The sequence below is a fragment of the Pseudohalocynthiibacter sp. F2068 genome (assembly GCF_023015645.1).
Taxonomy (GTDB): domain Bacteria; phylum Pseudomonadota; class Alphaproteobacteria; order Rhodobacterales; family Rhodobacteraceae; genus Pseudohalocynthiibacter; species Pseudohalocynthiibacter aestuariivivens.
The window spans coordinates 169,501-283,520 of the sequence record NZ_JALKAK010000003.1; the positions used below are offsets into that span (position 1 = coordinate 169,501).

Annotated in this window: 115 protein-coding genes (2 of these 115 only partly in view); 43 read left to right on the top strand and 72 right to left on the bottom strand. The window is 53.7% G+C overall.

The features are described 5' to 3' along the window. The 4 genes from MWU63_RS05230 to MWU63_RS05245 all read right to left on the bottom strand — a co-directional run. Nucleotides 1-1,272 carry the 5' portion of an amidase gene (locus tag MWU63_RS05230; protein WP_213888307.1) on the bottom strand. 66 nt of this gene lie to the left of the window's left edge, so the window shows 1,272 of its 1,338 coding nt (coding positions 1-1,272); the start codon lies at nucleotides 1,270-1,272; its stop codon lies off the left edge, out of view. Then, on the bottom strand, nucleotides 1,269-2,633 hold the full coding sequence (locus tag MWU63_RS05235; protein WP_213888308.1) for a TRAP transporter large permease subunit: 1,365 nt from the start codon (nucleotides 2,631-2,633) through the stop codon (nucleotides 1,269-1,271). The genes MWU63_RS05230 and MWU63_RS05235 overlap by 4 nt, the downstream gene beginning before the upstream one ends. A 33-nt stretch (nucleotides 2,634-2,666) precedes the next feature. Beyond that, nucleotides 2,667-3,236 (bottom strand): TRAP transporter small permease subunit, encoded by a 570-nt coding sequence (locus tag MWU63_RS05240; RefSeq protein WP_213888309.1) that lies wholly within the window; start codon nucleotides 3,234-3,236, stop codon nucleotides 2,667-2,669. Between the two features lie 73 nt (nucleotides 3,237-3,309). Further along, nucleotides 3,310-4,404, bottom strand: coding sequence for a TRAP transporter substrate-binding protein (locus MWU63_RS05245; RefSeq protein ID WP_213888310.1), 1,095 nt, complete (start codon nucleotides 4,402-4,404; stop codon nucleotides 3,310-3,312). 675 nt (nucleotides 4,405-5,079) lie between these two features. Between MWU63_RS05245 and MWU63_RS05250 the strand changes: the two genes are divergently transcribed. From MWU63_RS05250 to tpiA, 4 genes are all read left to right on the top strand, one after another. Next, a complete protein-coding gene (locus MWU63_RS05250; RefSeq protein ID WP_213888311.1) occupies nucleotides 5,080-5,445 on the top strand; it encodes an SUF system Fe-S cluster assembly protein in 366 nt (121 codons plus the stop codon). An 86-nt stretch (nucleotides 5,446-5,531) separates the two neighbouring features. After that, entirely contained in the window at nucleotides 5,532-5,882 is a 351-nt protein-coding gene (locus MWU63_RS05255; protein WP_213888312.1) for an iron-sulfur cluster assembly accessory protein, read from the top strand. Further along, on the top strand, nucleotides 5,882-6,250 hold the full coding sequence (locus tag MWU63_RS05260; RefSeq protein ID WP_213888313.1) for a TfoX/Sxy family protein: 369 nt from the start codon (nucleotides 5,882-5,884) through the stop codon (nucleotides 6,248-6,250). Before MWU63_RS05255 ends, MWU63_RS05260 begins: the two co-directional genes overlap by 1 nt. A gap of 125 nt (nucleotides 6,251-6,375) precedes the next feature. Further along, on the top strand, nucleotides 6,376-7,128 hold the full coding sequence (tpiA, locus tag MWU63_RS05265; protein ID WP_213888314.1) for a triose-phosphate isomerase: 753 nt from the start codon (nucleotides 6,376-6,378) through the stop codon (nucleotides 7,126-7,128). A 120-nt stretch (nucleotides 7,129-7,248) separates the two neighbouring features. Here tpiA and MWU63_RS05270 read toward each other — a convergent pair whose 3' ends face one another. The 5 genes from MWU63_RS05270 to MWU63_RS05290 all read right to left on the bottom strand — a co-directional run bounded on the left by MWU63_RS05270 (nucleotide 7,249) and on the right by MWU63_RS05290 (nucleotide 13,607). After that, nucleotides 7,249-8,643 (bottom strand): TRAP transporter large permease, encoded by a 1,395-nt coding sequence (locus MWU63_RS05270; protein ID WP_213888315.1) that lies wholly within the window; start codon nucleotides 8,641-8,643, stop codon nucleotides 7,249-7,251. Continuing rightward, a complete protein-coding gene (locus MWU63_RS05275) occupies nucleotides 8,643-9,320 on the bottom strand; it encodes a TRAP transporter small permease (RefSeq protein WP_213888316.1) in 678 nt (225 codons plus the stop codon). Before MWU63_RS05275 ends, MWU63_RS05270 begins: the two co-directional genes overlap by 1 nt. Nucleotides 9,321-9,380: 60 nt before the next feature. Then, nucleotides 9,381-10,385, bottom strand: a complete 1,005-nt coding sequence (locus tag MWU63_RS05280; protein ID WP_213888317.1) for a DctP family TRAP transporter solute-binding subunit — start codon at nucleotides 10,383-10,385, stop codon at nucleotides 9,381-9,383. A gap of 247 nt (nucleotides 10,386-10,632) precedes the next feature. After that, nucleotides 10,633-11,856, bottom strand: coding sequence for a sigma-54 dependent transcriptional regulator (locus MWU63_RS05285; RefSeq protein ID WP_213888318.1), 1,224 nt, complete (start codon nucleotides 11,854-11,856; stop codon nucleotides 10,633-10,635). Next, nucleotides 11,853-13,607: an ATP-binding protein gene (locus MWU63_RS05290; protein WP_213888319.1), complete on the bottom strand. Its 1,755-nt coding sequence runs from the start codon at nucleotides 13,605-13,607 to the stop codon at nucleotides 11,853-11,855. The genes MWU63_RS05285 and MWU63_RS05290 overlap by 4 nt, the downstream gene beginning before the upstream one ends. 103 nt (nucleotides 13,608-13,710) lie before the next feature. On the opposite strand from MWU63_RS05290, the gene MWU63_RS05295 reads away from it, so the two are divergent. Beyond that, entirely contained in the window at nucleotides 13,711-14,895 is a 1,185-nt protein-coding gene (locus MWU63_RS05295; protein WP_213888320.1) for a cytochrome P450, read from the top strand. Between the two features lie 7 nt (nucleotides 14,896-14,902). Here MWU63_RS05295 and MWU63_RS05300 read toward each other — a convergent pair whose 3' ends face one another. Further along, nucleotides 14,903-15,364 (bottom strand): Lrp/AsnC family transcriptional regulator, encoded by a 462-nt coding sequence (locus tag MWU63_RS05300; protein WP_213888321.1) that lies wholly within the window; start codon nucleotides 15,362-15,364, stop codon nucleotides 14,903-14,905. Nucleotides 15,365-15,506: 142 nt separating this feature from the next. Between MWU63_RS05300 and cysG the strand changes: the two genes are divergently transcribed. The 8 genes from cysG (at nucleotide 15,507) to MWU63_RS05340 (ending at nucleotide 22,286) form a co-directional block, all read left to right on the top strand. Further along, a complete protein-coding gene (gene cysG, locus MWU63_RS05305; RefSeq protein WP_213888322.1) occupies nucleotides 15,507-16,907 on the top strand; it encodes a siroheme synthase CysG in 1,401 nt (466 codons plus the stop codon). Further along, entirely contained in the window at nucleotides 16,904-17,212 is a 309-nt protein-coding gene (locus MWU63_RS05310) for a DUF2849 domain-containing protein (RefSeq protein WP_213888323.1), read from the top strand. Before cysG ends, MWU63_RS05310 begins: the two co-directional genes overlap by 4 nt. After that, nucleotides 17,205-18,875 carry a nitrite/sulfite reductase gene (locus MWU63_RS05315; protein WP_213888324.1) on the top strand — a complete coding sequence of 557 codons (1,671 nt, stop codon included), beginning with the start codon at nucleotides 17,205-17,207 and terminating at the stop codon, nucleotides 18,873-18,875. The genes MWU63_RS05310 and MWU63_RS05315 overlap by 8 nt, the downstream gene beginning before the upstream one ends. After that, entirely contained in the window at nucleotides 18,865-19,617 is a 753-nt protein-coding gene (locus tag MWU63_RS05320) for a phosphoadenylyl-sulfate reductase (protein WP_213888325.1), read from the top strand. Before MWU63_RS05315 ends, MWU63_RS05320 begins: the two co-directional genes overlap by 11 nt. Then, nucleotides 19,617-20,033 (top strand): DUF934 domain-containing protein, encoded by a 417-nt coding sequence (locus MWU63_RS05325; RefSeq protein WP_213888326.1) that lies wholly within the window; start codon nucleotides 19,617-19,619, stop codon nucleotides 20,031-20,033. Before MWU63_RS05320 ends, MWU63_RS05325 begins: the two co-directional genes overlap by 1 nt. A 64-nt stretch (nucleotides 20,034-20,097) precedes the next feature. Beyond that, complete coding sequence (locus MWU63_RS05330) at nucleotides 20,098-20,919, top strand: ferredoxin--NADP reductase (protein WP_213888327.1); 822 nt, start codon at nucleotides 20,098-20,100, stop codon at nucleotides 20,917-20,919. Nucleotides 20,920-21,206: 287 nt separating this feature from the next. Beyond that, nucleotides 21,207-21,521, top strand: coding sequence for a hypothetical protein (locus MWU63_RS05335; protein WP_213888328.1), 315 nt, complete (start codon nucleotides 21,207-21,209; stop codon nucleotides 21,519-21,521). A gap of 27 nt (nucleotides 21,522-21,548) precedes the next feature. Further along, complete coding sequence (locus tag MWU63_RS05340) at nucleotides 21,549-22,286, top strand: hypothetical protein (protein ID WP_247077174.1); 738 nt, start codon at nucleotides 21,549-21,551, stop codon at nucleotides 22,284-22,286. 207 nt (nucleotides 22,287-22,493) lie between these two features. Here the strand turns inward: MWU63_RS05340 and MWU63_RS05345 are convergent, their stop codons facing one another. Both MWU63_RS05345 and MWU63_RS05350 read right to left on the bottom strand, forming a co-directional pair. Then, nucleotides 22,494-23,054, bottom strand: a complete 561-nt coding sequence (locus tag MWU63_RS05345) for a hypothetical protein (RefSeq protein ID WP_213888330.1) — start codon at nucleotides 23,052-23,054, stop codon at nucleotides 22,494-22,496. 11 nt (nucleotides 23,055-23,065) lie between these two features. After that, entirely contained in the window at nucleotides 23,066-23,350 is a 285-nt protein-coding gene (locus tag MWU63_RS05350) for a hypothetical protein (protein WP_213888331.1), read from the bottom strand. A gap of 221 nt (nucleotides 23,351-23,571) precedes the next feature. Here MWU63_RS05350 and infC point away from each other — a divergent pair, with 221 nt between their 5' ends. Continuing rightward, complete coding sequence (gene infC, locus MWU63_RS05355; RefSeq protein WP_247077176.1) at nucleotides 23,572-24,087, top strand: translation initiation factor IF-3; 516 nt, start codon at nucleotides 23,572-23,574, stop codon at nucleotides 24,085-24,087. A 72-nt stretch (nucleotides 24,088-24,159) separates the two neighbouring features. Here the strand turns inward: infC and MWU63_RS05360 are convergent, their stop codons facing one another. The 9 genes from MWU63_RS05360 to MWU63_RS05400 all read right to left on the bottom strand — a co-directional run bounded on the left by MWU63_RS05360 (nucleotide 24,160) and on the right by MWU63_RS05400 (nucleotide 33,295). After that, nucleotides 24,160-24,552, bottom strand: coding sequence for a hypothetical protein (locus MWU63_RS05360; RefSeq protein WP_213888332.1), 393 nt, complete (start codon nucleotides 24,550-24,552; stop codon nucleotides 24,160-24,162). A gap of 115 nt (nucleotides 24,553-24,667) precedes the next feature. Then, nucleotides 24,668-25,453: a xanthine dehydrogenase family protein subunit M gene (locus MWU63_RS05365; protein WP_213888333.1), complete on the bottom strand. Its 786-nt coding sequence runs from the start codon at nucleotides 25,451-25,453 to the stop codon at nucleotides 24,668-24,670. 13 nt (nucleotides 25,454-25,466) lie between these two features. Next, nucleotides 25,467-27,833 carry a xanthine dehydrogenase family protein molybdopterin-binding subunit gene (locus MWU63_RS05370; protein ID WP_213888334.1) on the bottom strand — a complete coding sequence of 789 codons (2,367 nt, stop codon included), beginning with the start codon at nucleotides 27,831-27,833 and terminating at the stop codon, nucleotides 25,467-25,469. A 101-nt stretch (nucleotides 27,834-27,934) separates the two neighbouring features. Continuing rightward, on the bottom strand, nucleotides 27,935-28,417 hold the full coding sequence (locus MWU63_RS05375; RefSeq protein WP_213888335.1) for a (2Fe-2S)-binding protein: 483 nt from the start codon (nucleotides 28,415-28,417) through the stop codon (nucleotides 27,935-27,937). Between the two features lie 86 nt (nucleotides 28,418-28,503). Beyond that, nucleotides 28,504-29,514, bottom strand: a complete 1,011-nt coding sequence (locus MWU63_RS05380) for a molybdopterin-binding protein (protein ID WP_213888336.1) — start codon at nucleotides 29,512-29,514, stop codon at nucleotides 28,504-28,506. Beyond that, nucleotides 29,514-30,497 (bottom strand): XdhC family protein, encoded by a 984-nt coding sequence (locus tag MWU63_RS05385; RefSeq protein WP_213888337.1) that lies wholly within the window; start codon nucleotides 30,495-30,497, stop codon nucleotides 29,514-29,516. Before MWU63_RS05385 ends, MWU63_RS05380 begins: the two co-directional genes overlap by 1 nt. Next, nucleotides 30,478-30,975 carry a DUF1203 domain-containing protein gene (locus tag MWU63_RS05390; protein WP_348646214.1) on the bottom strand — a complete coding sequence of 166 codons (498 nt, stop codon included), beginning with the start codon at nucleotides 30,973-30,975 and terminating at the stop codon, nucleotides 30,478-30,480. The genes MWU63_RS05385 and MWU63_RS05390 overlap by 20 nt, the downstream gene beginning before the upstream one ends. A 77-nt stretch (nucleotides 30,976-31,052) precedes the next feature. After that, nucleotides 31,053-32,312 (bottom strand): VWA domain-containing protein, encoded by a 1,260-nt coding sequence (locus MWU63_RS05395; protein WP_213888338.1) that lies wholly within the window; start codon nucleotides 32,310-32,312, stop codon nucleotides 31,053-31,055. Between the two features lie 71 nt (nucleotides 32,313-32,383). Beyond that, nucleotides 32,384-33,295 carry a MoxR family ATPase gene (locus tag MWU63_RS05400; protein WP_213888339.1) on the bottom strand — a complete coding sequence of 304 codons (912 nt, stop codon included), beginning with the start codon at nucleotides 33,293-33,295 and terminating at the stop codon, nucleotides 32,384-32,386. A gap of 113 nt (nucleotides 33,296-33,408) precedes the next feature. Between MWU63_RS05400 and MWU63_RS05405 the strand changes: the two genes are divergently transcribed. Then, a complete protein-coding gene (locus tag MWU63_RS05405) occupies nucleotides 33,409-34,032 on the top strand; it encodes a LysE family translocator (protein WP_213888340.1) in 624 nt (207 codons plus the stop codon). A gap of 209 nt (nucleotides 34,033-34,241) precedes the next feature. Then, complete coding sequence (locus MWU63_RS05410) at nucleotides 34,242-35,174, top strand: phosphoadenosine phosphosulfate reductase (protein ID WP_247077178.1); 933 nt, start codon at nucleotides 34,242-34,244, stop codon at nucleotides 35,172-35,174. A 134-nt stretch (nucleotides 35,175-35,308) separates the two neighbouring features. Here the strand turns inward: MWU63_RS05410 and MWU63_RS05415 are convergent, their stop codons facing one another. After that, nucleotides 35,309-35,692 (bottom strand): hypothetical protein, encoded by a 384-nt coding sequence (locus MWU63_RS05415; RefSeq protein ID WP_246531643.1) that lies wholly within the window; start codon nucleotides 35,690-35,692, stop codon nucleotides 35,309-35,311. Nucleotides 35,693-35,727: 35 nt separating this feature from the next. On the opposite strand from MWU63_RS05415, the gene pyrC reads away from it, so the two are divergent. The 11 genes from pyrC to MWU63_RS05470 all read left to right on the top strand — a co-directional run bounded on the left by pyrC (nucleotide 35,728) and on the right by MWU63_RS05470 (nucleotide 46,096). Further along, nucleotides 35,728-36,762, top strand: coding sequence for a dihydroorotase (gene pyrC, locus MWU63_RS05420; protein ID WP_213888342.1), 1,035 nt, complete (start codon nucleotides 35,728-35,730; stop codon nucleotides 36,760-36,762). Nucleotides 36,763-36,765: 3 nt separating this feature from the next. Then, the gene (locus MWU63_RS05425) at nucleotides 36,766-37,446 is read left to right on the top strand and encodes an orotate phosphoribosyltransferase (RefSeq protein ID WP_213888343.1); all 681 of its coding nucleotides are present in this window, start codon (nucleotides 36,766-36,768) and stop codon (nucleotides 37,444-37,446) included. Between the two features lie 214 nt (nucleotides 37,447-37,660). Beyond that, nucleotides 37,661-39,157 carry a replicative DNA helicase gene (locus tag MWU63_RS05430; protein WP_213888344.1) on the top strand — a complete coding sequence of 499 codons (1,497 nt, stop codon included), beginning with the start codon at nucleotides 37,661-37,663 and terminating at the stop codon, nucleotides 39,155-39,157. Between the two features lie 121 nt (nucleotides 39,158-39,278). Next, the gene (locus MWU63_RS05435) at nucleotides 39,279-40,226 is read left to right on the top strand and encodes a 2OG-Fe(II) oxygenase family protein (RefSeq protein WP_247077180.1); all 948 of its coding nucleotides are present in this window, start codon (nucleotides 39,279-39,281) and stop codon (nucleotides 40,224-40,226) included. 70 nt (nucleotides 40,227-40,296) lie between these two features. Next, on the top strand, nucleotides 40,297-41,346 hold the full coding sequence (alr, locus tag MWU63_RS05440; RefSeq protein ID WP_247077181.1) for an alanine racemase: 1,050 nt from the start codon (nucleotides 40,297-40,299) through the stop codon (nucleotides 41,344-41,346). Then, nucleotides 41,343-42,128, top strand: coding sequence for an ABC transporter permease (locus tag MWU63_RS05445; protein WP_213888347.1), 786 nt, complete (start codon nucleotides 41,343-41,345; stop codon nucleotides 42,126-42,128). Before alr ends, MWU63_RS05445 begins: the two co-directional genes overlap by 4 nt. Continuing rightward, nucleotides 42,125-42,871, top strand: coding sequence for an ATP-binding cassette domain-containing protein (locus MWU63_RS05450; RefSeq protein ID WP_213888348.1), 747 nt, complete (start codon nucleotides 42,125-42,127; stop codon nucleotides 42,869-42,871). The genes MWU63_RS05445 and MWU63_RS05450 overlap by 4 nt, the downstream gene beginning before the upstream one ends. A gap of 66 nt (nucleotides 42,872-42,937) precedes the next feature. Next, nucleotides 42,938-43,291, top strand: a complete 354-nt coding sequence (locus MWU63_RS05455) for a hypothetical protein (RefSeq protein WP_247077183.1) — start codon at nucleotides 42,938-42,940, stop codon at nucleotides 43,289-43,291. Between the two features lie 420 nt (nucleotides 43,292-43,711). Further along, entirely contained in the window at nucleotides 43,712-44,161 is a 450-nt protein-coding gene (locus MWU63_RS05460) for a paraquat-inducible protein A (RefSeq protein ID WP_247077254.1), read from the top strand. After that, nucleotides 44,154-45,518 (top strand): DNA repair protein RadA, encoded by a 1,365-nt coding sequence (gene radA / locus MWU63_RS05465; RefSeq protein ID WP_213888350.1) that lies wholly within the window; start codon nucleotides 44,154-44,156, stop codon nucleotides 45,516-45,518. Before MWU63_RS05460 ends, radA begins: the two co-directional genes overlap by 8 nt. 20 nt (nucleotides 45,519-45,538) lie before the next feature. Further along, nucleotides 45,539-46,096 carry a CvpA family protein gene (locus MWU63_RS05470; protein ID WP_213888351.1) on the top strand — a complete coding sequence of 186 codons (558 nt, stop codon included), beginning with the start codon at nucleotides 45,539-45,541 and terminating at the stop codon, nucleotides 46,094-46,096. Between the two features lie 50 nt (nucleotides 46,097-46,146). Here MWU63_RS05470 and MWU63_RS05475 read toward each other — a convergent pair whose 3' ends face one another. From MWU63_RS05475 to MWU63_RS05490, 4 genes are all read right to left on the bottom strand, one after another. After that, complete coding sequence (locus MWU63_RS05475; protein WP_246531644.1) at nucleotides 46,147-48,288, bottom strand: TRAP transporter fused permease subunit; 2,142 nt, start codon at nucleotides 48,286-48,288, stop codon at nucleotides 46,147-46,149. 98 nt (nucleotides 48,289-48,386) lie between these two features. Beyond that, on the bottom strand, nucleotides 48,387-49,424 hold the full coding sequence (locus tag MWU63_RS05480; protein ID WP_213888352.1) for a TAXI family TRAP transporter solute-binding subunit: 1,038 nt from the start codon (nucleotides 49,422-49,424) through the stop codon (nucleotides 48,387-48,389). A gap of 166 nt (nucleotides 49,425-49,590) precedes the next feature. Next, nucleotides 49,591-50,934, bottom strand: a complete 1,344-nt coding sequence (locus MWU63_RS05485) for a sigma-54 dependent transcriptional regulator (protein WP_213888353.1) — start codon at nucleotides 50,932-50,934, stop codon at nucleotides 49,591-49,593. After that, entirely contained in the window at nucleotides 50,931-52,718 is a 1,788-nt protein-coding gene (locus tag MWU63_RS05490; RefSeq protein WP_247077185.1) for a cache domain-containing protein, read from the bottom strand. Before MWU63_RS05490 ends, MWU63_RS05485 begins: the two co-directional genes overlap by 4 nt. A 184-nt stretch (nucleotides 52,719-52,902) precedes the next feature. On the opposite strand from MWU63_RS05490, the gene purF reads away from it, so the two are divergent. From purF to MWU63_RS05515, 5 genes are all read left to right on the top strand, one after another. Further along, complete coding sequence (purF, locus tag MWU63_RS05495; RefSeq protein ID WP_246531645.1) at nucleotides 52,903-54,387, top strand: amidophosphoribosyltransferase; 1,485 nt, start codon at nucleotides 52,903-52,905, stop codon at nucleotides 54,385-54,387. Nucleotides 54,388-54,437: 50 nt separating this feature from the next. Further along, nucleotides 54,438-55,100 carry an SDR family oxidoreductase gene (locus tag MWU63_RS05500; RefSeq protein WP_213888355.1) on the top strand — a complete coding sequence of 221 codons (663 nt, stop codon included), beginning with the start codon at nucleotides 54,438-54,440 and terminating at the stop codon, nucleotides 55,098-55,100. Nucleotides 55,101-55,247: 147 nt separating this feature from the next. Further along, nucleotides 55,248-56,039 carry a 5'/3'-nucleotidase SurE gene (gene surE / locus MWU63_RS05505; RefSeq protein ID WP_213888356.1) on the top strand — a complete coding sequence of 264 codons (792 nt, stop codon included), beginning with the start codon at nucleotides 55,248-55,250 and terminating at the stop codon, nucleotides 56,037-56,039. Next, nucleotides 56,036-56,674 (top strand): protein-L-isoaspartate(D-aspartate) O-methyltransferase, encoded by a 639-nt coding sequence (locus MWU63_RS05510; RefSeq protein WP_213888357.1) that lies wholly within the window; start codon nucleotides 56,036-56,038, stop codon nucleotides 56,672-56,674. The genes surE and MWU63_RS05510 overlap by 4 nt, the downstream gene beginning before the upstream one ends. 54 nt (nucleotides 56,675-56,728) lie before the next feature. Continuing rightward, nucleotides 56,729-57,904 carry a M23 family metallopeptidase gene (locus MWU63_RS05515; RefSeq protein ID WP_213888358.1) on the top strand — a complete coding sequence of 392 codons (1,176 nt, stop codon included), beginning with the start codon at nucleotides 56,729-56,731 and terminating at the stop codon, nucleotides 57,902-57,904. Between the two features lie 44 nt (nucleotides 57,905-57,948). Here the strand turns inward: MWU63_RS05515 and MWU63_RS05520 are convergent, their stop codons facing one another. From MWU63_RS05520 to MWU63_RS05535, 4 genes are read right to left on the bottom strand one after another with little or no spacing between them, the layout of a single operon-like run. Then, the gene (locus MWU63_RS05520) at nucleotides 57,949-58,788 is read right to left on the bottom strand and encodes an ATP-binding protein (protein WP_213888359.1); all 840 of its coding nucleotides are present in this window, start codon (nucleotides 58,786-58,788) and stop codon (nucleotides 57,949-57,951) included. Continuing rightward, the gene (gene tatC / locus MWU63_RS05525) at nucleotides 58,785-59,636 is read right to left on the bottom strand and encodes a twin-arginine translocase subunit TatC (RefSeq protein ID WP_213888360.1); all 852 of its coding nucleotides are present in this window, start codon (nucleotides 59,634-59,636) and stop codon (nucleotides 58,785-58,787) included. Before tatC ends, MWU63_RS05520 begins: the two co-directional genes overlap by 4 nt. Continuing rightward, on the bottom strand, nucleotides 59,633-60,259 hold the full coding sequence (tatB, locus tag MWU63_RS05530; protein WP_213888361.1) for a Sec-independent protein translocase protein TatB: 627 nt from the start codon (nucleotides 60,257-60,259) through the stop codon (nucleotides 59,633-59,635). Before tatB ends, tatC begins: the two co-directional genes overlap by 4 nt. Nucleotides 60,260-60,300: 41 nt before the next feature. Next, a complete protein-coding gene (locus tag MWU63_RS05535) occupies nucleotides 60,301-60,513 on the bottom strand; it encodes a twin-arginine translocase TatA/TatE family subunit (protein WP_213888362.1) in 213 nt (70 codons plus the stop codon). A gap of 219 nt (nucleotides 60,514-60,732) precedes the next feature. Here MWU63_RS05535 and MWU63_RS05540 point away from each other — a divergent pair, with 219 nt between their 5' ends. Both MWU63_RS05540 and MWU63_RS05545 read left to right on the top strand, forming a co-directional pair. Beyond that, on the top strand, nucleotides 60,733-61,050 hold the full coding sequence (locus MWU63_RS05540) for a hypothetical protein (protein ID WP_213888363.1): 318 nt from the start codon (nucleotides 60,733-60,735) through the stop codon (nucleotides 61,048-61,050). A gap of 31 nt (nucleotides 61,051-61,081) precedes the next feature. After that, a complete protein-coding gene (locus MWU63_RS05545; RefSeq protein ID WP_247077187.1) occupies nucleotides 61,082-61,768 on the top strand; it encodes a YafY family protein in 687 nt (228 codons plus the stop codon). Here the strand turns inward: MWU63_RS05545 and MWU63_RS05550 are convergent, their stop codons facing one another. The 4 genes from MWU63_RS05550 to MWU63_RS05565 all read right to left on the bottom strand — a co-directional run bounded on the left by MWU63_RS05550 (nucleotide 61,769) and on the right by MWU63_RS05565 (nucleotide 66,295). Continuing rightward, nucleotides 61,769-62,842: an ABC transporter ATP-binding protein gene (locus MWU63_RS05550; protein ID WP_213888365.1), complete on the bottom strand. Its 1,074-nt coding sequence runs from the start codon at nucleotides 62,840-62,842 to the stop codon at nucleotides 61,769-61,771. A 63-nt stretch (nucleotides 62,843-62,905) separates the two neighbouring features. After that, nucleotides 62,906-64,285, bottom strand: coding sequence for a sodium:proline symporter (locus tag MWU63_RS05555; RefSeq protein WP_247077256.1), 1,380 nt, complete (start codon nucleotides 64,283-64,285; stop codon nucleotides 62,906-62,908). 103 nt (nucleotides 64,286-64,388) lie between these two features. Further along, nucleotides 64,389-65,516, bottom strand: a complete 1,128-nt coding sequence (locus tag MWU63_RS05560) for a hypothetical protein (RefSeq protein ID WP_213888366.1) — start codon at nucleotides 65,514-65,516, stop codon at nucleotides 64,389-64,391. After that, nucleotides 65,516-66,295 (bottom strand): SDR family oxidoreductase, encoded by a 780-nt coding sequence (locus MWU63_RS05565; protein WP_213888367.1) that lies wholly within the window; start codon nucleotides 66,293-66,295, stop codon nucleotides 65,516-65,518. The genes MWU63_RS05560 and MWU63_RS05565 overlap by 1 nt, the downstream gene beginning before the upstream one ends. A 270-nt stretch (nucleotides 66,296-66,565) precedes the next feature. Between MWU63_RS05565 and MWU63_RS05570 the strand changes: the two genes are divergently transcribed. The 3 genes from MWU63_RS05570 (at nucleotide 66,566) to MWU63_RS05580 (ending at nucleotide 70,999) form a co-directional block, all read left to right on the top strand. After that, the gene (locus MWU63_RS05570; protein WP_247077188.1) at nucleotides 66,566-67,657 is read left to right on the top strand and encodes a Hint domain-containing protein; all 1,092 of its coding nucleotides are present in this window, start codon (nucleotides 66,566-66,568) and stop codon (nucleotides 67,655-67,657) included. Nucleotides 67,658-67,710: 53 nt separating this feature from the next. After that, nucleotides 67,711-69,318: a peptide chain release factor 3 gene (locus MWU63_RS05575; RefSeq protein ID WP_213888368.1), complete on the top strand. Its 1,608-nt coding sequence runs from the start codon at nucleotides 67,711-67,713 to the stop codon at nucleotides 69,316-69,318. A gap of 202 nt (nucleotides 69,319-69,520) precedes the next feature. Then, nucleotides 69,521-70,999, top strand: coding sequence for a DEAD/DEAH box helicase (locus MWU63_RS05580; protein ID WP_247077190.1), 1,479 nt, complete (start codon nucleotides 69,521-69,523; stop codon nucleotides 70,997-70,999). Between the two features lie 74 nt (nucleotides 71,000-71,073). Here the strand turns inward: MWU63_RS05580 and MWU63_RS05585 are convergent, their stop codons facing one another. From MWU63_RS05585 to MWU63_RS05745, 33 genes are all read right to left on the bottom strand, one after another. Beyond that, on the bottom strand, nucleotides 71,074-72,744 hold the full coding sequence (locus tag MWU63_RS05585; RefSeq protein WP_213888370.1) for a ribonuclease J: 1,671 nt from the start codon (nucleotides 72,742-72,744) through the stop codon (nucleotides 71,074-71,076). Beyond that, a complete protein-coding gene (locus MWU63_RS05590; protein ID WP_213888371.1) occupies nucleotides 72,741-73,520 on the bottom strand; it encodes a type III pantothenate kinase in 780 nt (259 codons plus the stop codon). The genes MWU63_RS05585 and MWU63_RS05590 overlap by 4 nt, the downstream gene beginning before the upstream one ends. A gap of 13 nt (nucleotides 73,521-73,533) precedes the next feature. Continuing rightward, nucleotides 73,534-74,289, bottom strand: coding sequence for a biotin--[acetyl-CoA-carboxylase] ligase (locus tag MWU63_RS05595; protein ID WP_247077198.1), 756 nt, complete (start codon nucleotides 74,287-74,289; stop codon nucleotides 73,534-73,536). Next, nucleotides 74,279-75,718: an NADH-quinone oxidoreductase subunit NuoN gene (gene nuoN, locus MWU63_RS05600; protein WP_213888372.1), complete on the bottom strand. Its 1,440-nt coding sequence runs from the start codon at nucleotides 75,716-75,718 to the stop codon at nucleotides 74,279-74,281. The genes MWU63_RS05595 and nuoN overlap by 11 nt, the downstream gene beginning before the upstream one ends. Before the next feature lie 11 nt (nucleotides 75,719-75,729). Next, nucleotides 75,730-77,271, bottom strand: a complete 1,542-nt coding sequence (locus MWU63_RS05605; protein WP_213888373.1) for an NADH-quinone oxidoreductase subunit M — start codon at nucleotides 77,269-77,271, stop codon at nucleotides 75,730-75,732. A 1-nt stretch (nucleotide 77,272) separates the two neighbouring features. Beyond that, complete coding sequence (gene nuoL, locus MWU63_RS05610) at nucleotides 77,273-79,450, bottom strand: NADH-quinone oxidoreductase subunit L (RefSeq protein WP_213888374.1); 2,178 nt, start codon at nucleotides 79,448-79,450, stop codon at nucleotides 77,273-77,275. Nucleotides 79,451-79,456: 6 nt separating this feature from the next. Then, nucleotides 79,457-79,762: an NADH-quinone oxidoreductase subunit NuoK gene (nuoK, locus tag MWU63_RS05615; RefSeq protein WP_213888375.1), complete on the bottom strand. Its 306-nt coding sequence runs from the start codon at nucleotides 79,760-79,762 to the stop codon at nucleotides 79,457-79,459. A gap of 96 nt (nucleotides 79,763-79,858) precedes the next feature. Continuing rightward, entirely contained in the window at nucleotides 79,859-80,473 is a 615-nt protein-coding gene (locus tag MWU63_RS05620) for an NADH-quinone oxidoreductase subunit J (protein WP_247077200.1), read from the bottom strand. Then, on the bottom strand, nucleotides 80,470-80,877 hold the full coding sequence (locus tag MWU63_RS05625) for a carboxymuconolactone decarboxylase family protein (protein WP_213888377.1): 408 nt from the start codon (nucleotides 80,875-80,877) through the stop codon (nucleotides 80,470-80,472). Before MWU63_RS05625 ends, MWU63_RS05620 begins: the two co-directional genes overlap by 4 nt. Next, nucleotides 80,874-81,365, bottom strand: a complete 492-nt coding sequence (nuoI, locus tag MWU63_RS05630; protein ID WP_213888378.1) for an NADH-quinone oxidoreductase subunit NuoI — start codon at nucleotides 81,363-81,365, stop codon at nucleotides 80,874-80,876. The genes MWU63_RS05625 and nuoI overlap by 4 nt, the downstream gene beginning before the upstream one ends. Before the next feature lie 4 nt (nucleotides 81,366-81,369). After that, entirely contained in the window at nucleotides 81,370-82,407 is a 1,038-nt protein-coding gene (gene nuoH, locus MWU63_RS05635) for an NADH-quinone oxidoreductase subunit NuoH (protein WP_213888379.1), read from the bottom strand. Between the two features lie 6 nt (nucleotides 82,408-82,413). Continuing rightward, nucleotides 82,414-82,815, bottom strand: coding sequence for a hypothetical protein (locus MWU63_RS05640; protein ID WP_213888467.1), 402 nt, complete (start codon nucleotides 82,813-82,815; stop codon nucleotides 82,414-82,416). 5 nt (nucleotides 82,816-82,820) lie between these two features. After that, the gene (nuoG, locus tag MWU63_RS05645; RefSeq protein WP_247077202.1) at nucleotides 82,821-84,839 is read right to left on the bottom strand and encodes an NADH-quinone oxidoreductase subunit NuoG; all 2,019 of its coding nucleotides are present in this window, start codon (nucleotides 84,837-84,839) and stop codon (nucleotides 82,821-82,823) included. A gap of 3 nt (nucleotides 84,840-84,842) precedes the next feature. Next, a complete protein-coding gene (locus tag MWU63_RS05650; protein WP_213888381.1) occupies nucleotides 84,843-85,247 on the bottom strand; it encodes a DUF5333 domain-containing protein in 405 nt (134 codons plus the stop codon). After that, a complete protein-coding gene (gene nuoF, locus MWU63_RS05655; protein WP_213888382.1) occupies nucleotides 85,247-86,542 on the bottom strand; it encodes an NADH-quinone oxidoreductase subunit NuoF in 1,296 nt (431 codons plus the stop codon). Before nuoF ends, MWU63_RS05650 begins: the two co-directional genes overlap by 1 nt. Nucleotides 86,543-86,585: 43 nt before the next feature. Further along, nucleotides 86,586-86,813, bottom strand: coding sequence for a DUF5337 domain-containing protein (locus tag MWU63_RS05660; RefSeq protein WP_213888383.1), 228 nt, complete (start codon nucleotides 86,811-86,813; stop codon nucleotides 86,586-86,588). Between the two features lie 6 nt (nucleotides 86,814-86,819). After that, complete coding sequence (locus MWU63_RS05665) at nucleotides 86,820-87,569, bottom strand: NADH:quinone oxidoreductase (RefSeq protein WP_246531647.1); 750 nt, start codon at nucleotides 87,567-87,569, stop codon at nucleotides 86,820-86,822. Between the two features lie 129 nt (nucleotides 87,570-87,698). Further along, nucleotides 87,699-88,781 carry an NADH-quinone oxidoreductase subunit NuoE gene (gene nuoE, locus MWU63_RS05670; protein ID WP_247077204.1) on the bottom strand — a complete coding sequence of 361 codons (1,083 nt, stop codon included), beginning with the start codon at nucleotides 88,779-88,781 and terminating at the stop codon, nucleotides 87,699-87,701. 4 nt (nucleotides 88,782-88,785) lie between these two features. Continuing rightward, nucleotides 88,786-88,938 carry a hypothetical protein gene (locus MWU63_RS05675; protein WP_213888385.1) on the bottom strand — a complete coding sequence of 51 codons (153 nt, stop codon included), beginning with the start codon at nucleotides 88,936-88,938 and terminating at the stop codon, nucleotides 88,786-88,788. Beyond that, nucleotides 88,935-90,146, bottom strand: a complete 1,212-nt coding sequence (locus MWU63_RS05680; protein WP_213888386.1) for an NADH-quinone oxidoreductase subunit D — start codon at nucleotides 90,144-90,146, stop codon at nucleotides 88,935-88,937. Before MWU63_RS05680 ends, MWU63_RS05675 begins: the two co-directional genes overlap by 4 nt. A 4-nt stretch (nucleotides 90,147-90,150) precedes the next feature. Further along, entirely contained in the window at nucleotides 90,151-91,029 is an 879-nt protein-coding gene (locus MWU63_RS05685; protein ID WP_213888387.1) for a sulfotransferase, read from the bottom strand. A gap of 5 nt (nucleotides 91,030-91,034) precedes the next feature. Then, a complete protein-coding gene (locus tag MWU63_RS05690) occupies nucleotides 91,035-91,646 on the bottom strand; it encodes an NADH-quinone oxidoreductase subunit C (RefSeq protein ID WP_213888388.1) in 612 nt (203 codons plus the stop codon). 9 nt (nucleotides 91,647-91,655) lie between these two features. Further along, nucleotides 91,656-92,189 (bottom strand): NADH-quinone oxidoreductase subunit B, encoded by a 534-nt coding sequence (locus MWU63_RS05695; protein ID WP_213888389.1) that lies wholly within the window; start codon nucleotides 92,187-92,189, stop codon nucleotides 91,656-91,658. Continuing rightward, nucleotides 92,180-92,545 (bottom strand): NADH-quinone oxidoreductase subunit A, encoded by a 366-nt coding sequence (locus MWU63_RS05700; RefSeq protein WP_213888390.1) that lies wholly within the window; start codon nucleotides 92,543-92,545, stop codon nucleotides 92,180-92,182. The genes MWU63_RS05695 and MWU63_RS05700 overlap by 10 nt, the downstream gene beginning before the upstream one ends. A gap of 172 nt (nucleotides 92,546-92,717) precedes the next feature. Next, entirely contained in the window at nucleotides 92,718-93,500 is a 783-nt protein-coding gene (locus MWU63_RS05705; RefSeq protein WP_213888391.1) for a crotonase/enoyl-CoA hydratase family protein, read from the bottom strand. 32 nt (nucleotides 93,501-93,532) lie between these two features. Then, a complete protein-coding gene (locus MWU63_RS05710) occupies nucleotides 93,533-94,387 on the bottom strand; it encodes a hydroxymethylglutaryl-CoA lyase (RefSeq protein WP_213888392.1) in 855 nt (284 codons plus the stop codon). Continuing rightward, nucleotides 94,380-95,042, bottom strand: a complete 663-nt coding sequence (locus tag MWU63_RS05715) for a glutathione S-transferase (RefSeq protein WP_213888393.1) — start codon at nucleotides 95,040-95,042, stop codon at nucleotides 94,380-94,382. The genes MWU63_RS05710 and MWU63_RS05715 overlap by 8 nt, the downstream gene beginning before the upstream one ends. After that, nucleotides 95,039-96,991 carry an acetyl/propionyl/methylcrotonyl-CoA carboxylase subunit alpha gene (locus tag MWU63_RS05720; RefSeq protein WP_213888394.1) on the bottom strand — a complete coding sequence of 651 codons (1,953 nt, stop codon included), beginning with the start codon at nucleotides 96,989-96,991 and terminating at the stop codon, nucleotides 95,039-95,041. The genes MWU63_RS05715 and MWU63_RS05720 overlap by 4 nt, the downstream gene beginning before the upstream one ends. Next, on the bottom strand, nucleotides 96,992-97,966 hold the full coding sequence (locus tag MWU63_RS05725; protein ID WP_213888395.1) for a nitronate monooxygenase: 975 nt from the start codon (nucleotides 97,964-97,966) through the stop codon (nucleotides 96,992-96,994). A gap of 225 nt (nucleotides 97,967-98,191) precedes the next feature. After that, nucleotides 98,192-99,796 (bottom strand): carboxyl transferase domain-containing protein, encoded by a 1,605-nt coding sequence (locus tag MWU63_RS05730; RefSeq protein ID WP_213888396.1) that lies wholly within the window; start codon nucleotides 99,794-99,796, stop codon nucleotides 98,192-98,194. After that, nucleotides 99,796-100,959, bottom strand: coding sequence for an isovaleryl-CoA dehydrogenase (locus MWU63_RS05735; protein WP_213888468.1), 1,164 nt, complete (start codon nucleotides 100,957-100,959; stop codon nucleotides 99,796-99,798). Before MWU63_RS05735 ends, MWU63_RS05730 begins: the two co-directional genes overlap by 1 nt. 168 nt (nucleotides 100,960-101,127) lie before the next feature. Next, nucleotides 101,128-101,937, bottom strand: coding sequence for a polyphosphate kinase 2 (gene ppk2, locus MWU63_RS05740; protein ID WP_213888397.1), 810 nt, complete (start codon nucleotides 101,935-101,937; stop codon nucleotides 101,128-101,130). A gap of 94 nt (nucleotides 101,938-102,031) precedes the next feature. Continuing rightward, nucleotides 102,032-103,261, bottom strand: coding sequence for an aminotransferase class I/II-fold pyridoxal phosphate-dependent enzyme (locus MWU63_RS05745; protein WP_213888398.1), 1,230 nt, complete (start codon nucleotides 103,259-103,261; stop codon nucleotides 102,032-102,034). A 119-nt stretch (nucleotides 103,262-103,380) separates the two neighbouring features. On the opposite strand from MWU63_RS05745, the gene MWU63_RS05750 reads away from it, so the two are divergent. After that, nucleotides 103,381-104,703 carry an MmgE/PrpD family protein gene (locus MWU63_RS05750; protein ID WP_213888399.1) on the top strand — a complete coding sequence of 441 codons (1,323 nt, stop codon included), beginning with the start codon at nucleotides 103,381-103,383 and terminating at the stop codon, nucleotides 104,701-104,703. Here MWU63_RS05750 and MWU63_RS05755 read toward each other — a convergent pair. Beyond that, nucleotides 104,685-105,350: an HAD-IA family hydrolase gene (locus MWU63_RS05755; protein WP_213888400.1), complete on the bottom strand. Its 666-nt coding sequence runs from the start codon at nucleotides 105,348-105,350 to the stop codon at nucleotides 104,685-104,687. The two genes, MWU63_RS05750 and MWU63_RS05755, sit on opposite strands and share 19 nt — an antisense overlap. A 129-nt stretch (nucleotides 105,351-105,479) precedes the next feature. Here MWU63_RS05755 and glmU point away from each other — a divergent pair, with 129 nt between their 5' ends. From glmU to MWU63_RS05770, 3 genes are read left to right on the top strand one after another with little or no spacing between them, the layout of a single operon-like run. Continuing rightward, nucleotides 105,480-106,835 carry a bifunctional UDP-N-acetylglucosamine diphosphorylase/glucosamine-1-phosphate N-acetyltransferase GlmU gene (gene glmU / locus MWU63_RS05760; RefSeq protein ID WP_247077205.1) on the top strand — a complete coding sequence of 452 codons (1,356 nt, stop codon included), beginning with the start codon at nucleotides 105,480-105,482 and terminating at the stop codon, nucleotides 106,833-106,835. Continuing rightward, nucleotides 106,835-108,658 (top strand): glutamine--fructose-6-phosphate transaminase (isomerizing), encoded by a 1,824-nt coding sequence (gene glmS / locus MWU63_RS05765; protein WP_213888402.1) that lies wholly within the window; start codon nucleotides 106,835-106,837, stop codon nucleotides 108,656-108,658. Before glmU ends, glmS begins: the two co-directional genes overlap by 1 nt. A gap of 42 nt (nucleotides 108,659-108,700) precedes the next feature. Beyond that, nucleotides 108,701-109,375, top strand: coding sequence for a DNA alkylation repair protein (locus MWU63_RS05770; protein WP_213888403.1), 675 nt, complete (start codon nucleotides 108,701-108,703; stop codon nucleotides 109,373-109,375). 19 nt (nucleotides 109,376-109,394) lie between these two features. On the opposite strand, the gene MWU63_RS05775 is transcribed toward MWU63_RS05770, so the two are convergent. Continuing rightward, nucleotides 109,395-109,874, bottom strand: a complete 480-nt coding sequence (locus MWU63_RS05775) for a hypothetical protein (RefSeq protein WP_213888404.1) — start codon at nucleotides 109,872-109,874, stop codon at nucleotides 109,395-109,397. An 86-nt stretch (nucleotides 109,875-109,960) separates the two neighbouring features. On the opposite strand from MWU63_RS05775, the gene moaA reads away from it, so the two are divergent. Together moaA and MWU63_RS05785 are read left to right on the top strand one after the other, a co-directional pair. Further along, nucleotides 109,961-110,968: a GTP 3',8-cyclase MoaA gene (gene moaA, locus MWU63_RS05780; protein ID WP_213888469.1), complete on the top strand. Its 1,008-nt coding sequence runs from the start codon at nucleotides 109,961-109,963 to the stop codon at nucleotides 110,966-110,968. Further along, nucleotides 110,965-111,444, top strand: coding sequence for an RES family NAD+ phosphorylase (locus MWU63_RS05785; protein ID WP_213888405.1), 480 nt, complete (start codon nucleotides 110,965-110,967; stop codon nucleotides 111,442-111,444). The genes moaA and MWU63_RS05785 overlap by 4 nt, the downstream gene beginning before the upstream one ends. Before the next feature lie 40 nt (nucleotides 111,445-111,484). Here MWU63_RS05785 and MWU63_RS05790 read toward each other — a convergent pair whose 3' ends face one another. The 3 genes in view from MWU63_RS05790 to MWU63_RS05800 are tightly spaced (at most 33 nt apart) and all read right to left on the bottom strand, a layout consistent with a single transcriptional unit that may run on beyond the window. After that, nucleotides 111,485-112,648, bottom strand: coding sequence for a M20 aminoacylase family protein (locus tag MWU63_RS05790; RefSeq protein WP_213888406.1), 1,164 nt, complete (start codon nucleotides 112,646-112,648; stop codon nucleotides 111,485-111,487). Nucleotides 112,649-112,651: 3 nt separating this feature from the next. After that, nucleotides 112,652-113,818: an acetylornithine deacetylase gene (argE, locus tag MWU63_RS05795; protein ID WP_213888407.1), complete on the bottom strand. Its 1,167-nt coding sequence runs from the start codon at nucleotides 113,816-113,818 to the stop codon at nucleotides 112,652-112,654. Nucleotides 113,819-113,851: 33 nt separating this feature from the next. Beyond that, a protein-coding gene (locus tag MWU63_RS05800; protein ID WP_213888408.1) for an ABC transporter ATP-binding protein crosses the window boundary here: on the bottom strand, nucleotides 113,852-114,020 show its final stretch. The gene runs 1,649 nt beyond the window's last position; 169 of the gene's 1,818 nt are visible here — the last part of the coding sequence; its start codon lies beyond the right edge, outside the window; it ends in the stop codon at nucleotides 113,852-113,854.

Here is a 114,020-nt window from a genome sequence, read left to right on the forward strand (position 1 = left end):
TTTGGCGCCGATGAGTTGAACGCCAATCGGCAGGCCAGTTTCACCGACAAGCAGTGGCATTGTAACACAGGGCAGTCCGGCGAGGTTCCAGATTGTGCAGAAAATCGGGTCCCCGGTGCTGTCGCCAAATTTCGGGGCCTCGCCCGTCGCCGATGGGGCGATGACCGCGTCATAGTCATGGAAAAACTCTTCAAAGAAGGTTTCGGCAGAGTCCATAACCACAAGCGCGTCTTCGTATTCTGACTGACTTATCTTGCGACCACGCTGCACGATTGGTTTCAATGTATCGCTGACCTGATCCCAATGTGTATTCAGTGTCTCAGAAAGATGATGACAGAATTCATACTCGTGAATCGTGTGCTGAACATCGACGAGCGCTGCAAGTTTTTCCGATGTTTTGATCCGTTCCACCTGCCCGCCCAAAGCTTCGGTAACTGCGGCAAACGCCTCGATGGAATCTGATGTCAGCTTGTCGTGATAAGGCATCTCAAGCCAGACGAGTGAAGGCTTCACCGGGGCTTCGGCCTGAACCCCTGCCCCCATATCTGGTCTGGGACGTGGGTAGGACATAGTATCCGAAGGGTCATAACCTTTCACAGCATCGCAAAGCAGTGCCGCGTCTTCAAGCGTTCGGCCAAAGCAACCAACCTGATCCAGCGTAACCGACGTCTGTAGAATGCCGCGGCGTGACACCACCCCACGGGTCGGCTTCAACCCAAAAATACCGCAGTAGGACGCAGGCCGAATGACAGATCCGTTCGTTTGCGTACCAATAGCCAGCGGCACGTTAAAGGCCGCCACCGCTGCTGCGGAACCGCTTGATGACCCCCCCGGCGAATAGTCCGGGTTATGCGGGTTACGTGTTACTGCGGGATGCGCGAAGGCAAGTTCCGTCGTGACCGTCTTTCCAAGGATCACGGCACCCGCATCTGTCAGGCGTTCAACGATTGCCGCATCGTGGGTCGGCCTGCGCCCGGAAAAGATGGGTGTTCCGCGTTCGGTTGGCAGGTCTTTTGTGTCAACGATGTCCTTTAACGCAACCGGCACACCGTGAAGTGCCCCAATGGGCCTGCCTGCCTTTCGAATCCGGTCCATTTCTGCAGCCTGTTTAAGCGCGGCTTCTTCCTCCAAGCTCGCCCAGGCCCTAAGCGTTGGTTCAGTCTCTGAAATTCGCTGCAAGCAGGATTTCACCAGATCGACGGAACTGAGCCGCCCTTCACGTATGTGACGGGCCGCTTCAGTTGCCGACAAAGCATTCGGCGCAGTGCTCATGGAACGTATACACCGAACAGGTAGTCAGGGAACCACAGCGCAATCCCCGGAAACTGGTACATCAGCACCATGCATAGGATCACGATACCCAGGTAAGGGATGATGCCTCGGAAAATTTCCATGAGTTCGATCTGTTTTTTTAGCACGCCCTTCAGATAATAGGCCGACATCGCCATCGGCGGCGTCAGGAACGAGGTTTGCAGATTAAGTGCAACCAGCATCGCAAAGAAGTATGGGTTCACGCCAAAGACTTCGAGCATTGGCAAAAAGATCGGAACAAAGATAATCAGAATTTCAGACCATTCCAGCGGCCAGCCAAGGAAGAAGATGATGAGCTGCGCCATGACCAGGAACTGCCAGGGTTCAAGGTTCATACCAACAACCCAGTCAGAAATCAGGTCATGCCCGCCGAGGTAGGAAAAGACCGAGGCAAACGTCCACGACCCGACAAAAAGCCAGCACACCATCGCGGTGGCCTTCGCGGTCAAAAAGACGCTTTCCTTGACTTTGAGCCACGTCAGAGAGCGGTACAAAAACGCCAGAACCAAACCACCAAGCGCACCCATGGCCGCAGCTTCGGCAGGGGTTGCCAGACCGCCAAGGATTGAACCCAGAACCAGCATGATAAGTACCGTCAGCGGCACAAAGGATATCAACAGATCGAGGTAGATTTTCCTGCGCGGTGGTATATCGTCAAGGTTGGGTTTAGGCGCGATCGCCGGATTGATCCATACGCGGATCATCACATAAACAATATAGAGACCCGCCAATAGAAGCCCCGGAAAAACAGCAGCCGCGTACAGGCGCAGAGGCGAAAGCTCTGCAATTGCGGCGTAAACGATCAGCATAATCGACGGCGGAATCAGAATACCAAGCGTACCCCCAGCGCAAATAACACCCGAAGCAAAGCTTTTGTCGTAGTTTGCTTTTGCCATAGCCGGATAAGCCAGCAGGCCCATCAGCGTGACAACCGCCCCCACAATACCCGAGGCTGTGGAAAAGACCGCGCAAGTCAAAAGCGCAGCAATCGCTAGCGAGCCGGGCAAATTCCGCGCGGCCATATAGAGCGAATAGAATAACCGGTCCACGATATTGGCACGCTCAACCACGTACCCCATGAACAAAAACAGTGGGATCGCGACAAGTGTGTCGTTCTCCATCACCGAATAGGTGTTCTGGTTTAACAGGTAGAAAATGTTGTTGTTGAAAATGTCCGAAAACGTTTCAATTCCACCTTGGTAGTAGGCGTAATAGCCAAAACCCACGCCCATCGCGAGCAGAGTGAAAGCAATTGGAAAACCGAGCAGCACCAGCAGGATAAACAGGCACAGCATCAGGATGGCAACTTCAGGATTTGTCATCTTATTCTCTTTGTCCTAGGGGGCTTTGTCTGCTCAGAATTTCGGTTCGTTGATATGCATCAGCATATCTTCGGTCTCTTTCACGTCATCCAAACGTTCCATCCAGACACCGGTTTTCATCGCCTTCCAGCACCGCATCAGCTCTGCCAGACCTTGCAGCATCAGCAAGAGGCCAGCGGCAGGTATCAGCGTTTTGAAGAAATAGATTTGGATTCTGGCCGGGCTGTTCCAGCTGACTTCCTTGTACCGCCAGCTGTCGCTTGCGATTTCCCAGCCGTACCAGAAAAGCGCAATCATGCCGGGGAAGAAGAACAGAAGGTACAGTAAAAAATCAACACGCGCCTGCCAGCGGATCGAAAACAGGCGGTAAAGAACATCACCCCGAACATGCGCGTCCTGCGCAAGCGCATAAGGCCCTGCCATCAGGAAAAGGGCACCATACATCTGAACCATCATATCGAAAGCCCAGACTGTCGGAGCGTTCAGGACATATCGCACGAAAACTTCGTAGGAAACTGAAAGTGTTAGGATCAAGATGCACCAGCCGAAAGCGCGCCCTACCCATAGGCTCAAACCTTCGATCGCATAGACCAGTTTTTCCATATTTCAGTTTCCTTAGTCCAATAAAAGTCCGGGGGCCTTTTGCAGCCCCCGGAACAGTTTTTTGTAGCAGCGATCAGCCGAAGTAATGTGCGTAGGCCAGCTTATAGTCAGGCTGGTTCAGATTCAGATAATCCATCACGTTCTCAGCGTAGGCTTTTTGTGAATCGATCACCTTCGCAAAGAATGCGTCCTCGCCCGAAATACGGTCAACCACGATATCCCAGGCATCCAGCTGCGCTGACATAACACTGTCTGGTGTGCGGTAGACATTGACACCCTGCTCGTCGCGCAGAGTTTTCAGATCATCCGCATAACGCTTTGTGTTGTGCCAGTAGAAGTTGGAATTTTCAGCTTCGGACGCATATTTCAGGATCGCCTGAAGCTCTGCTGGCAATGCTTCATACTTGTCTTTGTTGAACGTCACCTCAAAGAATTCCTGTGACTGGTGGAAGGATGCAAGATGGTAGTGTTTGGACACGTCCTGCATACCGAAGTCACGGTCAGAGGTTGGGTTGTTAAATTCTGCCGCATCAATCAGTCCGGATTTCATGGCCGGCTGAATTTCACCGCCCGGCAGTTGGACAACGGACATACCCATTTCGAGCAGAACGTCGGCAGCGAGACCGACAGTACGGTATTTCAGGCCGTCCATTTGTGATGCGTCTTTGATCTCTTCTTTGAACCAGCCCAATGGCTGCGCAGGCATTGGAGAGTTGAAGAATGAAACAACGTTCAGGCCAAGCGAGGCCATCAATTCGTCAAACAGTTCCTGACCGCCGCCATAGTTGACCCAACCCAGAACTTCTTGGCTGGACCAGCCAAAGCAGGGGCCAGTTCCAAACAGCGATGCAGTTTTTGATTTCGAATACCAGTATGCCGGCACGTAGTGTGCGGCATCCAGAACGCCGCGGTGAACGGCGTCTTGCATCTGGCTGGTTTTCACAACCGAGTTTACAGGCAGAAGGTCGATTTTTAGGGCGTCTCCCGCCATGGCGTGAACACGGTCTACGTATGATTGAGCGTTTTCAAGGAAAATACCACCGCCCCAGGCAGCTTGCATTTTCAATACGGTGCCTTCTGCGCGCGCGATTGAAGGTGCTGCAAGTGACGCAGCCGCCGCTACGGCCGAGCCGCGCAGGAATTTCCGACGATTTACGGAGTTTGTCATGTTTCCTCCCAAGGAATAGAGCAATTTATTAGTAATGTTTGTTGCTTTCGGAGCCTGATGCCCTCTTTTCACCGTTTAAAAATACTTGAACAATTTCGATGCGGCAAGAGAATTTTAACGTTTTGGTAAGGTTTTATTGCCAATTAAGCGATTTGGGTTTCTTGGGGCCACTCTGAAAATTGGGTTGCGAAAGCACAAACAGAGTTTAAGCGTCGGCTCTCCGATAAGTTAATCTTCAAGTTTCACAGAAAACTACAGAAGTTTTTTTGTTTATTTACTAATATTTATACTGGGGTGAATCCACGTGTGCTCATGCAACGTTTTACTGCAAACGACATAATGCAAGGCTCTTCGCAGGGAACCGATTTGGTTTTGGCACGGCCAGAAGCTTCCAAACGGAAAACCCCTTAATTTAGCCAATCACAAGGCGGAATGCCTGTTAGCGCCAGAGTCGCGGAAATCTCTTTCGGTCGAGATTCCAAGGCTTCTTTCACAAAACCACGTCGTTTACGGCCCATTTAAAAAATCATGCTGTTCTCAAAAATCCAGCAAACACAATACGAAACAGAATTCCAGACCGCCTGTAATACAGCGTGGCAAGATGAACCAACCTGCCCACTGGACGTCGGTTGTTCTAATCCTTATATATTCGCTCAAGTAATATAAGAGGCACCTATGACCGCCGAAGCACCACATCAGATGGAGGGTACCCCTCTCATCAAACCATCGACAACGGATCATGCGATTTACGATACCGTGGTCGAGGCTTGTCGCAGCGTTTATGACCCTGAAATTCCAGTTAATATCTATGATCTGGGGCTGATTTACACCATCGAAATCAGTGACGAAGGCGAGGTAAACATCCTGATGTCACTTACTGCGCCGGGGTGTCCGGTTGCCGGTGAAATGCCGGGGTGGGTTGCCGAAGCGGTTGAACCCCTGCCCGGCGTAAAAACCGTGGACGTACAACTGGTATGGGAACCGCCATGGGGAATGGACATGATGTCAGATGAGGCACGTCTTGAACTGGGTTTCATGTGACGAGACGTCAACCAGACCCCTCACCGCTTGAGATTAGCCCTCCAGCACCCTAAATTAATAAGCGAACAACCATAAACGGAGCCGTCATGTTTGGCATCCCAGGAAAACAAGCGGTTAGCATTAGCCCAAAGGCCGCCGCGCAAATCGTGCGGCTGATGCAAAAAGATGGCTCAAAAGGCCTGCGCATTGGCGTTAAAAAGGGCGGCTGTGCGGGTATGGAATACACGATGGACTACGTAAATGACGTAGACCCCCATGACGAAGTGGTTGAGCAAGATGGCGCACGGGTGATGATTGCACCGATGGCGCAGATGTTCCTGTTTGGTACCGAAATCGACTATGAAGTTTCGCTCCTCGAATCTGGTTTCAAATTCCGCAATCCTAATGTTGTTGATGCCTGTGGCTGTGGTGAATCAATAAAATTCGCAGATATGTAATGGCGACCGATCCGGAATTTGTCCTGTTCGCCAAAGATTTGTTTGCCGACATTGGACCAATTAAGACAACTCGCATGTTTGGCGGAACGGGCATCTATACGCAGGATGCGATGTTTGCTGTTCTGATAAATGGCTCCATTTACATGAAGGCTGACGAACCCCTGATCGCCGAATACCTTGCAGCAGGATCAGAACCCTTCAACTATGAAACGAAAGACGGCCCCCGAACAATTCATGGTCTGACCACCCTGCCCGACAGCGCGTGGGATGATCCGGACGAAGCAATGGCCTGGGCACGCAAGTCGCTGATCCCAGCATTGGAAACCGCTGCTGCCAAAAAAACAAAAAAGCCAAAAAAAGCAAAGTGATATAGCGCTGATCGGGCACTATTGCTGTTATATCTGCACAATTTCGGCTGTTGCTCTTGACCTGTCCCTGCAGGATTGCGATTTCCGTAAAAGGTCTCAAACGCCGCAAGCAAAGGATACTGACAATGCGCCAAAAACTCGCTGCTGGGAACTGGAAGATGAACGGCACTGCGGCGGCACTTGCCGAAGTGGACGCTCTGAACTCCCATTCATCAATTGCGGCAGTCGACGTCGTGATCTGCCCGCCTGCGACCTTGCTTTCACGAATGTCCGAACGCTTGACCCACAGCTCGATTGAAACGGGAGGCCAGGATTGTCATCCCGCAGCTTCCGGCGCGCATACAGGTGATGTATCTGCAGCAATGCTGGTCGACGCTGGCGCAGCTTATGTCATCCTTGGCCATTCCGAGCGGCGCGAAGACCATGGCGAAACAAGCGCGCTTGTCTGTGCCAAAGCCGGTGCTGCGATGAACGCCGGTTTGACAGCTATTATTTGCGTTGGTGAATCTGAAACCCAGCGTGACGATGGCACAACGCTCACAGTGATTGAAGATCAGCTCGCCGGGTCGATACCGGATGTTGTGACCGCGCGAAACCTTGTCATCGCTTACGAGCCGATCTGGGCGATCGGAACAGGCCGTGTACCAACGCTTTCGCAGATCGAAGAGGTGCATGATTTCATACGTACCAACCTGATTACCCGGTTTGGTGAAAAGACCGGCGCCGCAACGCGTATTCTTTACGGCGGATCCGTGAAACCCAGCAACGCAGCTGAAATATTCCACGTCGTCAATGTGGACGGCGCGCTTGTTGGTGGCGCGTCACTTAAAGCCAACGATTTCTCGGCAATCATAACGGCACTGGCCGCCAGCGCATAAGACCCCTACCCGACGGGTAATTTAACTGAAACACAAAACCGCCAAAAGATAACGGGCCGCTGCATGATGCAGCGGCCCGTTATTAATTTCTTGGTGAGGAGGTGTCGTTAAACGTCACCCCTACTGCATGATGATTTCCGGCCCCATCATCATGTTCGGCAAGAACGTCGACAGGAACGGGATATAGGTAATCATGATCAGGAAGACGAAGAGCACAGCAAGGAACGGCAGCGCCGCCTTCACCACACTCATCATCGGCATGCCAGCCACACCAGACGTCACGAACAGGTTCAGACCAACCGGTGGTGTGATCATCCCGATTTCCATATTGACCACCATGATGATCCCAAGATGGATTGGATCAATCCCAAGCTGAATGGCAATGGGAAACACGAGCGGCGCAACAATCACCAAAAGGCCCGATGGCTCCATAAACTGCCCGCCAATCAGCAAAATAACGTTAACAACCACCAGAAACATTATCGGACCAAAGCCTGCAGACAGCATCGCGTTTGCAACGTGTTGCGGAATTTGCTCCTCGGTCAGAACATGTTTCAGGATGAGCGCGTTCGCGATGACAAACATCAGCGTGACGGTCAGCTTGCCGGCCTCAAACAATGTGCGCTTTGTGTCGTGATGGAAAAACGCCGTCACCACAGCAATAGGTTTGCGCAGAATGCTGATCTTTCCATTGTCGCCCTTCGCTGCGAGCGGCCCCATATCGCGATAGATGAAACTTGCGACAAAGAACGCGTAGACAGAGGCGACAGCCGCCGCTTCGGTCGGTGTAAAGATCGCGCCCGTCACACCGGGAATACCGTAAATCCCGACCATAATGATAACAATCAGCAAAAGGCCCCAGCCCGCATCGCGGAAGGAATCAAACACTTCGCCCCAGCCAGCCCACTCACCACTGGGCATGTTCTTGACGCGTGCCATCACATAGATTGCGATCATCAGCATGAGACCAGCAAGGATACCCGGTATCACCCCGGCCAGAAACATTCGTCCGACGGAAACTTCAACAGCGGCAGCGTAAACCACCATCACAATCGATGGCGGGATCAGGATACCCAGAGTACCGGCATTGCAGATAACACCTGCCGCAAATTCCTTGGAATAGCCCGCCTGTCGCATCGCTGCGATCACGATCGAACCAATGGCGACCACCGTCGCCGGGGAAGACCCGGACAAAGCAGCAAACATCATACAGGCAAAAACCCCGGCGATTGCAAGACCACCCTGGAAATGCCCAACACAGGCGATCGAGAACCGGATGATCCGCTGCGCAACCCCGCCTGTCGACATAAACGACGACGCAAGAATAAAGAATGGAATGGCGAGCAGGGTGAAATGACCCTCAAAAGCACTGAACAAAGTTTGCGCAACAGAGGCGAGCGAACTGTCAGAGAACCATAACAGGAAAAGAACAGACGACATCCCAAGCGAAACCGAGATCGGCACACCGATCAGCATAAAGCCGATCACCATGACAAAGAGTAATACGACATCCATCAGTCTTCATCCCCCAGCTGCTCACGAATTTCCTGAATCTCGTCTTCAACCTCGTGGCTGGCGACAAGTCGATCCATCTTCCCGCTCCAAATCGAAAGCGCAACTTGAATGAACCGATACAAAAGCAGCGCCATTGAAAGCGGCAGAACAGCGTAGGGTATCATGCGCGGTAATTTGTTGTAGGATTCGCCTTCGTTGAACGCGCCTTCCATCCAGCCGAGAAAACCGGGGTGTGGAATATCGTTCACTTCATACCAGCCGCGATAGCTGGTTGGGCGCATGTCTTCAAAGCCGGTCGGGAACCAGCGGCCCGTGGTACCGGGCAGGTTGGCAAAGTTTGCCCAGTAATCCCAGGCGCCCTTCAATAACATCACGCTAAAGGCGATGCAGACCGCGACAGAGATCAATGCCAACAGCCGCCTGGTGCCTGGTGAAAGTATGTTGATGATTGCATCAACACCAAGGTGCGCACCTTTTTTGACTGCGTAGGATGCGCCCAAGAGGACAAGCCAGCCAAACAAGAACACCGTCATCTCGAGCGCCCAGAGAATATTTGAATTGAAACCGTATCGCGCGATGACATTGGCAAAAGTAATCAGTGTCATTGCACCCAGAAGAATCGAGATAAGCGTTTCTTCTATCTTGTCGACAAAAGTTTCACCCGGTTTCGGATGCATGATACTCCCCCCTATATCTCAAAAAAGGCGCGGCCCCTGTTAGAGCCGCGCCGATCTTTCTTAGTTCAGGTTTGCATTGATAGCCTGAGCGGCGTCGATGTTTTCCTGACCCACGTCCTCTGCAAACTGAGCCCAGACGGGTTTCATCACATCGACCCATGCCTGACGTTGTTCTGGCGACAGCTCACGAATAACTCCGCCAGCATCAAGAACAGACTGTCGGGATGCCTGATTAACAGCATAGGACTCTGCGTTGCGCACTTCTGTTACCTCATGAAGAATAGTCATGAACTGATCACGCACGGCAGGATCAAGGCTGTCAACCCATTCGGTCGACGTCACGACCAGATAGTCGATGATGCCGTGGTTGGTTTCAGTGATACCATCCTGCACCTCGAAGAACTTTTTGCCGAAGATATTGGACCAGGTGTTTTCCTGCCCATCAACAACGCCTTGTTGCAGCGCACCGTAAACTTCGGAGAAGGCCATTTTCTGAGGGCTGCCGCCGATTGCTTCCATCTGTGCGACAAGAACATCAGAGGATTGCACCCGGAATTTCAAACCGTTTGCATCTGTGGGTGCAACAAGTGGTACGTTCGCTGACATTTGCTTCATGCCATTGTGCCAGAACGCCAAGCCCTGAAGACCGCGGCGCTGCATTGAATCAAGCATCGCCTGCCCAGAATCTGAAGCCTGAAACGCATCAACCGCTTCAATGTTTGTAAACATGAAGGGCAGGTCAAAAATGCGGAACCGACGGGTGAACGCCTCGAATTTTGACAAGGAAGGTGCTGCAAGCTGCACATCGCCCTGAAGCATGGCTTCCAGAACTTTATTATCGTCATAAAGGGTTGAGTTCGGGAATACCTCCATACAGGCAACGCCGTTCATTTCCTCATTGACGCGCGACTCTAAAAGTGCGGCCGCAATGCCTTTGGGGTGGCGGTCGGTGTTTGTCACGTGGGCAAACTTGATAACGATCTCACCGTCTTCGCATGATGCAAATGCTGCCTGTGCGGTGAATGTAAGTGCCACAGCGGTTGCAGCAGCGGTTAGGAATTTCATCTTGGTTTCCTCCCAGATTGATCCAAAAAATTCTGACAACGCACCCCTCTGGTGCATCTGTTGAAATAAGAGCGGTTGAGCGTTGGTCGCTCAAGAAAAACCTCATACGCTCATGCTTATCTGTATTTATAGCTATATATCAGCATTTTACGCAACATACCTCTTTCGGACTTGCCACGTCGGGCAATCGAACTGGCGGTATTTCACACAGGCAGAAGCGTAGATTGTGTGGTTTTCCGCACAATCCCTAACGGTAAAATTCTGCGCGAATCCCATGCTTTGAAAGTTTATCGTAAAAGGTTTTTCGCGGCAGTTTCAGGGCGCGGGCCGCCTTTGATGCGTTTCCCTGCTGTTTCCTGAGCGCTTCGACCAAAAGGGATCTTTCGACCTTTGCCATCTGTTCCGCAAAGCCTATTTCTTCCACTTCTTCCCCTTCCGAAAGGCCCATTGCAAACCGCATAGCTTCGTTCATCAGGGCGCGGGCATTCCCGGGCCAGTCTTGCGCCATAAGGCGGGAAATAACTTCGGGCGTGATTTCGGGCAGTGGCAGTGCCGCTTGCTCGCAAGCAATCGCGACATAGTGCCGAAACAAGACCGGTATATCTTCTGCGCGCTCGCGGATCGCTGGAATTCGAACGCTCATAACCTCAAGCTTATAGTAGAGGTCCGGGTTAAACCGCCCAGCCAGGGCTTCTGCCTGTAAATCACGATAGGTTGCTGCGATCACGCGGGTGGATTTCTCTGTTTCAAGGTTTTCCAGCAGCGCAAACTGCGTTGCTGGCGTCAATGCCGCAGCTTCGTCAATGAATAAGGAGCCATCTCCCGCAGCCTCAAAAGCCTGTCCCAGCGTTTCCGGAGACAACGACGCCGCAGAGACTTTTTGAAACGGCCGCATGGATGCCGCAGACAATAAATGGATAACTTCCGCCACCTTTGACGTTCCTGTGCCGGGCTCTCCGTAGACCAGAACTTCGGCAGAGGAGTGCGCGACAGACCTTACGCGCGTGCGCAAATCTTCGGCTTGCGGCGATATGCCAAACAACATGCGCGAGGCCGCATCGCCCGTTTCCAATTGACGTCTCAGTCTCCGGTTTTCAAGAACGAGCGCGCGCGTCTTCAGCGCCTTTTCGACCACCGAAAGCAGGTCTTTTGGCGCACATGGTTTTTCCAAAAACCCAAAGGCGCCAGCGGAAATGCCTTTGACCGCCATTGGAATGTCCCCCTCGCCTGTCAGCAAAATCACGGGCAAGTCCGGGTCAACCTCTTGTGCGTATTCAAGCAAGTGAAACCCGTCTTTTCCGGGCATTCTCACATCGGTGACAATCACACCGTCAAAATCAGGAACAATATGATCCTTTGCTTCGATATAACTGCCTGCCGGAATGGTGCTTAGATCAGCGAGTTCCAGTGTCTGGCCAAGCGCATCGCGCACATTCACATCATCATCAACCAATAAGACGCGATGTGTCATGCCGCCTCCTCTAGCCTGGCAGACGTCAGTTCAACGGTGAAAATGGCGCCACGTTCCGGGTGGTTGCGCCCACGGATTGCACCCCCAAAGCTTTGCACCAATCCGTAGGATATGGACAAACCCAACCCCATGCCTTCGGATTGGCCAACCTCTTTGGTGGAATAGAACGGGTCAAAAATCTTTTCAGGATCATCAATGCCCGGGCCTGTATCCCGCACGTGCAGCAAAACTTTGCCGTCCTCTTGCTCTAAAAAGAGTTCCAGGCGCTTTTCAGATGTTGCGCTCATGGCATCCATCGCGTTTGAGACCAGATTCATCACCACCTGTTGCAAACGAACGTCGCCCCCGCGCACAAATACGGGGTGGTCTGGCGCGGCCCAGTCCAACTTTACGTTTCCCTGTGCAATCCGCGCCTCTGAAAGTTCGAGCACAGCTTGCACTACAGCACAAATATCCACATCAGAAATCGGCTCGTTTTCCTGCCGCGCAAAAGCGCGCAGGTTTTTTATGATCCGTCCCATGCGCCGCGCCAGTTCTGAAATACGGGAAAGGTTCTGGCGTGCGACGTCTGGTTTGTTGCGCTCAAGGAAGACCTCGGCATTCTCTGAAAAGCTTCGGATTGCCATTAGGGGCTGGTTAAGTTCGTGGCTGATTCCCGCAGACATTTGACCAAGGGCCGAAAGTTTGCCCGCTTGAACCAGATCGGCCTGTGCCTTTTTCAACGCGGCTTCGGCTTCTTCCCGTTCTGCAATCTCGTGACGCAGGCTTTGGTTGACGGAAACCAGTTCTTCCGTACGTTCCGCAACACGGGTTTCAAGTTCTGCATTGGCAATTGCCAGGGTGCGCCGCCGCTCTGTCGCCCAAAACAAAAACGCACCAAATGCAAGGCAAAGCGCACCGGCAACAGCCGCCTGCAATGTCGCAATTCGTTCGGCCGGGGCGGTATCGACAAGGGCTTCACCAGTCATGCCAATCACTGGAAGAGGCTGCACCAGATGCAATGCGCGCTTGGGCAAGTACCGACCAGCATCAAGCGACCAAACCGAAAGCCCGCTAATCTGCCTTTCCTGATATCGAATGAATGGCTGCAGAGCATCCTGATTATAGCGTATCTCCGGCATCAAATCCCGCGTACGAAACAACAACTCTGATCGGTTTGCGACAAAGATAACTCCCTGATCATCCGTAAAAAAGATGGCCTGTGGATCACCGCGCCAATCTGATTCCTCGACGGTTTCCATGTCGACGCGCACGACAACCGCACCCGCCGGAAAACCAGCGTCAAACACCGGTGCTGCGAAAGCAAACGCGCGCCGCTGGCCATTTCCAACCTGCGCGTGTTCAACACCAAGCGCACCCTGCATGGCCCGTTTAAATTCGGCGGTGTTTGACAGGTTCAACCCAATCGCGGTCTTGTCTGACGACGCCAAAACCCACCCGCTGCGTGACAAGAACGAAATTTCAAGCGATCCGCTTTGGTCGGCTGTTTGCAACAAAAGGGCGCTTGCCCTGTCCCTTTCGCCCGCGCCTTGTGCAAGGGCGACCAATATCGGGTGGTCCGCCATCAGGACCGCCACCTGGCGAAACCGTTCCAGCTGACCAACGAGCCGTTCTGCCGCCGAGGACAGGTCTGCACGACCCCGGTCAGCAACCTGTTGCAGCCCAGAGGTGTAGGCAAACCACCAGACCCCACCGGCAAAAACCGAGACGGCAACTATAAATCCCAATACAGCCAGCAGGCGGCGCGGCATGAATTCCCCTTTAAGGCATTCCGGATACGAGGAAAGTTTATGCAGCCCGTCTTGCAAAGACCAGCGTCTTTCGAAAAACTCGATCCGAAACAGAAAGGTCCCCGTGCAACGGTTTTCGCAATCTCCGACAGACGCCGCGTTTGTTCAGAACCCTTACGCGTTTTATGAACGGGGTCGTGCGGCCGGTGAGTTGATTTGGTGGGACGACTATTCGTTGCCCTGCGCAACCAGCTACGACGCCGTAAACGCGTTACTGCGCGACCGGCGGTTCGGGCGCGAAATTCCCCAAGACAAGCGCCCTGAGATTCCGCAACATCTGGAACCATTTTATGCGGTTGAAGCGCATTCGATGCTGGAACTTGAAGGTGCGCGTCACACGCGCCTGCGTTCGCTGGTACTGCGCGCGTTCACATCACGACGTATTCAGACGCTTGCGCCTGAAATAGAAACCCTGTGCCATCAGTTGATTGATGTTTTTCCAGCAGAGGAGTTTGATCTGCTACCTCAATTTGCGCAGAAGCTCCCTGTCATCGTCATTTGCCGCCTTTTGGGCATACCGGAAGAGATGGGCAGCGAACTTTTGCGCTGGTCCAACGCAATGGTCACAATGTATCAGGCACGCCGCACAAGAGAGGATGAGTTTGCTGCGGTGGCTGCGACCGAAGCTTTTGTCAGCTTCATGCGGTCATATGTTGAAGAGCGGCGAAAATCCCCGCGTGATGATCTGATAACCAGCCTGATTGCAGCCGAGGAAGTGGGGCAAAAACTGACAACAGACGAGCTGATTACAACCTGCATCCTGCTTCTGAACGCGGGGCATGAAGCAACGGTGCATACGCTTGGCAACGGTGTAAAGGCGCTTTTGGAACACAACACTCGTTCAGATGCTTATTCATCTGAAAACATTGAAAGAACGGTAGAGGAGATTTTGCGCTTTGACCCACCGCTTCATATGTTCACACGCTGGGCATATGAAGACGCAGAAGAACTGTTCGGCCATTCCTTCAAGGCGGGTGACGAAGTTGGATTACTTCTCGCCTCTGCCAACCGCGATGATGCCGCCTTTGAAAATGCGGCCCGTTTTGACGTAAGCCGAGCTGTAAAACCTCACACTTCTTTCGGGGCCGGGGTTCACTTTTGTGTCGGCGCGCCGCTCGCTCGGTTGGAATTGCAGATTGCCATACCCATCCTGTTTTCACGCTGCCCCCAACTGACCATGACTGAGCCTGCGTTATACGCAAACCTCTATCACTTTCACGGTTTGAAAACCCTTATGGTATCGCGCTAGGCTACGATCAAATCGGAAGCATCGTTGTTGATTTCAGCTCTTCCATCGAAAGCAAGGCCGTCACATTGTAAATCCGCACCTCGGCGATAAGTGCCTGATAAAACACATCATATGCCCGCGCATTCGCCACACGCACCTTCAGGATATAATCAATATCCCCGGCCAGCCTGTGAGCTTCTTGCACTTCGGGTCTGTCTTGCAAAGCTTTCAGAAACTTTTTCTGCCACTCCGCTTCATGTTCTGATGTTCGGATCAAAACGAAAAAACAAGCCTCAAACCCAAGCGCCTCGGCGTCGAGCAGCACCGTCTGCTGTCCGATAACGCCAGCATCCCGCAATTTGCGGATTCGGTTCCACACAGGTGTCTTGGAAGAGCCGACTTTGCGCGCAATTTCGTCCAGAGATTGCCCCGCATCGCTTTGCAATTCCTTTAGGATCTTCCGATCTACATCATCCAGACGAACAGACATACCGCTTCCTTCCAACTTTTAGAACAGGTGTTCCTATTTCGACAATAGCCAGAACAAACGTCCTTATTCATTGCTGAGACTAGCCCATAAACGGGAAAATATCCTATATCAAGGACAGAAACGAAACGCAAAGGCGCAGTGGATGAAACATTTCCCGATCTTTATGGCAGTCGAGGGCCGCAAAATCACCGTATCTGGCGGTGGCGAAGCGGCAATTGCGAAGCTGCGCCTGTTGCTAAAAACAGAAGCACACATTTCGGTTTTTGCCACAAACCCTGCTGAAGAAATCAAGAACTGGGCCGCCTCTGGCAAGCTTTCACTGAAAGATCGGCCATTTCGGGCTGGAGACACAGCCAGATCTGTTTTGTTCTATGCAGCAAACGAGGATGCAGCCGAGGACGCCCGCGTCGCCGCGATAGCGGAAGATGAAGGGGCATTGGTAAACATCGTAGACAATCTGAATGATAGCCAGTTTATCACCCCTGCCATTGTTGACCGCGATCCGGTTACGATTGCAATCGGCACCGAAGGCGCAGCCCCAGTGCTTGCACGCGCTATCAAAGCTGATCTCGAAGAAAAACTCTCTCCTGTTCTGGGCATGCTCGCGCGTATCGGCAAAGCATTCCGTCACAAGGTTGAAGCCCTTCCAATGGGACGCAAACGTCGCGAATTCTGGGCTGACTATTATTTCAAGACGGGAACTGCCGCGCTAGAAGCTGATGGTGTCGAAAGTCTTCGTCCAACACTTGATAGCTTGCTGAAAGATCATCTGAGCCGCTCTGAACAGCCTGGTCATGTTGATCTCGTGGGTGCTGGCCCCGGTGATCCGGAGTTACTGACTCTTAAGGCGCGCAAGGCGCTGGATGCAGCAGATGTGGTTGTATATGACCGTCTCGTTGCCCCGGAAATTCTGGAGCTCGCCCGCCGCGAAGCGATTTTGCTGAATGTCGGAAAAGAAGGTTTTGGGCCTTCCGCCACTCAGGAAGAAATCAACGCGCTTTTGATTGAACATGCACAAAACGGTGCGCATGTTGTACGGCTGAAATCAGGTGATCCCACCATATTTGGCCGTCTTGACGAAGAAATAGACGCACTTGATGCCGCAAACGTTAGCTGGCGCATCGTACCCGGCATCACCGCTGCCTCTGCCGCAGTTGCAGGCATTGGGCAAAGCCTGACCAAACGTGGCCGCAACAGCGAAGTTCGCTTCCTGACAGGTCACGACATGAAGGGTTTTGCCGAACAGGACTGGCGTGCGCTTGCCCAAACCGGCGAAGTCGCCGCGATTTACATGGGTAAAAAGTCAGCCCGGTTCATTCAGGGTCGCCTGATGATGCATGGCGCTGCACCAAACACGCCCATAACCGTTATCGAAAATGCCTCTCGCCCAACGCAACGCATTGTTTTAACAGTTCTTTCAGAGCTTGGCAACGCATTGACCGAGGCAAGTCTGACCGGCCCCGCCCTGACCCTATATGGCCTCGCGCCCCGGGCGGCGCTCGCCCTTGCTGACACATTTGATAAAAAGGTTCTGAGCCTATGAGCCAAAACTTCGCCCCTAAAATCGTAACAGCGAACCACCTTGTTGAAGGTGATGTTATCTACCTGACCGAAAACGGTGACTGGTCTCGCAACCACAGCGACGCTGAGTTCATCACAGATGAGGCACGCGCCGCGATCCGCCTGGGCTTTGCCGAAGCACAACAGGAACGAGTTGTGGGTGCCTATCTGGCGGACGCAAAGCTTGGCCCGAATGGCCCGGCCCCAATCCACTTCCGTGAAGATTTCCGCTCTCGCGGACCTTCAAACTATCAGCATGGCAAACAGTCGGAGCAAACCAATGTATAAGTATAACGACTTTGACGAAGCATTTGTTCGCTCTCGTAATGCCCAGTTCCGCTTGCAGGTCGAACGTCGCGTTGACGGATCGCTAACCGAGGATGAATTCAAGCCCCTGCGCCTGATGAATGGTCTCTATCTACAGCTTCACGCCTATATGCTGCGGGTGGCCATTCCTTATGGCACGCTTGATTCCGCTAAAATGCGCCAGCTTGCCTATCTTGCTGACCGCTGGGACAAAGGCTATGGCCATTTCACTACCCGCCAGAATATCCAGTACAACTGGCCAAAACTGTCGGATGTGCCGGATATGCTTGACGCACTGGCTGACGTTGAAATGCACGCGATCCAGACATCCGGGAACACAATCCGCAACGTAACCGCTGACCATTTTGCAGGTGCATCTGCTGATGAAATCGAAGATCCGCGTCCAATCGCGGAACTGCTGCGCCAATGGTCAACGGATCACCCTGAATTCCAGTTCCTGCCGCGCAAGTTCAAAATCGCCGTATCTGGCAGCCCGACAGATCGCGCTGTGACGCGCGCGCATGATATTGGCCTGCGCATGGTGCGCAATGAGGCGGGAGAGCCCGGTTTTGAAGTCATTGTTGGTGGCGGCCTTGGCCGTACCCCGATGGTTGGCAAAGTGCTTCGTGAATTCCTGCCAAAGGCAGACCTGTTACCATACTGCGAGGCAATTGTAAGTGTTTACAACCTCTTAGGTCGTCGCGACAACAAATACAAAGCACGCATCAAGATCACTGTTCACGAAAACGGGCTTGATAAAATACGCGAGCTTGTTGACGCACGGTTCACACAAATTCGCCCAGAGTTTTCCGGGGTTGATCAGGAACATCTTGCCGAGATCGAGCGCCACTTTGCAGCACCTGAATTCGTCAGCGGCCCAACTGCTCAATATCAAACCGCGCGCGACACCAACCCGGCTTTCCGGTCATGGTCTGATACCAATCTGAGTGCGCATAAAAACCCTGACTACGCGATCGTCACAATTTCGATCAAGGCGCATGGTCAGACACCGGGCGATGCAACTTCTGATCAGATGCGCGTGATGGCCGATCTTGCCGAACAATATGGGCATAATGAACTGCGTATCAGCCACGAGCAAAACGTGATCCTGCCGCATGTTCACAAGAAAGACCTGCCGGCAATCTATGCCTCACTGAAAGAGGTGGGTCTCGCGACCGCAAATATCGGGCTGATCTCTGACATCATCGCCTGCCCCGGCATGGATTACTGTGCCCTTGCGACCGCACGCTCAATTCCCGTTGCCCAGCAAATCGCAACCCGTTTTGACGAGTTGAAGCTCGAGCATGATATCGGCGAACTGAAAATCAAAATCTCTGGCTGTATCAATGCCTGTGGCCACCACCATGTTGGTCATATCGGCATTCTTGGGCTCGACCGTGCCGGCGTGGAAAACTACCAGATCACGCTTGGCGGCGATGGTACAGAAAACGCCGCCATCGGCGAACGTGCCGGTCCCGGTTTCGCCTATGACGAGATCGTACCAGCAATAGAACGGTTGGTGCTTGGATATCTGGACATGCGTCTTGATGCTGAAGAACCCTTCCTTCAGACCTACAAACGCTTAGGTGCCGGCCCATTCAAGGCTGTGCTCTACCCGGAGGCAATCAAGAAAAATGCGGCATGAAACGCTACACCTAACCGTCAATGAGCGGGTGGAGCAGCTAAATGTACGGTACCAGCACCACGGGGCAACCTCGGTTCTGGAACGCGCACTTAGCGACCCATTTGTTGGACAAATTGGCTTGGTTTCGTCCTTCGGGGCGGAGTCAGTCGTGCTGTTGCATATGATTTCGATCATGGATCGAACCACGCCCGTTTTGTTTATCGACACCGAGATGCTGTTTGAAGAAACGCTCGACTATCAACTTGAGATTACAGAGCGGTTGAAGCTTACAGACGTACGGATTGTTCGTGCAACACAAGTGGACGTGAATCGCCTTGATCCGGCCGGAACATTGCATCAGCATGACACAGATGCTTGTTGTGCATTGCGCAAATTCGCACCCTTGCAAAAGGCCCTCTCAGGGTTTGATGCCTGGATCACGGGACGCAAAAGGTTTCAGTCTGACACCCGCGCTGCGCTCGACTTCTTTGAAAACGAAGAAAATAAGCGCATCAAGGTAAACCCGCTTGCCCATTGGACACGCGATGATGTGCGCGACTATATGGAAAACAATCGCCTGCCGCGCCATCCGCTGGTTGCAAAAGGTTACCCTTCGATCGGATGTGCGCCCTGCACATCACCGGTAAACGAAGGCGAAGACCCGCGCGCCGGGCGCTGGCGCGGCGAAGAAAAAATCGAATGCGGCATCCATTTTGTAAATGGCAAAATGGTACCCGGCCCCCTGCCCGTAGGAGCATCATGATGACGACACTTGTAACAGATACCGGGTTTCAGACCGAAGATTGGGCTAATGGCTTTTTCCGCCTTGAGGAACTGCCCGCAAACACACCGCCTGCCTTGGCCGTTGATCTGGACTCTGACGCGGAACCCGAAGCTTTGAAACCACATCTGTCCCATATCGATATGATACGGGTGGATTTCCCAAGCTTCGCCGACGGTCGTGGTTTTACCATTGCCCGGCGTCTGCGCATGATGGGGTTTCACGGTCGTTTGCGCGCCCGTGGCCATGTCATCGCAGATCAATATGCAATGGCGCGGCGCGCTGGCTTTGACGAAGTTGAAATCAGCGAAGACCTTGCCGCACGTCAGCCAGAGGATCAGTGGCAGTTCCGTGCGGACTGGCGTGCCCATGACTATCAGTCGCGGTTGCGGACCTAGACCTGAGCAAAACAAAATCTTATATCTCCCCAGACAGAGGGCGGGGCGCAGTCCCGCGTAAATTATGAACGAGCATGTAACAGTGAATGACGCCGCCCCGGTAAAAGCCGTACCCACCCTGCCCGACGCTCAGACCGTGACGTCTGTTAAACATTGGACCGACAGACTGTTTTCCTTTCGTGTGTCGCGTCCGCAAAGCCTGCGGTTCCGTTCGGGCGAATTCGTGATGATTGGCCTTATGGGTGAAAATGGCCGCCCTTTGCTGCGCGCTTATTCCATCGCCTCGCCAAGCTGGGATGAAGAGCTGGAGTTTTATTCGATCAAGGTGCAGGATGGCCCGCTGACATCACGCCTGCAACACATCCAGCCCGGGGATGAGATTATTCTGCGACCCAAGCCGGTTGGAACGCTAGTGCATGATGCACTGCTGCCCGGAAAACGGCTTTACTTCTTTGCGACCGGCACCGGTATCGCACCTTTCGCGTCGCTGATCCGCGACCCTGAAACCTATGAAAATTATGACGAAGTTATCCTGACGCATACCTGCCGCGAAGTTGCGGAATTGGAATATGGCCGCCAGTTGGTCGAAAGCCTGCGTGACGACCCGCTAATCGGCGAACTCGTCGGGGACAAGCTAAAGTATTACCCGACAACCACGCGCGAAGAGAGCCCGAAGATGGGCCGGATTACCGAACTTTTGAAATCAGGTCAGGTCTTTGAGGATCTTGGCATTCCGCCGCTAAACCCGGAAACGGACCGCGCGATGGTCTGTGGGTCGCTCGGCCTGAACAATGACATCAAGGAAATTCTGGAAGCCGCCGGACTGCGGGAAGGCGCGAATTCCGACCCCAAGGAATACGTGGTCGAAAAAGCCTTCGTCGGATAAAAACCAGACGAGTTAGAAAAGCAAAGCCCCGGTTTTATTCCGGGGCTTTTCGTGTTGTGGCACACAGGAACAGTCTAGTCGGCTGTAACGCGCTGATCTAACTCATCAGCGGATAACAACTTAATATACCGAAAGGATAGCGGCGCTGTGAAATGGTTAGACGGGGTCTTTACATTTCTTTAGGTTGTGTGACTTAATGGATTTATTCGCATTAGCTGATTTGCTTGCTCTGCCGAGCAGAGCGGTGTGAACAAAAAAACACCAAGTAATAAAAACAGGCTAAATCCATGACAGGCAGCTCATCCAAATTTCTGTTTCTGGCTCTGGCGATAATATTCCTTATTTTTGCTGGTTTGCTGTTTTATACTCAACGGGATCAAACAACTGCAGAATACAATATCTGTAGATCTGCGAAGCAAAATCCGGAGGCCGCAATACCTGCCTGTTCGGAGTTATTGTCGACTTCCGACCTCAGTGATACAAACCGCGCCAGACTATACCATTTTCGAGGTCGGGCATCGTTTTCTTTAGAAGACTGGCCGAATGCCGCAAAGGACTTTGAGCGTTCCACGGAACTGGTGCCGGATGACGATCTCTATTGACAGTGGCTAAGTGATGCCCTTGGTGAAATGGATGAATATCAAGCTGCGTTAGACGCAATTGAAATTGCTATTTCTCTCAATCCGTCCAGCAGATTCAACCACCAGCACCATCTGCAAATGTTGTGGCGTCTGGGGCGCATTGCAGAGATGGAAGCGCGCGCCAAACAATTGATGGCAGATTATCCGGAAGCGGCGTGGTTCCCCGAATTCCTAGGCTACGTGCTCCATCGGGAAAAGCGACATCAGGAGGCATCAAGGCATCTCAAAACTGGTTTGGCACTGGATCCGGCAAGCTCCTATGGAAGAAAAAAGTTCTTTGAGGTCTGCAGATCCGCAAATGACGCGTGCCCACCGCTATTTCCTGAAACTCGCCATATGAGGCCTACTCTGGAATGTGATCAGGCGTGGCAAGCAGCGGCGGACTTATTGCCAGCTTCAAGAAACGATGGGGTGGCTAGGACGATACCAGATTTGGTGCCTGACCCAGCCGGTAATCGATCATTGCAAAATCTTGTGGGTGGCCCGAAAGATGGCTGGGCTCTGGCGTATCCAGGGTTTATGGGCGCGGCACTCTCTTTTGAACAGGATGGCGATACAAAGAGTGCTGAGCACCTTATCATTTTCGATCGCTTGCACGAATGCACCCAGCAAAGCTATTTTGACCACCCGCTATTCGATCAACAAATGTATCTTCAGTTTCAGGTTCTCTATAGCAAGGAAATTCGTGAGAACCTTCTCGATCTTGCCCACCTGTCAGATGGATAACAGTAAGTGGAAGTGCTTTGTTTTGGTGCGGACTGATAGACTTGCGTGTGTGAGAAAGTTTTTCGAAACCACATCGATACTTCAGCCTTACGGATTCCAATCATTTACGAAAAAATTGCCTGCCGCGATTTCCGCGACAGGCATTGGTTGGGACTTTTTGTCTGCATGACACGTTGAAATTCAAAGCGCCACTTTAGAGGAGTCGGGTCAGAGACCCAACGCCTCTTTCACTTGTGTCAGGACTGACTCGACAAGATCAGGGTCCTCAGATGCTTGTTCGACTAGGGCTGACATCGTGGTTTTCTGGATGACGCCAAGGTCGGACCCATCAATCATTTCAATGACTTTCGCGGCGTCAAAACCTTCTGCTGTCAGTGCGGCATCAACCATGGGCTCGGTTGCCATTTCCACCGCTGCCTCTGTAGTTGTGTCAGTCACTGCCTCGGTGGCGGTTTCAGCAGCTTCCGTAGCTGTTTCTGTCACGGTTTCGGTTGCAGTCTCTACCGCCTCTGTTGCGGTTTCAGTCACAGCCTCGGTCGTCGTTTCAACAGCTTCAGTCGGTTCCTCGACCGCTTCGGTCACCGACTCGGTCACAGTTTCCACCGCTTCTCCCGCAGCTTCAGACGCTTCTTCCAGCGCGGCTGGCGTTTCAACTTCGCCAGAATCGCTCTCCATAACTTCACTAACTGGCGCGTTGCTTTGATAATAAGCGTATCCGCCAACACCCGCAGCCGCGAGCAAAGCCGCGATAATCCAAGTCTTATTCATTACTTTATTCCTTACTCTGTAATAGATTCGATAACGCCTTGAACGGCGTCTGTAGCTGCTTCTTCCGCTTGGTCGACAGCTTCTTCCGCAGCCTCAGACACAACTTCGCTTGCAGATTCAACCGCGTTTTCAACAGCTTCCGCAACGTCGCTTGTTTCTTCTGCTTCAGCAGCATCATCCGCGACAGCAGGTGTTTCAACGGTTGGTTCTTCCTCTGCAGTCTGGCTTTGGTTAAATGCATAGCCGCCAATTGCTACGACTGCGAGCAAGGCAAGAATGATCCATATTTTGTTCATCACAATATTCCTTTCCGTATTTAAAACGTGCTCATTAACGCGTGCTATGACAGATGACTGCGGATAGGGAAAGCATGCTAGGGGGAAACTGGCGGCTGTTTGCTCATCTTTTGCTGTTATCGGCTTGAATTGGCGGGGTTTGCCGTCTAGTTTCCCGCACAGCATTGCACAACTGTTGAAGGAAATTTGTTATAGCTCGCAGACCCCACAACGCCCCACCGGTGCGTGAAACTGGCCCCCGCGTAAATGAAAATATCAAGGGTACTGAAATCCGGCTAATTGGCGCCGATGGCGAAAACGTCGGAGTCGTATCCCCCGCCAGGGGCATGGTGCTGGCAGAAGAAGCTGGGCTTGACCTGGTCGAAATCTCGCCCAATGCGGTGCCGCCCGTGGTCAAGATCATGGATTTTGGCAAGTTCAAATACGAACAGCAAAAACGTGAATCTGAAGCGCGCAAAAAGCAAAAGATCATTGAAATCAAAGAGGTGAAGTTCCGCCCGAACACGGACACCAATGATTACGATGTGAAAATGCGGAACGTTTTTCGTTTTTTAAACAACGGCGACAAGGTGAAAATTTCACTCCGCTTTCGCGGGCGTGAAATGGCGCACCAAAACCTTGGCCGTGAACTGTTGGAACGCGTCGCAGAAGACACCAAAGACATTGGCAAAGTCGAAAACATGCCAAAAATGGAAGGCCGGCAGATGATCATGATGATCGGGCCACTGCCGAAGTAACGCTTTTCGTTCTGAAAAACGACTCAACGAGTAAAAACGCAAATGCCCCCGCTTTCGCAGGGGCATTTTTGTTTATGCAATCGCACGATCACCTTTGATCCATCTCCAAGCATCAACATAGTCGAATGCCAGTGAAATTACATTTATGAAAAGCAACGCCCAAAGATAGGTTTGATATTCGCCTACAATTGAATCGGATCTGATTGTCGTCCACAAAATCCAGATCAGAGGAGTCCAGCCAACAATGTGGGAAAATGCCATTGCTCTGGAAAAGCCGCGCTCTCTTGCCATGATGTAAAAGTTGGGCATCATGCCGACCACAATGGCCAACACTGCGATCAGCATCCCCCGCGGCTCTGAAAGAAATGCGAGACTTACCATATTGAGCGGGGCCAGAATAAATGCCAGCCAGATTTGCACCCACCCGGGTAATCTGCGAAAGCTTTTCCATATATCGATTATCATTTTCATACTCACGTTATTGGCGAAATTATCACCACAACCTAAACGTGTATTAACATGACTTCCACAAGAAAGGCCGCAGCACTGCTACTGCGGCCTTCAACTTTATGTGACGCTATCAGGCGGCCGAAACGGCACGCCCTGTCATCACCTTAACCAAATGCGCGCGATACTCGGCAGATCCATGCAAATCAGCAATCATACCATCTGCAGGGACCGAAAGTTCAGCAAGAGCACTCGCACTGAAGTTTCCGGAAAGCGCTGCCTCTGCGTCTGACCAGCGAAAGACACCGTCTTCGGATGCCCCGGTCACGGCAACACGCACACCGTCTGCATATTTCGCAACAAAAACACCAACCAGCGCAAACCGCGATGCGGGCTGCAGGAACTTCTGATAGTTCGCGGCCTCGGGAACTGGAAAACGGACTTCAGTGATGATTTCCCCCTCATCCAGTGCAGTCGCAAACAAGCCATCGAAAAAGTCATCCGCTGCAATTTCACGTGCATTGGTCACAATGGTTGCATCAGAAGCAAGGACCGCCGAAGGATAGCACGCCGACGGGTCATTATTGGCGAGCGAGCCGCCAATCGTTCCCCTGTTGCGCACAGCAGGATCACCCACGCCACCCGCAAGCGCAGCAAGTGCCGGATAGGCCGACGCCCCCGCAGCAACGGCTGCATGGCTTGTCGCCCCGCCGATGCAAAGTGCACCGTCGTCAGCCGTACAGATGCCCTGCATCTCGGGAATACCCGTCAAACTCACCAGCGTATCTGGCGAAGCCAGACGTTGTTTCAGCGTTGGGATCAGCGTTTGCCCACCGCCCAGCGCCTGCGCCTCATCCTTGGCCAAAGCGTCGACTGCACCGGCAATGGTAGAGGGTCGTTCAATGTTAAAAGCATACATGGCTCAATCCTCCTCAGGAATTCATCGCAGCCCAGACCCGGGACGGGCTGAGTGGCATATCAATATGGGTAACATTGGTGTGGCCCGCGCGCTGCAGCGCATCGACCACGGCGTTGACCACCGCAGGGGGTGAACCGATTGCACCCGCCTCTCCACAGCCCTTCACACCCAGCGGGTTGTGAGTACAAGGCGTCTGGCAACTGTGATCTACGGAAAACGACGGCAGATCATCCGCACGTGGCATTGCATAGTCCATATATGAACCCGTCAGGAGCTGACCGTTTTCATCATAGACCGTGTTTTCAAGCAACGCCTGACCAATGCCCTGCCCGATACCACCGTGAACCTGACCATCAACGATCATCGGGTTAACAATGTTGCCAAAGTCGTCAGCCGCAGCAAAGCTTGCAATCGTCACCTTGCCAGTGTCCGGGTCAACCTCTACCTCACAGGAGTAAGCTCCTGCAGGGTAAGTAAAGTTCGCCGGGTCGTAAAACGCGGTTTCCTCAAGCCCCGGCTCAATATCCTCAAGCGGATAGTTGTGCGGAACGTAGGCCGCCAGCGTCACATCCCCCCAGGCTACGGATTTATCCGTGCCCGCGACGGTAAACTGACCATCTTTCAGTTCAATATCGCTGTCAGAAGCCTCCATCAGGTGGGCCGCAATCTTCTTGGCCTTGGCGATGATCTTTTCTGTCGCCCGCACCATTGCAGAGCCACCAACTGCGATGGAACGCGAACCATAAGTCCCCATGCCCATCGGCACCTTCGAGGTATCTCCATGCACGATCTCGACCATGTCGGCATCGACCCCGATCATGTCTGAAATCACCTGCGCAAAAGAGGTTTCATGCCCCTGCCCGTGACTGTGGCTGCCTGTCATGACAACAAGGCCGCCAGTCGCGTTCACTCGCACGGTCGCACTTTCATACAGCCCGGCGCGCGCGCCAAGCTGACCAACAAGGTTTGACGGTGCGATACCGCAAGCCTCGATATAGCAGTTGACGCCAAGACCACGTAACATTCCCTTTTCGGCACTCGCAGCGCGGCGTTTTTCAAAGCCTTTGAGATCAGCGATCTCTTCCAGCTTGGCCATCGTCGCCTCATAGTCGCCTGTGTCATATTCCACCGCAACAGGCGTTGCATAAGGAAATTCAGTAACAAAATTCTTGCGACGCAGCGCAATCGGGTCGATCCCCATTTCACGCGCTGCTTTGTCGATGACACGTTCCAACTGAAACGTCGCCTCTGGTCGTCCTGCCCCGCGATACGCATCAACAGGCACTGTGTTGGTAAAAACTGCCTTCACATTCACGTAAATCAGCGGTGTCTTGTAGTTCCCCGCCATCAGCGTGCCATGCAGCCAGGTTGGAACAGACGGCGCGAAGGTTGAAAGATATGCACCCATGTTGGCATAGGTATCTGTCCGCAATGCCAGGAAATGCCCGTCTTTATCCAGCGCCAGTTCGATCTTGGTCACATGATCCCGACCCTGTGCATCCGAGATAAATGCTTCTGAGCGGCTTGCCGTCCACTTCACCGGGCGCCGGACCGCTTTTGCTGCAAAGGTACAAAACGCCTCTTCCGCGTAGTGAAAGATTTTAGAGCCGAATCCGCCGCCAACATCAGGGGCCACGACACGCAGTTTATGCTCGGGAATGCCAAGCACGAAAGCGCCCATCAGAAGCCGGATCACATGCGGGTTCTGGCTGGTTGTGTAAAGCGTATAGTCGCCCGTTCCGGCACTGTATTCCCCCACCGCAACACGCGGTTCCATCGGATTTGCTACAAGACGCTGGTTTTTCAACTCTAACGTTGTCACGTGATGGGCATTCTTAATTGCCTCATCCACGGCGTCGCGGTTTTCCTCAACGAATCCCCAGTCATAACAAAGGTTTGACGTCAAATCATCATGCACCTTGATATCGCTGTTTGCGACTGCCTCTTTCATATCGATCACGGCAGGCAGTTCTTTGATATCGACCACAATCGCTTCGGCTGCATCGCGTGCTGCCTCGGGGCTTTCCGCAACAACGGCGGCAATCGGATCGCCCACATGGCGTACCTTGCCCTGTGCCAGAACCGGATGCGCCGGCTCCTGCATCACTTCGCCAAACCGGTCAGTGATCTGCCAGCCACAGGGCAGTCCACCAATACCCTCAAAATCCGCCCCGGTGAAAATCCGGACGACCCCATCCATCGCTTCAGCGGCGGATGTGTCGACCCCTTTGAGTTCTCCATGCGCAACTTCTGAACGCAGGAAGTGAACATAGGCCTGTCCGTGTAAATTTATATCGTCGGTATAATGACCACTCCCGGTCAAGAACCGCACGTCTTCGCGCCGCTTTGTGCTGGCACCGATGCCTCCGTCTTTTGGCATGTTTTCCTCCCTGAACAAAGGGGGGTTCTCTTGCGAACCACTCCCTTTCTTTATTCTATAAATATCCAAAATCTACGCGTATCAATCGCACAGACATTGGCTTATTCCGCGGCGATTGCTACGTCCTGACCAGATGCAGCCTGAATAGCCTTCACAATGTTATGGTAGCCGGTACACCGGCAAATATTACCTTCAAGATAGTGACGAATCTCTGCTTCGCTTGGTTTAGGATTCTCCGCAAGCAATGCCGCTGCCGACATAACCATGCCCGGCGTACAGAACCCGCACTGCAACCCGTGATGGTCCTGAAACGCTTGCTGTAATGTGGAAAGCGACCCATCGGCATTCGCCATGCCTTCAATGGTGGTCACTTCGGCCCCATCTGCTTCGGCGGCGAACATCGCGCAGGATTTAACGGCTTGCCCATCAACATGCACAACACAGGCTCCGCATTGAGAGGTGTCGCACCCAATGTGAGTCCCGGTCATCTCCAGGTCTTCTCGCAAAAATTGTGATAAAAGCGTGCGTCCTTCGACGGTACCGGAAACGGCCTTACCGTTCACGGTCATTTTGACCTCGGTCATTCGATCCTCCCAGATTGATATGTTTGACAGGAGTAAAGCACGACAAAACGCCGTTGAGAACCGTTTCTTGACCCTTCAGTCTAATTTTATCGTGATTGCTTTGGGTCCCGGGGCTGCGGGCGGGTCGGAATCTCTTTCAGCAAGCCACCGACACCCATGCGTGCAATGTCGTCATCGCTCACATCAAGCCCGCAACATATACGCTCCAGCACCCAATCGGCACCGTTCAACGCAGGCGCACGCGCGCACCCCGGCAGCCCGATAACAGGATGGTTCCCAAAAGCACCCAGAAACAACAGGTTGCCAGGATCGACGGGCATCCCAAACCGTGTAACATGCCCACCGGCTCGGCGCAGACCTTCAGGGGCCACATCGGCGTTGTCCGAGGTCGCAGACGCTGTCAGCAACAAGATGACATCGCCTGTTGCCTCTGCGATGGCCGTCGCAATCGAATTCGTATCATGCTTACAAATCCGGGTTTCGCAAAGATCAGTTCCAAGTGCTGTTAGCCTCGCAGCAATCGCGCGTTGTCCTTTACTATCTTCTTTCTCTGGTGCGTTGTTCAGCTCTGTCAGGATCAGGCTCGCGTTTTTGTAAACCGCTGGCCGCACGCGAATTGCGCCCTCCAATCCCTTCGCAGCCTGCGCCAACGCTCGCTTTTCTACCCCATAGGCAATTATTTTGACGGTTGCGACCATTCCATTCGGTTTCGTGCGCTGGAGCGGGGAAACCGTTGCAAGGGTAATCATCGGCTCGACCCTGTTCGCCGCATGAACGGCCTCTGCGTCAATTTCAACAATACCCGGCACAGTCGCATAAACATTTACCCGCCCTGTAAAAGCCTCGGACAAACGCAGGTTGAGCGCCGCCGGGTCCGGTGCTAACGCATGTGCAAGCTCTGCCGCAGCGCTGTTTTCATCAACGTCATCGGGTGACAATTCAGCGACAATCACGCTCTCAATTCCGGCAGCGCGGAGCGACGCAACCTGCTCCACATCAAGAACAGCACCTTTTCGAAGCCGTCCAGATGGTAATTTCACCGAATGTGCAAGCACCGTACCTTCGGCCTGATCAAGGGGCACAGGGCCAAACCGCATTAGCCTTGCCTCAGGCGTTGTGTAATTTCAGCCATGATCGAGATCGCAATCTCGCTTGGCGATTTCGCACCAATATCAAGGCCGACAGGCGCATGAATGCGCCCGATTTGTTCGTCTGAGAATCCCGCCGTAAGCAGCCGGTCGACCCTTTTGCCATGCGTGCGTTTTGAGCCGAGACTGCCAAGATAGAACACATCAGAATTCAGGGCCGCCATGATCGCAGGATCATCCAATTTTGGATCGTGCGTCAGTGTCACAACGGCTGTTCGACTGTCCAGCCCGCGCGCGGCCAGGGCCTCATCCGGCCAATCATCAAGGATCACCTCGCCCGGGAAACGCGTGTTTGAGCCAAAAATCGGGCGCGGGTCGATCAGCACCGCGTCATATCCGGCAAGTCGTGCCATTTGCATTAGCGGCTGTGCGATATGAACCGCACCAATCACCGCCATACGCAACGGTGGGTTATGGATTGCGATAAACACCTCGTCTTCGAAACCCGACCTGTCACTGCGGAACCGCGTTGCAAACTCAACTCCCAATGCGCCGTCATCTCGCCCGGCAAGTCTGCGTTTCCAAGTTTCAGTGTTAACAACATAGGCGACCGGGATGCGTGCGGCGCGGCGCCGGACAAGATCTTCAAGCAGTTGCTCTGGCAAGACTTTCCCGACAGGTTCCAGCAAAATCCGAATCCTGCCACCACAGGCCAAACCCACTTCAAAGGCAGTTTCATCACTAACGCCAAACTCCAGAATGCGCGTTTCACTCTGCTCCAGCGCCTCTTGTGCCTCGACAATGACAGCACCTTCAACACACCCCCCGGAAACTGACCCGGCAATTTCAGCCGAGCCACTGATTACCAGTTGGCTGCCCACGGGTCGCGGCGCCGAGCCCCATGTTTCAATCACAGTCGCCAGAACAGCACCCTGCCCCCCGCGATGCCAGGCCAGTGCTGTTTCCGGAATATCATCGTGATGAAGGGTCATTCCTGCGTGTTATCCTAAATGTGAAACAATTATTCGTAGCAGAGCGAACATCAACATAAGCAACCTTTTCATCAGAAAAAAGAGTTTCGCAATAACTCTCCACCTCTGACGTCGGAGTTATCCGCCCGGAGCCATAGATAATACGATTATTGGAACCATAGGCTTTCAACAGGCATTCTGACCGGTTTTTCAGAACCGGCGGTTGTGAGGTTCCGCTGTACGCAACGCACGCATCCGCACACAGAAAGATCGGACCGGCTTCCGCGTAAGGCTGCAGTTCGGGAAAGGGGCGCGCGGCACAAATCAGCATCGGGGCCCCTTTTGGGATTTCATCAAGACAGTGACGGCATGGGTTGCCGCCCCCGTCTGAGATACTGCGCTCAGCAGGCTGACCATTTGCATCCGGAGCACCACTACGAATTGCGGCGACCCAATCGCTGTCATAAGGCTGGTATGTAAGGGGCATCATCGTCTCCATTTATTGTTTCTGCCTCTTACTTGGATCAAATTGAAACAGGTTCCGACCCGATTCCTGCGGTTAAAACGTTGCTCTGGTCATTCCTGAAGCGCTGCCAAAAGACGCTCCTTTTCACCAGTATCGTCGGTTCTTGAAATCGCTTCAGCCAAAGCTTCAAGTGACGCGATGTTGTGGCCCGCGCGAAAACTGTCGACATGCGGCAGCATCGCCATGATGCCCCGCGCTTTTGGAGCGAAACCCTGCCAGCGCAGCAAGGGGTTAAGCCAAATCAGGCGGCGCGCAGAGAGATGCAACCGCTGCATTTCTTTGGTCAGTTCCTCCGGCGCATCCCGGTCAAGCCCGTCTGTGATCAACAAAACAACAGCACCTTGTCCCAACACCCTGCGCGACCAGTCGCGATTAAAACTATGAAGGCAGGCGCCGATACGTGTGCCGCCTTCCCAGTCCTGCGCCTCTGACCCGGCGGCGGTAAGCGCTGCGTCCACATCTTTCTGACGCAAATGCCGGGTGATATTTGTCAGCCGGGTTCCAAATGTAAATCCAAAGACCTTGGCCCACCCCGCACCCTTTTGATTGGCGACGGCGTGCAGGAAGTGCAGCACCGCACGGGAGTAGGAAGACATTGACCCGGAGATATCACAGAGCACCACAAGGTTTGGCCAACGTGTTTTAGGTTTTTTCCAGGCGAGGCGTTCAATCTCGCCGCCGCGTCGCATGGCCAAGCGCATTGTGCCGCGCCAGTCAGCGCGTTTGCCAAGGGCATTCGGCGCAGTCCTGCGCGATACCATCGGACGCATCGGCAGTTTCAGACGCGCGAGCATGCGTTTTGCTTCTGCCATTTCGGCGGTGCTCATCTGCTCAAAGTCAAGGCTGCGCAACCGTTCTTCGGCAGACATTGTGAGGGTTGCGTCGATTTCAATCTCGCTTCCCTCTTCTTCGCTCTCGGGCAAATCAGGGACGTCTCTTTCCACTCCGTCAAGCAGCGCTTCTGCGGCGCGGCGCTCTGCAGATTTTGCGGCACGTTCTTCCTGCACTCCGCGCACAGCGGGCAACAACATCGCCATCATATGTTCAAGATAGCGGGGGTCGCGCCAGTAGAGCCTGAAAATCTGGTGGAAAACAGCGCGCTCTTCGGGTTTTGAGACAAAACAGGCGTGGAGCGCCCAATAGAAATCAACTTGTGTGCTGAAACCGGTTGCTTGGACAGCGCGGATCGCGTCGATCACCCGACCGGGACCCGCCTTGAGCCCGGCAGCCCGTAACGCCCGCGCGAAATGCGTGATGTTATGGGTGAGTTTGCCGTCTTCGGGCAGATCCAGCGGGGCATATTCAGGCATGAGCGCAAGACCAAGGTGGGGGGCTGTCTGCCCCCAAACCCCCCGAGGATATTTTTGGGAAAAAGAAAACATCAGGCCGGAACAAGGCTTTGTTTTGCTTCTTCAAGCAGGCGCGTTGTTTCTCCGCCGGTAAGGCGCTGGATGTCATCCTGATATTTAAGAATTGCACCAAGTGTATCCGCGATCACCTCGGGTGAGAGGCTGATCACATCAAGCGCAAGCAAGCATTTCGCCCAGTCGATAGTTTCTGCCACGCCCGGTTTTTTGAACAGGTCTTCTGTCCGCAGGCGTTGAACAAAGGCAACGACTTCGCGGCTCAGCGCCTCTGATGCTTCTGGCGCGCGGGAATGGAGCACCTCGATCTCACGTTCAAAGCTCGGGTAATCAACCCAATGATAGAGGCAGCGACGTTTCAGGGCATCATGCACCTCGCGTGTGCGGTTGGAGGTAAGAATCACGATGGGCGGTTCTGCCGCCTTTATCGTGCCAAGCTCGGGCACTGTAACCTGAAAATCACTGAGGGCTTCGAGAAGGAACGCCTCAAACGGCTCATCCGTGCGATCAAGTTCGTCGATCAGAAGAACAGGGGCACCACCCGGTTGCGGACGCATCGCTTCGAGCAACGGGCGGGTGATCAGATAGTCTTCGCTGAACAGTTCCGCCTGAAGCGCGTCGCGATCCGCGCCACCTGCGGCCTCTGCCGTGCGAATGGCAACCATCTGGGCCGGAAAGTTCCATTCATAAACTGCAGAAGACGCATCCAGCCCTTCGTAGCATTGCAACCGAATGAGCCGCCGACCGAGGGCTGCTGAGAGTGCCTTTGCTATTTCGGTTTTGCCAACGCCTGCCTCGCCTTCGAGAAACAGTGGTCGTCCGAGGCGCAATGCCAGAAAAACGACAGTCGCCAGAGCACGGTTCGCGATATATCCCTGCCCCGACAGCAGCGTTTCCACCTCATCAATGCTCGAAACTTTCTGACCCATAGAATTCTCCCTTTGTGCCATAGCTCTGCATGTGACCCGCTGACGGTCAAGGGGGAGGATTGACAAGACTTACTGTTGAACGCCAGATAACGGAGTTTTGAAAGGGAGTCCCCATGTCACTTGAGCTTTGGTTTACCTTTGTGCTTGCCTCGGTTGCGCTGGTGGTCATTCCGGGCCCAACAGTTCTGCTGACAGTTTCCTATGCTTTGACGCAGGGGCGCAGAATCGCGCTGGCAACGGCAGCAGGTGTTGCGCTTGGGGATTTTCTGGCGATGAGCGCGTCGCTTGCCGGGCTTGGGGCGCTGGTAGCCACCTCTGCCACGTTATTTACAGTGCTTAAGTGGGTAGGTGCGGCGTATCTGGTTTACCTTGGTGTAAAGCTGCTGCGTGCGCCAGCGATGACTGTAAAAATTGACGAAGAAACAGCCCCTATTGGTGCTGTCGCGATTTTTTGGCATGCCACTGCTGTCACGGCGCTGAACCCTAAAAGTATTGGCTTTTTCATTGCATTTGTTCCCCAATTCATGCGCCCAGAGCAGCCCCTGATGCCGCAGTTTGTAACGCTGATCATCACCTTCGTTACAATCGGAGCGATTAGTGCGTTTTCTTACGCAATGTTGGCTGACCATCTGCGCCGCTATATTCGCCGCCCAAGCGTGATGCGCTGGATGACACGAACCGGGGGTGGAACGCTGATCGGAATGGGCGCGCTTACCGCAACGCTGCAGCGCAGTTGAGTCGCCGAGAATAATTCACCTATTTGCGTTTTATTTTGCCGTTTTTGGCAACATCCCTTGGGTAAGGCGCGAACTGTTGCCTATGACAAAACAAATTCTTGAAAACCAGCCTTTGCTTTCGCAATTCTGCCCCATTGCGATGCAAATCAGGGTAAACATAGACTGATGCCCGTCAAATCCATTTAACCCGTGCAAAAGGACCGCTCCCTATGCCGCATTCTGCCGCCGGCCAGACACCGTCCTTGCAGGACCTCGCGTTTGAGGACTGGCTTGAGGCGTTGGATGAGGTGGCAGAGGAACGCGGCTATTTCCAGCCGGTTGGCCCAAACCATTCCGCGCTGTTTACTGACCGGGACCCGGTATTGCTGGTCACTTTTGAGACGGTCGAAACCATTCGTAACGAATGCGAAAAGGCCCTACCGCTTGGGTTTGACCTTGTCGAAGGAAAAGACTGGTCACAGCTTTGCCTGATGGCGCATAGCGCAAGCTGGTTTCGTGACAAAGCAGTCTATGCCTATTTTGACCGGTTAATAGACGACGGTTTTTTCGAAGATTTCGACAAGGTTGTGTTTTATGGCGAAGGCATGTGTGGCTATGCGGCCGCAAGTTTTTCGGTTGCTGCACCGGGCGCCACTGTCATCGTGGTCCAGCCACAGGCAACACTGGATCCACGCATTACAGAGTGGGACCGCCGCTATCCTGAAATGCGACGCGAGGATTTTAAAAACCGTTATGGATATGCGCCTGACATGATCGAGGCCGCAGAGAAAGCATTTGTGGTTTATGACCCGGTCGAGGCGCTGGATGCAATGCATGCAGCCCTGTTCAACCGATCCCACGTGAGCAAGTTGCGTTGTCCATGCTTCGGCCGGAAAATCGGGCGTGACTTGCGGAACATGGGCATTCTTTTGCCATTAATAGAACAGGCCTTTGAAGACACATTGAGCGAACAGTCTTTTTACAAGTTGTTTCGCGCACGCAGAGAGTATTTTCCGTATTTGCGGCATCTGGTGGATCGCCTTGAAGACAATGACCACCTGCGGTTTGCAGCAGCAGCCTGCCGTCATGCAATCATACACACCGGCGCTAGCTTGGAAAGCCGTCTCTCTGCGATCGAAAAAAGCATGTCAGAGGAGACGTAACCGCCTTCCGTATCGATACAAAAGCCACTTGCATGCGTCACCGCCCCGTTAGCCTTGTCTGAAGGGTAAGTCGGGACTGTGTTGCTCGTGACAGTTTTGAGGGACTGTTTTGACACCCGAAAAAGTGCCCGAATTCAGCAGTAAAACATGTCGCTGAAAACGTGACGAATGATATCGTCTCGTTTAAGACCCATTTGCGCCAATTCCGCATCGGATTTTGCTTGTAAAATCTGTACGATCTGCTGCCGCGATTTTTTCTCCATACTGGAAACTATCGCACCGCCGATTGAAGAGAACACGCGACCGATCCAACTTGAGGAAATGCTGCCGCGTGTGAATGTCTGTGTCGTCGCCATAAGAAACCTCATTCTATCTGAGTTTGGTTTCCTCCCACCCTCAAGATAGCCAAAGGATCCGGCACTTAAAACGGACAGTACTGCATTGCCGGGTTTCCACAGATGCATGGCTCTTTTCCGCCCGTTGCCCGTCTTCTGTTTAGATTCCCGCAGATTCCCCATAGCCCCGCGCTCCCGGATTGTGTAATCCGGGCGTGATGACACAGTCCCTTACGCTCCGACGCCCCGATGATTGGCACCTGCATTTGCGCGATGGCGCAATGCTGAGGGCCGTTTTGCCCGAAACCACGCGCCACTTTGGCCGCGCAATCATCATGCCCAATCTTGTGCCACCTGTGGTCACCGGTTCTGATGCCGCGGCTTACAGAGACAGAATTACAGACGCGTTGCCTGCGGACGCTGATTTCACACCGCTAATGACCCTGTATCTGACAGAGCAAACTGATCCCGATGATGTTGCCGCGGCCGCAGAAAGCGGCCTGATCAGCGCGGTAAAGCTATACCCCGCTGGGGCGACGACCAATTCAGCCAGCGGTGTGAAAGATTTCGACAAGGTGCGCGCAGTTCTTGAGAGAATGGCGGAAATTGGCTTGCCGCTTTGCGTTCATGGGGAAGTTACTGACCCGGACATCGACATTTTTGACCGAGAAGCCGTGTTTATCGACCGTGTGTTAGACCCGATCCGCAGGGCAACACCGGGCCTGCGCACCGTGATGGAGCACATCACAACCTCTAACGGTGTCGACTATGCAAAATCACAGGATAATCTGGGCGCAACGATCACAACGCATCATCTGATTATCAACCGTAACCACATCCTCGTTGGTGGTATCAAGCCGCACTACTATTGTTTACCAGTTGCCAAACGGGAAGAACACCGCCTTGCCTTACGCGCTGCTGCAACTTCGGGGGATGCACGGTTCTTCTTAGGGACTGACAGCGCGCCCCACACCGATCCGAACAAGGAAAATAGCTGCGGCTGCGCGGGGTGTTTTACTGCGACAAACACAATGTCTCTTCTTGCCCACGTGTTTGAAGAAGAAGACGCATTGGACAAACTTGAAGGGTTCACATCGCTTAATGGCCCCGCGTTTTATGGCCTGCCCGTCAATGAAACCACACTTACCCTGACCAAGGGTGAAGCGATTGTTATCCCTGAAAAAATCATTTCTGAAGAAGGGCCAGTCACGGTCTTTGATCCCGGCTTTCCCGTAAATTGGCATGTGAGCTAAATTATGATTCCCACCTCTTACCCCGACGCAAAAACAATTGCCCAGCTGACCGCAAAGATGCTGCTTGATATCAAAGCAGTGCATTTCAATGCGGAAGAGCCCTTTACGCTGGCCTCGGGCCTTCCATCGCCCACCTATATAGATTGCCGCAAGCTGATCAGTTTTCCCCGTATTCGCGCGACATTGATGGATTTTCTGACCTGCACCGTAATGCGCGATGCAGGGCTTGAGGCATTTGACAATATCGCCGGGGGCGAAACGGCAGGAATTCCCTTTGCGGCCCTTGTGGCGGAGCGTATGGCACTGCCAATGACCTATGTGCGCAAGAAACCCAAAGGTTACGGTCGCAACGCGCGTATCGAAGGCGTGATGAGCGAAGGGGAACGCGTGCTGCTGGTCGAAGATCTGACAACCGATGGCGGCTCCAAACTCTCCTTTGTCGATGCGATCCGCGAAACTGGCGCAACCTGCGACAGGACCGCTGTGATCTTTTACTACGGCATCTTTCCGGAAACTGAAAAGACACTGTCAGATCACGGTGTTGGACTGTCATACCTCTGCACATGGTGGGACGTACTGGAAGCCGCGCGTGACAGCGGTGCCTTTGACAAGGCAACCCTCGACGAGGTGCAGAAATTCCTGAACGCTCCCCGTGAATGGCAAGAAAAAAAGATGCGTGGATAATATGTGAACAAGATATTCGCGAATCAAAACGCTGTGGCAGATGTTGAGAGTTCTCGCGAAACATATCCAGATGTGGTATATACACAGGATATTCACAGCTTTTCCACAGCGCCCACGGCGGGTTGTTAACAGACATATCCTGATAGGGACTACGGCACTTATGCTGTATGCCCCTCTGAAAAAGGGCAAATAAGCCCAGGGACAGAAGGTAAGAATGAACGAGATTGCACCGATTGGGGCGCAGCAGCAGGATAGCGACCTACAGGACACGATGCCCCACAACATCGAAGCTGAACAACAGCTGCTGGGCGCTATCCTAACCAACAATGAAGTCTATGATCGGGTCGCCTCGATCATCGGCTCAGCCCATTTCTTCGACCCTGTGCATGGCAAGGTATTTGAAACTGCCGAAGCGCGGATTCGCAAAAATGCAATCGCGTCGCCCGTAACGCTCAAGGCGTTTCTGGAAGATGATCCTGGGCTCGCAGAACTCGGTGGTCCCGCATATCTGGTCAAATTGGCTGGTGCATCCATTTCTTCATTTGCAGCGCGTGATTACGCGCAGTTGATCTACGATCTGGCGATCAGGCGTGAACTTATTGCCCTTGGCCGCGATATTTCTGACAAAGCCGCCAGCGTTGACGTTGCAAGCGAGCCAAAAGAACAAATCGTAGAAGCCGAGCAAAAGCTTTATGCACTCGGCGAACAGGGGCAGACCGACAGCGGCTTTCAGTCTTTCCTGAAGGCCGTGACGGACGCGGTAAATGTCGCCAACGCCGCCTATCAGCGTGATGGTGGGCTGGCTGGGATTTCAACGGGTCTGAAAGACCTCGACCAGAAACTGGGCGGACTTCACAAGTCTGACCTGCTCATTCTTGCCGGGCGTCCCTCGATGGGGAAAACATCGCTTGCGACCAACATCGCCTACAACATCGCCAAGGCCTACAAACGCGGCCGTCTGCAGGATGGCTCTGAAGGGGCAGTCAACGGTGGTGTCGTCGGGTTTTATTCGCTTGAGATGTCAGCAGAACAACTTGCCGCGCGTATTCTGTCCGAGGCTGCCGAAGTTCCGAGCGAGCAAATCCGCCGCGGCGACATGACCGAAGCAGAATTTCGCCGTTTTGTAGATGCCGCAAAACAGCTTGAGGCCTGTCCTCTGTTCATCGACGACACAGCAGCCTTGCCCATTTCACAGCTCGCCGCACGTGCGCGCCGCCTGAAACGCACACATGGGCTTGATGTCCTGATGGTTGACTATTTGCAGCTTGTGCGCGGCACAGGAAAGACCGAGAACCGTGTGAACGAGATCAGCGAAATTACCATGGGCCTCAAGGCGATAGCCAAAGAACTTAATATTCCTGTTGTCGCGTTGTCGCAGTTGTCACGTCAGGTTGAAAACCGTGACGACAAGCGCCCGCAACTTTCTGACCTGCGTGAATCGGGCTCGATCGAGCAGGACGCCGATGTTGTGATGTTCGTGTTCCGCGAAGAATACTACAAGGAACGCGAAAAACCGGGTGATCATGAACTTGATAAGATGGCGGCCTGGCAGGACGAAATGGAGCACCTGCACGGCAAAGCAGAAGTCATCATCGGCAAGGCACGTCACGGGCCAATCGGCCATGTTGATCTTGCATTTGAAGGCCAGTTCACCCGCTTCAGCGATCTTGTGAAACCCTGGCAGCAACAGATCAATGGCGACGGTTATTGATATGTCTGCTTTCAATCATCTTCTGGTGCTTGAGCGCCATTCAGAACATCGCAGAAAGCGATTTGAGGGATAGCGAGGCAGATTGCCCAACGTCCTTCAATCTGTCGTGAAAGATACGAAAATGACTGAGTTCACAGAAATCCCCGTTATAGACGTGGGGCCGTTCGCCCGTGGTGAAAACCTTGAAACGCTTGTTGACGAATTTCGGCACGCCTACAGCACAATTGGGTTTGGCTACATCATTGGCCACGGGATTGATCCGGCGCTGATCGATGCGGTGTTTGAGGCCTCTGCTCGGTTCCACGCGCTTCCCCTTTCCGAAAAAATGCGCATAAAACTCAATCGTTTACATCGCGGCTACATTCCGATCAACACGTCAACCGACGTAAACTCCAAGCTGGCCGATGTTAAAAAGCCAAATCAATCGGCCAGTTTCATGATGATGCGGGAGGACGCGGTAGCAGACCCGGATGTTTACCTGTCAGGGCCAAATCTTTGGCCCACGCTACCTGAATTTCGTGAGGCACTTGTTGCCTACTCTGATGCAATGACTTTGCTTGGTTTTCGATTGATAAAGCTCGCCCTCGCCGCGGCGGGCGCAAATCCCGAAGATGCTACTGCAGGCTTTCAGACGCCCACAACGTGGTTGCGTCTGCTGCACTACCCTCCAACACCGCCACAGGCCCCAGATGACCTCTATGGCTCTGCGCCACATACAGATTTCGGATGCCTCACACTGCTTGCGCAGGATGATGTTGGTGGGCTTCAGGTGAAAACGCCGACAGGCAACTGGATTGATGCACCAAAAATCGATGGGGCATTTGTGGTGAACGTCGGCGATATGCTGCACCGGATGTCAAACGGGCGGCTGCTTTCGACCCCACATCGTGTAATCAACCGCTCGGGGCGCGAACGCTATTCCTGCCCTTTCTTCTTTGATCCACATGTCAGCTATGGCGTCGCGCCGCTCCCCGGCACGGGAACGCCAAAGTTTGATTCCATAAATTTCGGCTCGTATCTGCGTAGTGAACTGCAAGCGGGCTATGACACGCATAAGAAAACCCGATAACGTGATCGGCATTGGTGCAAGACGTTGGGTTTTTACTTGACCTCCACGGCCCGCCTGTCAAAACCACGCTATGGGTAGTGCAACACTTTCAATCGATCTTGAAGCCATCATTGCCAACTGGCGTGCGCTTGACGCGGTATCGGCGGGTTCTGTCGAAACTGCAGCGGTCGTCAAGGCGAATGGCTATGGTCTTGGTGCCGGACGCGTCGCAAAGGCGTTGGCCCGGGCCGGGGCGCGCAAGTTTTTTGTAGCCATCGCGGAAGAAGGCGCAAGGGTGCGTCAGGCCTTGGGTCCGGGGCCGGAAATTTGCGTTTTTGCCGGGCATATGCGTGGCGATACGGATATGATCTATGATCTTATGCTGACGCCGATGATCAATTCGCTTGACCAGCTTACCCGCCACCTAGAGGCGCTCCCAACCCACAAGTTCGGCCTTCAGCTGGACAGTGGGATGAGCAGGCTTGGTATGGAACCTGGGGAATGGGCCGCAGTACGTGACATCGTGTCAGAGCAATCACCCTCCCTTATCATGAGCCACCTCGCCTGTGCGGATGAGCCGGATCACGCGATGAACGCGCAACAGCTCGCTGCGTTCTGTCAGATGACAGACAGTTTTGATGCACCCCGTTCTCTGGCAGCGACCGGGGGCATCCTCTTAGGTCAGGACTATCATTTTGACCTGACGCGTCCCGGTGTTGGGCTCTATGGTTGTTTACCCTTTGCAAAGGCAAAACCGGTTGTTGGGCTGAGCCTGCCTGTGATTCAAACCCGCGCTCTGGAGGCCGGTGACACGGTCGGGTATGGCGCAAGCTGGACTGCGAAAAAACCAAGCAGAATAGCAACTGTTTCAGCAGGTTACGCCGACGGATTAATCCGATCTATGGGTAACAAAGCACAGCTGTTTTCCAACGGCACCCCGTGCCGGTTGGTTGGCCGCGTATCGATGGACCTGTTAACCGTTGATATCTCGCATCTTGATGAAACGCCGAAATCACTGGACATCCTGTGCCCAGAACAGGGCGTTGACCAACTCGCCGAATATGCCGATACCATTGGTTATGAAATTCTGACATCTTTGGGCGCACGCTATACACGGCGTTATATTGGAGCAGGTGGATGACGACGCTTTTGTTTCCTGTGGCCGCAGTGGGCCGCACAACATTGATGATACTGGCGACAATTGGCCAGATTGCGATCTATGCAGGGCAAACAATTAGCCACATGTTTCGCCCACCATTTTACTTTAAAGAATTCATTCATGCCGTTATGACAATTGGATATTTCAGTCTTCCGGTTGTAGGCATGACAGCCTTTTTCACTGGCGGCGCACTGGCGTTGCAAATCTATGCTGGCGGTGCTCGTTTCAATGCCGAAGCTGTTGTTCCTTCTATCGTAGCGATTGGCATGGCGCGTGAGCTTGGCCCCGTTATGGGAGGTCTTATGGTTGCGGCCCGCGTTGCATCCTCCATTGCCGCTGAAATCGGCACGATGAAAGTAACCGAACAGATTGACGCTTTGGTCACGCTTTCGACCCACCCGATGAAATATCTGACGGTGCCAAGGGTGCTTGCCGCAACGCTTGCGGTGCCGGTTCTGGTTGCCGTCGGGGACCTGATCGGAATTATGGGTGGTTACGTTGTCGGCGTTACACGGCTTGACTTTAACTCCTCTGCCTATCTTCATAATACTGTTGATTTTTTAGAGTTCATTGACGTCTTCTCTGGCCTAGTAAAAGGCGCTGCCTTCGGGTTCATCGTTGCACTGATGGGCTGCTATTACGGCATGAACTCGGGCCGCGGCGCACAGGGCGTTGGTAAAGCTACGAAATCAGCGGTGGTGGCAGCATCGGTGCTGATCCTTGCGTCCAATTATCTTCTTACAGAATTGTTTTTCTCAGCATGATAGAGCTTCAGAACGTTCATAAGGCCTTTGGCGACAACAAGGTGCTACAAGGCGTCAACCTGACGATCCAGACCGGCGAAAGCATGGTGATCATCGGGGGGTCCGGCACGGGTAAATCCGTGCTGCTGAAAAGCGTTCTTGGGCTGATCAAACCCGACAGCGGTGTCATCAAACTTGACGGCCAAGATGTGGCAACGGCAGAGCGTGACGCCTTTCTTGCCCGCTTTGGCATGTTGTTTCAGGGCGGCGCATTGTTTGACAGCCTGCCTGTCTGGCAAAACGTTGCCTTCCGCCTTCTGCGCGGATCATTGAAGCGCCCGATAGAGGAAGCGCGCGCAATTGCGATTGAAAAGCTACGCCGTGTTGGTTTGAAATCCGCTGTGGCTGATCTGTTCCCGGCGGAACTGTCAGGCGGGATGCAAAAGCGCGTCGGCCTTGCCCGCGCCATTGCAGCAGAGCCCGAGATTATCTTTTTTGATGAGCCCACGACTGGGCTGGACCCGATCATGGCGGGGGTTATAAACGAGCTGATCCGCGAAATCGTTGTGGAAATGGGCGCAACCGCCATGACCATCACCCATGACATGTCGTCTGTCCGCGCCATCGCCGACAAGGTCGCGATGCTGCACGACGGTATTATTCAATGGACCGGTCCTGTGGCGAAGCTGGACGATTCAGGCGACCCTTACCTTGACCAGTTCATCCACGGCCGCGCCGAAGGGCCGATTGAGGCAGTTCGTTAACAAAAAGTTAACGGTATTCTGCGATAACTCGCCAAAAGCGCTACGGCAATTGAGGCGGGGTTAAAAATGAACCCAGACATTTCCTTTTTCATAGTCCTGTCCCCAATTCTGGCTTCTGGCATATACCTAATGGGCAGCGTATTTTTACTGCACAGGGGCCAGTACAACAAAAAACTTATTGTATTTCAGTTCCTTGCATCAATGGTTCTGGCAATCACAATTTTCGTTCCAGCGCTTGTTGGCTCAAATTTCTTTTTACCAGTTATTGCCACTCTAAACATCGCTTACTGGGTCTCGTTCTTTTTAACCGCGGTTACGCCACCAAGACGAAATCTGATCAGCACGCGAATAGCTTTCTTTGTCGTAACAAACTGTACGTTGGCCACGTTTTTGGTGACCTACATTTGGGTCCTGCAATGATCGAAGATGATCGAAGAGTTTTTGGTCAAATTTTTCAAAATTATTTTTCATGTCTACATAGCAAAATCTTTGGAATACTTATGGACGGTGTTCTACGAAAGAAACGGTGCAGTATCCGAGAAAGAAGCTGTTTTAGGATTCCGTATATCTATATTCTTAAGCAGCTTTTACCTGATGGCCCGTGTATTTGAACGCTTCAATGAAACAGAACAAAGCTTTTTTTAAAGTACAGGCTCAGACGATGCCTTCGTTTTTGTCTTTGTAATTTTTACATTTCAATGCGCGGTTTTCTTTTTGGGAGAGCGAAAACGCGGTAATATATTGGTTGCGTATTCCGCCCCTGTTTTTTACCTTCTACTTCTCATCACGAGTATCGTTGATGCTGTGTTTTAATTGGCGATTGATCAAATGAGCTCTCAAATCCTCCGCCTCGCCAACCTCACCCTTCTCATCCTCTTCCCCATCGCTTGGTTTGCGCCGCTGTTGCGGGCGGGCCTGCTCCCGCTTTTCGGGCTCTCTGAAATCTCTGTCATTTCGGGCCTGCAGAGCCTTTGGGAAAGCGATGTGGCGCTGGCGCTGCTGGTTACCTTCCTCGCGGGCTTTGCGCCTTACCTGAAAACCATCGGCCTTGCGCTTATCCATTTCGGGCTGCTGCGGCGCAAAGTGCTGCCTGTGCTGCATATTCTGGGCAAACTTGCCATGGCCGATGTATTTCTCATCGCGCTTTACATTGTCATCGTCAAAGGTGTGGGTCTCGCGACCGTTGAAACCGCCTGGGGGCTTTATTTGTTCACCGGCTGTATTCTGGTCTCAAACCTGATTAGCTATTTGACGGAAAAGCGCGCGCGGTCCACAAAGCGGCATGGCTAAAGCAAATCAATTTTCATGTAATGCATGCGGGGCGTCGCACCAGAAATGGTCAGGGCGCTGTGATGCCTGTGGCGAATGGAACTCTATTGTCGAGGATGTTCCGCTTTCAACCGGCCCAGCGTCAAAGGCGCTTGGTGCTGCACGGGGCCGTTCCATTCCGCTGTCAGACCTTGCAACGGAAGAGGCGCCACCACCCCGCACACAGTCAGGCATGGCAGAACTTGACCGGGTTTTGGGCGGTGGGCTGGTGCCCGCATCTGCCATTCTGGTGGGGGGGGACCCCGGCATCGGTAAATCAACGCTATTGCTGCAAGCTGCCGCCAGTTTTGCCCGCGTTGGGCTGAAATCCGTTTACATCTCGGGCGAGGAAGCCTCGGCACAGGTGCGGATGCGCGCCCAAAGGCTCGGCCTGACGGATGCACCAGTCAAACTTGGCACCGAAACCAACCTGCGCGATATTCTGACGACGCTCGAAAACGAAAAGCCCGATATCGCGATCATCGACTCGATCCAGACCATGTGGGCTGACAATGTGGGCTCTTCTCCGGGGTCTGTCAGTCAGGTGCGGGCTGCGGCGCATGAGCTCACAAGTTTTGCCAAGCGCAAGGGGCTTGCGGTGGTTCTTGTCGGCCATGTCACCAAAGACGGCCAGATCGCAGGGCCTCGGGTGATCGAACATATGGTCGACACGGTTCTTTATTTTGAAGGCGAACGCGGCCATCAGTTCCGCATTTTGCGTGCGGTCAAAAACCGTTTTGGCCCGGCAGATGAGATTGGCGTGTTTGAGATGACAGGCGCAGGCCTGCGCGAGGTCACCAACCCCTCTGCCCTGTTTCTGAGTGAACGAGACAAACCTGCGCCAGGTTCCGTCGTATTCGCCGGAATCGAGGGCACCCGCCCCGTTCTTTGCGAGTTGCAGGCGCTTGTCGCCCCCTCGCCCCATTCACAGCCAAGACGCACCGTTGTGGGCTGGGACAGTGGGCGTCTGGCCATGATCTTGGCAGTGCTGGAGGCCCGCTGTGGCATCCCTTTTGCGGGGCTTGATGTCTACCTGAATGTGGCTGGCGGCATGAAAATCACCGAACCCGCCGCAGATCTAGCTGTGGCAGCCGCGCTACTTTCTGCACGCGAAGACGCTGCTTTGCCTTCTGACACTGTGGTTTTTGGCGAGATTAGCTTATCAGGGGCACTAAGGCCGGTTGGACAGACCGAAAACAGGCTAAAGGAAGCAAAGAAGCTTGGGTTTACAGGGGCAATCGCCCCTGCACGCAGCAAGACTGGGACGCAGTCAGGGTTTAAGGTACAGAAAATGTCCGACCTGACGGCGTTTGTTGGGGACATATTCGGGGCTGGTTAGCCCCGCGAAGGAGCGAGAGCATGGAAGGCTTTACAATAATCGACGGCGTTGTCGCCATCGTCATCATCATATCGGCTCTTCTGGCCTATTCGCGCGGGTTCGTGCGCGAGGCACTGTCGATCGGTGGCTGGATCGCGGCCGCAATTCTGGCATATCTGTTTGCCGACCAGATCCGCCCGCTTGTAAATCAGATTCCAGTCTTGGGCGAATTCGTCGCAGATCAATGCGAACTGTCGCTGCTTGCGTCTTTTGCGGTGGTTATGGTGATTGGTCTGATCGTTATGTCGATTTTTACACCCTTGTTTTCCGGCATTGTGCAACGGTCATTTCTGGGTGGGTTCGATCAGGGAATTGGGTTCCTGTTCGGAGTCGCGCGTGGCGTATTGCTGGTGGTTGTGGGCCTCGTGGCCTATGATTTCGCGGTCACAGACCAATCTTTCCCGATGGTAGATGAAAGCCGGACGGCAAAGGTTTTTGCGCAGTTGCAAACTCAGGTTGGCGATCAAGTCCCTGAGGATGTTCCTGGCTGGCTGAAAGCCCGCTTCGAAGACTTCGTTGGCGATTGCGGTCTGGAATAGAAACGCCGCCGAAAATAACTTTACCGTTCGCTTAGTCAAATGTTGCGCACCTATGCGCTTGCCGTGCTCTTTAGCCGGTTTGGCTGGGCATAAATATTGATCAGCAAGCAGGCAATGACGCCAGCCGCGCCAGCCATGTTCAGCATTAATGAGCCAGGCCAGAGGCTAGCCACCCCGGCAACTGCAACAATCACGCGCAGGACGATGCCAATTTTATTCTCCAGACATCCCTGCAAAGCGCCGGCCAGCCCGTAAATCCCCACAACCGAGAAACCAAAAACCGTAACCATCGCCCCCCAGTCACCCGACAACAATGGTGTATAGGCAAAGAGCAGCGGTACGATATAAAGCCCTTTGGCAAGCTTCCAGCTTGTCACCGCCGTTCCCATTGCAGGAGCTTTGGCTATGGCAGAGGCCGTGATAGCCGCAAGCGCGACCGGCGGCGTTACATTGCTATCCTGGCTCAACCAGAAAATGATCATATGGGCTGACAACACAGCGGCAACTGCCAGTTCTGGCGCAACCACCATGTCCCGAAGTGGGCCGGCTATCTCAAGCGGTAAACTGCGGATCAGCTCTGACGCATCCGCCCTGCTGATGACATCCTGCACAAGCAGTTCCATCGATTCAGGTGCACCCAGCATCAAAACGGCCTTGGCACTATCAGACAAGACCCCGGCAACGACAGCATCAATCACAACCCGATCTGCAATCATGCCGGCCAACGCCGGAGCAGACAGCGTTGCAAGGACAATGTAGGCCGCCGTTACTGGCAACCCCATGCCCAGAACAAGGCTCGCCAGCGCAATCAGTACAATCGCAATCAGGATGTTGCCCCCGGCCCAGCCAGATATCATCAGGCTGAAGGTGTTCCCAACCCCTGCTGTAGCGATAACATTGACCACCAGGCCAACTGAACACAGCAGAACCGCCGTCATGATCATGCCTTTTGAACCGGCGATCAAAGCCGCAATTACAGCGCGCGGCCCCATTGGGTTTTGCGTGAGCCAGCTTGAGGCGATGACCGCAACTATCCCGACAACCGCCGCATAAGATGGTGTGAACCCCGAAACCAGCATACTGATCAAAATTGCGATTGGGATCACAAAACTCGCGCCGGATTTGCGAAATGCAGACCCCAGCGTCACGCCATCAGAAGGCATAGGTTTAAGATTATTTCGCCGCGCCTCGATCCGGACAAAGAACGCCACACTCAGAAAGTAAAGTAATGCAGGCAAGGCCGCGACCGCCACGATCCGCTCGTATGGGATCTGCGTAAAGCTTGCCATCACAAAGGCCCCTGCCCCCATGATCGGCGGCATCAGTTGCCCCCCGGTCGAACTTGCAGCCTCAACACCACCCGCGAATTTTGGTTCAAACCCGGCCTTTTTCATCAGCGGAATGGTGATAACCCCGGTCGACGCCGTGTTCGCAACAGCGGATCCGCTGATCGTACCTGTTAGACCAGAGGCAATAACGGCAACAATACCCGGCCCGCCAACCATGCGGCCCGCAACTGCGCGCGCCAGATCAATCACGAAGTTGCCTGCACCGGATTGCAGCAGGAACGCCCCGAAGATGATAAAAAGAAAAACGTAGGTCGATGAAATGCGGGCAATTGTGCCAAACATCGCATCGTCCCCATAGATCGACCGGAAAACAACGGTTTCCCAGCTAAGACCAGCAAAAGAGAAGACGCCGCCAACATACTGCCCCCAAAAGCCGACATATGTAATGGCAAGGACAATAAGTGTCGGAATAATCAACCCCGTGACGCGGCGTGTTAGCTCAATTGCACCGGCAATACAAAGGCCAGCTGCAATCCAGTCAAGTGGTGCAAGCGTTACCCCGCGCGCGTAAATCGCGTCTTCGGCTTGGGTAAGATAGATAGCGGAAACCGCAATCGCAATTCCGAAGAGAACATCAAAAATATAAACAATTCGGTTAAGCTTCGCCCCGCCGCGCATCATCGGGTAGGACACGGCAGCAAGAAAGGCAAAGCCTGCAAAATGAAAGGCATTTCGTTCAAATTCTGAAATCTTGGGAAAGATCGCAACATAAAGGTGTACAATTGCGATGATCAGCGAAACAGCGGCAATGATCCCAACCATTGGGCCGGTAAGATGCCGCAGTTTTGAGCCGGTATCTTCATCCTCACTCTCGTGATTTGGTGCTGCATGTGTATCTGACATGTCTTTCCCCATTCTTTGGCAAGGATGCTTTTATCTTTGGGTATACGTGTTCAGCGCGCCGAAATATCCGGCGCGCTGTGTTTTTTATCAGGGTCTGATTAGTTTGCGATCAGACGTTCAGGAACATCGACGCCGACTTCCTGATAGTAACGCAATGCGCCAGGGTGCAGCGGCAGTGGCAGGCCGGCAATTGCGGCTTCGATTGCCATGGCTTTGGTTGCCGGGTGAATAGCCTGCAGGAAGGGCAGGTTTTCATAGATCGCCTTGGTGATCATGTAGACATTTTCTTCCGAAATATTTGCATGTGTCGCCAAAAAATTTGGTTGCGCGATCGTGTTGATGTCTTCTTCCTGACCAGGATAGGTGCCTGCCGGAATTGTGAATGGTGTCCAGAGTTCACGGCCACCATCAGCCATTGCGATTTGCTCTGGTGTAAAATTCAGCATTTTCACGCCGTCACCCGCAGCAGCAAACAACTGACTTATCGCGCCTGTCGGCACACCTGCAGGCGTACCGATACCCTTGACCTGACCGTTTTGCAGCGCCTCAGCTGATGGGCCGTAGCCCCCTTCGACCAGTTCAAAATCGTTTTCAACGTCTAGACCAATACCAGCAAGCAACGCGGTGTTTGACCCGATTGTACCGGAGTTCCGCTTGCCCAACGCCATTGCTTCGCCCTTAAGCGCCAGCAAATCCTCAAAGGTTCCGGTTGTTGCGACATCTGCAGACACAACAAACTGTTCGACGTTCTGCCAAAGCATTGTCACAGAACGCAAATCTGTTTGTGGGCCAACCTCGGCCAGCGGCCCTGTTCCGGTCGCGGCAAAGTGGCCGTAAAGCCCTTGCATAATTCCGAACTGCGCCTCGCCCGTGCCAAGCAGGCGCACGTTTTCACCAGAACCGGCAGAGCTGATTGCGGACATGCCAATTTTGGAACCCGGCTGAAGCTTGACTTTCACCAAGGTCGCGAGCGCAACACCCACCGGGTAATAGGTACCCCCGGTCGACGCCGTTGCCAGCACGTAGTTCGCTTCTTCGGCTTGTGCGGCTGTACCGCCAAACCCTGAGCTGATTGCAATTGCGGCAGCGGCACAGACAGTTGTTGCCTTAGCTGCCAGAGCAGAGAATGTGTTCATGGTTTCCTCCCGTTACACATATATGGCACGATACCTCTGGGTGCTCTTGTGAAGGAAGACCCACGGGCAAACGCGCAAACTATACCTTTTCGTACCGCTAAAACCCAAATTTTCCTATGAAGATATCCGCGCGGCACCAGATAAAGGGCTGCGGATTCACGCAGACCTACAGGTAATCGGATTTGTTGAGGCCCAGCTTTGCTATCTTTTCATTAAGGGTGCGTCGACCAATTCCCAACGCCTCGGCAACAGACTCCATCCGCCCCTGATGCGTCTGGATCGCCTTTCCAATCAACATTCTTTCAAAAGCGGCGACAGCTTCACGCAATGTGTCGGGAACATCGCCGTAGTCCTCATCAGTGCTGATCGCTTCTGCGACCGAACCGCGCCCCCGGCGCGCTGCTAGAATGCGGCGTTCTGCAACATGGCGCAGTTCACGCACATTCCCAGGCCAGTCATGAGACAACAGCGCTGTTAAATCCTCAGCCGTTGTTTCTGGCGCGATGACCTCGTAAAGCGCAGCATAATCTTGCAGAAAATGCATATAGAGCAATGAGATGTCATTTCGCCTGTCCCGCAAAGCCGGCAAATTAAACACCACATTGTTGAGCCGAAAGAACAGATCTTCGCGAAACTCTTTTTCTTTCACCGCTGCATCAAGCCGTACGTTTGAGGCAGAAATCAATCTGACATCGACCTGAACAGGTTGCTCGGCCCCACGCGGTACAAACTCCCGCGTTTCAATTGCGCGAAGAAGAGCCGCCTGAACATCAAGCGGGCTGGCCCCGATTTCATCAAGAAACAGGGTGCCTCCATCGGCGCGCAAAAAAGCACCCTTTGCCCCATCAGCAGTGCCAAACAGAATTTCCTCAAACGTGTTGGGGCCAATAGCCGCGCAATTCAGCGCAAAGAATGGCCCGGCGGACCTGTCGCTGAGGTCATGCAGCGCCCGCGCGACCAGCTCTTTTCCTGTGCCGGTTTCACCCAGTATTAGAACGGTCGCGTCCGTCTGGCTAAGATCAAGCACATCTTCGCGCAGGTCTCGCAGCATCTGCGTTTCCCCCAGCAAGACCCGGTCCAGCCCGGAAAGCCGGGACAGGCGCGCCTTAAGCCGGTCCGCGTCCTGGCTAAGCGCGTATTTGTCTGCTGCGTTCTTGAGCGCGATCAGCAGCCTGCGCGGATCAAACGGTTTTTCGATGAAACTATATGCGCCATTCTGCATCGCCTCGACCGCCATCGCGATATCACCATGTGCCGAGATCAGGATGACAGGCGGCCCAACCTGCGCCGTCAGTTGAGACAAAAGCTTCAGCCCGTCCACATTTGGCATTCTGACATCGGACAAAACAACATGCGGTTCGAACGTATTGACCTTGCGCAAAACTCCTGTGCCATCTGAAAGCGTTTCCACCTTGAAACCCGCGCTGCTTAGCAAGTGAGATAGCGATTCACGCATCTCTTTGTCGTCATCAACGACCAGAACACGGTATTTTACGTTGGCCGGTTTCATGAATCTTCCCGCTCATGCGCAAGGGGAAGCTCGACAATGAACTCCACTCCAACCCTGGTGCCGCTCTCGACACCGGAAAAATCCACAACGCTAAGTGTGCCTTTATGTTCGTTCACGATTGCTGTCGAAATCGCTAGGCCAAGCCCCATCCCCTCGCCCGAAGGTTTGGTTGTGTGAAACGGTTCCTGCAGTGTTTCGATGGACCGCCCACCAAGGCCAATGCCTGTATCAAGCACTTTCAGTGTCGCTGTTGTTTCGCTTTTGCTGACTTCAACGACAAGTTTGCGCACATCGCTTGTTTCCATCGCCGAGACGGCATTCCGAATAAGGTTGACCAAAACCTGTTCAAGCTGTTGCCGGTTGCCCATGATTACGACGGGCTTGTGTGGTTTTGAGAATTCAAACTCAATCCCCTGATGTTTAAGATCATGGCGCACCAGTTCGAGTGCGCCATCAAGCACGCGGCGCAGATCAAACTCTTCTACATTTTCTTCGCCCGGACCAGCAAAAAACCGCAGTTGCTTTGTAATGTTCTCCATGCGTGAAACGATGCCGGTCAGACGCTTTGCAAGCCGCGCTGCTCCCGCGTCCGACTCAAACTCTGACGCTGTCAGATAATTCCGCATGGCGGATATGGGCTGGCCCAACTCATGTGTTACCGACGCCGCAAGCTGACCAAGCGCAGCCAGTTTACCAGCCCGGGCAAGTTCGGAACGCGCGCGTTCAAGCCGTGCTTCGGTTGCCCGACGCTCAGCAATTTCCTCTTCCAGCTTGGTATTGACGGTCACGAGATTTCGACGGGCAAGCTGGGACGCCAGCAAAGCAACCTTCAGTCGACGAGACCTGAGATACCCGACGAGCGCCAGAAGCACGAAAGCAACGATGGTTACAAACACCACAACGAGTAAGGCGCGTTCACGCACCCGGCTTTCATCTGCCAGAAAATGCAACGTCCATCCCAACCGCGGAATTGCCGTAACAACATGCAAAAAGGCGGTGCCATCAATATCGACAATCCCGTTGTCGCGATTTACCCAGTCAAGCGGTGCCAGAGGCTCTGAACCGAACTGGCGCTCGGCGGCAATGGCGTTGCGGCGCACGTCTGTAAGAGCCCCCAGTGTTTGGTAGCGCCAGCTATTGTCGGACGATAGAACAATCACGCCATCGCTGTTCGCCACAAAGACCGCCTCGCCACCCGCGCGCCACGCTTCGGTCAGGGGTGTGAGGTCCAGTTTGAGCGCAAGAACACCCACCGGATTTCCGTTTTCGTCACGAACCGCTTCGGCTATAAAATACCCGGGCTGTGATGTTGTTGCGCCGATTGCAAAGAATTCACCGCGCCTTTCATCCATCGCATCCTGAAAATAGGGGCGAAAGTTATAGTTTTGACCCAGAAAGGTTTGTTCGGAGGCGTAATTAGACGCCGCGATTGTTAACCCTTCTGTATTCATCAGGTAAATTGCATCAAGACGCGAGCGAAAGGCAAAATCTTCAAGCCGTGAATTAACAACATCAATTTCAAAGCCATTCAGGCCGCGTCGTAAAAGCGGGTCCTGCGCAAGAATAAAGGGAAGATGTTGGTACCGCTCCAACGCCTCAACAAGCGTACTTTGGTAAAGAACAATGCGGTTTTCGGCGCGCTGCACTTCCACATCTTTAAAATAGACGTAACAAACGTAAAACAGCCCGATTACGAAGCCGAGCATCAGCGCCATAGCCCCGACCACCTTTTTCAGGGTAAACCCCTGCTTAGATTGGCGCGCCTGAGGCCGCTTCGTTTTCATTGCCGTTTTGTCCGTCATTAAGGTGTTGTTGGTCGGTTTGAGGGGCATGTCAACCGAAGTGAACAGTGCTTTTATCGCAGCAACATCAGAGATTCTGCAAAAGCGGCGGATTCCTTACATCTTATTTGTGATCCTTTGATGACAGCGTTGACTTAAGCCACTAAGAGAGGGGCAACTCACTGCAATGGGATTCGGAGCCGCTGCCACAATGCGTGAATTGCCCCCCAGCCACCCTTTCGATGACGACAAGCTTAAAGAAGAATGCGGAATTTTTGGTGTGATCGGTGTTGCCGACGCTGCCAATTTTGTTGCGCTTGGCCTGCATGCCCTTCAACACCGGGGTCAGGAAGCGGGTGGGATCGTCTCGCACGACGCTGAACAAGGGTTCAATTCTGCCCGCCGGTTTGGCTATGTACGTGACAATTTCACCAAAGCCAGCCTGATGGAAACGCTGCCCGGTCCGCTTGCGATCGGACATGTGCGCTATTCAACTGCCGGCTCAAAGGGCGCTGTCATACGTGACGTACAGCCCTTCTTCGGTGAATTCGCCATGGGCGGCGCTGCAATTGCACACAATGGCAACATAACGAATGCCAATGCGCTGCGTCGTGAATTGATTGAACGTGGATCAATTTTCCAGAGCTCGTCTGACAGCGAATGCATCATTCACCTGATGGCTCGGTCTTTTCAGAGCAACATCCCGGAACGTATGAAAGATGCGCTTCGGCGTGTTGAAGGCGCGTTTTCAGTTGTTGCCATGACACGTACGAAACTTATCGGTGTCCGCGACCCGCTTGGCGTGCGGCCGTTGGTTCTTGGAAAAATTGGCGATGGTTGGGCGCTTAGCTCTGAAACCTGCGCTTTAGATATCATCGGCGCGGAATACGTGCGTGAAATCAAACCCGGTGAAATGGTGGTGATCAACGCCTCAGGAATCGAAAGCTACAGGCCGTTTGAGCCAGTGGAGCCTAGGTTTTGTATCTTCGAGCATGTCTATTTCTCACGCCCTGACAGTATTATTGGTGATCGTTCGGTCTATGAAACCCGCCGCCAGATTGGTGTGGAGCTCGCGCGTGAAGCCCCGGTTGATGCTGATCTGGTTTGCCCGGTACCGGATAGCGGAACGCCTGCAGCCATCGGCTTCAGCCAGGAAAGCGGTATCCCGTACGCGATGGGCATCATCCGCAACCAGTACATGGGCCGGACCTTCATTGAACCGACAGAGCAGATCCGGAACATGGGTGTGCGATTGAAACTGAATGTGAACCGTGCGCTGATCAAAGGCAAACGCGTGATCCTTGTTGACGATTCCGTCGTCCGCGGCACAACCAGTATCAAGATCAAACAGATGATTCTGGATGCCGGTGCTGCAGAAGTGCATTTTCGCATCGCCTCCCCCCCAACTGCATGGCCCTGCTTTTATGGTGTCGACACGCCAGAACGTGGCAAGCTGCTTGCTGCCAATATGTCCGAGGAAGAGATGCGTGAATTTATCGGCGTTGACAGCATCAAATTCATCTCGCTCGACGGGCTATACCGTGCAGTAGGTGAAGCAACAGGCCGCAACGCAAAATGCCCGCAGTATTGCGATGCCTGTTTCTCTGGCGAGTATCCGGTTCGCCCAGCAGATATGATCGCCAAAGGCTTCGAACTGAAAGCCGCTGAGTAGCTCTGTCTGGCTCCTTTCAACATCACTCTGCAGAGTGAAATGGAATTCGCATGAACAATCCAGAAAACAAAAAAGTTGCTCTTGTCACTGGTGCATCACGCGGACTTGGCGCTGCGATGGCCGAAGCGTTGGCCGCGGATGGCTATCATGTCATCGCTGTTGCGCGCACGACTGGCGGTCTCGAAGACCTTGATGACCGGATCCAAGCGCTTGGCGGCAGCGCAACGCTGGCCCCGCTTGACGTAACCAATGACGGTGCGATGCAGCACCTGTGCCGCTCGGTTCATGACCGCTGGGGCAAGCTTGATCTTTGGGTGCATGCGGCGATTCATGGTGCGCCACTTGCACCCGCTGGCCATCTTGATGCGAAAGACTTTGACAAAAGCTTTTCCGTGAACGCACGCGCGACTGCAAGGCTTATTGGCTTTGTGGAACCCCTGCTTCTTGCAGCAGAAAATGGCACTGCTGTATTTTTTGACGACCCCCGCGCCGGGCAGAAATTCTTTGGCAGTTACGGCGCCTCTAAAGCTGCGCAAATGGCGATGGTTGAAAGCTGGCAAGCCGAAACCGTGAAAACTGGTCCGCGTGTTTTACGCTTTGCGCCAGACCCAATGCCAACGGGACTGCGTGCCAGGTTTTTCCCGGGTGAAGACCGGGCCGTACTGTCTGACCCCCATACAGAAGCTGCAAAACTTATGTCCAAACTCGGCTAACGCAATCTGGGACACGCAGACGCGCATCGCGCGCGAGTTCGCCACGTCAAGCCCGGGACAGTTCGCAGGCTGCTTTCGCCACACGTTCTTTGGCTTTACCCCTTGGCGTAGGACCGTTATTGAAAGCAAAACACCAAGGGCAGCAGCATGCGCATACTTATCACCAATGACGACGGCATCAATGCGCCGGGACTAAAGGTTCTTCACGCTATCGCCGAAGACATCGCCGGCCCAAAAGGCGAGGTTTGGACTGTTGCCCCCGCTTTCGAGCAATCAGGGGTTGGCCATTGCATCAGCTATACGCACCCGATGATGATTGCGGAACTCGGCCCACGGCGCTTTGCGGCTGAAGGCTCTCCTGCAGATTGTGTGCTTGCTGGGATATATGATGTTATGAACGGCGCCCCGCCTGACCTTGTGCTTTCCGGCGTGAACCGCGGCAATAATTCTGCAGAGAATACCCTTTATTCCGGCACAATCGGCGGTGCCATGGAAGCAGCGTTGCAAGGCCTGCCAGCAATTGCCCTGTCGCAATATTATGGACCCGGCAACAACAAGCTGGAAGATCCGTTTGATGCAGCAAGCAGGCATGGTGCTGCAACGGTACGCGCGATTCTTGGTGCAGGCCTTGACAGCGGCGCTGATGACTACCGACTTTTTTACAACGTGAACTTTCCACCCGTCGCTTCCCCCGACGTGAAAGGCACACAGGTTGTGACACAGGGATTCCGACGCGACACGAAGTTCAGCGTCGAACCACACCATTCTCCGTCAGGACGCAAGTTCCTCTGGATCAAAGGTGGAGCACAGCATACGCCAACCGCAAAAGGCTCTGATGCGGCAGCCAACCTTGCCGGGTACATCTCTGTTACACCGATGCGCGCAGATCTTACCGCGCATGACATGCTGTCCCCACTGCGCAGTTCGGTTGAAACATGAGCGACGCCGAGCGCAAAATGCAGTTTCTCTTTGCGCTCCGCTCCAAGGGGGTTACAGACAACCGTGTTCTGACCGCAATGGAAAAGATTGATCGTGGCGACTTTGTGCAGGGCCTTTTTGCTGATCGTGCTTACGAAGATATGCCGCTGCCGATCGCCTGCGGTCAGACCATAAGCCAACCTTCCGTTGTCGGGTTGATGACACAGGCCCTGAATGTTCAACCGCGCGATAAGGTGCTGGAGGTTGGAACCGGCTCGGGCTATCAGGCCGCAATACTGAGTTTGCTGGCGCGCCGCGTCTACACAATTGAACGGCATCGTCGGCTTGTACATGAATCTCGCACACTGTTTGAAAAACTCGACCTGACGAACATTACAGCGATTACCGACGACGGCAGTTTTGGCTTGCCCGAACAGGCCCCCTTTGACCGGATAATCGTGACAGCTGCCGCCGAAGACCCGCCGGGCCCCCTGCTCACCCAGTTGCGGGTTGGGGGGATAATGGTTGTCCCGGTTGGCCAGTCGGATGCCGTGCAGAGCCTGATAAAGGTCACGCGCACTGAAGGCGGATACGACTATGACGAACTCCGCCCAGTCCGATTTGTTCCATTGCTGGAAGGATTGGGAAAAGAGTAGTATAAGAAGGTAACAAGGGGCCGGAAAACAGGCCCAACACCGAGGAACGAGCACATGGCATACCGCAAAACACCCGCACTCCGATTGCTTTTTCTGGGCACGATACTGGCAGGTTTGGCTGCCTGTGATGAGAGTCTTGATTTTGATCTTCGGGGCACAACGGGCCAAGGACTCGATACATCAGGCGCTGTTCGTCAAGTCACAACACCGCGTCCGATGCCAGATGACCGTGGTGTAATCTCGTACCCGAATTATCAGGTTGTTGTGGCAAATCGTGACGACACAATCGCCGACGTTGCGGCACGGATCGGTGTCGATGCCGTGGAACTTGGTCGCTACAACGGAATCGCGCCTGATACGCCCCTTCGCCAGGACGAAATTATTGCGTTGCCGGGCCGGGTTGCCGAACCGTCGCCGGAAACCGGTGCAATCACCACAGGACCAATCCTGCCATCGGGTCAGATCGATGTCGAAACGCTTGCATCTGGTGCAATAGATCGGGCGCCTTCATCAACGCGGCGCCCAAGTGCGAGCGCACAAACAGGAGTCGAGCCTGTTCGTCACCGGGTAGAGCGTGGGGAAACGGCTTATTCCATTGCGCGGCTTTACAATGTTTCCGTGCGATCGCTTGCGGACTGGAATGGCCTGGGCTCTGATCTTTCAGTGCGTGAAGGTCAGTTCCTGCTGATCCCGGTCACGACTGAAACCGGTTCTTCACGATCGGGTTCAACCACAGTGCCAGGTCAGGGAACTCCCACACCGTTACCACCCAGCTCTGCAACGCCATTGCCGGAAAATGATACGCTGACCGCAGCAGAGGCGCAAAACAGCGCCCCGCAATCACCAAACCTCGGGGGGCAACGCACCGCAGCTTCTGGCACACCGCGCCTGATGCTTCCGGTCGATGGAAACATTATTCGCCCCTTCAGCAGTGGTCGAAATGGCGGCATTGATATCGCTGCAAGCGCGGGCAGTGCGGTGAAAGCTGCCGACAATGGCACTGTCGCCGCGATTACGCAGAACACCGAGGAAATACCCGTTCTCGTTATCCGGCACGCAGACAACCTGCTAACCGTCTACGCCAACATTGGGAATATCACCGTCGAAAAGGGTGACACCGTTTCGCGCGGCCAGCGCATTGCATCGGTGCGTAACAGCAACCCTGCTTTTGTGCGGTTTGAGGTTCGACGCGGTTTTGACAGCGTCGATCCGATGCCATTCCTGAACTAGGCTTTTGAACTGATTGAAACTGCAAACTCTGACGAAAGTTACCGTCAGAGTTCCACACCTCTGCGGCCTGCAAGGTCAGTGAAATACTGCCAAGCCACCCGGCCAGAGCGGCTGCCGCGTGTCGCCTGCCATTCTATTGCCTCAGCGCGGAGCGTTTCATCATCAATCTCAACGCCATATGCACCGCAGTACCCTCTGATCATCGAGAGGTATTCGTCCTGATCACAGGGGTGGAAACCAAGCCAGAGGCCAAACCTGTCTGACAGCGAAACCTTTTCTTCTGTGGCTTCTGACGGGCTGATTGCGCTTGAGCGTTCATTTTCGATCATGTCGCGCGGCATAAGGTGGCGTCGGTTCGACGTCGCGTAGAAGACAACGTTTTCGGGCCGTCCCTCGATGCCACCGTCAAGCACAGCCTTTAGCGACTTGTAATGTTCGTCGTCGTGCGAAAATGACAGGTCATCACAGTAGAGCAGGAACCGCTGATCAGAACCGCGCAACAGGGTTAGCAAACGCCCGATCGAGGGCAGGTCTTCGCGTTGAACCTCTACAATCTTCAGGGCCTGACCAAGACGCAACACCTCGGCATGGACGGCCTTTACGAGCGATGATTTCCCCATGCCCCGCGCGCCCCAAAGCAACGCGTTGTTTGCTGGTAAGCCCCGCGCGAATTGCCGGGTGTTTTCCAGCAATGTATCCCGTGCCCGGTTAATCCCAACCAACAAACCCACCTCGACACGGTTCACAGATGCAACAGGTGCAAGTCGGTCAGGTGAGACATGCCAGACGAATGCGTCTGCCTCGCTGAAATCCGGGGTGTCGCCCGAAGGCGGGCTTATACGTTCCAGCGCTTCGGCGATGCGCGCCAGTGCGTCATCGCTCATGCCTGGGTCTCATCGTCTAAGTCTTCATCTTCGTCATCAAGCAAACCCTCTTCGCGAAGCCGGTCATTACGCTTTTTTTCGACACGGCGCACAAGGAAAATAGATATTTCATAGAGTCCGTAAACAACAACAAACAAGATAGCTTGGGTAATCACGTCTGGCGGTGTGACGAGCGCGGCCAACACTAGAATAGCAACAACAGCGTATTTGCGGACTGAACCCAAACCTTCTGAACTGACGAGCCCTGCCTTGCCTAAAAGCGTCAGCAGCACAGGCAGCTGAAAACACATACCAAAGGCTACGATAAATTTGATCGTCAGCGAGAGATAAGCCTGCGCGGACCCCTGAAAGGCAATGCTTGCCGGTGCAGTCCCCTGCCCGTCGCCGCCGAGCGAGCCCGGTTGCTGGAAGCCAAGGAAGAAATCAAAGGCAAGCGGCGTTACGACGTAGTAAGCAAAAGCCGCCCCCAGAAAAAACATAAAAGGTGACGCAACCAGAAACGGCAGAAAGGCATTCTTTTCGTTTTTGTAAAGGCCGGGCGCAACAAAGCGCCAGAGTTGCGCCGCAATATATGGAAAAGAAAGAGCCAGACCGCCCAACAGCGAAATGCTTATCGCAACAAAGAAACCTTCTTGCAGCGCCAGCAAAACCAGACCGCAGTCGCCATCACCACGGTCATTGATCGCGCTGCATAGCGGGCGGGTCAGGAAATTGAAAATAGGGTTCCAGACCGTGAAACAGATTATCATACCAATGATAAACGCCACCGCCGATTTCATCAGTCGCGAGCGCAGCTCAGTCAGATGTTCAATCAAAGGGGCTGAGCTATCTTCAATCTCGTCGTTCATGAGGCGGTATCTTTAGCTGAGGGTTTAGCTGCTGCTTTGCGTGTGGCCGGTTTCTTGGCCGTCGACTTCGCTGCGGGTTTGGACGCAGGTTTTGCTGCTGGATTTTTCGCAGCGGATTTAGCGGCTGCTGCTTTGGCCGCAGGCTTTTTTGCAGCGGGCTTGGCAGCTTGTTTTTTAGCGGGTGCAGGTTTTGCATCCTCGGCTGGCGCGGTCTCGGCAGCAACACGTGCCACCTCTTCTTTCGCCAAACGTTCTGACGCAACCTCTGCGGTTTTTTCGCGAATTTTTCGTGCAGCTTCTGCCCGTTCCGCAGCCAGCTTCGCTGTTTCAGAGCCCATCGCCCGGGGTGGGTCTTCTGACGTCCAGCCTTTTGCAGCATCCTTTACGGCATCCAACCCCATGGCCTTCGGGTTGGCGATATTCTTCAGGTCTTTGGTCACATCTTTAACGCCTGCCTCGTCAGCGGCGTCATTCATGGCGCGCTGAAAATCCCGCGCCATCGTTTTTGCCTTGCCCGTAAACTGCCCGAGGGCGCGAAACATCCCCGGTAAATCTTTGGGGCCGACAACAATCAGCGCAACGATGCCAATGACCAGAAGTTCGGTCCAGCCGATGTCAAACATATGAGGCTACCTGATAAAGAACGTTCAGTTCGATTTGGCGATTACGCTTTGTCTTTTTCCGATTCCGGGGTCACGTCGATCGCGCTGTCCGCCGTATCTGATATCTCTTTCTTGCTGTCGTCCACGCCTTTTTTGAAGGCTGTGATGCCTTTTCCGACTTCACCCATAAGCGAAGAGATTTTGCCGCGGCCAAAAAGGACAAGAACGACAACTGCGATTAATAGAAGGCCGGGAAGGCCGATGTTATTGAGCATATCTGTCTCCCACAGTAGGTGGCACACACGTGCCTCTGATAAATTTCTGTATTGTATGTAGGCAGTTCACAGTCGGAATCATAGCCGCAAAGCGCGTTTTCACCCCCTCAAATCCGCGGTTTTTGCACTTCTTTTGTCAACAACATGTCAACTGACAGGTTTATGGCAGTTGCCCCCGTTTAAACGGAGCGAACTTTCAATAGAATCGGAAACGAAAAAATGACTAAAACGAACCTACCTGTTGCAGAAGTTGTCAGCTTTGAACTGGCGGAGGGTATCAGTGACGCGCAATTCGTATCCCTGAGTCAGGCCAGCGAAAACTTCGTTCGGTCTGCAAAGGGGTTTCTGAGCCGAACCCTTTCCAAAGGTGAGGACGGACGTTGGACCGACTATGTCTTGTGGAAAGATATGGACGCCGCCCAAGCAATGGCTGCCGATTTTCCGAAGCAGGATTTTGCACAGGGCCTTATGGCTGCAATCGCACCTGACACCGTAAGAATGGAACATCAGACCGTACTCTGGCAGATGTTGTCTTGACCCCTGCTATCTGGTCAGAGAGGTTGGCGCTATGCGCCGAACTGACCGCCTCTTTGATCTGATCCAAATCCTGCGCGACGGGCGTTTGCACCGCGCGCAGGACATGGCCAACAAACTTGAGGTGTCTATCCGGACAATTTACCGTGATATGGACACGCTTGCGGCCTCTGGCGTCCCTGTCGAGGGCGAGCGCGGTGTTGGCTACATGATCACTGCTGTAATAACCTTGCCACCATTGAACCTGACACTGACAGAGCTCGAAGCCTTACATCTGGGCATGGCCATTGTCGGCGAAGCGGCGGATGAGGAGCTGCAGTCCGCGGCGAAATCACTCTCGGCAAAAATCGATGCCGTTTTGCCCGAAGACCGGTCTGCCCCACCAACGGGTTGGGGATTTGCAATTTACCCATTTGCGGACGCTGCAAAAGGTTTTCAGCATATGCCGATAATACGCGCAGCAATCCGGTCGCGCCAAAAACTTGCGATCACGTACCGCGCGCTCGACGAAGAAGTCTCTCATCGCGTGATCCGGCCACTACAGCTCGAATACTGGGGCCGGGTCTGGACCTGCACAGTCTGGTGCGAAATGCGTTCGGATTTTCGGGTTTTTCGCGTTGACCGAATTGAGGAAAGTAAAATTCTGCCGGAACTCTTCGTCGAAGAGCCAGGCAAAACACTGGCAGACTACATGGCAAAGATCACACCAAAGGAAGTCTGATCAATGCTTGAACACAAAACAGCGGTCACGCCGCACTGTTAACCATAAGGGTGTGCCGACCTGAGGCAGGAACACAGACGGCACCGTCGCCTTAAGCAATGTGCCGTCGAAATCCATTTTGAATTCAACCAGACTTTCACGCCCCATGAAGCGCGCGCGTTCGACAGTGGCCTTTGCTGCGACACCGTCTGATGGTGTGGGTTCCGGTCCGCGACCACCCCTGTCAAAATCGATTTTAATGTGCTGCGGGCGAAATATGATATCAACTTTTGTGTTGTCCGGAACACCGGGTGCCAGAAACTGACCAAATGGTGTATCGGTCAGCGCGCCTTCAACGATACCGGTAATGACATTAACATCTGAAAAGAACGCAGCTGCCTCGCGGTCTTTTGGCGCATTATAGACATTATATGGTGCGCCCTGCTGAACGATCTGTCCGTCGCGCATCAGGGCAATTTCATCGGCCATACGCATCGCTTCACCGGGCTCGTGCGTTACGAGTAAGACCGCCGTACCCTCATCTTTTAGAACGGCAAGCGTTTCATCGCGAATGTCATCGCGTAACCGGTCATCAAGGCCTGAGAAAGGTTCATCCATCAACATAATCGATGGCCGCGGTGCAAGCGCACGAACCAGAGCAACGCGCTGCTGTTCGCCGCCAGAAAGCTGATGCGGGTGACTGTCCGCGAAATGTGTAAGCCCCACACGTTCAAGCAGCTCATTTACCCGCGCGTGGCGCGCTTTTTTTGGCCCGGTGAGGCCAAAGGCAACATTCTCTGAAACCGTAAGATGTGGAAACAGCGCAAAATCCTGAAACATCAGCCCGATAGAACGCGCTTCTGGCGGCACCCGAAAAATGGTGTCGCAAATCAGCTTACCGTCGACATAGATTTCACCGCTATCCTGCATATCCACGCCCGCGATGATCCGCAGTGTTGTCGATTTACCGCAACCGGACGGCCCCAAAAGGCAGGTCACCTGCCCCGGCATCACTTTAAGTGACACGTCATCCACAACCGCGCGGCCATCGAAATGGCGCTTGATATTGCGAATTTCCAGTCTCGGTATTGTCACTGCGACACGCGCCCCATGCGTTATCCGATTAAAAACATCGGAATTGCCCGAGGATTAGCAGCCCTACCCCTGCGTCGCAACCCTGCGCGAACCCGCCAGTGTTGCGGCAAAACCAACAACAAGCACAACCACGCATATCGCCAGAAGCTGTTCGTATTTATGTCCCTCTGGCAAGATCATCACGACAGGCTCCCAGGCGCGCAAGAAATACGCGGCAGCCCCGGTAATTGCTGCCCCAAAAGCGATAAGATAGGACCAGAGCGCGATTTTCCGCTGCATTACCAGACCAACAAGCAAGATCGGTGTCAGAAACATTGATGCTGTGCCGCTGACGGCAACCGCATCAAACAGGGTCTTGTTGCCCCAAAGCGTTAGCGCCGCACCAAGAACCATGAAGACGATCATTGCTACCCGCCCGCCGTTTACCGTACGCGGTGCCAGCTTGAATTCTTCAACCACCAGCCGCGCAGAAGACGCCAGCGCAGAATCCAGCGTACTGAGCGCAGAAATCAACAGGGAAAGAAGCAACGCAACAAAGATGGCGGGTGGGAACATCAAAGCCCATGTTCCAAGCAACTGACCCTGGTATTCCGCGCCAATAAGCGCAGCCTGAATTCCAAAGAAACCAAATCCGATGATACACACCCCGGAAATCCAGAACGCGTGGAAGAAGGATTTACGTGTCGTTGCCTGGTCCGCCAGGAACCCCCGGTCCATCATCACCGGGTCATGTGCCGGATATGAAAAGACCTGCAAAAAAGCGACCAATAGCAAAATCCAGCCGTTGCGCGCGCCACTGGCGCCTTCTGAGGTCAAAACCGCAGAAAGGGAAAAATCAGGTGCCAATACAAGTGCGCCCAGCGCCACTACGAAAACGACAAGAAACAAAAGCATTTGCACGACATCTGTTCGCAATGCAGCGGAAAGCCCGCCCCAGGCGGAATAGGCAAGGCCCAGTACAGCAACAATCAGAATTGAGCCTTCTTTGGCCCCCGCGAGTTCTGGCAGAGCGGCCGAAAAGATCAACCCGACAACTAGCAAATTTGCAAAAACTTCCGAAAGCAGCCGAAGCGCGATCACCACATTATAACAGGTTGTGCCTGCCGTCCCGAAACGTGCACCCAGCCAGTCCTGCATCGACCGCGCGCCACCCTGACGCAAACGTCCGACAATAAATCCGCCAGTCAAGAAAGAGCCGTAATAGGCGGCATAGGCCAATGTGCCGGCAATTCCGTAATAGTAGCCCAAAATCGCCGAATTCATGAGCGAGCGCGCAAAAATCCATGTTGTTATCTGCGACAACACCAGCATCCAAAGACCCGGTGCCGTTCCGTTCGGGTTCAGCCCGCTGAAAAAACCATCGACGGTTACGCGGCGTGGTGCGGCGAGCAAGCTGGCAACGATCACCAGTACGAAAACGCCTACTATTGCTGTTGTCTGCATCATGAACCTCTGTGAAACCCAGTTTGCGCGTAACAGCCAGTGCCAGACCCCGCTAGAGCCAACTGTCCTGCCAACGAAAACGTGAAGAATGTAAACGCAGCTGTCACGCAGATGTTAGTTCGAATGGCACCTTTTCCAGAACGCGGCCATTCACCTGAATGCCCAATTGATGCGCGCCCGGATAAAGTGTGAATGTTGTCGCATCGCCTTTAAACCTGTGTGTTTTCTTCAACTCCAAACCGTGTCCGGCCTTTAGGACAAGCATTTTCAATTTGAACACTTTGGTCGAGGTCTTGGCCCCCGCTTTCGCGAAATCAATTACATAATCAATCAGCAATGGTTCATCCGCATCGGCATTCAGCACGAACGAAAAATCCATAGCTTCACCAATCGCCAGAGTTTCAGGGGAAACTTTCAGTTTGGTTACGGTCACTTCCGCAGCGTGACGATACCCAAGCAGGCCCAATGCTGCTGGATCACCCAATTTCACAAGCGTGCGTAACGCATGGCGGGTCATCCATTGTAATTCTTTCGCGTCCTGGCGCGCTTCACTGTGCCATTTTTCTAACGTTTGGACGACCAAAAAGGAATCTGTTTTTGCGATATCATTCAAATGGTTGGCGACCGATCTTGTCACAAAACGTGTTGGATCAGAATGAAGGCGATCCAGAAATGGGATCGGATCTGAAGGCTTCAATCCGATTTTCTTGCCCCAAGGCAATTTTGGACGTGTGCTTTCACTTACCAATCTGCGGACATGATAATGCGGATGATCCAGCCAACCCTTTAAGTCAGAGAGCGTTTCCTCTGGCCATCGGTTCAGGAACGGTCGCAGCGCAAATTCCATTGAAAACCGTTGCGTAAGCTGCTCAAACAGCTGCATTGAACGTTCACGGTGTCGTTTAAGCCCTTGATTTACAACGTATTCTCCCAAGGGCGCGAATATAAAATCACCAAAATCATCATCTGATTTTTCGGCGTCGAGCGACGGTGGAAGTGCCGCACTTATCAGATCAGCGGCCTTGGGAAATTCTGAAGGCAAAAAACCTGACAAGACGTCAGCTATCAAATCGATCCGCTGTTTGAGCTCAAGTTCAAGCAGCCGCTCCATCACCTTTCGCTGAAACCCTTCATGGTCAAAAGATGGGTCAGCATCACGAAAAAGACCCGCCAAATAGCCGACCTTTTCCACGTTAAATAGCTGATCTTTCAGGCTAAAACCCTGAACCATCAAATCGTCGCGTTGAAAGAGCCACCATCAAGCGAGATGTTTTGGCCGATAATGAATCCGGCCTTGTCCGAGCAAAGGAACGCACAAGCCGCACCAAATTCTTCGGCCGTACCATACCTACGTGTAGGTATTGTCGCTGCACGTTGTTTCTTTGCCTCTTCCATCGTTATACCCTGCGCTTCTGCAACACCCGTATCAAGGGAAACGGCCCTATCGGTTGCATGAATCCCCGGTAGCAGATTGTTGATAACCACACCCATTGGCGCCACCTGCCGCGATGTTCCGGCCACATAACCGGTCAGACCGGCACGCGCAGAGTTTGAAAGCCCCAGTTGCGCGATCGGAGACTTGACCGATTGGCTGGTGATGTTCACTACCCGTCCCCAGCCTTTTTCAATCATCCCCGGCAAAAGCGCTTTCATCAGTGCTATCGGCGTCAGCATGTTTGCATCAAGCGCCCGGATAAAATCTTCCCGGTCCCAATCGTGCCACATGCCAGGAGGCGGACCACCTGCATTGTTTACAAGAATATCGACATCTGTCGCTTCTGCCAGCACCTTTGCCCGGCCCTCTTCGCTGGTAATGTCAGCGGCCACCGGTGTCACTGTCACACCATATAGATCCGCGATCGCATTCGCAGCATCCATCAATGGGCCTTCACTGCGCGCATTCATCACAAGATTGACGCCTTCTGCAGCAAGCGCCTCTGCGCAACCTCGTCCCAGCCCCCGTGACGAAGCACATACCAGTGCCTTCTTGCCACCAATTCCCAAATCCATGTCGAAGTCCTTTCTTTGAACGCATCAGCCAGATCAGCCACGCAACAGGTGTTTAATAAGTAGCGCCAAACGGCCATTTTCGATTCGTCAGCACCCAACTGACCAACCTAGTAGATACCCGGTTTACTTCGATAAAAACCCCAAAAGTTTATGTCTTTGTTTTCACTTGGTAAACAATCGCTCTGAAACCAAGGCCCAAAGCCCGACAAGTTTGACCGCAATTCCAACTGTTCGTAACGTGAACCCAAATCAGGCGGTGGGGGTTGCAGGGTGAAAAAACAGGCTTTTTTACCCTTTGAAACTGTCAAAGAGACGAATTACCGGATGACTGCCGCCAATCATAAACATCTGTCTTCGTGGCAAACGCTGCAGGTTTTTCGCGCGCAGTATTTTTTTGTTACAGACGGTGCCAATCTGGGTGATGCATTGATGCGGGCGTCAGAATTAGCGCTTGATGACAGATACCACCTGTCACCAGACGCCCCGAAAGAGCGTCTGACCATCACAAGCCAAAATCGGGCAAAATCGAACTGCGATTTTGTCGTCGCCGAAAGCTCAGAGCTTGGCCTGCCAGGCTCGTTTTTGATCTTAGACAGTGTTGCGACATTCATGGCGCCAGATGGTGAAACCCTATCAGCAATCATTCTTTTGGAAACCAACCCATCGGATGACGCAGTAACGCAGATTTACCTGCATCCAATAAACGACCTAAGACCAAAAACCGATTACTGTCTGATCGGTGTAGATACGAGCAACGTAAAAACCCTGTTTGCCGAGGTTGCTTGTGTCAGCTTTGGTCGTGGCACCCGCATTACATTGGCCTCTGGCGAACAATGCCCTATCGAAAACCTGCGCATCGGGGACAAGGTTCTGACACGTGACGATGGCCCACAGACCGTGCGCTGGATTGGCCAGAACACGATACGTGCGGTAGGTGAGTTTGCGCCAATTTTCATCAAAAAGGGTGCGTTGAATAACGAAAATAACCTGTTGGTCAGCCACAATCACCGTCTGTTCGTTTACCAGCGTTGTGATGAAATCGGGCTCGGTCGTTCCGAAGTGCTCGTCCAAGCGCGGCACCTCGTGAATGGCACCACCATCTATGAACAGGAAGGTGGATTTATCGATTATTTTCAAATCCTGTTTGACACCCATCAGATCATCTATGCGGAAGGGATAGCCGCCGAAAGCCTGCTGCTTGACACCCGCACAGCAGCAGTGCTGCCCGAAGGCCTGGCTGAAAGGCTTGCCCATGCACTCGGGCAACATCGATCAAGCCCCCACCTTGGCTACGAAGTCGACAAGGCGATGCTGGTTGGCCATGATCCGGCAGAAATTTTGCGCCGCGCCTCATCAGCCTGATTGGTCACCGTCACCAATTGCCCTTTCCGCGCCCCTCGCCTATAGACGCATCCATGTTAGATCGCGTCTCAAACACCCCAGTTCTGCCACCGGAAATTGCCCGGCGGCGAACCTTTGCCATCATCAGTCACCCTGATGCGGGTAAGACTACGCTGACAGAAAAGTTTCTGCTTTTTGGTGGCGCCATTCAGATGGCAGGACAAGTCCGCGCCAAGGGCGAAGCCCGGCGCACACGGTCAGATTTTATGCAGATGGAAAAAGACCGGGGCATTTCCGTTTCAGCCTCGGCAATGTCCTTTGACTACGGCAAAAACCGTTTCAATCTGGTGGATACTCCGGGCCACTCTGATTTTTCCGAAGACACTTACAGAACGCTAACGGCCGTTGATGCGGCCGTCATGGTGATTGATGGCGCAAAAGGCGTGGAAAGCCAGACACAAAAGCTTTTCGAGGTTTGCCGGATGCGCGACCTGCCGATCCTGACCTTCTGTAACAAGATGGATCGGGAAAGCCGTGATGTTTTCGAAATTATTGACGAAATTCAGGAAAACCTTGCAATTGACGTAACACCCGCCAGCTGGCCGATTGGCATTGGGCGCGATTTCATTGGGTGTTATGACCTGTTGCAGGATCGGCTGGAGATTATGGACAGGGCTGACCGTAACAAGGTTGCGGAAAGCGTAAAGATCAACGGGCTGGATGACCCGAAGCTTGCAGACCATGTTCCAGCAGAGCTGTTAGAGAAACTGCGCGAAGAGATAGAACTCGTTCGTGAACTTATGCCTGCGATGGATCAGCAAGCCTTGCTTGACGGAACCCTCACACCGATCTGGTTTGGCTCTGCAATCAATTCCTTTGGCGTAAAAGAACTAATGGACGGGATCAGTAACTTTGGCCCGGAACCACAGGTTCAGTCCGCTGAACCGCGCAAGGTAAGCCCCGATGAAAAAACAGTCGCTGGATTTGTCTTCAAGGTACAGGCCAATATGGACCCAAAACATAGGGACAGGGTCGCCTTTGTGCGCCTCGCGTCTGGTCATTTCAAACGCGGCATGAAACTGACCCATGTGCGTACAAAAAAGGTGATGACCATCGCCAACCCCGTGCTTTTCCTTGCATCGGACCGCGAGCTTGCCGAAGAGGCCTGGGCAGGCGATATCATCGGCATCCCAAACCACGGGCAACTTCGCATTGGCGACACCTTGACCGAAGGCGAGGCGATCAGGGTAACCGGCATACCGTCGTTTGCACCAGAATTGCTGCAGGTCGTACGTGCTGGCGACCCTATGAAATCAAAGCATCTGGAAAAGGCCCTGATGCAGTTCGCCGAAGAAGGTGCTGCCAAGGTTTTCAAACCCTCGATCGGGTCGGGTTTCATCGTTGGTGTGGTCGGTGCGCTTCAGTTTGAGGTTCTCGCGAGCCGGATTGAACTGGAATATGGCTTACCTGTTCGGTTTGAGCCTAGTCAGTTTACCTCTGCCCGCTGGGTGCACGGACCTAAAGCAGCGGTTGAAACTTTTGCAAACGCCAACAAGGCCCATATTGCGCATGACCACGATGGTGACATTGTGTATCTGACGCGCCTTCAGTGGGATATTGACAGAATTGAACGGGACCACACCGATCTGACCCTGTCTGCCACCAAGGAAATGATGGTGTGATTGGAAAAGAATTGTTTCCCTTTAAGAAATAATTTTGTGAAAGCCGCTCATATTGACATGAATCATCGGCAATAGATTGACCCGGGCTCATATTTTCAGTAACTCAGGCGCGTTGGGGGCCATATAGTGATATGGTTTGACCGTTCGGGTCAGCTACCCCCGGAACCGATACGGCACAGATAGCCGTAGAATACGGAAAAGAATGATAAAATTCTCCGATCTGAAACTCGATAAAAAAGTTTTGAATGCTGTAGAAGAAGCTGGCTATGAAACGCCGACGCCGATTCAGGAAGGCGCTATACCTCCAGCGCTGGAAGGCCGGGATGTTTTAGGCATCGCCCAGACGGGCACTGGCAAGACGGCATCCTTCGTTTTACCAATGATTACACTGCTTGGACGGGGCCGCGCGCGTGCGCGCATGCCGCGCTCGCTGGTGCTTGCGCCTACACGTGAACTGGCAGCGCAGGTTGCAGAAAACTTCGATATCTACGCCAAGAATACCAAGCTGACCAAAGCCCTACTCATAGGCGGCGTTTCTTTCAAAGAACAGGACAAATTAATCGACAAAGGCGTCGATGTGCTTATCGCAACACCAGGACGGCTGCTTGACCATTTTGAACGTGGCAAACTGCTGCTGACCGGCGTGCAAATCATGGTTGTGGACGAAGCTGACCGTATGCTTGATATGGGCTTTATCCCTGATATCGAGCGGATATTCAGCCTGACCCCCTTTACCCGTCAGACCCTGTTCTTCTCTGCAACGATGGCACCAGAGATTGAGCGGATCACAAACACCTTCCTTTCAAACCCCGCTAAGGTCGAAGTTGCGCGTGCTGCAACCACTGGCGAGAATATTGAACAGGGCGTCGTGATGTTCAAAGCGTCACGCCGGGACCGGGCGGCAAAGGAAAAACGCGATCTGCTGCGCGCCATGATCGAGCGCGAAGGCGAAGCTTGTTCAAACGCCATCATTTTTTGTAATCGCAAAGTCGACGTGGATATCGTCGCAAAATCGCTGAAGAAACACGGTTATGAAGCCGAACCCATTCATGGGGATCTGGAACAAAGCAAACGCATGGAAGTTCTGGCGCGGTTCCGCGAAGGCGATCTGCGGTTCCTCTGCGCATCCGATGTCGCGGCGCGGGGGCTTGATATTCCGAAAGTTTCGCACGTGTTTAACTACGATGTGCCAAGCCACGCCGAGGATTATGTACACCGGATTGGCCGAACAGGCCGTGCCGGGCGCAGCGGCAAGACATTGATGATCTGTGCTCCGCAGGATGAAAAAAACCTGGCTGCAATTGAGCGGTTAGTCAATCAACCCGTACCGCGCATCGAAGGTGTTGCTGGCGCGGCAGATTCTGTCGACACACCCACTGCAGAGGTGGAAGCGTCACCAAAACCTGAAACTGCAAAACGAAGCAGACCTAGCAGAAAACGCGTAAGCAGGAAAACATCTGCTGAAACAGAGACTCAGACTGCAGATACGGTTACAGAGCAACAACCCGAGGCGATCCCGGCAGCCGAAATCGCCAAAGAATCGGCCCCCAGAAAGGGACGCCGTGAAAAATCCGAAGATCGTCCTGCAAGAAAACAACAGGATAACAACAAGGTTGTTGGAATGGGTGACCATCTGCCAAGCTTCATCGCCATGAGTTTTGATGAACGGCGTACAGACTAAGACCCGAACAATATGAGCAAAATCCCCGGCAAAAGAACCGGGGCTTTTTCATTGTTGCGAACCGAAAAGCGTAGTTAACCAACCAATCGGCTGACCACGACTGTCACCTCTGGCTTACGGCCTATTTCATCGTTGGCAGACCGGCGTATCTCGCGGCGAATGGCTTCTTCCAACTTGTCATCATCGCGCAGCGTTTTATCGTCCATCCGGTTCAAAATCTGGCTCAGATCTTCCTCCAGCACATCCGTGAGCGGCGCTTTGGAGCGACCCGCTTTCGGTAACCCCATCAGTTCTATCCACGCACCACCCAGCGGCTCGTCTTCTTCGTCAATGATGACCGTCGCAACAACATGGCCATTCAGCGCCATACGAATTCTGTCACGTATGATCCCGTCAAGCGCGCTGATTTGCACTGAGCCATCCAAATAGGTCCGACCAGTTTCAATGTACTCTGCAACTTTCGGCTTATTTCCCGACAAGTTCACCATTGTACCGTTCACGGCCAGAACCGCCGCGCGGCCACCGTTTTCGGCCAGTCGAACATGCTCGCGTAAATGCCGGTGTTCACCGTGCATTGGAATGATCATCTGTGGTGCAAATATCTCGTGCGCGCGCTGCAGATCGGGGCCGTTCGCATGCCCGGAAACGTGATAGTGCCCGGTACTGTCGTCAACGACGTCAACGCCCATTTCTGAATAGGCGTTCATGATGTTGATCACGCCACGTTCATTTCCCGGGATTGTCTTTGACGAGAACAGGAACAAATCCCCCTCTTTCATGGACAAACCCAGATACTTGCCACGCGAAAGCCCAGCAGAGGCTGCCCGCCGTTCACCCTGAGACCCTGTCACGATAAGCATCAGGTTTTCCCGTGGCACCTGTTGCGCCTCTTCTGCAGTAATCGTCGATGGAAAATTGGTCAGAACACCTGTTTCGACACCCGCTGTGATCATGCGCTTCATTGCACGCCCCAACAGGCAAACGGAGCGGCCGGAGGCAATGCCAGCTTCCGCCAGGGTTTGAAGGCGCGCAATATTTGAGGCGAAAGTCGTTGCCACAACCATGCCCTTGGCACCTGTCACAAGCGCCTTGATCTCCGGTGCAACGCTGGTTTCAGAGCGGCCAGGATGCCGGGAAAATACATTTGTTGAGTCACAGACCAGAACTTTAACACCGGGTTTGGCAACCTCGGCCCAAAGATCCGGGTCAAAGGCGTCCCCGACGACCGGCGTTTCATCAAGCTTGAAGTCGCCGGTATGCACGATCCGCCCGTCCGGCGTGTCAATGACGAGCCCGCTGCTTTCCGGGATGGAATGCGCTAATGGCAGGAAAGATACTTTGAACGGGCCAGCTTTTATAATTTCCGGATAGGCCGCTGCAGTTATCACCTCGTCTTCGGGCGCACCGTGTTCTTCCATCTTGCGCCGCGCGTGGTTCGCGGTGAACGTACGGGCATAGACCGGTACCTTAAGCCGGTTCCAAAGGTGGCCGATACCTCCAACATGATCTTCATGTGCGTGGGTGATGAAAATCGCTTCCAGCCTCTCAGCGTTCTCTTCTAGCCATGTCACATCCGGAAAGATCAGGTCCACACCGGGTGTCGTATCCATATTAGGAAATGTCACACCAAGATCGACCAGAATAAGCCGCTCTTTTCCTTCCGGACCATAACCGTAAACATAGGCGTTCATGCCAATTTCCCCGGCACCGCCGAGGGGAAGGTAAATCAGTCGGTTTGAGCTCATATAGTGCCCCGATCCTTGTTATACTTATGAATGACGGTCAAACCGTGCATCGTCAGATCATCATTATATTCATCAAAAAGCATCTCGGTCTGCTGAAACAACGGGGCGAGCCCGCCGGTAGCAACGACTTTCATCGGCACGCCGCGTTCCGCCTTGATCCGAGTACAAATTTCCCGGACGAGTCCGATATAGCCCCAGAACACACCCGACTGCATGCACGCAACCGTATTCGTGCCAATCACTGCCTGAGGCTTGGAAATATCCACATGAGGTAAGGCTGCTGCAGCATTGTGCAAGGCCTCAAGCGACAAGTTTACGCCGGGAGAGATCACCCCGCCGATATAAGCGCCATCCTCGGCCACTACATCAAAGGTGGTTGCGGTGCCAAAATCAACTAGGATCAAGTTCCCACCATGCAAATCAAACCCCGCAACGGTGTTGACCAATCTGTCCGGTCCGACGGCTGTTCCTTCATCAACACGCACGTCTACAGGCAGCAGGCATTCTGGTTTTCCAACGACCAGCGGTCGGCAATCAAAGTACCGGTCCGAAAACACCCGAAGGTTATAAACCACGCGTGGCACAGTGGATGAAATGATTACCTCGTCAATCTCCATCTCGATCTTATGATGCCGCAAAAGCGTTGACAGCCAGACAAAGTACTGATCAGCCGTTCGCTGATGTTCCGTAACGGTCCGCAATGTGCAGAGAAATTTCTCCCCGTCCCAGATCGAAAAAACTGTATTCGTATTGCCGCAGTCAATTGCCAGAAGCATTGGCCGCCTCCTTTTAGAAAAAGACCTCGGCGGCGGAGATCACCCGCCGACCGCTTGCAGTTTTAAGAACCAGCGCGCCGGTATCGTCAATCGTTTCAAAAGTGCCGACAACACTTTCCTTGCCAGTGCGCGCGGTAATCACTTCCCCGATCTTGGCAGCACGGTTCAACCATGCCTGTCGGATTGGGGCAAACCCGTAGGTGCTGAATTGTGCTTCCCAGTCTGCAAAGGCAGGAGCCAGCAAATCAAGAAACTCCTCTGGTGTCACGCGCGCGCCCGTTTCCGATTGCAAATCAACCGGTGTTATCGCGCTTTCGTCGACGTCCGAACGACTGGGCGCCGCCACAAGGTTAACACCAATACCGATGCAGAAATGACTTAACGTGCCACCTGCCCCGGCACTTTCCAACAAAATCCCCGCGACCTTGCCACCATTTAACAAAACGTCATTTGGCCACTTGAGCGCGAATAGTGCAACCCGTCCTGTTGCCGCAACAAACGCATCAAACAGCGCAAGTGATGCAACGAACGAACGCAGCGCAACTTTGTCCGGCGTTTCACCGGGCTGCATCACCAAGGTTGCCGTGAAATTGCCAACCGGGTTCGCCCAGGGCCGGCCACGCCGCCCACGCCCTGTGGTTTGGCGATGCGCCAGAATCCACTCTGGCCCCGAGAGTGTCGGAGCCAGACGTCGTGCCTCGGCGTTGGTACTGTCGACTTCCTGAAGAATGCGACAACCCGTTCCTTCAGGCCAGGGTTTAGCGGACAAGAGTCTCGGCCGCAGCGGCTGCGAAGCCTTCGATGCCAAACAGGTTCACGACACCCACAACCATGATTGCTGCGGACGCCATCAGGAAACCCCACAGAATTGGCGACTTGGCTTTGTCGAGCATGTCACCTTCTTCACCGAAATACATGAAGTAAACGATCCTGAGGTAATAAAACGCTCCTATCACAGAAGCGACCACACCTGCGATCGCAAGCCAGCTCATCCCGGCCTGAACTGCGGCGAGCAGCACATAGTACTTACCAAAGAACCCAACCAGCGGCGGAACACCTGCAAGGCTGAACAGCAACACCATCATCGCAACAGCGCGCAGCGGGTCATGTTTCGAGTACATGTTAAGTGAATCAATATCAGTGACGGGCTGGCCGTCTTTTTCCATCGACAGAATAAAGGCAAAAGTACCGATGTTCATGGTCACATAGATCGCCATATAAACCAGCATGGCCTGAACACCAAAGACGGTGCCAGACGCAAGACCCATCAGGGCAAAACCCATATGCGCAATCGAAGAATATGCCATCAGACGTTTGATGTTGCGCTGGCCAATCGCGGCAACTGCCCCGAGGAACATGGAAGCGACAGAAAGGAAGGCAAGGATTTGTGACCAGTCAGCAACCGCGTTGCCAAAGGCATCATAGAGCACACGGGCGAACAGACCCATTGCTGCGATCTTTGGCGCAGTCGCAAAGAAAGCTGTCACAGGGGTTGGAGAGCCTTCATAAACGTCCGGTGTCCACATATGGAACGGGGCAGCAGAAACCTTGAAGGCCAAACCTGCCGCGATGAAGACCAAACCAAACAACATACCCAAAGGCACATGCCCTGCCTCAACTGTCGTGATAATGCCAGAAAACAGCGTCGTTCCCGCAAAGCCGTATGTCAGTGATGCACCATAGAGAAGAAGCCCGGAACTCAGCGCTCCCAGCACAAAATATTTAAGACCCGCTTCCGTAGATTTAACGCTGTCCCGGCGCAATGCCGCAACCACGTAAAGCGACAGCGACTGCAGCTCTAGTCCCATGTAGAGCGCCATCAAATCGCCCGCAGAGACCATCATCATCATGCCAACAACCGCAAGCGCGACAAGGATCGGGAACTCAAAAAGCATCAATCCGCGTTTGGTCATGTAATCCTGACTCATCAACAGGATTGCAGAGGCCGAGAGCAGAATGATTACTTTTGCATAGCGCGAAAAGGCGTCGTCAACGAAAGCGCCACCAAAGGCAACCCTGCTTCCGTTGCCCGAAATAGCGACCCAGATACCGATGCCAGCAAGCACCATCGCTGTCAGCCACAGGATCATCGGAGCTGTTTTGTCTTTGCCGGTGTAAACCGCGAACATCAGCGCACCCATCGCGAAGACGGCCAGCACGATCTCGGGTAAGACAGTTGAAATATCAGAAGAGATCATCGGACCCACCCTTAGTGTGATGCAACCTGCATACTGCCGTCTGTGACAGGCAATGCAGCGTGATAATTGTGAACAAGCGCCTCAACCGAGGGACCGATCAAATCGGTCACAAGGCTTGGGTAAACGCCAAGAAGCAAAGTCATGACAACCAGCGGCGCAAAGATCGCACGCTCGCGCCCGGTCATGTCAGTGATCGAGCGCAGGGACTCTTTTATCAAATCTCCCATGACGACCCGGCGATACAGCCATAGAGCATAAGCGGCAGACAGGATCACACCGGTTGTGGCAAACATCGCAACCCACGTGTTAACCTGGAAAATACCGATCAGCACAAGGAATTCACCAATGAACCCGGAGGTGCCGGGCAGGCCAACGTTCGCCATCGTAAAGAACATGAAGATCAGCGCATAGGCTGGCATCCGGTTCACGAGGCCGCCATAGGCATCAATGTCACGGGTGTGCATTCGGTCATAAATCACGCCCACACAAAGGAAGAGCGCTCCAGAGATAAAGCCGTGGCTGAGCATCTGGAAAATCGCGCCATCAATACCCTGCTGATTGGCTGCAAAAATACCCATCGTGACATAACCCATGTGGGCAACTGACGAATACGCGATCAGCTTTTTCATGTCTTCCTGCACCAGCGCAACAAACGAGGTGTAGATAATTGCGATCACGCTGATCCAAAGAACGAATGGCCCAAGAATGTCAGAGGCGACGGGGAACATTGGCAGGCTGAATCGAAGGAAGCCATACCCGCCCATTTTCAACAGGATCGCCGCCAGCACCACAGACCCGGCAGTTGGGGCCTGAACGTGCGCATCAGGAAGCCAGGTGTGAACGGGCCACATTGGCATCTTGACTGCGAAAGACGCAAAAAACGCGACCCACAATACAGTCTGCAATCCGCCTATGACCTGAAAGCCCATGACAGAAATCGTTTCCGACCCGAAAGTATGCGTCAGCAAGGCCTGAATATCGGTTGTGCCTGCATCCACATACATTGCGATCATCGCAACCAGCATCAGGACTGATCCGAGGAAGGTATAAAGGAAAAACTTGAACGAAGCATAAATCCGGTTCGCCCCACCCCAGATGCCAATGATCAGGAACATCGGAATGAGCCCGCCCTCAAAGAATAGATAGAACAGCACAAGGTCCAACGCACAGAACACGCCAAGCATAAGCGTTTCCAGAACCAGAAAGGCAATCATGTATTCTTTGACGCGCGTATTCACATCCCAACATGCGGCGATCACCAGCGGCATCAGGAAAGTTGTCAGCATGACAAACAGCAAACTGATCCCGTCAATGCCCATCTTATAGGTCAGCCCGATAATCCAAGATTTCTCCTCGACGAACTGAAAGCCAGTATCGTCGGGGTTAAATCCACTGAGCAGGAACAGGGACACGATAAACGTCGCAGAGGTTGCAAGCAGAGCGACCCATTTTGCATTTCGTTGTGCAGGCGCGTCATCACCGCGCAGAAAAAGAGCCAGAATTACGGCCGCCAACAGCGGAATAAACGTGACGATGGAAAGAAGATTTTCCATGTTATTCAGCCCCTCCGCTGATCGTCATCCATGTGACGAGGATTACGATCCCGATCACCATGGCAAAGGCGTAATGGAACAGATAGCCGGACTGCGCCCGACCCGCGAGACGGGTGAAGAACGGGATAATTCCCATTGCCACCCCATTAAGAGTGCCGTCGATGATATTGCCATCACCCCGCTTCCACAGAAACCGGCCAAGCGCCTTGGCAGAGCGAACGAACAGAAAGTCATACGCTTCGTCAAAGTACCATTTGTTCAGCAGGAACAGGTACGCCGGACGCTGGCTTTCGGCCAGGCGACGCGGCAGGCTTGGGTTCACAATGTAGAACAAGTAAGCAAGCCCTAACCCCAGAACCATCGCGATAAAGGGTGAAACTTTAACCCAGTTTGGTGCGTGGTGGGCATTGTCCATCACATGGTTGTCGGGGTGGGTAAAGACCGCACCAACCGGTGCTGTCGCCATAGCATGCCCGGCGTCAGCAAGCGCATCGTCACCGTGACCTGTATCCGCAGTTGCGGTCTCATCATGGCTCTCGGTGGTTGCTGCGGTTCCGTGATCAGCGGTTTCGGTTGTCGCCTCTCCATGGCTTGTATCCGTCGCGTCTTCGCCGTGGCCACCTTCGGCCATCGCAACTTCGTGTGTCGGCGCACCATAGAACTCGTTGACCTGATCATGGTCACCGAAGAAGGAGCCGTACCAAACCATCCCAGCGAAAACTGCGCCAATGCTCAGCACCCCAAGCGGGATCAGCATCGTCATTGGGCTTTCATGTGCATGGTCATGGGTGTGTTTGTCGCCACGCGCCTCGCCAAAGAATGTCATGAACATCAGGCGCCAGCTGTAGAATGATGTCATCCCAGCCGCGATAACAAGCATCCAGAAGGCGTAATTGCCAGCAGCTGAATGCGCACCAAACGCGCTTTCGATAATAGCATCCTTCGACAGGAAACCAGCAAAACCGATTGTCGTCAGCGGAATGCCAACCCCGGTAATGGCCAGCGTGCCAATCATCATTGCCCAATAGGTATAGGGAATCTTTTTGCGCAAACCGCCATAGTTCCGCATGTCTTGTTCATGATGCATCGCGTGGATAACGGAACCGGCACAAAGAAACAGAGATGCCTTAAAGAACGCGTGGGTCAGCAGATGGAACATCGCAGCCGAGTAAACACCAACACCTGCCGCCACAAACATGTAGCCAAGCTGTGAACAGGTTGAATAGGCGATCACGCGCTTGATGTCATTCTGTACAAGCCCCACGGTCGCGGCAAAAAACGCTGTGCTCGCGCCGATGATCACAATAAATGTCGTCGCGGCAGGCGCATACTCCATGATCGGCGACATACGGCAGACAAGGAAGACGCCAGCTGTCACCATGGTGGCGGCGTGGATCAGGGCCGAAACGGGTGTTGGACCTTCCATCGCATCGGGCAACCAGGTGTGCAGGAACAGCTGTGCAGATTTACCCATCGCCCCGACAAACAGCAGGAAGCAAAGCAGGTTTGCAGCGTTCCAATCGGTCCAGAGGAAATGCAGTGTTGTATCAGCCAGCATCGGACCAGCCGCAAAGACATCTTCAAGCCGGATGCTGTCGACCAGAAAGAACAGGCCAAAGATACCAAGTGCAAACCCAAAGTCACCAACCCGGTTCACAACGAACGCTTTGATCGCGGCGGCATTCGCGCTTGGCTTACGGTAGTAAAACCCGATCAACAGATAGGATGCGACACCAACGCCTTCCCAGCCAAAGAACATCTGCACTAGGTTGTCTGCCGTCACCAGCATCAACATCGCGAAGGTGAAAAAGCTGAGGTACGCAAAGAAGCGTGGCTTATAGCTTTCGCCCTCTTTCCATTGCGGATCATTGTCCATGTAGCCAAAGGAATAGAGGTGAACGAGGCTTGAGACCGTCGTGACAACGATCAGCATTGTTGCGGTCAGTCGATCAAGCCGGATCGCCCAGTCGGTGCTAAGCGTACCACTTTCAATCCAGCGCATAATGTGGATTTGCTGGGTTTCCCCGTCAAAGCCAAGGAACACAATCCAACTAAGAAACGCGGCCAAAAACAACAGCCCCGTCGTCAGGATCATCGCGCCCTTTTCGCCGATAATGCGCCAGCCAAAGCCGCCGATGATCGCGCCAACCAGAGGTGCAAACAGGATGATGGTTTCCATGATCCGCTACCCCTTCATCACGTTGACATCTTCAACCGCGATCGTGCCGCGGTTACGGAAGAAACATACAAGGATCGCAAGACCGATCGCCGCTTCAGCTGCGGCAACGGTCAGGACGAACATGGTAAAGACCTGCCCGACCAGATCCCCCAGATGTGCCGAAAAGGCGACCAGGTTGATATTGACCGCAAGTAGCATCAGTTCCACCGACATCAGGATCACGATCACATTCTTCCTGTTGAGGAAGATGCCAAAGATGCCGATGACGAATAATGCCGCGGCCACCGCAAGATAATGTTCAATTCCGATCATCTGTCCCTCAGTCCTTATCTTCTTCGTCTTTTTTCCGGCGTTGCCGGACCGCTACTCCAAAAACGATCATCGCAACACCGATGATCAGCCAAAGGTTCACAGCCCCTGCCCCGGTTTCATATCTTTCAGTTCCATCGCCTTGGCCGGATCACGGTGCATCTGGGCCATAACGTTTTGTCGCTTGATGTTTGGACGGTGGCGCAGTGTCAGAACAATCGCGCCAATCATCGCAACCAGCAAAATCAAACCCGCTGCCTGGAACAGGTAAATGTAGTCGTCATAGATCAACCGGCCCAAAGCGGCCGTGTTATGCGTCTCTTCAATCGCGGGGGCAACGGCCCCACGCAGATCCATTGCCGCCTCTGATGATGTCCAGGTGCCAAGCACCATGCCAAGCTGCATAAGCAAAACAACACCAATCAACAGGGCAAGTGGTACGTATTTCGCCATCTCTGCCTTCAGTTCGGCAAAATCCACATCCAGCATCATGACAACAAACAGGAACAAAACCGCGACCGCGCCAACATAGACAATGACCAGCAGCATCGCGACGAATTCAGCGCCAAGAAGCACAAACAATCCTGCGGAACTCAGAAACGAAAGGATCAGCCAAAGAACCGAATGAACCGGGTTCTTGGACACAACCACAAACAGACCAGAGGTCACTACGGTTATGGCAAACACATAAAACGCAAATGCGGTTAAGGTCATGACTTGTCATCCTCTATTTCGCCCATAACTTCTTGTGCAAGCTGTAGTGCACGGGTCATGGCAGGAATTCCGGCAAACATCGACATCTGGCCAATGGTTTCGACAATCTCTTGTTTCTTTGCCCCGGCCTCTAGCGCGTGGCGCACCGTCAGGCGAACTTGCGTATCGGCCTGAGCCCCCTGCATGGTCAGAGCTGCAATCGTAATCAGCAGCCGGGTCTTTGCATCCAGCCCGTCTTTGTTGACTGCGTTGCCAAAGGCCAGTTCCATGAGGTCTTTTGGCATCGTTGGCCAAAGTGCTTCGAACCCCTTAGGCGTAAAGGACTCCATAGCCGGATTCATGGATTTCGCCATTTCCTGCGCCCGGGCCATCATCTCTTCAAAAGGGTTCTTTGCATCACTCATCGGTAGGGTGCGTCCAGTTCAAGGTTGCGGGCAATTTCTGCTTCCCAGCGGTCACCGTTCGACAAGAGTTTTGCCTTGTCATAGAACAGCTCTTCGCGGGTTTCGGTTGAAAATTCAAAATTCGGACCTTCAACAATCGCATCCACCGGGCAGGCCTCTTGGCAGAAACCGCAGTAAATGCATTTGGTCATGTCGATGTCATAGCGCGTCGTGCGTCGAGAGCCGTCATCGCGGGGTTCTGCGTCAATCGTGATCGCCTGCGCCGGGCAAACAGCCTCGCACAGTTTGCAGGCGATGCAGCGTTCTTCACCGTTCGGATAACGGCGCAGCGCGTGTTCACCGCGAAACCGGGGGGACAGCGGGCCCTTTTCATGCGGATAATTCAACGTTGCTTTGGGTGCGAAAAAATACTTCAGCCCAAGCCCAAAGCCTTTGATGAAATCAAACAGCAGGAAGTATTTAACTGCGCGGGTATAATCCATTGCCATTCTCTTAGCCCCCAATCGCCCAGCGGGCATAGGCCCCGCCGAAAGCACCGTATTGTGCAAAGAACGCGACCAGTATGACCCATCCCAGTGACAGCGGCAGGAAGACTTTCCAGCCAATCCGCATCAGCTGGTCATAGCGGTAGCGTGGTGTGATGGCCTTGACCATCGCGAAGATGAAGAAGAAGAAACACATCTTGCCAAACATCCACAGCACGCCATCCGGCAGACCGGGGATTGGTGACAGCCAACCGCCAAAGAACAACAGGCTTGTCAGCGCGCACATCAGGAAGATCGCGATATATTCACCCGCCATGAACAGAAGGAACATCGTTGCGGAATATTCGACCTGATAACCCGCGACGAGCTCTGATTCAGCTTCTGGCAGGTCAAAGGGTGGGCGGTTCGTTTCTGCAAGGGCAGAGATAAAGAACAGGAACACCATCGGGAAATGCGGCAACCAGTACCAGCTGAAGAAGCCGTAGTCGCCGTCTTGCGCCCGCACGATATCGCCAAAGTTCAGCGACCCACTTGAGATCACGACCCCAACAATGATGAGGCCAATAGAAACCTCATAAGAAATCATCTGCGCGGCGGACCGCAGACTGCCAAGGAACGCGTATTTCGAGTTTGACGCCCAGCCCCCCATGATCACGCCGTACACCTCAAGCGAGGAAACTGCGAACACGTATAGGATTGCGACGTTCAGATCTGACAATACCCAGCCGTCGTTGAATGGAATAACCGCCCAGGCAATCATTGCCAGAACAAAGGAAACAAGCGGGGCAAGGATGAAAACCGGCCGGTCAACACCCGCCGGAATAACAACCTCTTTCACCACATATTTCAGCGCGTCCGCCACCGATTGCAGCAAACCAAAGGCCCCAACAACGTTTGGTCCTTTGCGCATTTGCACGGCGGCCCAGATCTTCCGGTCACCATAAACCAGAAACAGCAGCGAAATCATCACAAAGCCCATCACCGCAAGGCATTGCGCCAAGATGATCACCAATGTTCCCAGTGGGGTGGAAAGAAATTCAGCCATAGGTCCTCACACCGTCGGTATCCCAGTTTCGGCGCAGTTTTGTACAACAACTTCTGCGTCAATTGTTCTTAGCCCTCGTGGCAATGCTGGCGAGATGGTATAAACAGCATCCCCCCGCCAAACGCCACCCTCATTCGCTACGTTTGTGCGCACATGTCGCGCAAATCCATAGCCGCGGATCAATGCATACTGCGCTGCCGCGCATTTTGCGTATTCCGCTACGTCCTCATTCGTACGTGCGCCCGACATCTCGACCAGAAAGGCAACTAGGTCACCGTCAAGAAGCCGGGTCTCTATCCCCATGTAGCTTGGGTCATGACTGGCCTGAGTAGGCTCTTCCACCGATGCACAGGCTGCCACCCCGCCCAGCAGGGCAAGGCCAAGGGCCACATTATGAAAGAGACGCATCATTCTTATTCCGCAGCCATCGGGGTATTTGTCCGCGCTCTAGAATTTGCCGACAGCTCTGCCATCAACTCTGACGCGCGCGCAATTGGGTTTGTCAGGTAGAAATCCGTGATCACGTTGCGGAAATCTGCTTTGGCAGGTTTGCGCAGCGGCACCCGTTTCCATTTATTCTCAGCAACGCCATCAATTGCCGCCAAATGCGGAACCTCCGCAACAAGTGCTTTGCGCAGTGCTGCAAGACTGTCGTAAGGCAATGTCGCACCCAGTTCTGCAGAGAGGGCCCGCAGGATCGCCCAGTTTTCCTTTGCGTCACCCGGCGCGAAACCGGCACGTAATGCAAGTTGTGGCCGCCCTTCGGTATTCACAAACAATCCCTGCTCTTCTGTATAAGCTGCACCCGGCAGGATGATATCAGCGCGATGTGCACCACGATCCCCGTGGCTGCCCTGATAAATCACAAACGGTCCGGCGTTCACTTCAACTTCATCGGCACCCAGATTGTAGACCACTTCGGCTCCATCAAGTGCTGCCGTAAGCCCGCCTTCGGTCGTACAGCCCACATCCATTGCCCCAACCCGGCCCGCCGCCGTGTGAAGCACCATGAACTTGGACTCTGTGTTTTCGGCGAGTTTCATCGCCTGAGACAGCACCGCTTCGCCATCTGCTTCAAGCAAGGCACCCTGCCCGATAATCACGATAGAGTTCATACCTTTGGCAGCACCGATGTCTTTTTCATTCAGTTCAACCAATGCGGCGCGATCCGTGCCGACGTGAACATAATCATATGTTAAATCAACGGCTTCACCGACCAGACCAATATTGCAGCCGTTGGTCCATGCCTTGCGGATACGGGCGTTTAATACCGGCGCTTCTACGCGTGGATTACAGCCGATCAGCTGAATCATCTGCGCGTTATCAATATCTTCGATACTTGCTGTACCGACATAACCGGAACGGTTGCCTTCCGGCAATTTCGCACCGTCTGTGCGGCACTCAACATTCCCGCCTTGAGCTTCGACAAGCGCTTTCAATCCATAAGCTGCCTCAACAGGAACCAGATCGCCAACGAGACCCGCAACCTTCTTGCCCTTCATCGCAGCAGCGACAGCATTCAATGCCTCACCCCAGCTCGCTTCGCGCAGCGTTCCGTTTTCACGAATGTAAGGCGTGTCGAGCCGCTGACGACGCAAGCCGTCCCAGACAAAACGCGTTTTGTCAGAAATCCACTCTTCGTTCACACCATCGTGGTTTCGCGGCAGGATGCGTTTGACTTCACGCCCTTTGGTATCGACGCGGATGTTTGAACCCAAAGCATCCATTACGTCGAGGGTTTCCGTCTTGGTCAGCTCCCATGGCCGGGCGGTGAATGCATAAGGTTTAGATGTCAGCGCACCCACCGGGCAAAGGTCAATGATGTTGCCCTGAAGGTTCGAATCCAGTGTCTGGTTCAAATAACTGGTGATTTCCGCATCTTCGCCGCGTCCGGTCTGGCCCATCTGGGTGATACCGGCAACTTCAGAGGTGAACCGCACGCAGCGCGTGCAGGAAATACAGCGTGTCATGGTTGTTGCGACAAGCGGGCCAAGATCAAGATCATCGCAGGCCCGTTTTGGCAGATCATAGCGGCTGCCGGACAGACCATAGGCCATGGCCTGATCCTGAAGGTCACATTCCCCGCCCTGGTCGCAGATCGGGCAATCAAGCGGGTGGTTGATCAGCATGAACTCCATCACACCTTCACGCGCTTTTTTGACCATCGGTGAATTGGTCTTAACGACTGGCGGCTGGCCCTCTGGGCCCGGGCGCAAATCTTTGACCTGCATCGCGCAGGATGCCGCAGGTTTGGGTGGCCCACCCACAACCTCAACCAGACACATCCGGCAGTTGCCAGCGATGGTCAACCGCTCGTGGTAGCAAAAGCGTGGGATTTCAACTCCCGCCTGCTCACATGCCTGAATAAGGGTCATCGACGGGTCGACCTCGACCTCTGTTTCGTCAATGATAATTTTTCTTAGGTCAGTCATGTCCTAATCCGTCCTCAGAAATTTGCCGATCGGGCTTTCGGCGTCAATTTCCGCCTTGCCGATCGCACAATAGCTTTCAGGGTTGCCTTCAACCGCACCGCGGTTTGAAAGCCAAGTGTTCACATGCACGAGCAAGCGTGCCTCTTCTTCTTCGTTTTCAACGTATGCTTCGATTTCTTCGTGGCTGAAACCTTGGTCTACAGCGTAATTGTAGATAGAGCGCAGGTACATAAACCCGCGCAGTTTGCGTACGGAAATTGTCGGGCATTTCTTGTAGATTTCCTTGACAATCCCGGCAAGAACCAAGCGGTTTGTGACCCCTTCATTTTCGCGCAACGCCGCCGCCTGCACGCTCAGCGTGCTGACAAACAGCGAAACAACCGCGATATGGAAGGTGCGCTTAAACATTACTCCGCCGCCACCGCGCTTACCCGTCCGGTCCGCTTGTGTTTGATACGATCCTCGATCTCATTCCGGAAATGGCGGATCAGACCCTGAATGGGCCAGGCTGCTGCATCACCAAGCGCGCAGATGGTGTGCCCTTCAACCTGCTTGGTTACGTCAAGCAGCATGTCGATTTCTTCGACCTCTGCCTCGCCCGTCACCAACCGGTCCATCACACGCATCATCCAACCGGTGCCTTCGCGGCATGGGGTGCACTGGCCACAGCTTTCGTGTTTGTAGAACTTGCTCAGCCGCCAGATCGCCTTGATCACGTCGGTCGACTGGTCCATCACTATCACCGCCGCTGTGCCAAGACCCGAGCGTTGCTCGCGCAGCCAGTCAAAATCCATGATCGCTTCGTCCGCGACGTCGCGCGGCAATAGCGGAACTGATGACCCGCCGGGAATAACAGCCTTGAGATTATCCCAGCCACCGCGCACGCCGCCACAGTGACGTTCCAGCAACTCGCGAAGCGGGATAGACATGGATTCTTCAACCACACAGGGATTATTCACGTGGCCGGAAATACCGAACAGCTTGGTTCCGGCGTTGTTCGGGCGACCGAAAGAGGAAAACCACTCAGGCCCGCGCCGCAGGATCGTAGGAACGACTGCAATTGATTCAACGTTGTTCACCGTGGTCGGGCAACCATAAAGCCCCGCCCCTGCCGGGAACGGCGGTTTCATCCGCGGCATGCCCTTTTTGCCTTCAAGGCTTTCCAGCAGCGCAGTTTCTTCACCACAGATGTAAGCCCCAGCACCGTGCACGAGGTATAGGTCAAAGTCCCAGCCGGATTTAGCGGCGTTTTTACCCAGAAGTCCGGCGTCATAGCATTCGTCGATTGCCGCCTGCAGCGCCTCGCGCTCGCGAATAAATTCGCCCCGGATGTAGATATAGCTCGCATGCGCGCCCATCGCGAAAGAGGCAAGTAAGGCCCCTTCGATCAGCGTGTGCGGATCATGGCGCATAATCTCGCGGTCTTTACAGGTTCCGGGCTCGGATTCGTCAGCGTTAATAACAAGATAGGCCGGGCGACCATCGCTTTCTTTCGGCATGAATGACCATTTCAGGCCGGTCGGAAAGCCAGCGCCACCGCGACCACGCAGACCAGACGCTTTCGCCTGTTCCACAACCCAGTCGCGACCGCTCTTGATCAACTTGTCGGTGCCATCCCAATGGCCGCGCGCCTTGGCCCCTTTAAGGGTTCGGTCGTGCATCCCGTAGAGATTTGTAAAGATCCGGTCCTGATCTTTCAGCATGCCATTTTCCTTCGCTCATCAGGCAAGTACGCCCGACATTCCTTTAATTGTTCCGGCGCTTGCGCCAGATCTGATAAATTACAACCAACGCCCAGATAAAAGCCGCCAGTGCCGAGAGGTCGGCCAGAAACACATAGCGTGCTTCAAGGCCGAGTTTTCCCCCTATCCATTGTACGCCCATCCACAGGATCATCGTCGCCGCGATGACAAAGGACACTGTCCTTGCTTGGCGCGCCAAAGCTTTTTCCTGTTCGGGTGTAAGTGTCTTCACAACTCTTTACTTTGTTTCCCTGGCCAGTTTTTTGGCCTGTTTAATCCATTCATCCCGTTCGATCCGACCTTTGAATTTCAGGCGCGTATCGACCCATTCGACTTCTTTCTTCCGCCAAGCGGCGACTTGGTCAAAATGGTAAAATCCAAGTTCATTCAGCGTCTGTTCAAGCTTTGGTCCAACTCCGCTAATGCGCTTAAGATCATCTGCTCCGCCTGCGCGCGCTTTCTTAAGCGTTTCTGGTTTTCCATCTGCAGCAACAGACGCCCGGGCCGGTTTCGCAGCAGCGGTCGCTTTTGGTTTCGCTGCTGGCTTGGCCTTTGTAGCAGGCTTAGATTTCGCGGCGGGTTTAGCTTTCGCGGCAGGTTTTGACGCGGGTGCGGCCTTTGCAGTCGCATCAGAAGACGCCAAAGAAGCAGATGAAACGTGCTTAGCTACCTTTGGTGTCGGGGGTGTTGCGGCCAGTTCGCTCTGTCCGACCCGGTCAACAGCGGCGACATCCGCAGGAGAAGCATCAATATCGTGTTGATGGCGCGCGTGCCCACCAGAAGTAACAGCCATGGACCCAGAGCAAAAGTAGCGTGCCAGAAACCAACCTAATGCGGCACAGACGACAACGGCAAGCACCAACGAAACAAGTCCATTTACGCCAAAGCGCCCGTTTAGCACTAGAAAAGTCATGATCCCAAGAAACACACCGGCAAGCCAGCACAGATTGGTGCAAGAAAACAGTTCACCCTTTGATTCAGAATCCAATAGTCATTCCCCCCTTTAAACCTAGTGTTACAACAGACATGCAGGATGGGCTGTCTGGTGACAGCTCCGGCTTTTTATGATCTGCATGTTTCTTCATCGTACTTATGGTCCACTCAGCGGGGAAAGCTGTCAGTAAACGTCGCCCTTCCCAACTTTCTTAGAAAATTCCGTCTCACCGCCAGCGGCGAGAACTTTAGCTTGTTCAACCCATCCGTCGCGTGACACGCGTCCTTTAAAACCTTCAAGGTTTTCATCAACCCAGACAACCTCGGCAGCGCTCCATTTCGCAACCTGGTCAAAATGATAGAAACCGAGGCTGTGAAGCAGTGCTTCCAGCTTTGGTCCCACGCCTTTGATTTTTTTCAGATCATCTGCGCCCGTTTTTCGCGGTGCCTTCATGGTCCGTGGTTTTTTCTGCGCAGGTGGTGCGGCGGCAGCCTTGGTGGCTGATTTTGGCGTTGTTTTCTTAGCGGCTGGCTTTTTTGCCGCTGGCTTCTTTGCGGTCTTGCCAAGCCACGGCGTCAACAACGGGACTTCGGTGCCATCAATGCGCTTAACCGTGTCACCAAGATCAACCGCGAGTTGAGCCGAGCCGTTATATTGCGTGCGCCCACTTTCATATTCAGTCAGCGATGTCAGGCCCGCCAACGGTTCTGCCGCGAACCGCCCGTTCTGAGGACCCGGGACCGGAACCTTGCCTTCAGCAAGTTCGTTCAGGATTTCGCGAAACCGGTCGGCCGTAAGGTCTTCGTAATAGTCTTTGCCGATCTGCGCCATTGGTGCGTTTGTGCAGGCCCCAAGGCATTCGACCTCTTCCCAGCTAAACTTACTGTCTTCGGACAGTTGATGTGATTTGTCGGCAATAACCTCGCGACAGATACCAATCAGGTCTTCCGCGCCGCAAATCATGCAGGACGTGGTTCCGCATATTTGAATATGTGCAACGGAACCAACAGGTTGCAGTTGAAACATGAAATAGAAGGATGCAACTTCAAGTGCGCGAATATATGCGAGCCCCAGCATATCAGCGATATGTTCAATCGCCGGGCGGGTCAGCCAGCCTTCCTGTTCCTGCGCGCGCCAGAGCAGCGGGATGATCGCGCTTGCCTGACGGCCCTCGGGGTATTTGGTTATTTGCCCTTCAGCCCATGCCAGGTTGGCCGGGGTGAAGGCGAATGTATCGGGTTGCTTGTGGTATAATCTGCGGAGCATAGGCTTATCGTGTCCCCGTGAAATTCATTGCGCCGGACGCTTTAACATTGCGGGCAACTGCTGCCACTGGTTTCGGCTTCAGAATGACCTTTACAAAGGCCACAGTAATGCTTGCAGCCATCAGGCTCAGCAACGAAAGAGTGAAAGTTGCGCTCACCTGTCGATCTCCCCAAAAACAACGTCCATAGTCCCGATGATCGCGGCGACATCAGCCAATTGGTGGCCGGTTGCGACATGGTCCATCGCCTGCAGATGCAAAAACCCTGGCGCGCGAATTTTGCTGCGGTACGGTTTGTTCGTACCATCAGCAACCAGATAGACGCCGAATTCACCTTTTGGGGCTTCGACTGCGGTATAAACTTCACCCGCAGGCACATGGAAACCTTCGGTATAGAGTTTGAAGTGGTGAATAAGCGCTTCCATAGAGGTTTTCATTTCACCGCGTGATGGTGGCGACAGCTTGCCACGCGCCAGCACATCGCCCTTTTCGACTCTCAGCTTGGCAATCGCCTGCGTGATGATTGAAAGGGATTCCCGCATTTCCTGCATCCGGCAGAGGTAACGGTCGTAGCAGTCGCCGTTTTTACCAATCGGGATCTGGAAATCAAACTCGTCGTAACATTCATAGGGTTGGCTGCGCCGCAAATCCCACGGCAGGCCAGAACCGCGCACCATGACACCCGAAAACCCCCAATCAAGGATTTCCTGTTCTGTCACGACGCCAATATCAGCGTTGCGCTGCTTAAAAATGCGGTTTTCGGTCAACAGCCCGTCAATATCGTCAAGCACCCGCGGAAATTCACCCGCCCATTCTTCGATATCGTTCAACAGGTCATCCGGCAGGTCCTGATGTACACCACCGGGGCGGAAATAAGCCGCGTGAAGCCGTGCACCACAAGCGCGCTCGTAAAATACCATCAGTTTTTCACGCTCTTCAAAACCCCAAAGCGGCGGTGTCAGCGCACCGACATCCATGGCTTGCGTAGTGACGTTCAGCAGGTGGTTCAAAATTCGGCCTATTTCACAGTAAAGAACCCGGATCAGGCTGCCACGGCGCGGAACGGCGGTACCAGTCAGCTTTTCAATCGCCAGACACCAGGCATGTTCCTGATTCATCGGTGCAACATAGTCGAGGCGGTCAAAATACGGCAGGTTCTGCAGATAGGTGCGGCTTTCCATCAACTTCTCAGTGCCGCGATGCAAAAGTCCGATGTGCGGATCACACCGTTCTACAATCTCGCCATCCAGTTCCAGCACAAGGCGCAAAACCCCGTGGGCTGCAGGGTGTTGCGGCCCAAAGTTAATGTTGAAATTCCGAATCTTCTGTTCGCCCGTCTGAGCGTCATCGAATTTGGTGCCGTCCATCATGTCACACCTTTACCATATTCTGTTTCCAGCTTTCGGGAAGCGAGCCAAACCGCTGTTCCACAAACGCATATTGCGGGGCAAGAACACGCTGAAGCGCATTCCTTGCACTGTCTTCCATGGGAATTTCAATGCCCTTGTGAACATATCCGGTCAGATCGCCTGGTCGATAATAAATGCCCAAAAACTTGCAGAGTTTTGTAAGGGCCTCTTCCGAAAAGAGACGTTCAAAGAATTCGACAAGCAACGATCCCTTCGGTAACGCGGCATCCATCTTTCTAAGAGAATTCGCATAGTCAGACCGCTTGGTCGCAGCAACCTCTGTACCTTCGATAACTTTCGTGATCAGCCGATGCGCGACACGTTTCACCTTTTCCGGAGAACCCGCGCGTCGATCTGCTATCATTCGCACATTGGACCAGAGCCGTTCAACCGGGTCGCGCAGGACATAAACAAATAGCGTTTCCACCGGCAGATTCGCCATTTGCCGCATCCGCGACTCTGGCAGCAACGAATAAGACGGGGTTATTTCACCAACCAAACGCGCGCGATCAGCATCGCGGTACAGAAACCTCAGATAAGCGTCTGTGTTTTCGCCGTTTTCGGTCAAAACTTTGCGCCATTCCATCAGGTTTCTGCGATGACGCCATTTGCGCCAAAGCTTCAGATCTTCGTTTTCTCTCAGCACTTTACCAATCGCGTCTATGCGCTGATCCAGCTTTTTCACCGCTCTTTCGATTTTGTTGTCTTCCAGACGATCAAAATAATGAAGCTCTTTGGGGTCGGACATCTTACATTCAGGATGATTGCTCAGATAACGGTGGAGCCAACTGGTCCCCGCTTTTGTTGCACCCATCCCAAACATCAACGTCGCCTGCCCCATGCGCGTTACCCTTTGGCCTGTTCGTTTTTCTCGTCACCCGGAAGGATGTATTCCGCACCTTCCCATGGAGACATGAAATCAAATTGCCTGTATTCCTGAACCAGATTTACCGGCTCATAGACGACGCGCTTTTGTTCTTCGTCATAGCGAACTTCGGTGTATCCCGTGGTGGGAAAATCCTTACGCAGCGGATGACCGCGAAAGCCATAGTCCGTCAAAATGCGCCGCAAATCCGGATGCCCGGAAAACAGAATACCGAACATGTCAAAGACTTCGCGTTCAAACCAGTTCGCGCTTGGGTGCACCTCGCAGATCGAGGAAACCATATCATCCTCACGCATGCTCACCCGCAGACGGATGCGGTGGTTCTGGTACATCGACAGAAAATGGTAAACCACGTCGAAACGTTTATCGCGTGTAGGGTAATCGACAGCCGTAATATCGACTAGTGAGGAAAAACGGCAACTACGATCGCTCTTTAAAAATTCAACGAAATCAACCAGCGCGCTCGGAACGACGGAAATCGTCAGTTCTCCGTGTGCAATCTCGTGGGACAACACTGCATTGGGGCGTTTCAGTTCTACGTGCGCGCCAAGCTCTTGTAGTGCTTCGGACATGTTAACCCCTTACCTTACTATCGTGCCGGTGCGGCGAATTTTGCGTTGCAGTTGCAGGATACCGTAAAGCAGCGCCTCTGCGGACGGGGGACAGCCGGGTACGTAAATATCAACCGGAACAATCCGGTCACATCCGCGCACGACAGAATAGCTGTAGTGGTAATAACCGCCACCATTTGCGCAGGACCCCATGGAAATCACATACCGGGGCTCTGGCATCTGGTCGTAAACCTTGCGCAGTGCCGGAGCCATTTTGTTGGTCAGCGTTCCCGCGACAATCATTACGTCAGACTGACGTGGGCTTGCACGTGGGGCAAACCCGTAACGTTCAACATCATAGCGCGGCATCGCCGTGTGCATCATTTCAACCGCACAACACGCCAGACCAAAGGTCATCCAGTGCAATGAACCGGTGCGTGCCCAGTTAATGATGTCTTCGGTCGAACTCAGCAAGAAGCCCTTGTCCTGAAGTTCGCGGTTCAGGGTTTGTGTTGCGACATCCATGTCGACACCAGCCGTATTGGCAGAGGTTGTCACTCCCATTCAAGCGCCCCTTTCTTCCATTCGTATGCAAAGCCAATGGTCAGCACACCAAGAAACACAATCATCGACCAGAACCCGACCAGCCCCACATCCTTGAACGCAACAGCCCATGGAAAGAGGAATGCAATTTCAAGATCGAAGATGATGAATAGAATGGCGACGAGGTAAAATCGGACGTCAAACTTCATCCGTGCATCGTCGAAAGCGTTAAAGCCACATTCGTATGCGCTGACTTTTTCGGGATCAGGGTTTCGGACGGCAAGGATGACAGCGGCAAGGATTAGCACCACTCCCAATCCAACGGCCAGGCCCAGAAAAACGAGGATCGGGAGATACTCTCTTAGCAGGTCTTCCACTTTTGGCTCCTTAAGGATGGCGTTCTTTGCGCTTGCCTTAGCTCTTGAGGGTTTAAACCCGCCTCATCGCGGGGTCAACCAAAGGTGGCTCTGTTTCCACGAGTAATGCAAGAAAGACCGCACAAGTGTTGCACGGATCATTGAGACAGATTTTCAGGGCTTCTAAAACGGACTATTTCACCCAATTTGGCTTTCTTTTCTCAAAGAACGCGCCAATTCCTTCGGCAGATTCGGGGCTGTCCCAGCGCTCTGCAAGGGCCGCAACTGTTTCGTCAATCAACGCATCTGTGATAGGCGCGCCCAATGATCGCACCAGCGCCTTTGCGTCTGCGACGGCACCGGGAGCGCAATTCAGGTAAGCTACAACTTCTGATTCCACCGCCGTATCAAGTTCGTCCGGATTGACAGCACGAGCGAGCAAACCAAGAGTCACGGCCTCGTCAGCGTCAAAAATTCGCGATGACATGAAAACGCGGCGCGCCATCGCTTCGCCCATTCGGGCAACGACATAGGGGCCGATGGTTGCCGGGATCAGACCAAGACGTGTTTCCGTCATACCGAACTTTGCGCCAGTCACGCCAACAGCAACATCACAGACGGACATCATGCCAACACCACCGCCAAAGGCCTGCCCCTGCACACGGCCAATCAATGGTTTTGGCATTGTATTCATCGCTTGCAGCATCTCGGCCAGTTTTCGAGCCTTCAGGCTTCGTGTCGTCGGGTCTGCAGCAACCTGATCCTGCATCCATTTCAGGTCCCCTCCGGCGCAAAAACTGCGCCCGGCACCGGTCAAAACAACAACGCGAACAGAGTCATCATCGCCAAGCACCCGGGCCGCGTCGGTAAGTTCAATCAGCATCTCTTCGGACAGCGCGTTATGCTTGTCTTCGCGTGACAGGGTCAGCGTTGCGACGCCACGTGTATCCTGATCAATCTTTAAAGTTTTGTACATTTCAACCCCGCCGAATTGTAAGTCTTTAAACGTCAGCCTGTGCGCATTGCGCGCGCCATTGTGGCCGCCTCCGCCAACACATCGCTATCAAGACCTGTGTCATACCCAAGTGCCACAAGATGCGCATTCACGGCTTCGGTCGCGACATTGCCTTCAGCTCCGGGCGCATAGGGGCACCCGCCAAGACCGCCGACCGCGCCATCAAAAACCCGAAGGCCCATCGACAACGACACGTCGATATTGTCCAGCGCCCGCCCACCCGTGTCGTGGTAGTGACCTGACAGACGGTGCGGTGGAACCTCGTTCAGCACCGCAAGCAACATTTTTGCAATCGAATCTGGTGTCCCTTTGCCAATGGTATCGCCAAGCGACACCTCGTAGCAGCCCAGCGCGAACAGCTCGGCCGCCACCTCTGCCACCTTTTGGGGCGGGGTCGGCCCATCAAACGGGCAATCCGTGACACAGGAAACATAGCCGCGGACTGGCATATCAATATGCCGCGCTGCTTTCAGAATGGGTTTGAACCGTTCGATGCTTTCGGAAATCGTTGCGTTAATATTTGATTTGGAAAACCCTTCAGAAGCGGAAGCAAAAATCGCAATTTCATCAACCTTGGCAGCAACCGCCCCTTCATACCCACGCATATTTGGCGCCAAAGCGGCATATGACACGCCATCAACCCGCTTGATATCTTTCAAAACCGCGTCGCTGTCTGCCATCTGCGGCACCCATTTGGGTGAAACAAAAGAGCCAACTTCAATCCGCTGAAAGCCAGCCCGGCTTAAGCAATCCACAAGCGCTATCTTTTCGGCGGTTGGGATTTCGCGCGCCTCATTCTGCAAACCGTCGCGGGGGCCTACTTCAAATATTTCAACAAATTCAGACATCAGGCACCTCAAAGAACGGTTTTGAATAAAGCAACCGCACGCCATCGGGCGGAAGGGCCTTGGCAAATGATGGTCGCGCCGAGAACCGTTTCCAATAGGCGGCTGTCCGGGGCAGATCGTCAAGCCGAATAAAGTGTTGCCCTGCATAAAGCCCGTAGGCAATTGAACAATCTACAGCGCTAAAGCCTGACGCAAGCAACCAGTCCCGCCCATCAGCGAGCTGCGCTTCGATCCGGCCAATCGTTTTTTCAAGCCGCTTCGCCTCCAGTTTCATCTGTGTCGGAGATCGCATCCAGTCTTCGTACAGAACAATATGTGCCTGCGTGAGGTTCGCGCAGTGTTGACCGATGGTTTCAGAGTAGTGCAGCCAATCCAGCCATTCGGCGCGCTCGGCATCGCCAACTGCACGGCCCAGTCCGGCAGCCGGGAATTTTTCGCTGAGAAACTCAATCATGGCGCCGCTTTCGACCATGCATGTGCCGTCGATTTCCAGCGCAGGCACGCGCCCCGCGGGGCTTAGTTTGAGGTAATCGGCACTGCGCATGGACTTGTCGAAAAAATCATGCAGAACGAGATCGTATTCAACACCAAGTTCTTCCAGCAGCCAGATGACCCGCATGGAACGCGCCTGATGCGCATGGTGTAGTCGGATCATGCTGCAACCTCTTCTTCGCTTTCGAGCTGGATGAGCGCAGCACCGGCCTCGACCTGCGCACCTGCTGATGTAAGCACCTCGGCCACAATACCGTCACGTGCCGCCAACAGCGCATGTTCCATCTTCATCGCCTCAAGAACGGCAAGCCTGTCGCCTTTTGAAACTTTCGCGCCGACTTTCACAAAGACCTCTTTCACGAGCCCCGGCATCGGTGCTTCGATAATGTTGCCATCGCCCGAGGCGGCGCTTGCACGATCAAGCGGGTCAATCCCATGAAAATGATAGCCATTTCCAAAGAACACGCTGACATCTGCGCCAAGCGGCACGATATTCGCGTCAGTCTTAACGCCATCCACTAGCCAGACATCGCCAGCCCGCTCAACGCAGTGGCAGATATCGGCCAGTTCAACGTCAAACAGAGACGGGCCAAGCGTTGTGACCTTGGCACGGATGTCTTTGTCCTTGAAGCGAAACTGCGTCTCCTGCGGCGTGGGCACCCAGAGCGTAAACCCTGCAGATGGATCTTGTGGTTTACTTAATCCCATCAGGCCAAGTGCCGCCAGGGAGCGCGTCTTACTGCAAGGGACGGGATCAACCGCCAGCGTTTCAAGATTGCGGTCAATCAGGCCTGTATCAACATCGCCCTTGGCAAACCCCTCGTGCCGGGTCAGCGCCCTCAGGAAAGCAAGATTGGTGACAGAGCCAGCAACCTCTGTCTTTGCAAGCGCCTGTTCCATCTGGTGCAACGCAACCGAACGTGTCGAGCCATGGGTTGTCAGCTTTGCAATCATCGGGTCGTACCAGGGCGAGATCGTGTCCCCTGCCCGAACACCGCTGTCTGCACGTGTGTTTTCCGGAAATTGCAGATGCGTCAACGTACCCGTGGCGGGTAAAAAGCCTTTTGGCACATCCTCTGCATAAAGCCGGGCCTCAAACGCATGGCCCGTGATGCTGAGGTCTTCCTGCTTTGCAGGCAATGACTCTCCGCTTGCAACGCGCAATTGCCATTCGACCAGATCAACACCGGTAATCGCTTCGGTTACAGGGTGTTCGACCTGAAGGCGCGTGTTCATTTCCATGAACCAGAACCCGTCAGGGCGAAGACCGTGTGATCCATCAACGATGAATTCCACCGTACCTGCACCCGCGTAACCAATCGCCTCGGCGGCCCTGACACCTGCGGCACCCATGGCAGCGCGCATTTCTTCTGTCATGCCGGGGGCTGGCGCTTCTTCGATCACCTTTTGGTGGCGGCGTTGCAGAGAACAGTCGCGCTCGAACAAATGGACGGCTTTAGTGCCATCACCAAAGACCTGCACCTCGATATGGCGCGGCGCGATGATGTATTTTTCGATCAGGACGGCTTCATTGCCAAAGGCGGTTTTCGCCTCACCCTTGGCGCTTATCAAAGCTTCCATGAACTTTTCAGGCGCTTCGACAAGACGCATGCCTTTACCGCCACCGCCTGCAACTGCCTTGATCAGAACCGGGTACCCAATGGTGTCGGCAGCGCCAAACAGATGTTCCGGGTCCTGATTTTCGCCGTGGTATCCCGGCACGACAGGCACGCCAGCCTTTTCCATCAGCACTTTGGCTGCATCTTTCAGGCCCATTGCACGGATTGCGCTGGCTGAGGGGCCGATGAACGCAAGACCCACAGCTTCGACCGCATCAACAAAACCCGGGTTTTCCGAAAGGAAGCCATAGCCGGGGTGAATTGCCTCTGCCCCGGTTTCAAGCGCGGCTGCAATGATTTTATCCCCCATAAGATAACTTTCAGAGGGCGACGGCGGGCCGATATGCACGGCCTCATCCGCCATGGCGACATGTTTCGCACCCCGGTCGGCGTCAGAATAAACTGCAACTGTGCGCACGCCCAGACGACGGGCCGTTTCCATGACACGACAGGCAATTTCGCCCCGGTTGGCAATCAGGATTTTAGTGAACATTCAGCTCTCCAATAATTCTACACCCCTGCGCAGGTGCACTTCAGCTTCGCTCGCTATCGCGGCAATTATTTCACCTGCTGGGCCACGTTCCAAGATCAGTCCAGCGGATTCGCCAACCATCGTACTGGCATTGCGAATATCGCCTGCACGCCACGCGGCCATCCATTTTTCGGCTTCTTCATCCGCAACTTTTAACAACCCATCCTGATCTTCATGCCACCGATCCGTAAAATCGTTCTTTAGTGAATGCGCTGTGTAGCGCACTGGCCAGTCAAGCTTACGCGCGATATCTGAAACAGGTGACCGAATGGTGTCGTCCCCCGTTGCTGCAATGGCCGCGGAGATCATATTTTTATGCGCGAGGGATTCATTGCTCGCCCAAAGTCTGGAACCAACTACAACGCCATCTGCACCCAGCATCAGACTTGCTGCCAATCCACGCCCGTCGGCAATGCCACCCGCAGCCAGCAACAAGACATCAGGCGCATTATCGACAAGCCATGTTGATATTTCCGGCACCAGCGTCATCGTCGTTCGGGTTTCGCCGTGGCCCCCGGCCTCCCGGCCTTGCGCCACCAGTATATCCGCCCCGGCCCTAACAGCGCTTTGAGCATCTTTCAGTGTCTGAACCTGACAAATAAGTGGCACGCCTGCATCTTTGATCCGGGCAACATACGGGGTTGGGTCATCAAACGAAAGAAACACCGCACGCGGATTTGCACTCAATACAGTTTCAAGCGCTGCGGGGTTTTCCTTGATGGCCCATGTGATCAGCCCATACCCAACCGGTGTTTGCCCTGCGACCGAGATTTCCTTTTCCAGCCAATCGCCTTTACCATAACCCCCTCCGACAAGGCCCAATGCACCCGCTTTACTGACTGCTGCGGCAAGCTTCCCCCCCGCGGCCAGCGCCATTGGTGCCGAGACAATCGGATATTTAAGGTCGAACATTCTGGTCAGTCTGGTGTCGATCATGTTGTATCTCTCTTTTGCAAAACTTACTGTGGGAAGGGAAAAGCGCGGCCTTTCCGATCTGTTAAAATCTCACAAAAAGGCAAATGCAGACACGAAATTGGTGTTTCATTTGCATCAGTCTTGTAACGGGTTCGAGAAGCAATTTTCACACTGACAGAATTGCACAAAAGCGGCCAATGCCAAGCTTGCTCTAAATCTGTGAGGTGGGTCATTCGTATCTTTCACTTACATCCGGAACACGCCAAAGCGTGTCTCCTCAATCGGGGCGCACAATGCGGCGGACAGGCTAAGCGCCAGCACATCGCGGCTTTTGCGTGGGTCAATGATGCCGTCGTCCCATAGCCGGGCCGAGGCGTAGAGCGGGTGAGATTGTTCTTCGAACATATCAATCGTGGGCTGTTTGAAAGCAGCTTCTTCCGCAGCTGACCATTCCCCGCCTGCCCGTTCAATCGCGTCGCGTTTCACGGTGGCAAGCACCCCTGCCGCCTGTTCGCCCCCCATCACGGAGATGCGTGAATTTGGCCATGTCCACATGAAACGCGGCTGATAGGCCCGCCCCGCCATGCCGTAGTTGCCAGCACCGAAGGACCCGCCAACAACCATTGTGATCTTTGGCACATTCGTTGTGGCGACTGCTGTCACAAGCTTGGCTCCGTGGCGCGCGATACCTTCGTTCTCATACTTGCGACCAACCATGAAACCGGTGATGTTCTGCAGGAACAACAGTGGAATATTCCGTTGACTGCATAATTCCACGAAATGCGCGCCCTTTTGTGCAGCCTCGCTGAACAGCACACCGTTATTGGCAATGATGCCAACGGGGCAGCCTTTGAGATGCGCAAATCCGGTCACTAGCGTTTCCCCAAACCGCGCCTTGAACTCATCAAAGCGCGAGCCGTCAACGATACGCGCAATCACCTCGCGAATGTCATAGGGCGTGCGCAGATCAACCGGAACAACACCCAGCAATTCCTCGGGATCATATGCGGGCTCTTCCGGTGTTTGCCACTGAACGGTTTGCGGTTTGGCCCGGTTTAGGCTTTCAACCGTACGGCGGGCAAGCGCCAGCGCGTGAGTGTCATCCTCGGCCAGATAATCGGCGACACCTGACAGGCGCGTGTGAACATCACCCCCGCCAAGGTCTTCTGAGGTTACAACCTCGCCCGTTGCAGCCTTTACAAGCGGCGGGCCTGCCAAGAAGATCGTACCTTGTTCTTTCACGATGATCGTCACGTCAGACATTGCCGGAACATAGGCCCCGCCTGCGGTACAAGACCCCATGACAACGGCAATCTGCGGAATGCCCTTGGCGCTCATCCTTGCCTGATTGTAGAAAATCCGGCCAAAATGGTCGCGGTCCGGGAACACCTCGTCCTGATTGGGCAGGTTCGCGCCACCACTATCGACGAGGTAAATGCAGGGCAGATGGCATTCTTCGGCAATTTCCTGTGCGCGCAGGTGTTTCTTGACGGTCATCGGGTAATAGGTTCCGCCTTTTACGGTGGCGTCATTGCAGACAACCATAACCTCGTGGCCGTGCACACGCCCGACACCGGCGATCACACCTGCACAAGGGGCCGCACCGTCATACATGCCATGCGCTGCCGTTGCGCCAACCTCAAGAAACGGGCTGCCGGGATCAAGCAGGTTCGCCACACGTTCCCGCGGCAGCATTTTCCCCCGCGACAAATGCCGTGCGCGAGACTTTTCGCCACCGCCAGCCGCAGCGAGTGCAGCAACTTCTGTCGCCGTTTCAAGAGCTTGTAGGTTAACGTCGCGACGACGCAGGAAGTCTTCAGAGGTTGTGAGGGTTTGGGACTGAAGACGCATCAGCTCATCGCCCCCATCAACTCGCGTCCAATCAGCATGCGGCGAATTTCACTGGTACCTGCGCCGATCTCCATGAGCTTCGCGTCGCGAAACAGGCGGCTGACAACGCTGTCGTTCATGAACCCGGCCCCACCCATGGCCTGCACGGCCTGATGCGCCTGCACCATGGCCTGTTCAGACGCGTAGAGCACACAGGCAGACGCGTCCTGACGCGTGACCTGCCCGCGATCACAACTTTTCGCGACCTCATAAAGATAAGCGCGGGCAGTGTTCATTGCGGTGTACATATCCGCGATCTTGCCCTGCATCAGTTGGAAAGACCCGATTGGTTTGCCAAATTGCTTGCGCTCGGCAAGATACGGCATCACCTCGTCAAGGCAGGCTGCCATAATGCCAGTACCGATGCCCGAAAGCACGACACGTTCATAATCAAGGCCTGACATCAGAACGGCAACACCGCGCCCCTCTTCGCCCAGAACATTCTCAAACGGTACTTCAACGTCTTCAAACACCAGTTCTGCCGTGTTGGAGCCGCGCATTCCCAGCTTGTCAAAATGCTTTGAGGTGGAAAACCCCTTCATCGATTTTTCGATCAGGAAGGCAGTGATCCCTTTTGACCCCGCGTCGGGGTCTGTTTTTGCATAAACCACCAAGGTATCTGCATCCGGTCCGTTGGTGATCCAGTATTTTGTGCCGTTCAGCGTGTAGTAGCCGTTTTTCTTTTCAGCCCGCAGCTTCATGCCCACAACGTCAGAGCCTGCCCCGGCCTCGCTCATCGCGAGCGCACCTACATGCTGACCAGAGATCAGACCCGGCAAGTATTTTTCTTTCTGCTCCTGGTTTCCGTTCAGTTTGATCTGGTTGACGCAAAGGTTTGAATGTGCGCCATACGACAGCGAAACAGAGGCAGAGGCGCGGGCGATTTCCTCGACCGCGATCACATGCGCGAGATATCCCATCTCTGCACCACCAAATTCCTCTGGCACGGTGATACCCAGCAGGCCAAGCTCGCCCATTTCTTCCCAAAGCTCCGCGGGAAATTCGTTCTTTTCGTCAATTTCCGCCGCCATAGGCTTCAGGCGCTCCTGCGCCCAGCGATGCACCATATCACGCAGTGCATTAACATCTTCGCCCAGATCAAAATTCATCGTTGCGTTGAACATGGCGGTCTCCTCGGGGATAATATTTATTGAACGATTGTTCATTTAATACGCCAAAGCAGTGAGTCGGGTCAAGAACGCAGATCAAATCAATCGAAACTACTGATTTCCAAGCCTGTTTTCCGCAGCACTTTTGGGTCGTCAAAGCAAGTTGGAAACCGTCACTGCGTTTCAGCAAAGATCTTTATGCACCTCTGGAACGAAGGTCTGGTCTTCTATCGGCGGGCGTACATACCCGCGTTGCTGTGGCCTTTCTTCCAATTCAATCGGCTCCGGGGTAAGGTCCTTGTATGGAATCAACGACAGCAAATGGCTGATACAATTCAGCCGCGCGTGTTTCTTAACGTCAGATGACACCACATACCACGGTGCCTGTTTGATGTCTGTGTGCGAGAACATCAAATCCTTGGCGTGGGAATAGTCCACCCAGCGCTTGCGGCTTTCCAGATCCATCGGGCTTAGCTTCCAGCGCTTGGTCGGGTCTGTCAGACGCTTTTGGAAACGGCGCTCCTGTTCCTCGTCGCTGACCGAAAACCAATATTTGATAAGCTGAATGCCAGAGCGAACCAGCATCCGCTCAAACTCCGGACAACTGCGCATAAATTCCTGATATTCCTTGTCCGAGCAGAACCCCATAACCCGTTCAACACCGGCGCGATTGTACCAGGAACGGTCAAAAATCACGATCTCACCCGCTGCCGGCAGATGCGGCACATAGCGTTGGAAATACCATTGTGTTTTTTCACGTTCGGTTGGCGCAGGAAGTGCGACAACCTGACAGATTCTTGGGTTCAGCGCCTCGGTGATCCGTTTTATTGTTCCACCCTTTCCGGCAGCGTCCCGGCCCTCGAAAATGAGCGCAACCTTGCGACCTGTCGCCTTCACCCATTCCTGAAGTTTGACCAGTTCGATCTGCATACGCGCCAGCTCTTGTTCATAGACAGCATTTTTGATCTTTCCGGATTTTTTCTTGGCAGTCATCTGACTTTCCCCTTGTAGTAAAAGACTCGGGTCGCGCGATTATTTGGCTCATTACGCTTGGGTTGCCCTTTAAAGTCAACGAAAGCACGTGAACTTAAACGCCGGTTACTTCATCCGCAGCAGCATTGTGAGCCTGATAGACCGCGCTCACCTCTTGGCGGATGACCCGGCTGATCAGTGCACAATCGTCCAGTGAAAAGGTAAGTGGCAGGCGCATATCCATGATACCGCGTAACACGCGGTCAGAGGTTGGCATTGGGGTTGTTGGGGCATATCGCCAGCTATCGTAGCGCGATGTAAAGCCCGTTGGTTCTGCACCACCAAACCATTTGAGTTCCACCCCGCACGCGGCACACCGGGAAACAACCTCGTTGATAGCTACGCCCGACCAATCGAGCAAAAGAAACTGAAATGAGGACGCAACGTAGGCTTCCTGTTCTGGCCGTTGGATCAGCGTGAGGCCCGGCAGGTTTTGCAACCCTTCCTCAACAATTTTGTACCGCGCGTTCCACGCGGCGCACTGACGTTCCAGATCACGAAGTTGCGGGCGCAGAATTGCAGCGCGCAGGTTGTCCATTCTGCCAGACATGTTTGGTGTCTCGTATCGCAGTGTTTCAAAGGCTTCCGGCGGAGGTGCCGCCTTGTGACGCGCGTAAAGCATGTAGGAGCCTGACATCATGATCGCCTTGGCCATTGCCTCTGTGTCGTCCGATATCAGCAACCCGCCTTCGCCCGAGTTCATGTGTTTGTAAGTTTGCGTGGAATAGCAGGCCATCACGCCGTGTCGTCCCGACAGCACACCGTTCCATCTGGCACCCATTGTGTGGGCGCAATCCTCGATCACCTGCACACCCGCAGCGTCACAGATTTTCATCAAGGCATCCATGTCGCAGATATGGCCGCGCATGTGCGACAGCAACAAAACCTTTGCACCACTTTGTTCGATCCTTTCTTTGAGGTCATCAAGATCAATCACAAGCGACTCTGTAACCCCCACAAAGACAGGTACCGCACCGACACCCGCAATAGCACCCGGCACCGGGGCAAGCGTGAAGGCATTGGTCAACACCTTGTCACCGGGACGCACGCCAATCGCGCGCAGCGCAGTCGCAATCGCATAACCACCGGAAGAAACGGCAAGGCAATACTTCGATCCCATGTAGTCCGAAAATTCCTGTTCCAGCAGCGCGGCCTCGGCCTCTTCGCCGTCAACCACGTTGTAGCGATGCAGACGTCCATTGCGCATGACTCGCAAAGCTGCCTTGATCCCTTCCTCAGGGATGGGTTCCTGCTGGGTAAAGCTGCCGGCAAATTTTTCAGTCATCGCGGACTCCTCTGCTGCATTCTTGGGGGCCTTCGTAGGCAGCGTCAATGTCGTTTTCGGTTGCGTTTGATGTCGTCAATGTCTGGCAAGACTCTTTTCGCTAGTCGCAACATGTGCGTATGGCACTTACACATGACCCGCTTTCATTCATTCATGCGGTTGCGTATGACGATCTGCCCAAAGCGGTGCAGGATCAGACAATTTTGAACGTGCTGGATCTTGTGGGCGTTGGGATTGGCGGCGCGCAAACTAAGTTGTCGAAGATCATTTGCAATCACGCCGAATTCCAGTTTGAAGGCCGCCACCGGATGTTGTTTGACGGGCGGCGGGCCTCGGCAACGGGCGCGGCACTGGCCTTGGGAATGACCATTGATGCCCTTGATGGACATGATGGGTTCAACCCGGCCAAAGGTCACATTGGCTGCGGTGTATTTGCCGGGGCGGTTGCGATCGCTCAGGAAACCGGGCTGAAAGATGGGCGCGAGTTTCTGGCAACAATCGCAATGGGGTACGAGCTTGGTGGAAGGCTCGCACTGGCTTTACACGGCACCGTTCCAGACTATCACACATCAGGAGCCTGGGTCGCAGTTGCGGGTGCAGCCATCGGTGCGCGGCTATTGAAACTTGACCCGGACCAGACCCGGCACGCGTTGGGGATCGCCGAATACCATGGCCCGCGCAGCCAGATGATGCGTGACATTGATTATCCAACAATGGTCAAGGATGGGTCAGGATGGGGTGCGATGGCGGGGGTTTCAGCGGCCTTTCTCGCACGCGACGGGTTTACCGGCGCGCCTGCAATTACGCTGGAACAGGCACCTGAATACTGGGCCGACGTTGGGCAACGCTGGATTTCGCTCGAGCAATATTACAAGCCCTACCCTGTTTGTCGCTGGGCGCAGGCCCCTATCGAAGGCGTGTTGGAACTACGCCGGACGCATGGATTGACACCTGAGGACGTGGAGCGGATTGAAGTAGAAACCTTTCATGAATCCGTACGTCTGGCGACAAATGAACCAAAAAACACAGAAGAAGCGCAGTATTCGACCTCCTTCCCCTGTGCAGTCGCAATGGCAAAAGGCACGGTTGGCCCCGAGGATATTGCCGATGATGCGCTGACGGACCCGGAACTGATGCGCCTTTCCAAATCACTGCGTATGATCGAAGACGAGTCCGCCAACGCGATGTTTCCGGCAAAACGCCTCGCGCGGGTCAGGTTAATTCTGTGCGACGGTCGGACGCTGCAAGGTGAATGGATGACACCGCGCTGGGATGCCGAAGCCCCACCTACACCCGACGAACTGCGAGAAAAGTTTCACAGCATCACGGACCCGCTGATCGGAGAAAGCGCTGCGGGGAATATTGAAGCATCGCTCTTTGGCTTGCCTGACTTGGGGTTACGCCCCCTGCTCGAATTGCTCTCTCAGCCAATGAGACGCTGAACGACATCGCCCAGATCATCATAATGATCAAGCAATGCTTCGGGCGACAGATCCGCAACACCACGCCCATCCGGGCCGAATGTCACCAGTACCGAGGCAACACCCGCTGCGCGCGCGGTTTGACGGTCTGTGGACGTATCGCCAACAAGCAGTGATTTCTTTAAAGAGCCGCCAACACGGGAAACCGCCTCATTGTAAGGCGCGGGATCAGGCTTTCTTACCGGCAGCGTATCAGCCCCGATCAAAGCCCCAAAAAGGCCCCGAACCCCAAGGTTTGTCATCAGAACTTCGGCCAATGCCTCGGGCTTATTGGTGCAAATTGCAGTCTGATAGCCGGACTTGAGCAGGCTTTCGACGGCATCGGCCATCCCGGGATAAAGCACTGTGTAACGATCAATATCTGCGGCATACGCCTCTAGAAAAATAGGGAATTGAGCGTCTATTTCGGCTGAATCTGCCACACCATTCAAGCGTTCAAACCCAAGTTTCAGCATCGCACGACCGCCACGAAAAGCAGTAGATTTGTCGTATTCGGGATCTAAAAGATCGCCATGACCAAGACCACTAAAACAACGGTTGGCCGCTGCGATCAGGTCGTGCCCTGTATCTGCAAGCGTTCCATCCAGATCAAATACGACTGTACGCATGCGCATCTCCCTTGGCGGTTTCCCGCTATTGCCTGTAATAATACGTAAATACTTTTGAACCCTTAGGCCCTTGTGACTTGCCATAAGACCGATAAAACGGACCGCACCAGAAGGAAAGAGCACAAACGCATGTCAGTCAGCCTGATAATTCTTGCCGCCGGGCAAGGAACACGGATGAATTCCGATTTACCGAAAGTCTTGCACCCCCTCGCGGGCGCGCCATTACTGGTGCATGCGATGCTGTCCGGAGCAGCGGTTTCACCAGAAAAGACGGTTGTTGTTGCCGGTCACGAGGCCGACGTGGTGGAAAAGGCCGCAAAAGCACATGATCCGGAGGTGACAATCGTTACTCAGGACGAACAGCTTGGCACCGGCCACGCGGTTTTACAGGCTCGCGATGCACTGGCAGATTTCGACGGCGATGCTGTCGTTCTTTTCGGCGACACCCCGTTTATCCGCCCTGAAACGATTGGGGCGATGGTTACGGCACGATCTGACCACGCTGTTGTTGTGCTTGGATTTGAGGCAGAAGACCCCAAACGCTATGGACGGCTTGTTATGTCAGGCAATACGCTGGAGCGGATTGTCGAGTATAAAGACGCCACCGAAAAGGAACGCGCGATATCGCTATGTAATGGCGGTGTCGTCACAGCGAATGCACAGGTGTTGTTTGATTTGCTTGATGCTGTTGGAAACGACAATGCCTCTGGCGAATATTATCTGACGGACATTGTTGGTATTGCGCGAGAACGCGGCCTTTCAGCAACGGCCGTCACCTGCCCCGAAGCTGAAACGCAGGGTATTAACACCCGACAAGAGCTGGCAAAGGCCGAAACGACATTGCAAAGTCACATGCGCAGTGACGCGCTGGACAATGGCGTGACGATGAGCGCGCCTGAAACGGTGTTTTTTTCCCATGATACGGTTATAGGTCGTGATGCGACGATTGAACCCAACGTGTTTTTCGGCCCCGGCGTGACCATTGAAACTGGTGCAAAAATCCGGGCCTTCAGCCATCTGGAGGGCTGCCATGTTGCCCGTGGTTCTATTGTTGGCCCCTACGCCCGGCTGCGCCCCGGCACAGAATTGTCGGAAGATGTACGCGTTGGCAATTTCGTTGAAATTAAGAACTCTACGATTGCCGAAGGTGCGAAAGTCAATCATCTGTCCTATATTGGTGACGCCGAGATCGGCAAAGCGACAAACATCGGTGCAGGTACAATCACCTGCAACTATGATGGTGTAATGAAGCATAAAACAACAATTGGCGAACGTAGTTTCATCGGCTCAAACACAATGCTGATTGCACCGGTTACAGTCGCTGATGACACGATGACCGCCAGCGGATCTGTCATCACAAAAGACGTTGAAGCAAAGGCGCTCGCCATTGCACGGGCGCAACAGGTAAACAAACCGGGGCTTGCTGTCAAAATGTTTGAAAAGTTAAAGAATTTGAAAGCTAAACGCGATAAAGGAACCAAATAATGTGCGGTATTGTAGGTGTATTGGGCCAGCACGAAGTCGCCCCAATCATTGTAGAAGCGCTGAAAAGGCTAGAGTATCGCGGCTATGACAGCGCCGGCATTGCAACGGTAAACGATGGTCAGCTTGACCGCCGTCGCGCTGTTGGCAAACTGGTGAACCTATCCGATCTTCTGGTTCATGAACCACTTGCCGGCAAATCCGGAATTGGTCACACCCGTTGGGCAACCCATGGTGCTCCGACGGTTAATAACGCGCACCCACATCAGGCAGGCCCGGTTGCCGTGGTGCACAATGGGATCATCGAAAATTTCCGCGTGCTGCGTGCAGAGCTGGCCGAAAAAGGCATCAAGTTCCAGACGGAAACCGATACCGAAACCATCGCCCTTTTAGCGCAGTATTACATAAGCGAAGGTCTGGACCCCAGCGAGGCAGCCGCCAAAACAATTTCCCGGCTAGAAGGCGCATTTGCGTTGTGCTTCCTGTTTCATGGCGAAGACGATCTGATGATCGCTGCACGGCAGGGCTCGCCTCTTGCGATTGGTCATGGTGACGGAGAAATGTTCGTAGGCTCTGACGCGATAGCGCTGGCACCGATGACCAGCCGTATCACCTATCTTGAAGAAGGTGATCGCGCCGTTGTGACCAGAGCCGGAGCTGAAATTTTTGACGCAAAAGGCAAGCGTGCCAACCGGCCCGTCAAAAAGATTAAGATCGATGCAACGCAAGTTGAAAAAGGTGGCCACAAGCATTTCATGGCCAAGGAAATTGCAGAGCAACCGACTGTCTTGGCCGACGCAATTTCACACTACGTATCAACCGATGGCACAGCCATTACATTGCCGGACGGTGGGCTGGACTTTACCCAATATGACCGGATCGTCATGGTCGCCTGTGGCACAGCAAATTACGCCTGCCTGACCGCCAAATACTGGTTCGAGCAAATTGCACGCTTGCCGGTCGAGGTCGATATTGCCTCCGAGTTTCGCTATCGCGAACCCCCGATCACTGCGCGCACACTGGCCATTTTTGTCAGCCAGTCCGGTGAAACCGCAGATACGCTGGCGGCCCTTCGCTATTGTGTCGACAAAGCCGACAAGATTCTGTCTGTCGTGAATGTTCAGGAAAGCTCTATCGCGCGGGAAAGTGATATGGCTCTGCCCATTCTGGCCGGAACTGAAATTGGTGTTGCGTCGACCAAGGCCTTTACCTGCCAATTGAATGTGCTGGCGCTGCTGGCTCTGAAAGCAGCACAAGACCGCGGCGTGATGGACCAACAAACACTGTCAGACCACCTTTCAGCACTTCGTAACCTGCCCGGCCTTATGAACCAGGCACTGGGAACTGCTGATGCGATGAAATCTGCAGCACGCAAGCTCGCACAAGCGCAGGATGTGCTGTTTCTTGGCCGCGGCGCGATGTTCCCTCTAGCATTAGAAGGTGCTTTAAAGTTAAAAGAAATCAGCTATATACATGCTGAAGGCTATGCCTCTGGCGAGTTGAAGCATGGGCCTATCGCGCTTGTCGATAAAAAGGTTCCGGTCGTCGTCATAGCCCCAAGTGACCCGTTATTCGACAAATCTGTTTCAAACATGCAAGAGGTTATGGCGCGCAACGGTAAAGTTATTCTTGTCACTGACAGCAAGGGTGCAAAAGACGCGGGCGACGGGGTCTGGCAGGTGCTTTTAATGCCGGAGATCGAGCCGTTTCTGGCACCTATTCTTTATGCGATACCGGCACAGCTATTGGCCTATTACACAGCCGTTGCCAAAGGGACGGATGTTGATCAGCCGCGCAATCTTGCGAAATCTGTGACGGTGGAATGAATCGCCGCCTAACGACCGTCTAAATGTACAGGAACACCAAAAATGACCCCAGAGGACGCGCTTGAAGAACTTCGCGCTTTTTCCCAACCTGGAAAAGCGTTGCAGATGGCGGCGTATCACAAAGTTGACCGTGTTTTTTTGGGTGTCGCCAACCCCGATATCGATGCGGCACAAAAAACCTGGCGCAATTCGCTTGATGTTTCGGAACGTGTTGCGCTTGCAGATGGGCTCTGGCAATCCGGTATCTTCGAAGCGCGGATTGCTGCGGCAAAACTGCTGACGCAGGCCCGTCTTCGCCCGGACGAGACAGCATGGGCGCTAATCCAAAGTTGGGTGCCAGAATTCGATTGCTGGGCACTTGCCGATCATGTTTGTATTGCAGGGCAGAAGCGACTGATCGCAGATCCGTCGCGGATTGAAGCGGTAGAGACCTGGACCAAATCCGAACATATGTGGACCCGGCGCGCTGCAATGGTAATCACGTTACCCTGGACCAAACAAAATCACCCAAAGCCGCAGGATCTGGCAATTCGTGACCGGGTATTGGGCTGGGCTGCGGCATACGTCGCAGATCGTGACTGGTTCATCCAGAAATCGATTGGCTGGTGGTTACGCGAGCTTTCCAAACACGACAGACCGCGTGTTGAGGCGTTTCTGGAAAAACACGGTCAGGAAATGAAAAGCTTTGCGCGTAAAGAAGCCGCTAAATATCTGTAAATTACATGCGGTTGGAATTTCAGCGTGCGTAGACCGTTACTTCAGGCAAGCTCGCCAACGGCGCATCAAGCAATCGCATTGCCGCAAGTGATATCCGGCTCCCTGCCCCGTCGATTGGCAAAAGGTCAACATTCACCGATCGCCCATTGGCACCGTAATACACACGGCCCGCTCTGGCTGTATTGACAAGTGGTGTTTTGAGCCAGAACCCCGCTTCAGTTGGATCACCAAGCGAAACAACGGTAGACCCAAGCACCCTTTCACCCTGCGACGCAGACCCCGCAGCGGCCTGGCGTTCTGCGGCGGTGGTTGTATCAAAATCCTCTGGCGTGCGTGCGTCTTCAAACCCAGTGTCATCCGGCCTCGGTGCAGGACGGGGCGCGCTCCCCGCTTCCGAAGCAGAGCTGTCTTCGCGAAAAATTTCAAAAAACTCTTGGCCGCAACCAGAAAGGCCAAACCCTAGAGATAAAACGCAAACAAAATTTTGATACTGTTTCATAATTCCATTTCTAGTGATCTTTACGCATTCGTTCAACGCAAAGAAGTGACTTGCCGCCGACCGCGCGCGCGCATACGTTTACCGCTATGATAACGCCACTGATAGATCCCTTCCAGCGCGCCATCACCTACCTGCGGGTTTCGGTGACGGACCGTTGTGATTTTCGCTGTGTTTACTGCATGTCGGAAAATATGACCTTTTTGCCCAAGAAAGAACTGCTGACACTGGAAGAGCTTGATCGGCTTTGCAGTACGTTCATCGGTTTGGGCGTGGAAAAACTGCGGATTACAGGCGGCGAACCGCTGGTGCGGCGTGGAATCATGACGTTTTTCGACTCTATGTCCCGGCACCTTGGCACAGGGGCACTGAAGGAGCTAACGCTTACAACCAACGGCTCGCAGCTCAAGAAATACGCGCAGGATCTGGTGAATGCCGGGGTAAAACGGGTCAACATTTCTCTCGATACGCTGGACGAGGCAAAATTTGCCGAGATTACCCGTTGGGGCCGTCTGAAACAGGTCATCGAAGGCATAGATGCCGCCCAGAAAGCCGGACTTCGTGTGAAAATCAACGCGGTTGCGCTGAAGGGTGTGAACGATGTTGAACTGTTCGACCTGACACGCTGGTGTGCAGAACGTGATATGGACCTCACCTTTATCGAGGTGATGCCGATGGGCGATATCGGTAATGAGGATCGGCTTGATCAATACTGGCCGCTCAGCGATTTACGCGCGCAGCTTGAGACACGGTTCACAACCACCGACCTGGCGGAACGCACAGGCGGGCCCGCACGGTACCTGCGGCTTGAAGAAACCGGCCAGAAGATTGGGCTTATCACCCCGTTGACCCATAATTTCTGCGAAAGCTGCAACCGCGTGCGTGTGACCTGCACCGGGGAAATCTACACGTGTCTTGGGCAAGAAGGCCATGCAGACCTGCGTGAGCCTCTGCGCGCCAACCCAGAGCACGATGCGCCCTTACAGGATGCGATCCGTGCCGCAATCGGTCTGAAGCCGAAAGGTCATGATTTTGACTATTCCCGCCAGCGCACAGATGGGCAAATGTCACGGCACATGAGCCATACGGGCGGATGACACAGCACCTGATCCCGGTTTCCGGGGTCTTTTACCGGCTGGTCTTTAGCACCACACGCAATGCCCCGATCACGGCCGCTAAAACGCCGCAAGGTCGTTTTCACTACAATGGCCAGTCTGCGCTTTACATGTCTCCGACCAAGGAATGGGCTGCGAAAGCTTTAAAAGTTTATGTACGCCCTGACGATCCCCCGCGCGAATTCATCTCGCTCAATGTTACGGGTGCAAAAATTCTGGACCTGCGCAAAGCATCTGTCAGAGAGGCGTTTCAGATCAGACTTCCTGATATCAGGGCGCATTGGCGCGAAGAAACGGCCAATGGAAGCCCCGGTTCCAGTTGGAAAGTTTCAGATCGTGCAAGAGAGCTACAGGCCGACGGCCTTTTCTACCCGTCCCGCACAGAACAGGCGCGCTGGAACCTTGTTCTTTTTCGCTGGAACAAGGCTGGCGCACCTTCTGTTGAATACACTGACTAAGCTAAAACGGGCAGCATCCAAAGCGGATGCCGCCTGATTTTTAAGCTGCCGGCATCCTGCTTTCGATGATCCCGGCCCACCAGCTACAGCCTGCGGGGATCACTTCGTCATCAAAATTATATTCTGGATGATGCACCATTGCCGTGTCACCATTGCCAACCAGAATGTAGGCACCGGGCCGAGCATTTAGCATAAAGGCGAAATCCTCGCCCCCCATCACAAGGGGTGCATCGGCACAATCGCCTGACACATTGATGGCAACTTTGGCAGCAAACTCAGTCTGTTCCTCGGAATTCACCATCACCGGATAGCCGCGTTCATAGTTGACAACCGCTTTCGCACCAAAGGCTTCGGCAGTGGTTTCAGCAAGCTTTTTCAGCCGCGCCTCGGCCAGATCCTGAACGTCATCGTCAAGTGTGCGGACAGTCCCCCGCAGCTTCACTTTTTGCGGGATCACGTTGTGAGCTTTTGACTCAGTCTCAAACGAAGTCACTGAAACAACAACTTGTTCCACCGGGTTCACATTCCGGCTGGCGATGCTTTGCAATGCTACCACGATGTGACTGGCAACAAGTGTGGTGTCGATACAGTCATGCGGTTTGGCGGCGTGGCCGCCTTTCCCCTCGACATCGATTTCAAACTGGTCAGCCGCTGCAAAAAACGCACCCGGACGAATTGAAAAACTGCCAACCGGTGCGCCGGGCCAGTTGTGCATGCCGTAAACCTCGTCGATGTTCCAGCGTTCCATCATGCCATCATCAACCATTTCCTTGCCGCCGCCGCCGCCTTCTTCGGCGGGCTGAAAGATCACCACACAGGTGCCGTCAAAATTTCGGGTTTCAGACAGGTATTTCGCCGCGCCAAGCAGCATCGAAGTATGGCCGTCATGCCCACAGGCGTGCATTTTTCCGGGAGTCTTTGACGCATAGTCGAGCCCCGTTGCTTCAAGGATTGGCAAAGCGTCCATATCAGCGCGCAACCCAATGGTTCTGCCTGAATTATTGGTTTTGCCTTTAATTACAGCAACAACGCCAGTACGTCCGATGCCAGTCGCAATCTCATCGACACCAAAACTTTTAAGCTTTTCTTCCACAAAAGCCGAGGTTTCATGCGTGTCAAACAGCAGTTCCGGGTTTTCGTGCAGATGGCGGCGCCATTCTGCTATTTCTGGTTGAAGCTCGGCAAATCTGTTCTTAATCGGCATGGGTTATTCCTTAGCAAGATGGTCAACAAGGCGGTGCATGAACTGCTCTCCGGCGTTGAATTGTTCAATCGTAATGTATTCGTTTGGCTGGTGGGCCTGCGCGATGTCACCGGGTCCGCAGATAACGGCGGAATACCCGCGTTCCTGAAACTGTCCGGCTTCGGTTCCGTAAGACACGACGTGAGTTGCGTTATCCCCCGTCAAGGCACGCGCAAGCGCCTCGGAAGCACCAGCCTCTTCGGGTTTCAAGGCTGGAACATCAAAGCAGAGTTCGGCGTCTATGCCCGCGTCCGGGTGGATCGCTTTCATGGAAGCCTCAACCTTTTTGACCTCTGCCATAAAGGCAGCGTTCCAATCGTCCTGGTTGTCCCCTGGAACACAGCGGAAACTAAGCACAAAATTACAGTCCTTGGCCGTAATATTATGCGCTGTGCCACCTGAAATCATACCGACATGTATCGTGGTAAAGGGCGGGTCAAACATTTCCGCTAATGGCCCGGGGGTGCGGGCCTGATTTTCCGCATTCATGCGATTGGCCCACTCGATCAGCCTGGCCCCTTCCATGATTGCACTCACACCTGTGTGCATCAGCGATGAATGCACCTCAAAGCCTTTCATATGCACCGCAAACCCTGTGCCGCCCTTGTGCCCATTTACCGCCTTCATCATCGAAGGCTCGCCGACGATCACTGCACTGGCCGAAGGCAGTACGGTTTTCATATGATCGATCATCGGTGGCGCCCCAAGGCAGCCGACTTCTTCGTCATAAGACAGAGCAATTTGCAAAGGGCGTTTAATGCCGCGTTCCAGCGCAAGCGGAACTGCGGCCAGCGCCAAGGCATCAAAGCCTTTCATGTCACAGGTGCCACGGCCATAAAGCCGACCGTCTTTTTCAAAAACACTGAAGGGGTCTGTGTCCCATGCCTGCCCATCGACTGGCACGACATCTGTGTGGCCCGACAGCACAACTCCACCTTCAACTTCCGGTCCGACAAGGGCGTAAAGGCTGTGTTTGGTGCCATCCTCGTTCGGCACGCGGTGCGAGGTCACACCGAAGGATGAAAGATAATCTTCCACCCAATCGATCAGATCAAGATTGGAATCGCGACTGACAGTGGGAAAGGAAACCAACTTTTCCATCAGGTCGCGCGCAGACATTCGCATCGGCATTCAATCTATCCTTCTGATCAAAAATTGAGCGGTTTAGTCGTTTTGCAAAACAAAATGCCCCGGAGAAACCTCGCTGTAGACAGAAGGCCCCGGCTCATACCCTACTGGAAAAATCGGTGAAGGGATTGGCTTAAAGTTCATCTCTTTGCCGATCAGTTTCTTTCGGGGGTCCGCAACAGGAACAGCAGACAGAAGCGCCTGA

Coding starts and splice junctions, on each gene's coding strand:
- MWU63_RS05585 (WP_213888370.1), bottom strand. CDS start 72,744: ATGAGCTCAAACCGACTGATTTACCTTCCCCTCGGCGGTGCCGGGGAA.
- MWU63_RS05435 (WP_247077180.1), top strand. CDS start 39,279: ATGACTGAGTTCACAGAAATCCCCGTTATAGACGTGGGGCCGTTCGCC.
- glmU (WP_247077205.1), top strand. CDS start 105,480: ATGTCAGTCAGCCTGATAATTCTTGCCGCCGGGCAAGGAACACGGATG.
- MWU63_RS05650 (WP_213888381.1), bottom strand. CDS start 85,247: ATGTTTAAGCGCACCTTCCATATCGCGGTTGTTTCGCTGTTTGTCAGC.
- MWU63_RS05710 (WP_213888392.1), bottom strand. CDS start 94,387: ATGTCTGAATTTGTTGAAATATTTGAAGTAGGCCCCCGCGACGGTTTG.
- MWU63_RS05470 (WP_213888351.1), top strand. CDS start 45,539: ATGGAAGGCTTTACAATAATCGACGGCGTTGTCGCCATCGTCATCATC.
- MWU63_RS05685 (WP_213888387.1), bottom strand. CDS start 91,029: ATGGGGCAGGCGACGTTGATGTTTGGGATGGGTGCAACAAAAGCGGGG.
- MWU63_RS05560 (WP_213888366.1), bottom strand. CDS start 65,516: ATGGTTCAGGGTTTTAGCCTGAAAGATCAGCTATTTAACGTGGAAAAG.
- MWU63_RS05430 (WP_213888344.1), top strand. CDS start 37,661: ATGAACGAGATTGCACCGATTGGGGCGCAGCAGCAGGATAGCGACCTA.
- nuoG (WP_247077202.1), bottom strand. CDS start 84,839: ATGACTGACCTAAGAAAAATTATCATTGACGAAACAGAGGTCGAGGTC.
- MWU63_RS05405 (WP_213888340.1), top strand. CDS start 33,409: ATGTCACTTGAGCTTTGGTTTACCTTTGTGCTTGCCTCGGTTGCGCTG.
- MWU63_RS05235 (WP_213888308.1), bottom strand. CDS start 2,633: ATGACAAATCCTGAAGTTGCCATCCTGATGCTGTGCCTGTTTATCCTG.
- MWU63_RS05370 (WP_213888334.1), bottom strand. CDS start 27,833: ATGCCAAAAGACGGAGGCATCGGTGCCAGCACAAAGCGGCGCGAAGAC.
- ppk2 (WP_213888397.1), bottom strand. CDS start 101,937: ATGACTGCCAAGAAAAAATCCGGAAAGATCAAAAATGCTGTCTATGAA.
- glmS (WP_213888402.1), top strand. CDS start 106,835: ATGTGCGGTATTGTAGGTGTATTGGGCCAGCACGAAGTCGCCCCAATC.
- MWU63_RS05255 (WP_213888312.1), top strand. CDS start 5,532: ATGTTTGGCATCCCAGGAAAACAAGCGGTTAGCATTAGCCCAAAGGCC.
- MWU63_RS05415 (WP_246531643.1), bottom strand. CDS start 35,692: ATGGGGAATCTGCGGGAATCTAAACAGAAGACGGGCAACGGGCGGAAA.
- MWU63_RS05490 (WP_247077185.1), bottom strand. CDS start 52,718: ATGAAAACGAAGCGGCCTCAGGCGCGCCAATCTAAGCAGGGGTTTACC.
- MWU63_RS05340 (WP_247077174.1), top strand. CDS start 21,549: ATGGATGAATATCAAGCTGCGTTAGACGCAATTGAAATTGCTATTTCT.
- MWU63_RS05300 (WP_213888321.1), bottom strand. CDS start 15,364: ATGTCTGTTCGTCTGGATGATGTAGATCGGAAGATCCTAAAGGAATTG.
- nuoH (WP_213888379.1), bottom strand. CDS start 82,407: ATGGCTGAATTTCTTTCCACCCCACTGGGAACATTGGTGATCATCTTG.
- MWU63_RS05335 (WP_213888328.1), top strand. CDS start 21,207: ATGACAGGCAGCTCATCCAAATTTCTGTTTCTGGCTCTGGCGATAATA.
- MWU63_RS05755 (WP_213888400.1), bottom strand. CDS start 105,350: ATGCGTACAGTCGTATTTGATCTGGATGGAACGCTTGCAGATACAGGG.
- MWU63_RS05510 (WP_213888357.1), top strand. CDS start 56,036: ATGAGCGACGCCGAGCGCAAAATGCAGTTTCTCTTTGCGCTCCGCTCC.
- MWU63_RS05360 (WP_213888332.1), bottom strand. CDS start 24,552: ATGATAATCGATATATGGAAAAGCTTTCGCAGATTACCCGGGTGGGTG.
- MWU63_RS05375 (WP_213888335.1), bottom strand. CDS start 28,417: ATGACCGAGGTCAAAATGACCGTGAACGGTAAGGCCGTTTCCGGTACC.
- MWU63_RS05545 (WP_247077187.1), top strand. CDS start 61,082: ATGCGCCGAACTGACCGCCTCTTTGATCTGATCCAAATCCTGCGCGAC.
- MWU63_RS05380 (WP_213888336.1), bottom strand. CDS start 29,514: ATGCGGTTTGGCCCTGTGCCCCTTGATCAGGCCGAAGGTACGGTGCTT.
- MWU63_RS05730 (WP_213888396.1), bottom strand. CDS start 99,796: ATGCGTCTTCAGTCCCAAACCCTCACAACCTCTGAAGACTTCCTGCGT.
- MWU63_RS05260 (WP_213888313.1), top strand. CDS start 5,882: ATGGCGACCGATCCGGAATTTGTCCTGTTCGCCAAAGATTTGTTTGCC.
- MWU63_RS05395 (WP_213888338.1), bottom strand. CDS start 32,312: ATGCCTGAATATGCCCCGCTGGATCTGCCCGAAGACGGCAAACTCACC.
- MWU63_RS05720 (WP_213888394.1), bottom strand. CDS start 96,991: ATGTTCACTAAAATCCTGATTGCCAACCGGGGCGAAATTGCCTGTCGT.
- MWU63_RS05485 (WP_213888353.1), bottom strand. CDS start 50,934: ATGAAACCGGCCAACGTAAAATACCGTGTTCTGGTCGTTGATGACGAC.
- MWU63_RS05680 (WP_213888386.1), bottom strand. CDS start 90,146: ATGGACGGCACCAAATTCGATGACGCTCAGACGGGCGAACAGAAGATT.
- purF (WP_246531645.1), top strand. CDS start 52,903: ATGGGATTCGGAGCCGCTGCCACAATGCGTGAATTGCCCCCCAGCCAC.
- MWU63_RS05350 (WP_213888331.1), bottom strand. CDS start 23,350: ATGAACAAAATATGGATCATTCTTGCCTTGCTCGCAGTCGTAGCAATT.
- MWU63_RS05580 (WP_247077190.1), top strand. CDS start 69,521: ATGATAAAATTCTCCGATCTGAAACTCGATAAAAAAGTTTTGAATGCT.
- MWU63_RS05450 (WP_213888348.1), top strand. CDS start 42,125: ATGATAGAGCTTCAGAACGTTCATAAGGCCTTTGGCGACAACAAGGTG.
- nuoF (WP_213888382.1), bottom strand. CDS start 86,542: ATGCTGAAAGATCAGGACCGGATCTTTACAAATCTCTACGGGATGCAC.
- MWU63_RS05325 (WP_213888326.1), top strand. CDS start 19,617: ATGACGACACTTGTAACAGATACCGGGTTTCAGACCGAAGATTGGGCT.
- MWU63_RS05400 (WP_213888339.1), bottom strand. CDS start 33,295: ATGGGTCAGAAAGTTTCGAGCATTGATGAGGTGGAAACGCTGCTGTCG.
- radA (WP_213888350.1), top strand. CDS start 44,154: ATGGCTAAAGCAAATCAATTTTCATGTAATGCATGCGGGGCGTCGCAC.
- MWU63_RS05455 (WP_247077183.1), top strand. CDS start 42,938: ATGAACCCAGACATTTCCTTTTTCATAGTCCTGTCCCCAATTCTGGCT.
- pyrC (WP_213888342.1), top strand. CDS start 35,728: ATGACACAGTCCCTTACGCTCCGACGCCCCGATGATTGGCACCTGCAT.
- nuoL (WP_213888374.1), bottom strand. CDS start 79,450: ATGGAAACCATCATCCTGTTTGCACCTCTGGTTGGCGCGATCATCGGC.
- alr (WP_247077181.1), top strand. CDS start 40,297: ATGGGTAGTGCAACACTTTCAATCGATCTTGAAGCCATCATTGCCAAC.
- MWU63_RS05565 (WP_213888367.1), bottom strand. CDS start 66,295: ATGGATTTGGGAATTGGTGGCAAGAAGGCACTGGTATGTGCTTCGTCA.
- MWU63_RS05390 (WP_348646214.1), bottom strand. CDS start 30,975: ATGGAGACGATGATGCCCCTTACATACCAGCCTTATGACAGCGATTGG.
- MWU63_RS05515 (WP_213888358.1), top strand. CDS start 56,729: ATGGCATACCGCAAAACACCCGCACTCCGATTGCTTTTTCTGGGCACG.
- MWU63_RS05445 (WP_213888347.1), top strand. CDS start 41,343: ATGACGACGCTTTTGTTTCCTGTGGCCGCAGTGGGCCGCACAACATTG.
- MWU63_RS05475 (WP_246531644.1), bottom strand. CDS start 48,288: ATGTCAGATACACATGCAGCACCAAATCACGAGAGTGAGGATGAAGAT.
- MWU63_RS05425 (WP_213888343.1), top strand. CDS start 36,766: ATGATTCCCACCTCTTACCCCGACGCAAAAACAATTGCCCAGCTGACC.
- MWU63_RS05250 (WP_213888311.1), top strand. CDS start 5,080: ATGACCGCCGAAGCACCACATCAGATGGAGGGTACCCCTCTCATCAAA.
- tatC (WP_213888360.1), bottom strand. CDS start 59,636: ATGAACGACGAGATTGAAGATAGCTCAGCCCCTTTGATTGAACATCTG.
- MWU63_RS05725 (WP_213888395.1), bottom strand. CDS start 97,966: ATGATCGACACCAGACTGACCAGAATGTTCGACCTTAAATATCCGATT.
- MWU63_RS05620 (WP_247077200.1), bottom strand. CDS start 80,473: ATGACCTTAACCGCATTTGCGTTTTATGTGTTTGCCATAACCGTAGTG.
- MWU63_RS05790 (WP_213888406.1), bottom strand. CDS start 112,648: ATGCCGATTAAGAACAGATTTGCCGAGCTTCAACCAGAAATAGCAGAA.
- tpiA (WP_213888314.1), top strand. CDS start 6,376: ATGCGCCAAAAACTCGCTGCTGGGAACTGGAAGATGAACGGCACTGCG.
- MWU63_RS05540 (WP_213888363.1), top strand. CDS start 60,733: ATGACTAAAACGAACCTACCTGTTGCAGAAGTTGTCAGCTTTGAACTG.
- MWU63_RS05480 (WP_213888352.1), bottom strand. CDS start 49,424: ATGAACACATTCTCTGCTCTGGCAGCTAAGGCAACAACTGTCTGTGCC.
- MWU63_RS05240 (WP_213888309.1), bottom strand. CDS start 3,236: ATGGAAAAACTGGTCTATGCGATCGAAGGTTTGAGCCTATGGGTAGGG.
- MWU63_RS05285 (WP_213888318.1), bottom strand. CDS start 11,856: ATGACACATCGCGTCTTATTGGTTGATGATGATGTGAATGTGCGCGAT.
- MWU63_RS05770 (WP_213888403.1), top strand. CDS start 108,701: ATGACCCCAGAGGACGCGCTTGAAGAACTTCGCGCTTTTTCCCAACCT.
- MWU63_RS05605 (WP_213888373.1), bottom strand. CDS start 77,271: ATGGAAAATCTTCTTTCCATCGTCACGTTTATTCCGCTGTTGGCGGCC.
- MWU63_RS05275 (WP_213888316.1), bottom strand. CDS start 9,320: ATGCATCCGAAACCGGGTGAAACTTTTGTCGACAAGATAGAAGAAACG.
- argE (WP_213888407.1), bottom strand. CDS start 113,818: ATGCCGATGCGAATGTCTGCGCGCGACCTGATGGAAAAGTTGGTTTCC.
- MWU63_RS05310 (WP_213888323.1), top strand. CDS start 16,904: ATGAGCCAAAACTTCGCCCCTAAAATCGTAACAGCGAACCACCTTGTT.
- MWU63_RS05315 (WP_213888324.1), top strand. CDS start 17,205: ATGTATAAGTATAACGACTTTGACGAAGCATTTGTTCGCTCTCGTAAT.
- MWU63_RS05290 (WP_213888319.1), bottom strand. CDS start 13,607: ATGCCGCGCCGCCTGCTGGCTGTATTGGGATTTATAGTTGCCGTCTCG.
- nuoK (WP_213888375.1), bottom strand. CDS start 79,762: ATGATCGGAATTGAACATTATCTTGCGGTGGCCGCGGCATTATTCGTC.
- MWU63_RS05705 (WP_213888391.1), bottom strand. CDS start 93,500: ATGTACAAAACTTTAAAGATTGATCAGGATACACGTGGCGTCGCAACG.
- MWU63_RS05500 (WP_213888355.1), top strand. CDS start 54,438: ATGAACAATCCAGAAAACAAAAAAGTTGCTCTTGTCACTGGTGCATCA.
- MWU63_RS05625 (WP_213888377.1), bottom strand. CDS start 80,877: ATGAGTGATGCAAAGAACCCTTTTGAAGAGATGATGGCCCGGGCGCAG.
- MWU63_RS05750 (WP_213888399.1), top strand. CDS start 103,381: ATGGCACTTACACATGACCCGCTTTCATTCATTCATGCGGTTGCGTAT.
- MWU63_RS05715 (WP_213888393.1), bottom strand. CDS start 95,042: ATGATCCGACTACACCATGCGCATCAGGCGCGTTCCATGCGGGTCATC.
- MWU63_RS05245 (WP_213888310.1), bottom strand. CDS start 4,404: ATGACAAACTCCGTAAATCGTCGGAAATTCCTGCGCGGCTCGGCCGTA.
- MWU63_RS05410 (WP_247077178.1), top strand. CDS start 34,242: ATGCCGCATTCTGCCGCCGGCCAGACACCGTCCTTGCAGGACCTCGCG.
- MWU63_RS05365 (WP_213888333.1), bottom strand. CDS start 25,453: ATGTATGCTTTTAACATTGAACGACCCTCTACCATTGCCGGTGCAGTC.
- MWU63_RS05330 (WP_213888327.1), top strand. CDS start 20,098: ATGAACGAGCATGTAACAGTGAATGACGCCGCCCCGGTAAAAGCCGTA.
- MWU63_RS05735 (WP_213888468.1), bottom strand. CDS start 100,959: ATGTTCAACGCAACGATGAATTTTGATCTGGGCGAAGATGTTAATGCA.
- MWU63_RS05590 (WP_213888371.1), bottom strand. CDS start 73,520: ATGCTTCTGGCAATTGACTGCGGCAATACGAATACAGTTTTTTCGATC.
- nuoN (WP_213888372.1), bottom strand. CDS start 75,718: ATGATCTCTTCTGATATTTCAACTGTCTTACCCGAGATCGTGCTGGCC.
- MWU63_RS05745 (WP_213888398.1), bottom strand. CDS start 103,261: ATGACTGAAAAATTTGCCGGCAGCTTTACCCAGCAGGAACCCATCCCT.
- MWU63_RS05775 (WP_213888404.1), bottom strand. CDS start 109,874: ATGAAACAGTATCAAAATTTTGTTTGCGTTTTATCTCTAGGGTTTGGC.
- MWU63_RS05695 (WP_213888389.1), bottom strand. CDS start 92,189: ATGGGAGTGACAACCTCTGCCAATACGGCTGGTGTCGACATGGATGTC.
- nuoE (WP_247077204.1), bottom strand. CDS start 88,781: ATGCTCCGCAGATTATACCACAAGCAACCCGATACATTCGCCTTCACC.
- MWU63_RS05345 (WP_213888330.1), bottom strand. CDS start 23,054: ATGAATAAGACTTGGATTATCGCGGCTTTGCTCGCGGCTGCGGGTGTT.
- MWU63_RS05385 (WP_213888337.1), bottom strand. CDS start 30,497: ATGACCCTTCATCACGATGATATTCCGGAAACAGCACTGGCCTGGCAT.
- MWU63_RS05270 (WP_213888315.1), bottom strand. CDS start 8,643: ATGGATGTCGTATTACTCTTTGTCATGGTGATCGGCTTTATGCTGATC.
- MWU63_RS05640 (WP_213888467.1), bottom strand. CDS start 82,815: ATGCGTCTCTTTCATAATGTGGCCCTTGGCCTTGCCCTGCTGGGCGGG.
- MWU63_RS05520 (WP_213888359.1), bottom strand. CDS start 58,788: ATGAGCGATGACGCACTGGCGCGCATCGCCGAAGCGCTGGAACGTATA.
- moaA (WP_213888469.1), top strand. CDS start 109,961: ATGATAACGCCACTGATAGATCCCTTCCAGCGCGCCATCACCTACCTG.
- MWU63_RS05320 (WP_213888325.1), top strand. CDS start 18,865: ATGCGGCATGAAACGCTACACCTAACCGTCAATGAGCGGGTGGAGCAG.
- MWU63_RS05280 (WP_213888317.1), bottom strand. CDS start 10,385: ATGAAATTCCTAACCGCTGCTGCAACCGCTGTGGCACTTACATTCACC.
- MWU63_RS05690 (WP_213888388.1), bottom strand. CDS start 91,646: ATGTCCGAAGCACTACAAGAGCTTGGCGCGCACGTAGAACTGAAACGC.
- MWU63_RS05555 (WP_247077256.1), bottom strand. CDS start 64,285: ATGCAGACAACAGCAATAGTAGGCGTTTTCGTACTGGTGATCGTTGCC.
- tatB (WP_213888361.1), bottom strand. CDS start 60,259: ATGTTTGACATCGGCTGGACCGAACTTCTGGTCATTGGCATCGTTGCG.
- MWU63_RS05785 (WP_213888405.1), top strand. CDS start 110,965: ATGACACAGCACCTGATCCCGGTTTCCGGGGTCTTTTACCGGCTGGTC.
- cysG (WP_213888322.1), top strand. CDS start 15,507: ATGAAACATTTCCCGATCTTTATGGCAGTCGAGGGCCGCAAAATCACC.
- surE (WP_213888356.1), top strand. CDS start 55,248: ATGCGCATACTTATCACCAATGACGACGGCATCAATGCGCCGGGACTA.
- MWU63_RS05535 (WP_213888362.1), bottom strand. CDS start 60,513: ATGCTCAATAACATCGGCCTTCCCGGCCTTCTATTAATCGCAGTTGTC.
- MWU63_RS05575 (WP_213888368.1), top strand. CDS start 67,711: ATGTTAGATCGCGTCTCAAACACCCCAGTTCTGCCACCGGAAATTGCC.
- nuoI (WP_213888378.1), bottom strand. CDS start 81,365: ATGGCAATGGATTATACCCGCGCAGTTAAATACTTCCTGCTGTTTGAT.